Source organism: Lysobacter sp. MMG2, assembly GCF_016735495.2.
In the GTDB taxonomy this organism is placed as follows: domain Bacteria; phylum Pseudomonadota; class Gammaproteobacteria; order Xanthomonadales; family Xanthomonadaceae; genus Lysobacter_J.
Map to the genome: position 1 here is coordinate 113,559 of NZ_JAERQY020000005.1, position 112,693 is coordinate 226,251.

The window sequence follows — 112,693 nt, forward strand, 5'->3', positions numbered from 1 at the left end:
CGAGCATCCTGCACGAATTGGCCGAAACCGCGCTGCGCCTGTGCCATGCGGGGTCGGCCGGCATCAGCCTGGCCAGCGAGCACGAGGGGCCGCACATGGCCCGCTGGCGTGCCTGCGCCGGCCGGTGGTCGCCCTTCCTGCGCGACACCATCCCGCGCGGCATCACGCCCGACCCCGCCGCGCCGCTGCTCATCCGTCATCCCGAACTTCACGCCGATGACGCGCGCGAAGGCGCGCCCGCGCTGCACGAGGCGCTGCTCGTGCCATTCGAGGTGGCCGGCCAGAGGATCGGCACGGTGTGGGTGGTCCACCACGAACCGGCGCACGCGTTCGACCGCGAGGACGTCCGCCTGCTGCAGGACCTGGGCGATGTCGCCGCGCTGGCGTTCCAGGCCATCGAGCAACAACAGCAATTGCGCGACGCGCTCGATCGCCAGATCGCCGGCTCGCACCTGCTCCAATCCGTCAGCGTCGGCCTGATCTCCGAGGACGACATCGGCCCGCTCTACGCGCAGATCCTCGAAGCGGCGATGACGATCATGCGCGCGCAGTTCGCAAGCCTGCAGCGCGTGGATCGCAACGGCGAACTGCAACTGCTCGCCTCCTCCGGATTCCATCCCGAATCGGCTCGCTACTGGCAGGTCATCACCATGGAGTCAGCCAGCAGCTGCGCACAGACGCTGCGCGAACGCGACCGCTTCTTCATCGCCGATGCCGAGGAAGCCGCCGAGCTCGTCGGTGCCGGCAACCTGGCCGAATACCGCCGCTCCGGCATCCGCGCGATGCAGTCCACACCGCTGATCTCGCGCAAGGGCAAGCTCGTCGGCGTCATTTCCACGCACTGGCGCGAACCTTATGCGCTGGTGGACAGCGACCTGCGCCTGTTCGACGTGCTCGCGCGCGAGACCGCCGACCTGATCGAGCGCACCAACGCCGAAGCCGCGTTGCGCGAGGCCGACCGGCGCAAGGACGAGTTCCTCGCCGTGCTAGGCCACGAACTGCGCAATCCGCTGGCGCCGTTGAGCACCGGCATCGAACTGCTGCAACGCGCCGGCCGCGACCCCGCGCTGACCGACAGCATCCACGCCATGATGAAGCGGCAGCTCGTGCACCTCACCCGGCTGGTGGACGACCTGCTCGACCTGTCGCGCATCACCACCGGCAAGATCGAACTGCGGCGCGAACCGATCGACCTGCGCGTGGTGATCGAGGCGGCCGTCGAACTCACGCGTCCGCTGATGGAGCAGCGCGGGCACTGCCTGACTGTGGAGCACCACGACACGTTGCTGCCGGTGCACGGCGATCTGGAGCGGCTTACGCAGGTCGTCGCGAACCTGCTCGGCAACGCCGCCAAGTACATGGAATCCGGCGGTCGCATCACCCTGCGCTCGGCGGCCGAGGGCGAACAGGCCGTGCTGCGCGTGAGCGACACCGGCTTCGGCATTCCCGCCGATCGCATCGACGAAGTGTTCGAGATGTTCTCGCAGGTGCCCGAGCATCGCGAACGCCGCGGCGGCGGCGGACTCGGTATCGGACTGGCGCTCTCGCGCCGACTGGTCGAACTGCACGGCGGCACGTTGAAGGCGACAAGCCCCGGGGCCGGACAGGGAAGCGAGTTCGTCGTGCGATTGCCGCTGGGCATCGTCGCGCCGTCGGCGAAGCGCGACGCCGGCATCCGCAAGGCCGCCGCCGCGCCGCGCCGTGTGCTGATCGTGGACGACAACGTCGATGCGGCACTCAGCCTGCAGGCGGCACTGGAACTGGACGGCCACGTGGTGGACGTCGCCCACGACGGGCCCAGTTCGCTCGGCCTGCTCGAACACGGCGATCCGGAGGTGCTGTTGCTGGACATCGGCCTGCCGCTGATGGACGGCTACCAGCTCGCGCGACGCATCCGCGAGCGCCCCGGCGGCGACGGTCTGCTGCTGGTGGCGATCACCGGCTGGGGCCAGGCCGGCGATCGCGAACGCGCCCGGCAAGCCGGGTTCGACGTGCACATGACCAAGCCGATCAGCCTGGACGTGTTGTCCGCCACGCTGGAGCGCGGCAAGCCGGTGTGAACCGCGAACAAAGGGGGCGTGCATGAAGCTGCTGGTCGTCGGATCCACCGGGTTGGTCGGGCGTCATGCGTTGACGCTCGCGTTGGCGCATCCGCAGATCGAAACCGTCGTCGCGCCAGTGCGGCGCCCGTTGCCCGCGCATCCCCGGCTGCTCTCGCCTGTCGTGGATTTCGATGCCCTGCCCGCCGATGCGCCGTGGTGGCACGTCGATGCCGTCGTCTGCGCACTGGGCACGACGATGCGCATCGCGGGATCGGAAGCCGCGTTCCGTCGCGTGGACCATGACTATCCGCTTGCGGTCGCCCGCCTGGCGCGCGCGCACGGCGCAACGACCTACGCGCTGAATTCCGCGCTCGGCGCCGATACGGGTTCGCGCGTGTTCTACAGCCGCGTGAAGGGCGAAGTCGAACACGACCTCGCCGCGATGGGCTTCGATTCGCTCACCTTCGTCCGCCCCGGCCTCATCGGCGGCGATCGCGAAGAGTTCCGCGCCGGCGAGCGCGCCGCGATGGTCGTGTTGCGTGCGCTGCATCCGGTGCTGCCCAAGCGCTGGCGCATCAATCCCGCCGAACGCATCGCGCAAGCGCTGATCGACGCCGCCGTGCATGCGCGACCCGGGATGCACGTCGTTTCCTCCCAGGCGCTGGTCTGAGCGTCCGCATCACCGCGCCCTAACCCGCCCGGCGCAAGACTTCGAGCACGCGCGCCATCGAACGCGACGGCTTCGGAGATCCCGCATGAAGATCCTCATGGTGCTCACCTCGCACGACACGCTGGGCGACACCGGCGTCAAGACCGGCTTCTGGCTGGAGGAGTTCGCGGCGCCCTACTACGTCTTCACCGATGCCGGCGTGGAAGTGACGGTCGCGTCACCGAAAGGCGGGCAACCGCCGATCGACCCCAAGAGCGACGACCCCGCCAACCAGACGCCCGCGCAGGATCGTTTCAAGGCCGATGCGAAAGCGCAGGCCGTGCTCGCGAACACGCGACGGCTGGATTCGGTGTCCGCGGGCGATTACGACGCGGTGTTCTATCCCGGCGGCCACGGTCCGTTGTGGGACCTGGCGGAAGATCCCGTGTCGATCAAACTGATCGAATCGTTTTACGACGCGGGCAAACCCGTCGCCGCCGTCTGCCACGCGCCCGCCGTGCTGCGCCACGTGAAGCACGACGGCGCGCCTCTGGTGAAGGGCAAGCGCGTTACCGGTTTCACCAACTCCGAAGAAGAAGCGGTGAAGCTGACGAAGGTCGTGCCCTTCCTGGTCGAGGACGAACTCAAGCGCCTGGGCGGAAAGTACGAGAAGGCCGGCGACTGGCAGAGCTTCGCCATCACCGATGGTCGATTGATCACCGGGCAGAACCCCGCATCGTCGGAAGCGACGGCGAAGGCGCTGCTGGGGCTGCTGCGCTGAACGGCTTTGCGTGCGGCAGCGAATGCGTCATCCCCGCCTTCGCGGGGATGACAGCGCAAGAGAACATCGGTGTCCGAACCTTGGGGGCCGAACTGACAGTGGCGAAAGAAGAAGGGCGGCTTTCGCCGCCCTTCTCCGTTGCTCAGATCGTTCGCACCGATCAGAAGCGGACCGACAGACGCGCCGTGGCCTGGTGGTCGCGGGCTTCGTCCGCGAACTGGCCTTCGTAGCCCAGCTCCAGCTGCGTAACCGGGTTCAGCCACGCCGATACGCCGAGCTCGGCCACGGCAGCATCCTCCGCCAGCGGCGCACCGGCGACGCTGAAGTCGCCACCGCTGGACCAGCTCATGCGACTCGTCGAGACCACATCGTCCGACACGTGACGCCAGCCCAGACCGCCGCGCAGATCGAACCAGCCGGCGCCGGTGCCGCGACTGGTCAGCGAGAGTGCACCACGCAGGCCGAGGGTGGACACGTCGAGCGTCGTCTCCTCGTCGGCCACATGCAGCGCGAGGCTGCCGCCCGTCTCGGAGAACGCATCGCTTTCGGTGGTGACGCGCGCGTACTGCAGGTACGGCTCCAGCGATCCGCGTTCGCCGTCGATCGTGTAACCGCCTTCGACGAACACCTGGTTCGTGGTCGCGTCGTAATCGGCGACCAGACGCTGGTTCATGCCCGGCAGTGCGACGGTGCGCTGGCTGTCGATCGCGTGCTGCGCCAGGCCCACGCCGCCGCGCACGGCGAATGCGCCCCAGCCGCCGTCGACGTACAGGCCCACATGCAAGGTGTCGGCATCGCCCTTGGATGCGCGCGCGACGACGTTCGCGTCGGTGCGCTCGCTTCCGGCCATCACACCGAGCTGCCAGCCGTCCTCGAAACGGTGATCGGCGCCGATCAGCAGGCCGCTGCCGTTGTAGTCCACCGACGCGGCGTTGCCGTCGCCGTCGAGCGAACCGCCCGCGACGAGCGCATGCGCCCACACCGCGCTGCCCGGTTCGGCGGCTTCCGCCAGCGGCGAATGGCCGGCACGCATGCGGTCGAACGCGGCCTCGCGCAGGCGCCTGGCGTCATCGGCCAGCACCGTGCGCGCGCTCGCGTGGAACTCGCCGTCCAGCTGTTCGAAGGCCGCCGCGGTTGCGCCCAGGTCCAGGCCCATCAGGCTGGATTGCAGGCGCGAGGCATCGCCCGTCGTGCGGATGCCCGCCGTCACGCGCGTCGCGTCGATGGCACCACCGACCGCGGCGGTGTTGCCGGTCGACATCGCGGCGGCGTACGAGTTCGGCGTCACCGCCAGCACGACCGAGTTGGCCTCGTAGCGCACGTCGAAACGCGCGTTCGCCGGCAGGCCCGACAGCGGCTGGACCAGTCCCGTGTAGGAACCGTCCACGCCGCCCTGCGCCTGCACGATGGCGAAGGTATCGCCCACGTTCGGCGTGAATGCATTGGTGGCCGCACCGGTGATGCCGCGCAGGCGCGGCTCCAGCGTGCCGGCGGCGGTGTAGACGCTGTTCGCGCCCACCAGCCACAGCGTGTCGAAGTGGCCCGCGCCGTTGCCGGCGGTGCGGCCGTCGACATCGGCCACGAACGTGCTGCCGGCGTGCTGGAGCACGTTGCCCGTCACCACCAGCGTGCCCGGCGAGTTGCCCGGCGAGAGCACGCCCCTGACGTCCATCGCGCCTTCGACGCGACCCGAACCGCTGGCCGTGCCGTCCGCGTACACCCACACGTTGCCGGTGAAGGTGCTGTTGAAGCCCAAATCGCCCTGCTCGATGCACGCGCCGATGGCGTTGGCGCCGACGCCGCGCATGTCCAGGCGGCCCGCGCCGGACTTGATCAGGCACGCACTGCCGTCCACGGTGCCGGTCAGCGTGGTCGTCGCCGCACCGCGCGTTTCGAAGCGCGCGTTCTGGCCGGTGACGTGCACGTTCTGGGTGACGTTCATGCCGGTCAGCGCGGTGAAGTTGCCGTCCTGGCCGATGTAGATGTCGCCGCCGATCGCGCCGGCCGCTTCCTGCGAGGTCACGGCGATGGAGCCGCCCTGCACCTGCATCAGCACCTGGCTGTTGTGGCCCGACAGCGTCAGCACGCCGCCGCCCAGCTTCTGCACGATGCCCGAGCCACCGATGTCGCCGGACACCACGACATCGAAGCCGTTGGTGTCGAACACCGCCGAGCGCGTGTTGTCGACGAAGATCTCGTGCGAGATCGTCATCGCATCCAGCGTGCGCAGCGTGGTGTTGTCGGCGATGGTGACGACGCTGCCGTCGCGGCCGAGCGCCGCATCGGAGGCGAACTCCAGCGTGCCGCCCTTGACGTTGATGCCGTCCTGCGTGTTCTGGCCCTTCAGCGTGAGCGTGCCGTCGCCGACCTTGTTGAGGACGCCATTGCCCGACAGGTCGCCGTTGAGGACGACGTCGTGGCCGGCCGTGTCGACGATGGATTTCGTCGAGGTGAGTGCGAAGTCGTTGTCGCTGGTGAAGCCGTCGGTGGTGCGCAGCGTGGCTTCGCCGATGCTGACCGTCCCGTGGCCCAGGTTGGCGTCGCTGGAGACTTGCAACGTGCCGCCGTTCACGACGAGGCCGCCGGTGAAGGCGTTGTCGCCGCTGAGCGTCTGCGTGCCGCCTTCGATGGCGATTCCGCCGTCGCCGGCGATGTCGCCGCTGAATTCGCCGCGCGCATCCGTCAGCACCAGCACGTTGCCGCCCAGTTCGACGTTGCCGCCGCCCGTGAGCGACTGGACATCGATGTCGCCCGATGCGCCGCCGATGTCCAGCGTGCCTTCGGCCACGACATCCGACCCGGCGATGCAGCCCTGCCCGGCGAGCGACAGCGTGGCGCCGCGATCGATCAGGGTCGCGCCGGTGTAGGTGTTGCAGCCGCTGAAGGTCTGCGTGCCGCCGGCGATGTTCACGCCACCCTGACCGTCGATGACGCCGCCGAAGTCGCCATGCGCGTCCGTGAGCAGCAGGCCGTTGCCGCCCAGGTCGACCGTGCCGTTGCCGGTGAGCGACTTCACGTGCGCGTCGCCGTCGCCGCCGCCGAGGTCGAAGTGGCCCTGCGCCACGACGTCGCTGTTGGCGATGCTGCCTTCGCCCGTCAATGCGAGCGTCGCGCCGCTGGAGATGGTGGTGGTGCCGCCGTAGGTGTTCTCGCCGCTCAGCGTTTGCGTGCCGCCGTCGATGGCCAGGCCGCCGGCGCCGCCGATGCTGCCGCCGAAGTCGCCGTTCGCATCGGCCAGTACCAGCGTGTTGCCGCCCAGACCGACCGTGCCGTCGCCGGTGAGCGACTGCGCGCCGACATCGCCATCGGCCTGTGCGATGTCGAAGGTGCCGTCCGCGATGACATCGGAGTTGGCGACGCAGCCCTGCCCCGCGACCGCCAGTGTGGAGCCGGCGTGGATCACGGTATTGCCGGTGTAGGTGTTGCAGCCGCTGAGCGTCTGCGTGCCGCCTTCGATGGTGACGCCGCCGGTGCCGTCGATGGTACCGGCGAAGTCGCCGGTCGCGTCGGTCACGACCAGGCCGTTGTCGCCGAGCGCGACTTCGCCCGTCGCGCCGCCGGTGAGCGACTTCACGTTGACGGCGTCGTTGGAACCTTCGATGTCGAACGTGCCGTTGTTCACCACGTCCGAGGCGGCGATGCTGCCTTCGCCCGTCAACGCCAGCGTCGCGCCGTCGTCGATGGTGGTCGTGCCGGTGTAGGTGTTCTCGCCGGTCAGCGTGACGGAGCCGCCGTTGCCGGAATTGGTGATCGTCAGCTCGCCGGGCGTGCCGCCGTCGGCGTCGGAGATCACGCCGCCGAATGTCGCGTCATGGCCGTTCTGGTCGATCGTGCCGCCGTCGCCGTCGATGGTGAAGTCCAGGTCGACATCCGCGCCGTCGGTGTCGACCACCAGCGTGCCGCCTTCGAACGCGCCGTCGCTGGCGCCGTCCAGGTCGTCGGTGCCGGTCGTGGTGTCGATGACGGCCGTGGTCGGCAGGCCCGGCGTGGTCGGCGCGCCGCTGCCGGGGTTGGGCGCGATGGGACCGAAGGGCACGCCGTGGTCGAACGTCAGGCCGGGCTGCTGATCGATGAGCAGGACCGGGCTGTTGACCTCGTCGTCGAGGTTGAACGTCAGGAAGCCCAGGCGATAGGTGCCCGACACGCTCACCGAATAGGTGGCGATCTGCCAGCCCGTCGCGCCGTAGCTGCCGGTGGAATAGCTGCCGGTGCCCAGGTTGGTGGCGCCCAGCAGCGCGAACTGTGCGTTCTGGTTGTTCACCACGCCCAGCGCGAAAGGATCATCCACGTTCACCAGCGAGGTGAACGAACCGTCGTTGTACGGCTCGTAGTCGGTGGAGACGTACTGCCAGGCCATCGTGAACGCATCGCCGGCTTCCAGGACCAGATCCTGGTAGAGCCAGGCCGCATTGGTGAGCGAGGCCGCGCCCATCATCGACTGCACGTTGCTCTGGCTCTGCGCGGTCAGGCCCAGCGCGCTCAGGCCCGCGCCGACGTTGCCCGCCTGGCCTGCCTGCAGGGACGCCATGTAGTTCTGGTACGGCGTCACCGTCCACAGGTGCGGGCCCGGTGCGGGGCCGACCTGGGAATCGAAATCGGTCATGCCGGTGACGACCGAAGCGCCCACGCCGGTCGATCCGTAGGAACCCGACGACTGCGATCCGGTGCCGCCGCCCGCGGTCCAGCCGCTCAGCGTGCCGTCCTCGAAGCTTGCGTTCTGGATGTCCACCGCAGCGAAGGCGGCCGTGGGCGAGAGCAGCAATGCCGCCAGCAGCGCCGCGCACATGCGCGTCATGGCCGGTGCGTCGTGCGTGGCGGCGGAACGAGCGCCCTTCACACGACCGCGGACAAGCTCGGAAGCGACAACCCACTGGTTGAGCGCACGGTTCCAGACAACGCGAAAAACGTGATTCATTCGGATGCGGCTCCCCACCGCAGGACAGGACGAAGAACGAACGAGCAGGCGCCGGCGCACACCGCGGGCCGGCAACGACGGACGTTGCGGACGCGTTGGTGCAATGGGCATGCCGGCGCGGAACCCGCGCTGCAGGCGGTTCCGGCGTGGAGGTCCCCGCTCGCCCTCGTTAACGTCATCGATCCGATTTACTTGATCGCGTTCACACTTTTTCATTCCGAAACCGCTCATTCGGCAAAGTTCGGGCCGCGAGGCGCGATTGAGCGGGTCGCGGTGAGGGAACCAGGCGGCCCGCCGCTTTGTATCGCCGTGTATCCACCGCCCGACGGGCCACCTTTCCCGACAAAACGCCCGCAATCGCGACACGAGCGCGATACCGCCCGGCCTCGAAATGGCGCCACCGGAAAACACCGCCGCCTTCGAGGAAACCCCGATGTCCACCGTCTCCGCTGCATCCCCTGCGCCCCTGCTGTCCCGCGTCGACGGCGTCGGCGCGTGGCTCGCCCCGCTCGGTCTGCGCGTGCTGCTGGCGTGGGAGTTCTTCGAGGCCGGCCGCGAGAAGTTGCAGGGCGAGAACTGGTTCGCCGAGCTGGCCGACAAGTTTCCGCTGCCGTTCTCGCTGCTGGGCGCCAACGTCAACTGGACGCTGGCGACGTGGACGGAGCTGCTGGGCAGCATCGCGCTGCTGATCGGCCTAGGCACGCGCTACGCGGCGGCGACGCTGTTCGTGGTGACGGTCGTTGCGATCCATGCCGTGCACTGGCCGTCGGAGTGGTCGAGCCTCGCCGAGCTCTGGCAGGGCTACGCGATCAGCAATGACGGCTACGGCAACTACAAGCTCCCGCTGATCTACCTGGCGATGTTGCTGCCGCTGATGTTCGGCGGCGCCGGACGCCTGAGCGTGGATCACCTCATCGCTTCGCGCCGCGCATCCACCGCCGCCGCGACGCCCGACACGCTGGCCTGGGGCGTGGTGCTGTTCGCCATCGGCACGACCGTCTCGCTGCTGCTGCCGTGGGCCGGTGCCGCGCTCGCCGTTTCCGGCGTCGCCCTGATGGCCTGGCCGCGCCGCCGCAGGACCGCGTCGGAACTGCTGGCCGCGGCCTGATCGCCCTTTTCGATGTTCCCGCGCCATGCACGGCGCAACCCCCGCACGGCCCCCGTGCACACCTGGAGACTCACCATGTCACGCAACACCACCCGCAACACCGCCGGCATGATCGGCATCGCCCTCGCCGGCCTGGTCCTGGGCAATTCCGCCTTCGCGATGCAGCCCCTCGCGCAGGGCTACATGCTCGCCGCCAGCCACGCCGCGGGCGAAGGCAAGTGCGGTGAAGGCAAGTGCGGCAGCACGCAGGCCAAGCCGGCCAAGGGCGCCGCGTCGAAGGCCGCCGAAGGCAAGTGCGGCGAAGGCCAGTGCGGCGACGCACGCTTCAACAAGACCGACGCCAATGACGACGGCCTCGTCTCCAAGGCCGAGTACCTGAAGGCCGTGCCGACCGGCGAAGGCTGGGCCGACAAGGACGCCAACGCCGACGGCTTCATCTCCGAGCGCGAAGCCTACGACTACACGAAGGCGCGCTTCGAAGCCAACGGCAAGAAGGTCCCGATCGGCCGCTTCGCCGCCTTCCCGGAATAACCCCGTCCCGCCGCGCCCCGCGATGCCATCGCGGGGCCCTCATCGAGTCCACGCCATGACGCAACTCCCTTCCGCTTCCGCCGGCCTCGGCCTGCGCCGCAGCCTGATTCCAGAGCTGCTGGCGATGGACGACGGCGCCGTGGACTTCCTCGAACTGGCGCCGGACAACTGGATCGGCGTCGGCGGCCGCTCCGGCGAACAGCTCGCGCAGTTGTCGGCGCGGCTCCCGTTGAGCGCGCACGGGCTGTCGCTCTCGCTCGGCGGCACCGAACCGCTGGACATGAAGCTGCTGCTGGGCACGCGCGAGTTGCTGGAACGCCACGGCATCGCGCTCTACAGCGAGCACCTGAGCTACGCCTCCGACGACGGCCATCTCTACGACCTGATGCCGATTCCGTTCACCGATGAAGCCGTGCGTCACGTTGCCGCGCGCATCCGCGTGGTGCAGGACGTGCTGGGGCGCCGCATCGCGGTGGAGAACGTCTCCTACTACGCCGCGCCGTACCAGGCGCTGGCCGAGATCGATTTCGTCCGCGCCGTGCTCGACGAGGCCGACTGCGACCTGCTGCTGGACGTGAACAACCTCTACGTGAACTCGATCAACCACGGCTACGACGCGCAGGCGTTCCTTGCGCGGCTGCCGGGCGAGCGCATCGCCTCGTACCACATCGCCGGCCATTTCGACGAAGACATCGACCTCAAGGTCGACACGCACGGCGCGCCGGTGAAGGCCGACGTGTGGGACCTGCTGGCCGACGCGTACCGCCGCTTCGGCGTGCGTCCGACGCTGCTGGAACGCGACTTCAACTTCCCGCCGCTGTCCGAACTGCTGACCGAAACCAACCGCATCCGCACGATGCAGGCCGCCTACGCCGACCGTGCGCGCCTGCTGGAGCTGGCCCATGCATGAGCTTCGCCAGCAGCAGTACACGCTTGCGCGTCACCTGCGCGACCCGTCCGCGCACCCGCCGCCGCCCGGCCTGGAGCCGCGCCGGGTGAAGGTGTACGCGGAACTGTTCTTCAACTCGATCGAGGGCTTGCTCTCCGGCGGCTTCCCGGTGATCCGCCAGACGCTCGGCACGACCGCGTGGAAGGCGCTGGTGCGCGAGTTCTATGCGAACCATCGCAGCCGCACGCCGTTGTTCCCGCAGGTCGCGGGCGAGTTCGTCGATTACCTGGACGAGCGTGCGGATGACACGACGCTGCCGCCGTGGCTGCCGGAGCTGGCGCATTACGAGTGGATCGAGCAACTGCTGCTCACGCACGACGCGTCGCATCCGCTCGACGATGCCGACATCGACCCGCTCGACGGCGTGCTGCGCCTGTCACCACTGGCGATGCCGCTGGCCTACCGCTGGCCGGTGACGGAGATCGGCCCGGACTTCGTGCCCGACGCACCGCCGCCGGAGGCGACCACGCTGGTCGTGCATCGCGATGCCGACCACGAGGTGCGTTTCGTGCGCATCGCGCCGCTGGTCTATCACCTGCTGGTGTCGATCCAGGCGCATGCGCGCAGCGGTCGCGGGCATCTGCTGGCGCTGGCGGACGAAGCCGGCGTCGATCCCATCGAATTCCAGGCACACGCCCTGCCGGTGCTGCACGCCTTGCGTGCACAGGGCGTGGTCTTCGTTCCCCCGCAACTCCCGCACCTTCCCTCCCCCAACGCAATGGAATCCCCGTGATGAGCACTTCCCTCGAAACCGTCATCTACACCGCGCACACGCACGTCACCGGCGGCCGCAACGGCACCGGCCGTTCCAGCGACGGCGCGATCGATGTCCTGCTGAGCACGCCCGGCTCGAACAAGCCCGGCACGAACCCGGAGCAGCTGTTCGGCATCGGCTATTCGGCCTGTTTCATCGGCGCGATTGGCTTTGCCGCGAGCGAACTCAAGGTGAAGCTGCCCGAAGGCTTCGGCGTCGATGCCGACGTCTCGCTCGGCAAGATCGCCACCGGCGAGTACCAGCTCGCGGTGAAGCTCAACGTCCGCCTGCCGGGCCTGGACGAGGCAACGCGCCGCCAGCTCGTCGAGATGGCACACCGCACCTGCCCGTATTCGCGCATGACGCGCGGCGAGGTGGAGGTGGAGATCGCGACCTCGTGACAACAAAGCCCCTCTCCCGCCTGGGGGAGAGGGGTTGGGATGAGGGCCCGAAGCACCGGATGCTCCAATCGCAACGCCTGCCCTCATCCGCCTGCCGGCACCTTCTCCCGCACGCGCGAGAAGGGACGCTTCGGCCGACGCCTCTTCTTCCACTTTCGGAGGAAGATCTTCTGCACCACGGAGGTAGAACCATGTTCCGTTCCATTCTCGCCACGCTCGCGCTGGGCCTGTCGCTGTTCATCGCCGGCTGCGCGCCGGGCGCGCAGGCCGAGCCGGCACGCCCGGCACCGGCGCCGGAATTCACCGGCATCGCGCGATGGCTCAACGCACCGCCGCAGACCATGGCGGGCCTCAAGGGCAAGGTGGTGCTGGTCGAGTTCTGGACGTACTCGTGCATCAACTGCATCCACGTCCTGCCGCATGTGAAGCAGTGGCATGAGCGCTACCGCGACGACGGTCTGGTGGTGATCGGCGTGCACACGCCCGAGTACGCCGAGGAGCAGAGCACCGCCAACGTGCAGCGCGCCATCGAGCGCTTCGGCATCACCTATCCGGTGGCGCAGGACAACCTGTACAAGACCTGGGACGCCTACGGTAATCGCTTCTGGCCGGCGTTCTACCTCGTCGATCGCGACGGCCGCATCGTCCATCGCCATTACGGCGAAGGCGATTACGAGGCCACCGAAGCCCGCATCCGCCAACTGCTGGCGGCCAAGCCGGTTGCGCACTGACGTACCACGGCACCACCCTGCGCAGTGGCACAATCACCGACATCGATGGACGCCGGCGCCCGAATGGAACACGTAGACCACATCCTCGTCGTGGATGACGACCGCGAGATCCGCCAGATGATCGCGGACTATCTGGAAAAGAACGGACTGCGCGCCACCGCCGTGGCCGACGGCCGCGAGATGCGCGCGGTGCTCGACACCCACGCGGTCGACCTGATCGTGATGGACCTGATGATGCCCGGCGAGGACGGCCTCACGCTCACGCGCAACCTGCGCGCCGGCAAGCATCGCGCGGTGCCGGTGGTGATGCTGACCGCGCGCGACGACCAGACCGATCGCATCATCGGTCTGGAGATGGGCGCGGACGACTACGTCGCCAAGCCGTTCGCGCCGCGCGAGTTGCTGGCGCGCATCAAGGCGGTGATCCGGCGCACGCGCATGCTTCCGCCGAACCTGCAGGTGACCGAGGCCGCGCGCATGCTCGCCTTCGGTCGCTGGCGCCTGGACACCACCTCGCGCCACTTGCTCGATCCCGAAGGCACGGTCGTGGCGCTGAGCGGCGCGGAGTTCCGCCTGCTGCGCGTGTTCCTCGACCATCCCAACCGCGTGCTCAGTCGCGACCAGCTGCTCAACCTGACCCAGGGCCGCGATGCCGAGCTGTTCGATCGCTCCATCGACCTGCTCGTGAGCCGCCTGCGCCAACGCCTGCTCGACGACGCGCGCGAGCAGAGTTACATCAAGACCGTGCGCAGCGAAGGCTACGTCTTCAGCATGGCGGTGACGGTCGTGGGCGAGGACGAATGAGCACCGCATCGCGCGAGGGTTCGCGCTGGCTGCCGCGCTCGATGGCCTCGCGGCTGTACCTGCTGCTGGCCGGCGGCCTGCTGATCGCGCACGGGCTTTCGTTCGGCATGCTCTTCTACGAGCGTTACGAATCGGCCACCTCGATGCTGATGACCAACCTGGAGCAGGACGTGGTCGTCGCGGTGAACCTTCTCGATCACCTGCCGCCGGAGGAACGCGCGCACTGGTTACCGATGCTGCGGCGACGCACGTTCCACTACACGCTCGATCCCGCGCAGGAAGGCACACCGCTGCCGAACGAGTCCACGCGCGAGATGGCCGGGATGATCGCCAACGCCCTGGGCCCGCGCTATCCGACACGCGCGCGCCTGGTGTCGCGCGATCCCGAACGCTTCCAGGTGCAGGTGCGCTTGAGCGACGGCAGTCCGCTGGTGATCGAAGTGCAGCCGTCGGTGATGCCGTTGGCGAAGTGGCTTCCGTACGTGCTGGCAACACAGTTGGCCTTGTTGCTGCTGTGCGCCTGGGCCGCGGTGCGCCTGGCGACGCGTCCGCTCGCGCGGCTGGCCAATGCGGCCGAAACGCTGCGCCCCGGCGGCGACGGCGCGCGCCTGCCCACCGGCGGCCCGACCGAGGTCGCGCAGGCCGTGGGCGCGTTCAATGCGATGCAGGACCGCATCGCCCGCTACATGAAGGAACGGCTGCAGATCCTGGCGTCCATTTCGCACGACCTGCAGACGCCGATCACGCGCCTGCGGCTGCGCGCCGAAGCGATGGGCGAGTCGCCCGAGCGCGAGAAGATCATCGACGACCTCGACCAGATGCAGCACCTCGTGCGCGAAGGCATCGCCTACGCACGCAGCGCGCACGGCGATGCGGAAGCGCCCGCTCGCGTGGACCTCGACGCCTTCCTCGACAGCCTGGTTTGCGATTACCTCGACACCGGACGCAACGTGAGTTTCTCGGGCCGTGTCGGCATGCCGGTGGTCACGCGACCGCAGGCGTTGCGGCGCGTGGTCGTGAACCTCGTCGACAACGCGCTCAAGTACGCCGGCGCGGCGGAAGTGGAGGTGTCCGGCAGTGACGACGGCGCGGTGATCCACGTACGCGATCGCGGGCCCGGCATTCCGGAAGCGGAGTTGTCGAAGGTGCTGGAACCGTTCTATCGATTAGAAGCTTCGCGCAATCGCGATACCGGCGGCACCGGGCTGGGGCTGGCGATCGCCACGCAACTCGCCGATGCCATCGGCGCCACGCTCACGCTGCGCAATCGCGACGGCGGCGGGCTGGAGGCGATCGTGCGTTTGCCGCGAGCTTGAGGGTCGCTTGTCCTACCCCTCTCCAGCACGCGGCGACCGAAGGGAGTGCAGCGCTGAGAGGGGCTAATGTCGGCATCAGCCAAGTCGATACGATTGCCATAGACGCACCCGGAGACGCCCGTGGACCGCATCGAGGCCATGAAGATCTTCATCGCCGCATTGGACGAAGGCAGCCTTGCAGGCGCCAGTCGGCGCACCGGGCGTTCGGCGGCGGCGGTGAGTCGCGCCGTCGCCTATCTGGAAGCGCACGTCGGCGTGCCACTGCTGCACCGGACCACGCGCTCGATCAAGCTCAGCGAGGCCGGCGAGCGTTACGCCGCCGCGTGCCGCAAGGTGCTGGCCGACCTGGAGGAAGCCGACCGCCAGGCCGCGGGCGAACGCTCCGTGCCGCGCGGCATGCTGACCATCACGTCCACCGTGTTCGCCGGTGTCGAATTGCTGCAGCCCATCGTCGATGCCTTCATCGACGAGTTCCCCACCGTCAACGTGCGCATGCACCTTCTAGAACGCCCGGTCAATCTGGTCGAAGAAGGCATGGACCTGGCGCTGCGCATCACCCATCTGGCCGATTCGACGCTCGTTGCGCACCACGTGGGCCAGGCGCGACGCGTCGTCGTCGCCTCGCCCCGTTACCTGGCGCTGCATCCGCGCATCGAGGAACCGGCGGATCTGGCCAAGCACCAGATCGTCACGACCGCGCACATGGGCCTGGACTCGTGGACGTTCCCGCCGCTGGAGGGATCGAACGTGCCGCGTGCCGTGTCGTTCGCGCCGCGCCTGGTGGTCAACAACGTGCGCGCGGCGATCGCCTCCGCCGTCGCCGGACACGGCGTCACGCGCATGCTGTCGTACCACGTCGCGCCGGAAGTCGAGGCCGACGCGTTGCGCGTCGTGCTTGCGCATGCCGAGCCCGCGCTCATCCCGGTGAGCCTGGTGTCGCCGCAGGGCCGCCTGTCGGTTCCCAAGGTGCGCGCCTTCGTCGATTTCGCCCTGCCCCGGCTGCGCGCGACCTTCGCGCGGCGCACGCTTCCCGCCTGAACCAAGCCCTGCGGCATGGGCGATTCCACCGCTGCGCGGAAGAATGTCTGCCGGAACCGGTGGATTCGCAAGCGCAAGGTGCGCTCCTAGATTGAGTGGCGTCCGGAACAGCCACATCGGCACGTCCGGCTCCCCCACTACCGGAGTCACACCATGAACACCCCCACCAAAGTCGTCGCCATCACCGGTGCCTCGCAGGGCATCGGCGCCGGTCTGGTCCAGGCCTTCCGCGATCGCGGTTACCGCGTCGTCGCCAATTCGCGCTCGATCAAGCCGTCGAACGATCCGGACATCCTCACCGTTCCCGGCGACATCGCCGACCGCGAAGTCGCGCAGCGCGTGATCGGCGAAGCCGTGGCGAAGTTCGGCCGCATCGACACCCTCGTCAACAACGCCGGCATCTTCACCGCCAAGCCGTTCACGCAGTTCACGCCACAGGATTACGCCGCCAACCTGTCCACCAACGTGGACGGCTTCTTCCACATCACCCAGGCCGCCATCGCGGAGATGGAGAAGCAGGGTTCCGGCCACGTGGTGAGCATCACCACGAGTCTGTCCGACCATGCCATCGACGGCGTGCCGTCGGTGCTGGCCTCGCTGACCAAGGGCGGCCTGAATGCGGCGACGAAGTCGTTGGCCATCGAGTACGCCAAGCGCGGCGTGCGCGTGAATGCGGTCTCCCCTGGCGTGATCAAGACGCCGATGCATGCGCCGGAAACGCACGACTGGCTCGCGGCGCTGCATCCGGTGGCGCGCATGGGCGACATCGGCGACGTCGTGCAGGCCGTGCTGTTCCTGGAATCGGCTGGCTTCGTCACCGGCGAGATCCTCCACGTCGACGGCGGCCAGAGCGCCGGCCACTGACGCATCGCTTCCCTCAGGAGAACGACATGCCCATCGTCACCATCCAGGTCACCCGCGAAGGCTCCACGCCGGAGCGCGACTCGGTCACGGCGCAGGAGAAGGCCGCGCTCATCAAGGGCGTGAGCGAGCTGCTGCTGGAGGTCCTGCACAAACCGCTGGACTCCACATTCGTCATCATCGAAGAGGTCCCGCTGGAGAACTGGGGCTGGGGCGGCCTGCCCGTCCCGGAACTGCGACGACGACGCGCGGCGGGAGAGAAGTAGTCCGGTACTCCTCGTCGAGGCCGCGCGAGGTGGAGATTGAAATGCAAAGGCCCCTCCCTCTTGGCATCGAACCGTCAGCTGCGTGCTCCTCTCCCCTTGCGGGAGAGGGACAGGCTCGCGCAGCGAGCCAGGGAGAGGCGTGGGCCGCTGCAAAGAACGCGCTTCGCGCGCTCCTCTCTTCCGGCGGTTCGCGCCACCTTCTCAGCTCTGCACTCCCTTCGGTCGCCTCAAGGGGAGAAGGAAGAGCCAGACCCTTCACCGCAACCCCGCAGCAAGCAGCGCAACCTCGCAACAGCACCGCGTCCCCACGGGTACTCGTGGCCGACGTCCCGCCGCCGCGTCGTCATCCAGGACGGAACCGACCTCATCGGAGCCTCCCATGTCCTCCGCCCCCGCCCCCCATTCACACAGCCACGCACCGTCCGCGTTCGCCCGGCGCCCGATCCTCACCGGCATCGCCGTCGGCATCGTCACGCTGGTGCCGCATGCGTTCCTGACACCGCAGGCGTCGCTCGCCTTCGCCGCCGTGGTGATCGCGCTGATCGCCGGGATCTACTTCGGCTTCGCCGTCATGAACGGCTCGCCTTTCGATCAAATGGTCGAATTCAACGTGACCGGCCTGTTCACGCTGGCGGGCCTGCTCGGGCTCCTGCTGTGGCCGATTCTTCTGCCGCTGGCGTACTTCGGTCATGCGCTGTGGGATCTGGCGCACCACAACCGTTCGCGCCTGTCGCTGGTGAAGATCCCGCAGTGGTATGTGCCGTGGTGCGTGGTGATCGACGTGATCGTCGGCGCCGGGCTGTTGCTGATCTGGCGCAACCGCGGCCTGATCTGACACTGACTTGCAGAGGTGCCCATGAACCCCGTCGTCTTCCACCGCACGCCCGTCGGCGATGCGACGATCTTCCACCGCGAGGCCGGCCCGCGCGATGCGCCTGCCGTGTTGTTGCTGCACGGATTCCCCACGTCCTCGCACATGTTCCGGCACCTGATCCCGCGGCTCGCGGACCGGTTCCGCGTGATCGCGCCGGACCTGCCCGGCTTCGGCTTCAGCGAAACGCCCGGGCGCGATCGCTTCGCGTACACCTTCGATCACCTGGCGCAGGTGATGCAGGACTTCACCGATGCGATCGGGCTGGAGCGACATGCGCTGTACGTCTTCGACTACGGCGCGCCGGTGGGCTGGCGCATGGCGATGGCGCGGCCGGAGCGCATCACGGCGCTGATCACGCAGAACGGCAATGCCTACGAAGTTGGACTCAGCGACGGCTGGGGCCAGACGCGCGCGTACTGGGACGATCCCTCGCCCGCCAACCGCGACGCCATGCGCGCCATGCTCACGCTGGAGACCACGCGCTGGCAGTACGTGCACGGCGCGCCCGACGAATCGCAGGTGGCACCGGAGGCGTACTGGCTGGATGTCGCGCTGATGTCGCGGCCCGGAAACGACGAGATCCAGCTCGACCTGTTCCTCGACTACGCGAACAACGTCGCGCTGTATCCGCAGGTCCACGCCTACTTCGCCCGCCACCGGCCGCCGCTGCTGGCGGTGTGGGGCCGGCACGATCCCTTCTTCCTGCCTGCCGGCGCGGAAGCGTTCCGGCGCGATCTGCCCGATGCCGAGGTGCATCTGCTCGACACCGGCCACTTCGCGCTGGAAACCCATGTCGACGAGATCGCACAGCGGATGCGCGAGTTCCTGCAGCGACAGGCGCTCTAGCGCATCGCGATCACGATTGCAGCGCGGGATGCAGCGCGTCCGGGTTTCGCGGCCGGCGCGCTGAGGGAAACCACAGCGCGATCGCCGCGGCCCCAAGGCCTACGGCCATCGAACCGACGTACATCCAGACGTAGCTGCCGTAGCGATCGAACAGCCAGCCGCCGATCAGCGGGCCCGACGCCATGCCCAGGCTCGACAGCATGCCGGCCGCGCCCAGGACCATGCCGAGGATGCGCGGGCTGAACGCTTCGCGTGCCAGCGAGGCGTACAGCGGCATCGTGCCGCCGTAGGCCATGCCGAACACGATCGCCACGGCGTAGAAGCCGTCGAGCCGGTTCACCGCCAGGTACGACACCGCCGCCACGGCCTGCACCAGCAGCCCCGCCACCAGCACGGGCTTGGCGCCCACGCGGTCGGCGAGCAATCCGCACAGCACGCGTCCGCCCAGCCCCGCCGCGCCTTCCATGCTGTAGATGGTCACGGCCGTGGTCACGGCCAGGCCGCAGCCGACGGCGTAGCTGACGGTGTGGAAGATCGGCCCCGAATGGGCCGCGCAGCACGCGAAGAACGTCAGCGCCAGCACGATGAAGGCGCGCGATCGCAATGCCTTGCGTGCGTCGGAGACCGTACCGTCGCCGGTGTCGTCCCCATGCGCATGCGCCGCGGCCGGCGCCGTGCGCACGAACCACGCCGCCGGCAGCGTCAGTGCCCACGCCAGCACGCCGACGACGAACAACGTCTGCCGCCAGTCGTAATGGCTGATCAGCCACGCGACCAGCGGCGACATCGTCATCGGCGCCACGCCGACGCCGGCCGATACCAGCGACACGGCGAGGTTGCGGCGCTTCTCGAACGAGGCGGCGGTCGCGGCGATCACCGGCGTGAAGAAGCTCGCCACCGCCACGCCCATCAGCACGCCGTAACCCAGCTGGAACTGCCACAGGCTGCTCGCGCGGCTGGCGAGGATGCAGGCCAGACCGAGCAGCAGCGCGCCGGCGAACACGACCACGCGCGGGCCGACACGATCGCTCAGCACGCCCCAGCCGAATCCCGCCACGCCCATGCTCAGGAACGCCCAGGTCATCGCGCCCGACAACGCACCGCGTGACCAGCCCGTGGCGGCGCTCATCGGGCCCAGCAGCACGGCGAGCGCGAAGATCACGCCCACGCCTACGCAGCCCAGCACGGCGCCGGCGGCGACCAGCGGCCAGTTGCGGTCGAGGGGAACGGGAACGGCAGCGGTGCGGTTCATGCGGGGCGGCTCCGTCGGGACTCATCCGGTTCGACGAACCGGCGGCATCGGAATCGACATCCGGCGCGACGCCCGCGCCTTCGCCCGCTCAGTCGGCGCCCGCGGCGCCTGCGCGCGTCCCCAGCGCCTCCAGTTCCCTCGTCATGAAGACCCATTGCGCCTGGCTGGCCACGGCGAGCTCGCCGAGCAACCGCACCGCCGTGTTCGCGTGCCCGCAGGCGCCGGACGGATCGGCTTGCGCGGAGGTGAAGGCCAGTTCGACCGCGCGCATGTAGCCCGCGGTCGCGTCCTTCTTGGCCCGTTCCTGCTCCAGGAATGCCGGTGCCTGCGCCAGCCGGGCATAGAACGCGGCCTTGTCCTGGGCATTCCAGGCGCCAGAGTCGAGGCGCGCCTGCCCCGCCGCGTCCAGGCGGGCCTGGTGCGCCGCTTCGCTGGACTTGTAGTTCGCATACAAGCGGTCGAGTTCGCCGGTGAATCCGGCGATCAAGGCCTCCGGCGGCACGGACGGGTCGCACGTGTACTTCCCGGCTGCGCGCGCGGATGGGGGTGCGGTCATCGCAAGCGCCACGGCCGCGATCAGTGCGGTACGGACAAGCATCGGTTCCCTCCCCAGGGACGCCACCGGCATGGGGTGGCGCATGCGGCAAGGCTACACGGCATGCGTGCACGTGTGTCGCGCGTCCGGCGGAGCTCAACCGCCCGGCGACACCCCCATGAACTTGAACGGCTCGGCCGGCACGAACTTCGCCGCGACGTTGCCGGCGAAGACGTTGCGCTGGTCCGGGCCAAGATCGAGCCGGGCGACCTGGCCGGTTTCCTTCGAGAAGTCCAGGTCGTCGAGCTTCACCCAGAACGTGTTGGGCGTCAGCGCGGACTCGAAGAAGTACAGCCTGCGCTTGTGGTCGGCGACGGTGCGCCAGCGCGTGGAGGAAATGTTCGGCTGGTCCGGCGTGGTGATGCCGTAGGGCACGGACACGTTGCGGATCACGCTGAACACGCTGGCCAGTGCCACCACGGGATCCTCGTCCTTGGGGATGGCGTCGATGTAGAACGAAGCACGCGCAAAGCGGTCGGAGGAGCGGTTCGTGCCGGGCAGCATCACCGTCCCGCCGATCTGCTTCCAGTAGGCGTTGAGCGCGAGTTGCTCGTCGAAGATCGGCGAATTGGTCATCACCTGGTACTGGCGTCCGTGGTGGATGACCTGCTTTCCACCGATGTACTCGACGATGGCGCTGTCGCCGCTGGCATCGGACATCGACAGGTGCATCGTCGCCAGGCGGTCCTCGCCGGGCACCTTGTCGGTCACCAGCGTGAAGGGTTCCTTGCGCAACGCCGCCACGGCCTCGGCGACGGTGGCGAAGTTGTCCAGCACGTACTGGGCCCATAGCGAAATGGCCAGGCCCGGCTTGCGGCCCGCATGCTTCGGGTATTCGGACTCGACCAGCCACAGCACGTTGGCGACCAGGCCCTTCTCGTTCATGCCGTCGGTGGTGGCGATGTCGTAGCCGGACGCGATGACACTGCCGTAGCGCGAGGTCCAGCGCAGCGTGCCCGGGCCGGTTTCGCCGGTGCGTTCCATCCCGCGCGGGAACACCCACAGATTGGTGGCCATGTCGCTTTTCCAATCCATGGTGCGTGCGGTGATGACATCGCCGTTCGGGCCGAGATAGACCAGGCGCGTGCAGGCCCGCGCTGGCGTGGCCGTCAACGCCGACATCAAGGCGAAGGTCCCCAAGGCGATTGCGACGGTTCGAAACATGACGCTGGCCTCCGTGTCCTGGGAGTTCGGTCCTGCGAATACCCCGCGTTCGCGGCGCGGATGAACGCGGCAATTCGGCGCTGGATCGAGTTAAGGCGCCATGAAAGCAAAGGCGCTGTCGACCGTGTGTGGCGAGGCTGCACCTGCCGTGACGGCAATGGGATGTGCATGGCGTGGCATGTCCGCATGACGGCTCGACCCTCCCTGCGTCGGGCGTGATGTGACCTGTGCGCCCCCGCCTTCGCAGGGATGACGTCATCCGGATCGCCTGGCATGCCGTCACATTCCGCAGACGCGCAGCGCGTGATACGGACCGTTTCCACCTCACCTTCACCGTGCCTCGACTCTCATGCATGAGTCCGCGTATCTCATGCGCGGGCCGTGGCGGGCACCCCGTCGCGCGCCAGCGTCGCGGGCATCGACCCCATGCGCCCGCGATGGCCAGCCGGAGGAGTGCTTCGTGGACGGCATCCGCAACTTCCCCATCACGCGGCGCGAGCTGCTCAAGGCGGGCGTGACGTCCGCAACCGCCATGGCCGTTCCTTCCTTTGCAGTGGCCCAGGGCGCTGATCCGTCCGCCTCGTCGCCACCGGTGGTGGAGAAGGTCTCCCTCCTGGTGAACGGCAAGGCGCAGACGCTCCAGTTGGACACGCGCACGAGCCTGCTCGATGCCTTGCGCGAGCACCTGCACCTCACCGGGACCAAGAAGGGCTGCGATCACGGACAGTGTGGCGCCTGCACGGTCATCGTGAACGGACGCCGCATCAACGCATGCCTGACCCTGGCCGTGATGCACGAGGGCTCGCGCATTACCACCATCGAAGGCCTTGGCACGCCGGACAATCTGCACCCGTTGCAGGCGGCGTTCGTCAAGCACGATGGCTACCAGTGCGGGTATTGCACGCCCGGCCAGATCTGCTCGGCCGTGGCGATGCTGGAAGAAATCAAGGACGGCGTTCCCAGTCATGTCAGCTCCAATCTCACCGCCCGCCCGCAGGCCACGCAGGACGAGATCCGCGAACGCATGAGCGGCAACATCTGCCGTTGCGGCGCGTACTCCAACATCGTCGAGGCGATTACCGAGGTCGCGGGGAGGGTCGGATGAAGGCCTTCGGCTACGAGCGCGCCACGTCTCCCGCCGATGCGGCGGCGGCGGTCGCGCGCACGCCCGGTGCGATGTTCATCGCCGGCGGCACCAATCTGCTTGATCTGATGAAGCTGGAGATCGAGACGCCTGCCTACCTCATCGACGTGAATGCGCTGAAGCTCGACCGGATCGAACGCACGGGCGACGGGGGGATGCGAATTGGCGCCCTGGTACGCAACACCGACCTGGCCGCTGACGCCCGCGTCCGACGCGACTACGCTGTGTTGTCGCGTGCGTTGCTGGCCGGCGCGTCGGGGCAGCTGCGCAACCGCGCGACGACCGCGGGCAATCTGCTGCAACGCACGCGCTGCCCCTACTTCTACGACACGAACCAGCCGTGCAACAAGCGCCTTCCCGGCAGCGGCTGCGGTGCGCTGGAAGGCTTCAGCCGGCCGCTGGCCATCGTCGGCGGCAGCGACCAGTGCATCGCCACGCACCCCAGCGACATGGCCGTGGCGCTGCGCGTACTCGACGCGACGGTGGACACCGTAAAACCGGACGGCACCACGCGCAGCATCGCGCTCGACGAGCTGTACCTGGCACCCGGCAACACACCGCATCTGGAGACCGTGCTGGAGCGCGGCGAACTCATCACCTCGGTCACGCTGCCCAAGCCGCCCGGCGGCAAGCACGTGTACCGCAAGGTGCGCGATCGCGCGTCGTATGCGTTCGCGCTGGTGTCCGTGGCCGCCGTGGTGCAACGCGACGGCAGCGGGCGGGTCGCGATGGGCGGCGTCGCGCACAAACCGTGGCGCATCGCGGAGGCGGACGCCCAGCTGGGCAGCGGCGCCGAGGCCGTCACGGATCGCCTGTTCGCCGATGCCCGCCCCACCGATCAGAACGCCTTCAAGCAATTGCTCGCGCGGCGCACGCTCGATGCAGTGCTGGTGGACGTGAAGGGGTAAGCCATGAAGTTCGACACGCCCGCGGGCACCAATCCCATCGACAATCTCAAGGTGGTCGGCCAGCCACTCGACCGCATCGACGGACCGCACAAGACCACCGGCACCGCCACGTATGCGTACGAATGGCACGATGCATTCCCCTCGCCCGCGTACGGCTATGTGATCGCGGCGGGGATCGGCAAGGGCCGTATCGCATCGATGGACATCGAGGACGCCAAGGCCGCGCCGGGTGTGCTGGCGGTGGTCACCGCGAAGAATGCGGGGCGGCTCGGCAAGGGCGATTTCAATACCGCCCGGCTGCTGGGCGGACCTGAAATACAGCATTACCATCAGGCGATCGGCCTCGTCGTGGCCGAGACGTTCGAGCAGGCGCGCGCCGCAGCGCAACGGGTGCGCGTGCAATACGACCGCGGACGCGGCGCCTTCGACCTTGCGCTGGCCAAGCCTTCCGCGAAGCGTCCGACCAACGAAGCCAAACCGGACTCCGCGGTGGGCGACTTCGAGCGTGCGTTCGAGGAGGCCCCGGTGCAGCTGGACGAGACCTACACCACGCCCGACCAGTCGCACATGATGATGGAGCCGCATGCCTCCATCGCGCACTGGGACGGCGACCAGCTCACGTTGTGGACCTCGAACCAGATGATCAACTGGGGGCGCGGCGACGTTGCCAAGACGCTGGGCATCGGCCGGGAGAACGTGCGTCTGATCTCGCCGTACATCGGTGGCGGTTTCGGCGGCAAGCTGTTCGTTCGTTCCGATGCCGTGCTGGCCGCCCTGGGCGCGCGCGCCGCGCGCCGTCCGGTGAAGGTCGCCCTTCCCCGCCCGATGATGGCCAACAACACCACCCATCGCCCCGCCACGATCCAGCGCATCCGCATCGGCACGACGCGCGACGGCAAGATCACCGCGATCGCGCACGAGAGCTGGTCCGGTGATCTGCCCGGCGGCGGCGCGGAAATGGCCGTGCAGCAGACGCGGTTCCTGTATGCCGGCGCGAATCGCAAGACCACCACCCGCCTGGCGGTGCTCGACCTGCCCGAAGGCAACGCGATGCGTGCGCCCGGTGAGGCGCCCGGCCTGATGGCGCTGGAAGTCGCGATGGACGAGATGGCCGAGAAGCTCCAGATGGATCCGGTCGAGTTCCGCATCCTCAACGACACGCAGGTGGACCCGGAGGATCCGCAGCGTCCGTTCTCGCAGCGGCAACTCAATACCTGCCTGAGCGAGGGGGCCGAACGCTTCGGCTGGAAGCAGCGCAACGCCCAGCCGGGCCAGGTACGCGATGGCCGCTGGCTGGTCGGCATGGGCGTGGCCGCCGGATTCCGCAACAACCTCACGACGAAGTCCGCCGCCCGTGTGCGCCTGGACCGGCAAGGCATGGTCACCGTCGAAACCGACATGACGGACATCGGCACGGGTTCCTACACGATCATTGCGCAGACCGCGGCGGAAATGTTGGGCGTGCCGATCGAACGCGTAGTGGTGAAGCTGGGCGATTCCTCCTTCCCCGTCTCCGCCGGCAGCGGTGGCCAGTGGGGCGCGAACAGCTCCACGGCCGGTGTGTTCGCAGCCTGCGACAAACTGCGTCGCGCCATCGCCGAGAAAGTCGGCCTCGCGCCGGACGATGCGGTGTTCGCGGATGTTCAGGTCCGTTTCGGCGACCGCATCGTGCCGCTTGCAGAGGCCGCGGCAGACGGCGACATCGTGGCCGAGGAGGCGATCGAGTTCGGCGACCTGGCGAAGAAGTTCCAGCAATCCACCTTCGCCGCGCACTTCTGCGAAGTCGGCGTGGACGTCGCGACGGGCGAGACGCGGGTCCGACGCATGCTCGCCGTGTGCGCCGCCGGCCGCATCCTCAATCCGAAATCGGCACGCAGCCAGGTGATTGGCGCGATGACGATGGGCATCGGCGCCGCGCTGTCGGAAGAGTTGGTGGTCGACAAGCGGCTGGGGTTCTTCGTCAACCACGATCTGGCCGGCTACGAGGTTCCCGTGCATGCGGACGTTCCGCACCAGGAAGTGGTGTTCCTCGACGAGGTCGATCCGATGTCCTCGCCGATGAAGGCGAAAGGCGTGGGCGAACTCGGCATCTGCGGCGTGACCGCGGCCGTCGCCAATGCGATCTACAACGCGACCGGAATACGCGTGCGCGAGTACCCGATCACGCTCGACAAGCTGCTGCCCAAGCTGCCGCCGGTGCAGCGCGCATAGCGATCGCCCGGCGTCGACGCCCTTCTCGCCGTGTTGATGTCGCTGAACCCCAAGCCAATGGATGCCGCCATTGCGTGAGCTGGATGTGGCGGGAGGCGGTAGAAGTCGTCGAGTCGGTGGACGTGCGCATTCTCGGGCATGCGTGCCGGCCGATGCCATGCCGACAGGGAGCTTCAGGTGAACCGTTCCGTCGTCGAGCCCGAATCCGAACCGCCCGCCTCCACCGCGGCCTGCGACCCCGCGTTCGCGCCGGAGATCTTCGCGCGCATCGTCGAACAGAGCAGCGTCGGCATGGTCGTTGCGGCAGCCGGTTCGGACAACCCGGTCCTGTACGTGAACGATGCGTTCCTGCGCATGAGCGGCCATGCGCGCGAGGAGGTTCTGGGTCGCAACTGCCGGTTCCTGCAGGGGCCGGACACCGACCCCGCCGCCGTGGCGGACATCGCGGCGGCGATCCGCGAGGACCGCGAGTTCGTCACCGAAATCCTCAACTACCGCAAGGACGGCAGCACGTTCTGGAACCTGCTGCACATCTCGCCCGTGCGCGAAGCCGATGGCAGCGCGAGCTGCCTGTTCGGGTACCAGCGCGACGTGACCCGCCGCAAGGAAATGGAGGATGCGCTGCAGCAATGCCTGCGGCTGGAGGCGCTGGGCAAGCTGACCGGCGGCATTGCGCACGAGTTCAACAACCTGTTGCAGGTGATCGGAACGACGCTCGACATCCTCGAGGTCGACGTGATGCAGAGCCCCGAGCTCTCCAGCCGCAGCCTGCGTCATTTCGCCAGCTGCCGCGAGGCGATCGATCGCGTCGATGTGCTGACCTCGCAACTGCAGACCTTCGCGCGTGGGCGCCCGGGCAGTGCGACACCCTTGTCGGTCAACACGTTGCTGGAAAATCTGCGCACCGTCCTGAGCCGGTCGCTGGGTGAACAAGTGCAGCTCACGCTCCTCAAGGAAGAGGACCTGTGGTGGTGCAGCATCGACCCGGTGCTGGCGGAAACCGCGCTGCTCAACGTGGCGATCAATGCCCGCGATGCGATGCTGGGACGCGATGACCAGAGCCTGGTCATCACCTCGCGCAACCGGCACGTCGAGGTGCACGAGGCACGCATGCGCGACATCGCGGCGGGCCGTTATGTGGCGATCGAGCTGGAGGACAGCGGTTGTGGCATGCCGCGCGCGATCCTGGGCCGCGTGCTCGATCCCTTCTTCAGCACCAAGGGCGAAGGCAAGGGCGTGGGACTGGGCCTGTCGATGGCCTACGGCTTCGCGCGCCAGTCCGGCGGCACGCTGTTCGTGGAGAGCCAGGAAGACAAGGGAACCCGCATCACCTTCCTGCTGCCCGTATGCGAGTCTGCCGAACCGTCCGGCGTGGAAGACGCGCGGGACGCCGCGCCGTCGCAGCCCCGCGTGCTGGTGGTGGACGACCGCGAGGACCTGGCCTTCCTGATGCAGGAAGCGCTCTCGATGGGCGGATACCACGTCGCCACCGCCCACGATGCCGAGTCGGCTCTCGCCATGCTGCAACAGGACGGGCCGTTCGATCTGCTGCTCAGTGACATCGTGATGCCAGGCGCGCGCGATGGCGTGGCGCTCGCACGCGATGCGGTGCGTCGCTTCCCGCATCTGAGCGTGTTGCTGATGACCGGCCACGCCGGCGGCGAGTCCGGCGATGGGCCGATCGAGTTCGATGTGCTCGCCAAGCCGTTCCGGCAACCGGAGCTGCTTGCCAAGGTGCAATCGGCTCTGGAGGCGTCGAGAGGTCGGAGCGCCCAAGGCGGCCGTTAGCCGCTCGATGTCACGCGCGAGCCTGCGCAGGCGGCAGGCACTCACCGACATGCCTTGCGCACCTGCTCGTCGAGCCGGCTAAGCAAGTCGTACGTGCGTTTGAGGCCCACGCGCTCCAGCGTCTGCTCGCGCGTTTCGCGCGCGGCTGCGCATGCCGAAGGCGGTGTAGCGCCGCCGGTGGCACGGCCGTTCCGCGCAACGCGGGCGCTCGCGGTGCCGGCGCGGCGTGAGAGGAACTCCGACTCCGCCCGGTCGTGTTCGCGTGCAAGCAGGCGCGAACGCAGTTGCTCCGCCGTGGGGGGGGTTCGGGTACGGCGTCCCAGCGGGCGGCTTCGTGGATGCGTCCATCGCATGGAGCGCTCTGGTAGCTCGCCTTGCCCCCGGCGTCCACGCACTTGTACACGGTCTGCGCCGTCGCCGAGGCGCTCCACAGTGCGGAGGCAAGCCAAGCTCCGTGTCGCATGTCGTTGCCCTTCGCGAATGATGCGAAAAGGCTACGCGTGAGGCGCAAGCGAAGGTGTAGGACGCAAGGCCGCTGCGATGAAGCCAACAACGCGACGCGCTGTCGGAATTCGCCTCCGTCTGAGCGGCGGATTCAACCAGAGAGGCCTCGGATCAGACCGCGTTCACGCGTGTCTGGCACTCCAGCACGAGCATCGCCGCGCCGTTGGGAACGCACATGGACGGACTGGTGTCGAGCACGAGCGCGCGTCCGCCCGCGAACACCCGCGTGCTGCCCTGCAGCCATTGCCCACCCGTGCAGCGAAGCGCGTCGGCCGGCGCAGGCAGATTGCAGTGCGCGATCTCGTACGGCGCAGCCACCGTCACCACCGGATGACCCGCCAGCGTCACGCGCGAGTACGGAATCGTCGGCACGGCGGGACCGCCGTGCGAGCACGTGACGCTGGCGCCCAGGTGCAGCACGAGTCCGGCCATCTCACACCACCGTCAGCGCGCCGTCGTTGATGGTGACCATCGAGCCGGCCAGCACGATGCTCGCGCCGCGACCGTTGCTGATGGTGATCCCGGCGTCGTTGACCGCGATCGACGCACCCGATTGCGAGCGCAACAGCACCCCGCCGTCGGGACCGGGCATGTCCGACACGCTGAGCGCATTGCGGCCCGGCGTCTGCAGCACCAGGCTCGGTGCGACCGCCTGCCCCGCCTGCGCCAGCGACGGAAGCTCGGCCGCATCGACCCAGTAGCCGCCCACCCAGATCGGCAGCTCCGCATCGCCTTGTTCGAACTCCACCCACACCGGCGCACCCACCGGCGGCAGCAGGAACATGCCGCTCTGGTGGCCGGCCACGGGCACGCAGGGCATCGCCCAGCGCGCATCGCCGTTGAAGATCTTGGGAACCTGCACGAGCACGCGCCCGAGTTGCAGCGGGTCGATGTTGTCCACCACCACCCCGCGATGCTTGCCGTAGTGGCGCAGCGGCGCGGGCTTGCTCGTATGCGGCATGTCGCAGGTCCTTGGACGTGTGTCCCCCCTGTCCTTGCGAACGTGAACGGTGGTTGGCGCAGGACATGCCATGCCGCTCGTCGGAACATTCAACCAGATGGTTGACAATCGATCCGGCACGAATCACATTCAACCACATGGTTGAATTAACTTCCGATCGTCTCGACGCCGTGTTCCGCGCGCTCTCCGACCCGACGCGACGCGCGATGCTGCGCAACCTCTCGCGCCAGCCGCGCAGCGTGGGCGAGCTGGCCGAACCGTTCGAGATCTCGCTGGCCGCCGCCTCCAAGCACATCAAGGTGCTGGAAGGCGCGGGACTGGTGCAGCGCGAAGTGCAGGGCCGTACGCATGTATGCCGCCTCGACGCTCGCCCGCTGCACGCGGGCATGGAATGGATGCGCCACTACGAGCAGTTCTGGAACCAGCGCCTGGATGCCCTCGACGCCTTGTTGCGCGCCGAGGACCGCGATCAAGCCGCACGCAAGGCCCCCACGCGCAAAGCACCTAATGCACGACCGCCCAGGAGCAAGCGATGAAGCCGGTGACCGTACGCGTGAGTCGTCGCTTCAGGGCACACGAGATGGCTGAGCGGCAGATCGAGCCCTTTTCCCCCGACACGACGGAGATTCCACGATGAACGACTTCGGCATCGTCACCGCGCCCGACACGGTGCGCATCGAACGCCTCCTGCCCGGCCCGATCGAACGCGTCTGGGCCTACCTCACCGAATCGGAGAAGCGCGGCACCTGGCTGGCCCGCGGCGCGATGGACCTGCGACCCGGCGGCGCGGTGGAGCTGGTGTTCCACAACAATCGGCTCACCGACAACGACGTCGCGCCGCCGGAGAAATACGCGAAGTTCGGCGGCGAGATCCACTCGCACGGCCAGGTCGTCGAATGCGATCCGCCGCGCCTGCTGGTCTTCACCTGGGACGAGGAGAACGGCGGCGATTCGCAGGTGCGCATGGAACTGGCGCCGCAGGGCGACGAGGTGCGTCTGGTCCTCACGCACAGCCGCCTGGCCACTCGCGACGGCATGATCAGCGTTTCCGGCGGTTGGCACACGCACCTGGGCATCCTGGCCGACCGTCTCGCGGGTCGCACGCCGGCCGGATTCTGGGCGACGCATTCGCGCGTTGAAGCGGAGTACGAGCGGCGCATTCCTGCGGCGTAAGGCGCCGTGTGCGGTTGCGTTGGCCGTTGCGTTGGCCGTTGACTGATCCGCCCACCTGAGCCCTTCTCCCGCTTGCGGGAGAGGGGTTGGGGTGAGGGCTGCTACTCTTGGCGCATGAACCTTTTCCAGCGCGCTTCACTGCGCATCGCCGCCCTCGCCTTCACCGTCGCGCTCGCCGCCTGCGCCGATCCGGGGCCGCCGCCGGGCGGCACGATTCCCCGCTTCGAAGCCATCGACCAGCAGGTCGGCACCGGCGCGGTCGCCGCGTCCGGCCAGGACGTGACCGTGCACTACACCGGTTGGAACTACGACAGCCGCAAGCCCGACGGTCGCGGCGACAAGTTCGACAGCTCGCGCGATCGCAACGAGCCCTTCACCTTCCTGCTCGGCGCCGGCCGCGTGATCCGCGGCTGGGACGAAGGCGTGGCCGGCATGCGCGTGGGCGGCAAGCGCGTGCTGATGATCCCGCCGGAATACGGCTACGGGCGCAAGGGCGCGGGCGGCGTGATTCCGCCCAATGGCTCACTGGTGTTCGAGGTCGAACTGCTCGACGTCAAGGCGCACTGAGGCCACGCCTCAGGCCAGCGACGCGGCGGCCTGCGCGGCGATCTCGAACGAGTGCACGCGTGCGGCGTGTTCGAAGACATTGGCGGTGATCATCAACTCGTCGGGCTTGTGGCGTTCGATGAAGGCCGCCATGCCATCGCGCACGGTCGGCAGGTCGCCGACCACCGAACAGGCCAGCGCCTGCTCGACGCCGCTCTTCTCCAGCGGCGTCCAGTACGACTCGATGTCGTCGATCGGCGCCGGAATCAGGCCCGGCCGGCCGCGTCGCAGATTGACGAACGCCTGCTGCAAGGTCGTGAACGCACGCCGCGCCTGCGCGTTGCTTTCCGCACCGACCACGTTGAGCGCGAGCATCGCATAGGGCTGTTGCAACCGCTTAGACGGCTTGAACTCGCGACGGTACATGGTGAGCGCGTGATCCATCGCGTCGGGCGCGAAGTGCGAGGCGAACGCGAACGGCAGGCCCAATTGCGCGGCCAATCGCGCCGAGAACAGGCTCGACCCCAGCAACCACACCGGCACGTCCAGCCCCGCGCCGGGCACGGCGCGCACGGCCTGCCCGGGCTGCACGGGTTCGAAGTAATGCAGCAGCTCGACCACGTCCTGCGCGAACATGTCGGCCGCCTCGAAGTAACGGCGCAGCGCGTGCGCGGTCGCATGGTCGGTTCCAGGCGCGCGCCCCAGCCCCAGGTCGATGCGATCGGGATACAGCGATGCCAGCGTGCCGAACTGCTCGGCCACCTGCAGCGGCGCATGGTTGGGCAGCATGACGCCGCCCGCGCCGACACGGATCGTGCGCGTGCCACAGGCAACGTGACCGATCAGCACCGCCGTCGCGGCGCTGGCGATGCCCGGCATGTTGTGGTGCTCGGCCAGCCAGTAACGCTGGAAGCCCAGGCGCTCGGCATGGCGCGCCAGATCGAGCGTGTTGGCGAACGCCTGCGCGGCGTCGCTGCCTTCGGTGATCGGGGCCAGGTCGAGGACGGAAATCGGAACCATGCGGGCACTCCTTGCAGTGACCTTCCGATGTGGGGCCGTGCCGCGCCGATCAAACCCGCGCAGCGTTCCACCCCCGCGCGTTCAGCATTGCACGTACGACGACACCGGCGTGTGAGGCCTCACCACAGGTCGAAGACCACGCCGTCGCGTTCGTTGTCCCAGATCGTGCTGAAGACCCACCACCGGCCATGTTCGAAGCACAGCTGGATGCTGTTGGCGCCGCGTTTGATCACGGGCGACTCCGGCGATTCGCGCGCTTCGTAGTGGCTCCACACATGGGCGACCTGGCCGAAGCGCTCCACGCGCTGGTCGATCTCGACCTCGAAGAAGCCGTTGGCGGCGAAGTACGGCGTGACGTCCTCGATGTAGCTGTCCACGCTGAACACCACCGAGCGCGTGCCGCCATCGGGTTCCACCACGGTACGCAGGCTGCGCGCCTGCGGGTGCTGGAGGAAGCGGAAGCGCGCCCAGTCGCGCGGCGCGCGGGCCGGGCCGGAAATGCACTCGTAGATCGCACGCACGATCGTGGGGATGTCCTGCGTGTCCTGCCACCATTGCGGGTTCATCGGGGTTCTCCTTGTGTTTGGGCGATCGTGGCGGTCACGAGCCCGCTGCGCCGGACGCTTCCACCACAGGCTTCAAGCGCAGATCCTGGAAGTCGAAACTGAAATCCGTCAGCGGCGAGATCGCCTCCATCCGCGCCTCACGGACTTCACCGTCCGCATCCAGCGCGAAGGTCATGAATGCATCCGCGTTGAGCCAGCGCTCGTTCCAGCGCACCACGAAGGTGTCGTTCTGCCAGGGCTCCATCCGGCCGACGAGGTCGGGCGAGCGGCTGAAACGCACGGTGAGGCCGTCGTGCCCCTGTTCGACGACGACGTCGCCGTACCACGGATCGCGATACGTCTTCGCATAGGTCGACAACGGACGCGACGGCGGCGCATTGGCGGCGCGTGCCTGCACATGCTTGCGCCAGTCCTCGTCCGCCTTGCCTTTCGATTTGGCGAGCGCGGCGGCGTAGGCGGCCGTCCAGTCGGTGCGCGGCGCTTCGAGGAAGGCATCGAGCACGCGCATCGTCACCGCATTGAAGGCGCCGCCCACCTCAGCGTTGGTCAGCACGATCACGCCGAGGCCGCGCTGCGGTACCAGCGTCACGCGCGAGACCATGCCCGGCCAGCCGCCGGTATGCCAGACCAGCTTGTTGCCGCGATAGTCGGACAACTGCCAGCCTTCGCCGTAGCCCAGGAAGTTCGGCTTCGCCGCTTCCAGTTCGGGCACGCTCGGCTTGGGGATCGTGATGGGGGTGATGATCGACCACATCTGTTGCTGGCGTTCCTCACTGAACAACCGCTGCTGCGTGCCCTTGGCGTCGGTGAAGGTGCCGCCGGCGAGTTGCATGCGCATCCAACGGCTCATGTCGTGCACGCTGGAATAGAGTCCGCCCGCGCCGGACACGTTGCTCCACGACATGCGCGGTGCCGGTTGCAGATCCTTGAAATCGGCCTTGGCGTGGCCGGTGGCGACGTTGTCGCGTGGTCGCAGCGAGTCGCTGTTGAAGCGCGTGTCGCGCATGCCCAGCGGCGCGAAGATGCGCTGCTGCAGGAACTGCGCGTAGCTCTGCCCGCTGGCCTTCTCGATCACCAGCTGCGCCACACCGTAGAGGATGTTGTCGTAGGCGTACTGGCCGCGGAAGCTGCCGGTGAGCGGGACGTCCTTGAGGCGCCGCGCGACTTCCTCGGTGGAGTAGTCCGTGCCCGGCCAGTACAGCAGATCGCCCGCGCCCAGGCCCAGGCCGCTGCGGTGCGCGAGCAGGTCGCGCACACGCATTTCCTGCGTCACGTAGGGATCGGACATGCGGAACCACGGCAGGTGGTCGATGACGCGGTCGTCCAGGCTCAGCTTGCCTTCGTCGGCGAGGATCGACAGCGATGCCGCGGTGAAAGCCTTGGTGTTGGAGGCGATGGCGAACAGCGTGTTCGCGTCGACCTTGGCCGGCTTGCCCATCTCGCGCACGCCGAAGCCGCGTTCGAGCACCACCTCGCCGTCCTTCACCACCGCCACCGCGATGCCCGGCACGTCGAACTGCCTGCGCACGTTCTCCACGTAGGCGTCGAAGTCCTGCAATTGCGAAGGCAGCGTGCCTTCCTGCGCCTGCGCGCCCTGCGCCAGCAGCGCGCCGGCCATCATCGTGCCGAGCACGCCCGCCTGCCTGATTCCCCGAAGCATCGTTTTCGCCGGCTCCCACTAGGTCTGTGTACAGCCTGGAAGATACCGCGTCCGCGCGCGAGGGCCGCAGGTCAGGGGCGCCCTGCATAATGTCGATCCTGCTCCCTCGCTGTGCCCCGCATGCCCGCTTCTCCCGAATCCTCCGTGCGCCTGGCCATCATCGGCGGCGGCCCCGCCGGCCTGATGGCCGCCGAAACCGCGCGCGCGACCGGCGTGGAGGTGGATCTGTTCGAGGCCAAGGGTTCGGTGGGGCGCAAGTTCCTCATCGCCGGCAAGGGCGGGCTCAACCTCACCCACGGCGAACCGCGACCGGCGTTCGATGCGCGCTATGGCGCCCGCGCGCGCGAAGTGGGCGCGTGGCTGGACGATTTCGACGCCGACGCGCTGCGCGCGTGGGCGCGCGGCTTCGGCGTGGAGACCTACGTCGGTACCTCGGGCCGCGTGTTTCCGGTCGATCGCAAGGCCGCGCCACTGCTGCGCGGCTGGGTACGGCGGCTGCGCGAGGACGGCGTGCGTTTCCACGTGCATCACACCTGGCTCGGCTGGCGCGACGACGGCGCGCTGCGCTTCGACACGCCCGAAGGTGAAATCGCCGTGCGGGCCGATGCGACGGTGCTCGCGCTCGGCGGCGGCAGTTGGCCGGAGCTGGGTTCGGATGGCGCCTGGGTTCCGGCCCTTGAGGCGCGCGAGGTGGACGTGGCGCTGCTGCAACCGTCCAATTGCGGGTTCGACATCGGCTGGAGCGCGCACTTCGCCGAGCGCCACGCCGGCGCGCCGCTGAAGCCCGTCATCGCGCACTGGCACGACGAACAGGGCCGCCCGCACGAATTGCAGGGCGAATGCGTGGTCACGCAGACCGGCATCGAGGGCAGCCTGATCTACGCGCTTTCGGCGATGCTGCGCGATGCGATCGCCGCTCACGGCGAAGTGCTGCTGGAACTGGACCTTGCCCCCGGCCGCGAACTGCACCGCCTGCGCGCCGACCTGGAGAAGCCGCGCGGCGGCCGCAGCCTCACCGAACACCTGCGCCGCCATGCCGGCATCACGGGCGTGAAGGCCGCGCTGCTCTACGAGCTAATGGGCAAGGAGGCGATGCACGACACGCAACTGCTGTCGCGCACGATCAAGCGCCTGCCGTTGCGGCTGCTGCGCGCGCGCCCCATCGCCGAAGCGATCAGCAGCGCGGGCGGTGTGCGTCTGGAAGCGCTGGACGCCGACACGCTGATGCTGCACGCGATGCCCGGCGTGTTCTGCGCGGGCGAAATGCTGGACTGGGAAGCGCCGACCGGCGGCTATCTGCTCACGGCCTGCTACGCGAGCGGGTTGCGCGCGGGGCGTGGGGCGGTGGCGTGGCTGGGCAGAAATGAGTGAGTGATTCGCGGGCTTCGCCCTCACCCCAACCCCTCTCCCGCAAGCGGTAGAGGGGCTTTGTCGGTTCGGGCTGCTGGCGCGCTTACCGCCCCTGCGCGATCTTCTTGTCCGACGTGTTCACGCCGCCGGCGATCGGGAAGTACTGCACGCTGGCGCACAGCTCGATGCCGTTGGCGGTCGCGGCCGGCAGGTCGGTGCCCTTCAGGCCGATCAGCTTGAGCGTTTCGCCGGTGGGGTCCTCGACCTTCGCCAGCGCGATGAAACCGGTCCGATTGCCGCCGCACATGGCATTGGCCGGCGACTGCGTCGGCGGGGTTTCCTCCAGCACGCGGCGCAGCTCCACCGGCTGCGAGGCGTCGACGATCATCGCTTGCGCATACGTGCTGCCCGGCGAGTACTGATCGCCGCCATTGACCAGGGCGACGCGTTCGGTGGTGAAGGTCGCGCCGTTCTCGCCCTTGATCACCGTGTCCTCCAGCGAGAGCTTGCCGGTGACGGCGGTGGCCACCGGATTGCCGGGATCGAACTCGCCCAGCGCGACCGGCTTGATCATCGGCGGCGCGGCGCGCTCGACCGGCTTGGCGTTGACGTCCGGCTGCGGATTGGCGGCCGGCGCCGGCGCGGTGATCGCTTCCGGCGGCGCGGTGTTGACCGGTGCCGAGGGCTCGCAGGCCGACAGGCCGGCCACCGCCATCAGCGCCGCCGCGACACGCGGGGCCATCCACACCACACCGGACTTCGTCATCGCCTTGCTCACAGATCAGGCTCCTTGCTGCCGTGGACGCGGCGGGGGAAGGCCGTGGGCCGCGTCAGGCGGCGTCGTCCACCAGGGGTTGGAGTTCGGGATCGAGCGCCACGCGCTCGTCGAACACGAAGCAGCGACCATCGTAATGGCGGCCGCCGACCTGCTCAAAGTAACCCAGAATGCCGCCGTCGAGCTGCAACACGTTATGCATTCCGTCGGACTGCATCCACAGTGCGGCCTTCTCGCAGCGGATGCCGCCGGTGCAAAAGCTCACCACCGTCGTGTCGCGCAGCGTCGGGCGATGCGCCTGCAGTGCCTGCGGCAGATCGGTGAAGTTGTCGATCGGCAGCGTCAACGCACCATTGAAGGTGCCGTAGGCGAACTCCTCGCGATTGCGCGTATCGAGCATCACCACCGGCTTGCCTGCATCGTCGTGCCCTTGATCGAGCCAGCGCGCCAGCACCTGCGGTTCCACCGTCGGCGCGCGACCTTGCAGCGGCGAGGCGTTCTCGCGACGGAAGCTGATGATCTCCGGCTTCACCTTCACCTTGAGCCGCGCGAACGGTTGCGACTGGCTGTGGCTGAACTTGACGATGATCTGCGCGAAGCGCGGATCCTCACGCAATGCATCGAGGAAACCGTGGAGCGCGGCGTCCTCGCCCGCCAGGAACAGGTTGATGCCCTCGCCCGCCACCAGCATTGTGCCGCGCAGCTCGGCGGCCTCGGCGCGTTCGCGCAGGGTGGCGGCCAGGGCCTCGGGGCGGTCGATGGAGACGAAGTGGTAGGCGGCGAGATTCAGCATGCGCCTATTGTACGGCGACGTCGTTACTTGAAGTTCAGGGCGTAACTCATTGATCAAACATGGCCAGAAGGCGACGTTTGCCGCAACCACCGGGCCGCCAGCGCCAGCCAGACCAGGATCGCGGCGATCACCGCCTTCTGACTCAGCCCGCGCGGCAGGTCGCGCCAGAGCGCGTGCAGCCACAGCGAGATGAAGCAGAACACCGCCAGCGCGAAGGCCAGCGCGAAGTGGCGGCGCCAGCGCGGGTCGCGACGCAGCGACCAGCTCTGCACGAGCATGCCCACCGTCGTGCCGAGAAAGGCCAGCGGCGCGGAGATCGCGTGCACGTAGGCGTGCGTCGTCATCGCGCCCGGGCCGCCGCGGTCGGTCTCGGCCCAGGCGGTGATGGCCAGCGCGATCGCGCCGACCAGGAACAGCACCAGCGCCGCAGGACTGCGGCCGGTGCGGGTCGCCGCGCCGTAGTAGCCCGCGCCGATCAGGCCCAGGCTCATCGCAAGCCCGAGGTAGGCCAGCTGCAACCACAAGCCGACCGGCCCGAGCAGGTAGAAACTCAGCGTCGCACGGACCCAGTCCAGGTCCGTGCGCAGGAACTGCATCGCGGCGGCGACCACCGCGAACACGGTCACCCCACCCAGCGCCCAGGTCCCGATCGTTCGCGTCCGTGCCGCCGTCAGGCGCGCTTCGACTACGACCGGGACGTCGGACATCAGCGTGCTCCCATGTAATCCAGTTTGCCGACCGGCACGCCGTTGTGGCGCAGCAGCGCGTAGGCGGTCGTCACGTGGAAGAAGAACTGCGGCAGGCCGTACTGGAGCAGGTAGCCGCGACCGTCGAAACGGCGCTCCTTCGGGGTACCGGGGCGCAGGACGATCTCGCGCTCCCCGGCGCCGTCGAACAGCAGCGCGTCCAGGCCTTCGACGAAGGCCAGCGTGCGCGCGATGCGCTCGCGCAACTCGGCGAAACTGCGCTCTTCGTCGGGCATCGCGGGCACTTCGACATCGGCCAGGCGCGCCGAGATGCTCTTGGCGAAATCGCAGGCGATCTGCACCTGGCGCAGCAGCGGGAACATGTCCGGGAACAACCGCGTCTGCAGGAGGACGTCCGGGTCGTAGCCCGCCGTCTTCGCGTGCTCTTCACCCTTGGCGAGCACGCCGTCGAGTGCGCGGAGCATGTGGCGGAACACGGGCACACTGGCCTCGTGCAGGGAAAGTGACATGCAGCAACTCCATCAGGAACGACGATGCCGGCGATGTTACGGCCGCCGCGCCGCTCCGTCACTTCCCTTCACGTCGCGGCTAGCGCGGCGCGGTCCTGCGCCAACGAGGCGTACAACGTTTCCACCTGGCGCGTGAGCGCTTGCGAACTCCAACGTCGTGCGTCGTGCGGACCGGCCGCCGACAGCGACGCGCGCAGCTCGGCCGAACGCAGCAGCCTGGCGGTCTGTTCGGCGAAGGCGTCCACGTCCTCGGGGGCGATCAGCGCGCTGTGCGTATCACGCAGCACCATCGCCGTGCCCATCACCGCGGTGGAGACGATGGGCACGCCCAGCGCCATGGCTTCGATCAGCACCAGCCCCTGCGTTTCCGTGGGCGAAGCGAACACGAACGCGTCGCCGGCCCGATAGGCGTCCAGCAGCGTCGAGCGGCGGTCCAGGTTGCCGAAAAAGCGCACGTTCGTCCCAATGCCCAACTCGTCCACGAGCCGGCGCAGGCGCGGTTCGTCCGGGCCTTCGCCGGCGATGAGGAACAGCAGGTCGGGGAACTGCGCGACCAGCCGCTGCACCACGCGCAGCAGGAAGGCGATGTTCTTCTCCAGCGAGAGCCGGCTGACCGTCACCAGTGCCGGCCGCCCGGGGGCGATGCCGTGCTGCGCCCGGAAGCGCGCGCCGTCGCCGCCCTGGAACTCGGCCAGGTCGATGCCCGTCGGCAACACCGTGTGCGGCGTGGCGATGCCGTAGCGCTGCAGCACGTCGACCATCTGCGCGCTGGGGACGATGAGGTGATCCACGCCGTGGCACAGACGGCGCGAAGCCACGCGTGCGACGTGCCGGCCGATGGCGGTCGGCAGCCACGGCAGGTAGTGGCCGACGTACTCCTCGAAGTAGGTGTGATACGTCTCCACCGTCGGCACGCCCAGTTCGCGCGCCAACTGCACGCCCATCGCATGCGCGCGGAAGGGGGTGTGGATGTGGACGACGTCCCATTCGCGCTCGGCCAGTGCATCGCGCACGCGGTGGGCGTCACGGGCACGCATCAGGCGGTCCTCGGGGTCGAAGAAGATCACCCGCGACGGGACGCGGATCACCTCGAATTCGCCCTGTCCGTCGTGCTGCTCCTGGCCGCTGCCTTCGCCGTAGTCCGGCGCGACGATGGTCACCGCATGGCCCCTCTGCGCCAGCGAGCGGGCGAAGGTGCGGATCGAGGTGGAGACCCCGTTGACCCGCGGGAAGTACACGTCGGAAAGCATCAGCAGGTTCATCGCGTGCGTCCGTCCGGCGCATGCGTCCGGGTTCCGGGAATTGCAGCGGAGTTTTGTTACAGGCGTGTCACATCGTCGCCATCAAGCGCCCGTTACCTCGCAATAGCCCCTCTCCCGCCTGCGGGGAAGGATTGGGGTGAGGGCGTGGGCCGAGGAAGCGCCTGATGTCCTGGCAGCCTGCCCTCATCCGCCTGCCGGCACCTTCTCCCGCGCGCGGGAGAAGGGCTGCTCCAGTGAAGCTTCCACGGATGAGCTTCCACGAGTTCCCTACTCCTCCACCCACCGCTGCGCCCCGCTGCCCTGCTCGGCCAGCACGTCGCCCGGGTTGGCCAACCGGCAGCGGTCCAGCGACAGACAGCCGCAACCGATGCAGTCATCGAGCGTGTCGCGCATCTGGATCAGCTGCTGGATGCGCACGTCCAGTTCCTCGCGCCAGGCGCTGGACAGGCGCGACCAGTCGCGGCGCGTGGGCGTTCGCGCTTCGGGCAGGCTGGCCAGCGCATCGCGGATCGTCGCCAGCGGCATGCCCACGCGCTGGGCGGCGCGGATGATCGCGATCCGCCGCAGCATGTCGCGCCCGTAACGACGCTGGTTGCCGGCCGTGCGCTGGCTGTGGATCAGCCCCTTGGCCTCGTAGAAGTGCAGCGTGGAGACGGCAATGCCGCTGCGCTGGGCCACCTCGCCGACGGTGAGTTCCTCGTGCGCCATGGCTTGACCTCAACTTAAGTTGAGGTTCTATCCTCGCCTGCGTCTTCGATTCGAGTCAAACCATGGACACACGCAATGCACGCGACGGCTACGTCGCAGGCACGGCACGGAAGCCGACGATGCAGGCGGTCGTGTTCGATGAATACGGCGGCGCGGACGTGCTGCGACTGGCGCAGCTTCCCCTGCCCTCGCCCGCCCGCGGCGAGGTTCGCGTGCGCGTGCGCGCGGCGGGCGTGCAGCCGGCCGACTGCGCCACGCGCACCGGCTGGTTCGCCCGGCGCGGCATCGGCCATTCGCCCTTTCCGCGCCAACTCGGCAATGAGTTCGCCGGGGTCGTGGAGGCTGTCGGCAAGGGCGTGGCCGAACTCGCGGCAGGCGATGAAGTGTTGGGATGGACCCGCGCGAACGCGTACGCCGAGACCGTCGTCGTGCCCGCGGAGCAGCTCGTGCGCAAGCCGTTGATGATGTCGTGGGCGGTGGCCGGCGCGTTGTCGGCGTCCGGCCAGACGGCGCACGCCGCGGTGCAGGCGCTGGACATCGCGCCAGGCGACACGGTGCTGGTGCACGGCGCGGCCGGCGGCGTGGGCACGATCGCCGTGCAGCTGGCGCGTTTGCGCGGCGCGCGCGTAATCGGCACGGCGAGTCGCGATAACCACGACTACCTGCGCTCGCTCGGCGCCGAACCGGTGCTGTACGGCACCGGGCTCGCCGAACGCGTCCGCCAACTCGCGCCGCACGGCGTGCAGGCGGCGCTGGACGCCAGCGGGCGTGGCGCGCTGGACGCGTCCATCGCGCTGGGCATCGCGCCATCGCGCATCGGCACGCTGGTGGATGTCGAGGACGTCGAACGCCTCGGTGTGAACGCCCAGCGCAGCCGCGAACGGCTGCAGGCGCTGGTCGCCCTGCACGAGGCCGGCCGCCTGCGCGTGCACGTGCGCGACATCTATCCGCTGGCGAACGCCGCCGCGGCACACCGCGATGTGGAGAACGGGCACGGACGTGGCAAGGTGGTGCTCATGATCTATACCCCCTTCGGGCACGCGTCGTGATGGACGGAAGGCAGGAGCCCGAGGCGCTGTCGGGCACGCCCGCGCGCGATGGCCGCACGGATGCGACGTGGCCCGCGACCGACGCGCCGCAGGACACGGCGGATGCGCAGCACCTGTTCGCCCGCCGCTACCGGGGCACGACGATCGGCGCCGTGGTGCTGATCGCGCTGTATGCGTTCGAGGCGCTCGCCGTGGCGACGGCGATGCCCACGGTGGCCCAGGCGCTCGACGGCCTGCCGCTGTACGCGCTGGCCTTCGGCGGCGCGCTGGCGGCGTCGGTGGTCGGTATGGTCGCGTCGGGACGCTGGGCCGACCTGCGCGGCCCGTCGCCACCGCTGCGGCACGGCATCGTCTGGTTCGCGCTGGGGCTGCTGATCGCGGGGCTGGCGCCGTCGATGTGGGTGCTGTTGCTGGGGCGCATCGTGCAGGGTTTCGGCGGCGGCCTGATGTCGGTGGCGCTCTACGTCGCGGTCGGGCGCGTGTATCCGCCGGCCATGCACCCGCGCATCTTCGCGGCCTTCGCCGCGGCGTGGGTGGTGCCGGCGGTGGTCGGGCCGACCATCAGCGGCGCGCTGGTCGAACACCTCGGCTGGCGCTGGGTGTTCCTGTCGGTGCCGTTGCTGGCGATCGCCGCGGCGGCCTTCGTGCTGCCCGCGGTGCGCGGCCTGGGCCCCGCACCCGGCGAAGTGCACGATGACGACGGCGCCCAGGCGCACCGCCTGGCCTGGGCCATCGGCGCGGCGGCGAGTGCGCTCGCGCTGCATTACGCCGGACAGCTGCATCACGCCGGCGGCGTGCTGATGCTGGCGGTCGCGACCGTTTCCCTGCTCGTCTGCGCCTGGCACCTGCTGCCGCGCGGCACGCTGCGCGCCGCACGCGGATTGCCGACGGTGATCGCCATGCGCGGCATCGCCTCCAGCGCGTTCTTCGGCACCGAGGTGTTCATCCCGCTGCTGCTCTCGCGCGAACGTGGTCTCTCGCCCACGATGGCCGGCGCCGCGCTCACGCTCGGTGCGCTGGGCTGGTCGCTGGGGTCGTGGTACCGCAGCCGGCCGTCGCAACCGTTCACGCCGCCGCAACTGCTGCGCATGGGCATGTCGATGATCGTCGTCGGCGTGGCGGGCGTGGCCGCGTCGGTGTCGCCCACCGTGCCGGTGGCGGTGGGCATCGTCGGTTGGATCGCCGCGGGCCTGGGCATGGGCGCGCTGTTCCCGACGCTGTCGGTGCTCACGCTCGCGCTCTCGCCGGCAAACCGCCAGGGCGTGAACGCATCGGCGTTGCAGCTGTGCGATGCGCTGTTCACCGCGACGGTGCTGGCCATCGGCGGTTCGATCTTCGCGGCGCTGCTGACGCGCGCGCCGTCGCTGGCGTACCTGGTGGGGTTCGCGATCTCCGCCGCGCTGGCGCTGCTCGGCGCGGTGCTGGCCTCGCGCGTGCGTCCGCCGGGCTAGCCGGACACGCCGCGCATCGCCATCACTTCGCGCCGCGGCGGTGCGCCGAACAGGCGCCGGTATTCGCGACTGAACTGCGACGGGCTTTCGTAACCCACGCGATGGCTCGCAGCGGCGGCTTCGATGCCGTCCACCATCATCAGGCGCCGCGCTTCCTGCAGGCGCAGCTGCTTCTGGAACTGCAGGGGCGTCATCGCCGTGGCGGCCTTGAAGCGCTCGTGCAGCGATGAAGCGCTCATGCACGCGACCGCGGCGAGTTGCTCGATGCGCAGCGGTTCCTGGTAGCGGGTCTTGATCAGATCGATCGCGCGCGCCACGCGCTGCGCCGGGCCGTCCGCGTCACACAGCTCGCGCAGGCGCAGGCCGAGCTCGCCGGTGAGCACGCGGTAGTGGATCTCGCGCAGCGCCAGCGGCGCCAGCACGGCGGCCTCGTCCGGCGTGTCCAGCAGACGCACCAGGCGCAGCACGGCATCCAGCAACGTCGCGCTGGTGCGCGCCAGGTACAACGCGCGTCCGCCGCTCGCCGCGCGGGTGCGTTCGGCCGGCAGTTGCAGCAGCAGTTCGTTGACCAGCGCGGTGTCGATGTCGATGCGCAGGCACAGGTAAGGCGACTGCGGCGTGGCATCGAGGATCTGGCCGGTGATCGGCAGCGACATCGACACCACCAGGTAATTCAGCGGGTCGTAGTGGAAGACCTCTTCGCCCAGCAAGGCACGCTTGCGGCCCTGGACGACCACGCACAGGCTCGGGTGATAAACCGACGGCAGCGGCTGCGAGGGCGCGCTGGCCTGGATCAGCGACAGCGCCGGAACGCAGGACGGATGCAGCCCGTCGCCGGGGATGTTTCGGGCAATCCGGTCGGCCAGCTCGGCCTGTTGGGCCTCCAGTCCGTGGGGCGCGGCGATCACGTTCGAAGCGTTGTCGTTCATGGGTTTCCGCCGTGGAGGGCACGCGGCGATTATGCGCCGGGCCATCTTCACGCCAAGTGTGCACGGCACAACGCCGGAGGATCGGGCAAGGATCGCAGAGCAATGGGCTAACGCCCGGCGGTGGCGCGGGAGGAGCATGTCCACCTCGCCCCCACCCTCGCAGGAGTCCCCATGAACATTCCCTTCGCCCGCCGCACTCTGGGCCGCCAGGGGCTCGTCGTGTCCGCCATCGGTCTTGGCTGCATGGGCATGTCCGACTTCTACGGCCCCAGCGACGAAGCCGAGAACCTCGTCGTGCTCAACCACGCCCTCGACATCGGCGTGGATTTCCTCGACACCGCCGACATGTACGGCGTCGGCCGCAACGAGGAACTGCTCGCCAAGGTGCTGCGCACGCGCCGCAACGACGTCGTGCTGGCCACCAAGTTCGGCAACGTGCGTGCGGCCAACGGCGACTTCCTCGGCATCGACGGATCGCCCGCCTACGTCGCCGCCGCGTGCGACGCCAGTCTCAAGCGCCTGGGCGTGGAGCATATCGACCTGTACTACCAGCACCGCGTGGATCCGAAGGTGCCGATCGAGGACACCGTCGGCGCGATGGCGCGACTGGTAGAAGCCGGCAAGGTGCGCTACCTGGGCCTGTCGGAAGCCTCCGGCGCGACCGTGCGCCGTGCCGCCGCCGTGCATCCCATCGCCGCGCTGCAGAGCGAGTACTCGCTGTGGACGCGCGAGGTCGAAGACGACGCGCTGCGCGCCTGTCGCGAGCTGGGCATCGGCTTCGTCGCCTACAGCCCGCTCGGCCGCGGTTTCCTCACCGGCGCCATCCAGCACGCCAACGAGCTGGCCGACAGCGACTGGCGGCGCCAAAACCCGCGCTTCCAGGACGGCAACATCGACCGCAACCAGTTGCTTGTGCAGGCCGTGAGCGAACTGGCGCGCGAACGCGAATGCACGCCGGCGCAGCTCGCGCTGGCGTGGCTGCTGCATCGCGGGCCGGACATCGTGCCGATTCCGGGCACGCGCCGCATCACGCGACTGGACGAGAACGCCGCCGCCACGCGCATCGACCTCACGCTGGCCGAGCAACGCCGGCTGGACGACGTGCTCGCCTCGCACGAAATCGCCGGCACGCGTTATCCCGCCGCCGGCATGGCGAACGTCAACGCCTGATCCACCGCCGGCGCGACCGCGCCGGTTTCACTCCCTCGCCCAACGCGGCCGGTAATTCCGGCCGCGACGGCGCCCTGCACCCCCGCTACGGAGACACCATGTCCGACTCCCTCGGTTCCAACACCCTCGACATCGCCGGCAAAGTCATCGCCATCACCGGCGCCAGCAGCGGCATCGGCGAAGCCACCGCGCTGCGTCTTGCCAAGCACGGCGCGCTGCTCGCCCTCGGCGCGCGCCGCACCGATCGCCTCGAAGCCCTCGCGGCACGCATCCGCGAAGCCGGCGGCGAAGCGCCGCTGGTGCACGCACTGGACGTGACGCGCCGCGAGGAGGTCGAAGCCTTCGTGCAGGCGACACTCGCACGCCACGGCCGCATCGACGTGCTGGTCAACAACGCCGGCGTGATGCCGCTCTCGCGCATGGCCGACCTCAAGGTCGACGAGTGGGAGCGCATGGTCGACGTCAACGTGAAGGGCGTGCTGTTCGGCATCGGCGCCGTGCTGCCGTCGATGAACGCTCAGCGCTCGGGCCATATCGTCAACGTCTCTTCCGTTGCGGGTCGGCAGGTGTTCGCCACCGCCGCCGTCTACTGCGCGACGAAGTTCGCCGTGCATGCGCTGTCGGAAGGCCTGCGCCAGGAATCGCCGTTCCTGCGCGTGACCACCATCGCCCCGGGCGCGGTGGAATCGGAGCTGACCAGCACCATCTCCGATCCGGCGATGAAGCGCGAGGTCGACGAGGTCTTCCGCAAGGAACAATTGCCGGCCGACGCGATCGCACGCGCCATCGCCTTCGCGATCGGCCAGCCGGCCGACGTCGACGTCAACGAACTGGTCGTGCGACCGACGGCGCAGCCGTACTGAGGTGGCGCATCGACGCGGCCCCACACGGCCGCGTCGATGCGTGTATGTGCGGGAATGGACGAATCGCGGCGGGACCCGCGCGGGCGGCGCGCGGGCGCGTCATCATGAGCGCAACCTCGATCAATCCCGTGCCGCCAGGCTGGCGACGACGCAGACGGACGGACGCCGTGAACCGCAGCCAGACTTTCGACACCTACAGCGCCCGCATCGGCAAGGTCGTGACCTACCTGTCGCAGCGGCTGGACCAACCGCTCACGCTGGCGCAACTGGCCGAAGTGGGCCATTTCTCGCCCTGGCACTTCCACCGCATCTACCGCGGCCAGATGGGCGAAACGGTGACCGCGACGCTGCGGCGCATGCGCCTGCACCGCGCCGCCAGCGACCTGCTGGACAGCCCGCGCAGCATCGCCCAGATCGCACGCCGCGCCGGCTACGGCAGCACTGCCGCGTTCACGCGCGCGTTCGGTGCGACGTACCGCTGCACGCCGGCGGTGTTCCGGCAGCGGCGTGCCTCGCCGCCGGAGATCGCGCGTGGCGACACTTCCCTCACCGCACAGGACATCGCCATGTACAGCGCGCAGATCGCCACTTTCCCGCCCGTCCGTGTGGCCGCCCTTCCCCATCGCGGCGACTACAAGCAGATCGGCGCGACCTTCGACCGCTTGATGGAATGGGCGGGCCAACACGGCCTGCTCGGCCCTGCGGCGCGCAGCTTCGGCGTGTATTACGACGCACCCAATGAAGTGCCCGTGGATGCGTTGCGTTCCGACGCCTGCCTGCTCGTGCCGGCCTCCGCGCCGCTGGCCGACGGCATGCGCTGGATCGATATCGCCGGCGGCCGCCACGCCGTGGTCGTGCACACCGGCCCCTACGCCGAACTCGAACGAGCTTACGACTGGCTGTTCTGCCACTGGCTCCCGGGCAGCTATGAGGAAGCGGGCGATGCGCCGGTGTTCGAGGAATACCTCAACGATCCGTCCACGCTGCCGCCCGCGCAATGGCGCACCGCGATCTGCCTGCCGTTGAAGTGAGCCGTCAATCGCCCTTCTGATAGGTGCCGATCAGTTCGGTCTGCGCGAGGACGTGTCCTTCCATCGCGCCGAGCAGGCGCATCTTGTCGACCTCGCCCAGGTCCGGCAATTCGACATCGAGCGCGTAGAGCTTGAAGAAGTAACGGTGCCGCCCGATCGGCGGGCACGGCCCGCCGTAACCGGCTCGATGCCAGTCGTTCTGGCCGGGCCTGGATTCACGCGGCAACTGCTCGGTGGTAACGCCTTCGACCAGTCCATCGGCGGTGCCCGGCAGGTTGTAGAGCACCCAGTGCACCCACACGCGCTTGGGTGCCGCGGGATCGGGCGCATCGGGATCGTCGACGACGAGCGCGAAACTTCGCGTGCCCGTCGGTGCGCCGGACCATCGCAGCTCGGGAGAACAGTCCTCACCCTCGCAGGTGAACTTCGACGGGATGCCGCCGCGATGGGTGAACGATGGCGAAGCAAGCTGGAAAGTCACGCGCGACTCCTTGACTGGGCTGCACGGACGAGGCTCCGCATGCATGCGTTCGCGGACGCGATCACCGCCATGTCCGGAACCCTCGCGACACCGCCCGATTCTAGGCGCGCATCCGCGCCAGCCATCACGGCCCGCTAACGTTTTGTCGTCACCGCGCGCCGCAGGTTGCTTCGTGCCTGCGTGTCGAAGCGTTCGTGGAAGAACGGCGTGAGGTAGATGCGTTCGCGCGTCAGCAGCGCCTTGAGGAATCGCTTGCGGTTGATCTTGAACAACCAGCCGGGAACGACGGCGCGGTACTCCGCGGCGATGCCGCGGTCATAGGCGTCGAACACCGCCGGCGAGGCGCCGAGGATCGCCATGTCGCAATCCAGGAACAGCGACGCCTCCTCGTCCACATTGCCGGGCGAGAACGTGCCGTGTCGCGCGGTGAGTTCGATCAGCTGGCGGACGCGGGCGATATCGATGCCGCGCCCGGGCATCCAGCGTTCGATGTGCTCGGCGGCCAGATCGGCCGATCGCGACTCGTTGTCCTGGCACCCCGCCTCGTAGATGGCGTCGTGGTAGAGCACCGCGAGCGCCGCCTCGATCGGCCGCTGCCAGCCCGGCCCCTGTGCGACGGCGTGGTAATGCCGCAGCACTTCCTGCACATGCTGGAAGTTGTGGTACGCACGCGGCGGCGTCGCGTACGCGGCTTCCAGCGCGGCGCGCTGTTCTTCGGGGAGTTCGAAGGGGAGCGGGAGCGTCATGGGGCGGTGCCGGGGCGGGTTGGCGCATTGTCGCACCCGCAGGTGGAAGCACGCTTGCACGGTGACTGCGGTGGCGGGCACGCCCTGCATGGGCCGTCATCCCGGCGAAGGCCGGGACCCAGGCCGTCACACCATCCGTTCCATCACGCCATTCCCGCGTTCGCGGGAATGACGACAAGGTGGTTTACCTGAGAGGGAGTGCCCGTGCGTTGTCGGCCTGATTCCCGGCCTTCGCCGGGAAGACGACAGTCCTTGCGATCACCGCAACGCGCTAGGCGCCGAAAACACCCCTCACGCCTTCCGCAGAAAGATCGTCTTCAACACCAGTCCCTTGATCTTGTCCGAGTTGCCCTCGATGTGCTCTGCATCGTCCTCGACCAGGCGGATGTTGCGGATCACCGTGCCCTGCTTGAGCGGGATCGAGGAACCCTTGACCTTCAGGTCCTTGATGACGACGACCGTGTCGCCGTTGGCGAGCACGTTGCCGTTGCTGTCGCGCACGACTACCGCCGAGGCGTCGCCGCCCTCACCCGCTTCCGCGGGCCATTCGTAACCGCAATCGGCACAGACGAAGTTCGCCCCGTCGACGTAGGTGTTGGTGAGCGTGCATTGCGGACAGGCGGGCGACGTGGGCATGGGATGGCTCCTGCTGGGGCGCGCAATTCTACGCGACCGTGAAGGCCTTCCGTGGCGCGGCGCGCGTCAAGGCGCAGTCTTCTCGCGTTCCAGCTCGCGGATCTCGGCCACGTCGCGTTCGAGGAAATAGTTGAGGAAGGTGCGGATCACCGCCACCGCCGCCAACCGGCCGATGCCGTCCCAATCGGGGGTGATCGAGGATTCGATGATGTCCGCCGCAAGCTGGAACGTCAGCCCCGCCACCAGCCAGTGCGAGTAGCGCATCCACAGGCGACGACGCTCGTGCTTGTCGATGGCGCGGCTGGCCAGCAACGCGATGCCGTCCTTCAGTGCGATCAGCGTACCGACCACGATGGTGCCCAGCGCGATGAAGTCGATCGCGATGATCACCGGTTCCGATACCGCCACCAGCCACTGTTCCATGACACCCTCCCGGACTGCGCCGTGAGATCGCGCGGATCGTGTGCTTCAGCCGCGCACCACCAGGCGGAAGCCGACATGGCAGGTCGACGTGTCCACCGGCTGCGCCATGCGCGCGGCCGGACGGTAGCGCCGGCAATAGTTCGGCGCGCACAGGTGCGAACCGCCCTTCATCACGCGACGCGGGATGCGTGCCGCATCGTTCGGGGCCATGCTCGCCTCGCGTTCGCCGCCGCGTGGGTTCTGCAGCGTGCAGCAGGCGTGCTGCTGCAAGCGGCCGTGATCCTGGTACCAGTCGGCGGTCCATTCCCAGACGTTGCCGATCATGTCGTACAGGCCGTAGCCGTTCGCATCGAAAGAGCCCACCGGCGCGGTCCAGGCGAAACCGTCTTCGGGCCTCATCTCCCACGGGAACTCGCCCTGCCAGGTGTTCGCCATGTGGCGCCCGCCCGGCACGAGTTCACTGCCCCAGGCGAATTCGGTGTCGTCCGCGCCGCCCTTCGCCGCGAACTCCCATTCGGCCTCGGTGGGCAGTTCCTTGCCGATCCACTGCGCGTAGGCCAGCACGTCCGCGTAGGCGACGTGCACGACGGGGTGGTCGTCCAGCCCGTCCAGGCTGCTGTCGGGCCCGCGCGGATGGCGCCAGTCGGCACCGGCGACGTACTGCCACCAGTGGAAATGATTGCGCAGGTCCACGCGACCCGGCGGCGGCACGAACACCACCGAGGCCGGCGCCAGCATCGCCGGATCCGCATTGGGGTAATCGGCCGGATCGGCCGGCTTCTCCGCTTGCGTGACATGGCCCGTGGCCGCGACGAAGCGCGCGAAATCGCGATTGGTCACCGCGTGACGGTCGATCCGGAAGTCGTCCACGCGCACCTTGTGTGCCGGGCGCTCTTCCGGATAGTGATGGTCGGAGCCCATCGTGAAGGCGCCCCCTTCGATGCGGACCATGTTGTCGAACGAGACGCTCAATCCCGACCTCCGTCTGCGTGGCCGACGGCTCAGTCGGCGAACACGCGGTTCCAGTCCCTCGCCATGCTCACCACGCCGATGCCGAGTTCGGCCGCGCGGTCGAGCCCTTCCCGCAGCGCACTGAGCTTGAAGTCGCGGTCGTACGCGAATTCACGCGCGGCATCGTCGTGATGCAGATACCACGCCATGCGCGGCCCATCCCCGGCAAGCGTATACCGGATCATCGCCAGGTCGCCATCGGAATTTCCGAACGCAAACACCGGCCGACGCCCGATGTGCAGGGCGATATTGACCACCTTTTCCTCGCGATCGTCGAAGCTTCCCAACTCCGGAAGCTTCCGCAACGCCATGCCGCCCTCGCCGTCCTCCAGCTTCATCTTCGTGCTGGAACCGACGACCTGCTCCGGCGGAATGCCGTACAGCTGTTCGGCCACGACGCGGACGAACTCGACGCCGCCCCCGGTCACGATGTAGGTCTTGAAGCCGTTGGCGCGCAGGTGGTCGAGCAGCTCGCGCTGCGGCAGGTACGTGTTGCGGATGAACTGGCGCCTCAGCTTCGGGTGCTCGGCCTGCCGCAGCCAGCGCCAGGCATTGGCGTGGAATTCCTCCACCGTCATGCCGGCGTGCGTGGCGAACGCCGGCTCGAACACGTCCTTCTTCGGCAGCGACGTCAGCGTCTTCAGATCGCCGTCGATCATCGCCTTGAAGGCCGGCTTGTCCAGCAACGCCGGATCCTGCTGCGTCAGCCGCCGCACCTCGGCGAGTGCGAAGAACACCTGCACCTGCAACGGGTACTCGCACCACAGTGTGCCGTCGTTGTCGAACACGGCGATGCGCTCGGCGGGCGGAATGAAATCCGGCCCGCCGTCGCGGGTGGTGCGCGCGACGAAGTCGAGGATCGCCGACTTCGCCGCGCCGTCGTTCCATGAAGGCAGTGGCTCCATTGCTTCCGGCTCCGTCGCTCAGCTGGACTTGCTGGAGATCTCGCCCATCTTCTGTTTCGCCTGGTCGAGGTTGAAACTGCCCGCCTCCTGCGCGGGCGGGAACTCCTCGAACGTTTCCATGAACTTGGTGGCGGCCGCCATCGCGCCGTAGATCCAGAAGGCGTTGTGGATCATCCAGTCCCAGTACACGTTCGACGTCACGTCCGCGCGCTCGTACGGATCCATGCGAAGGTTGAATATCTTCGGCATCCGCAATGCGGTGAACGGCTCGGCCCACACCTGCATGGTGCCCCTGCAGCGCTGTTCCATGAACACGATCTTCCAGTTTTGCCAGCGTATGCCGAGGATGTCGCCGTCGTCGCTGAAGTAGAAGAACCACTTGCGCGGCGACTCGTCGACCTCGCCGGTCAGGTACGGCAGCAGGTTGTAGCCGTCGACGTGGTTCTTGTACTTGCGTCCGTTGACGGTCGCGCCCTTCTTCAGCCGATCGACGCAGGTCGTGTCGCCCGCCGCCGCCAGCAGGGTCGGCAACCAGTCGTGGTGCTGGATGATCTCGTTGCTCACGACACCCGCAGGAATACGCCCCGGCCAGCGAATCAGCTCGGGAATGCGGAAGGCGCCTTCCCAGTTGGTGTTCTTCTCGCTGCGGAACGGCGTCATGCCCGCGTCCGGCCAGCTGTTCATGTGCGGGCCGTTGTCGGTGGAATAGATGACGATGGTGTCTTCCGCCAGGCCCAGTTCGTCGAGAAGATCCAGCATCTGGCCCACGTTCTTGTCGTGGTCGATCATCGTGTCGTGGTATGGCGACTGGTGTTGACCGGCCTGCCCGAGGCTCTCGGGCTTGGTGTGGGTGATGAAGTGCATGTGCGTGGTGTTGAGCCACACGAAGAACGGCTTGTCGGCCTTGTTCTGCCGGCGGATGAAGTCCGTCGCGGCTTCGACGAACTCGTCGTCGCAGGTCTCCATGCGCTTGCGATTCAGCGGGCCGGTGTCCTTGATCTTCTGCTTGCCCACCCTTCCCCAGCGCGGATGCGTGGTCGCATCGTCCTTGTCGGTGGCCCAGCTGTGGATCACGCCGCGCGGGCCGAACTGCTCGCGATAACGGGGATCCTTCGGATAGCCGTCCATCTCCGGCTCTTCTTCGGCGTTGAGGTGGTAAAGATTGCCGAAGAACTCGTCGAACCCGTGCAGCGTGGGCAGGAACTTGTTGAGATCGCCCAGGTGGTTCTTGCCGAACTGGCCCGTCGCGTAACCACGATCCTTCAGAAGCGACGCGATCGTGACCACCGACTCCACCATGCCCTGCGGCGCACCGGGGATGCCCACCTTCGATAGACCCGTGCGATGCACGCTTTGGCCGGTAATGAACGACGAGCGACCAGCGGTACAGCTCTGCTCACCGTACGAGTCGGTGAAGCGCATGCCCTCGTTGGCGATGCGATCGATGTTGGGCGTGTGGTAGCCCATCAACCCGTGCGTGTAGCAGCTCAGGTTGGCGATGCCGATGTCGTCGCCCCAGATCACCAGGATGTTCGGGGGCCGCTTTCCAGCGCCCGGTTTCGCGCCCTTGGCACCTGCGTTCGCCGGTTGCTTGTCGGTTCTCTCCGACGGCGGGGCGGACTTGGCCACTTTCGCGGGCCGGGCCACCTTCTTCGCCTTTGCCATGACGCGTCTCCTTGCCTTGCTGGGGGGGATTGGAGTCAACCGGCCGCCACGTCGAACACCATGCTCACGATCGCGAAGAGCCCGATCATCAGCAGTGCGATGGCCGTCAACAACGTGTAGGAAATCGGATAGGCGCTCTCGCCGTGCACCAGCCCCTCGTGGACCAGGGCGTTGCGCTGCGCGCGAAGGCCGCGCATGAAATTGACGTGGTACGCGATGCCCACGATGAGCAGCACCACGCCCAGCGCGACCAGCGCCAAGCCGAAGTTGCTGGGCGCGGCGGTGCTGATCTTCAGCAGCCCGGCATCGCGCGCCTTGGTGAACACCTGGAAGATCGTGAAACCGAAGCCGATCAGCGACAGCGCGGTGCGGATCACCGACATCAGCGTGCGCTCCGCACTCATGCGCGTGCGCTGGAACGACATGCCGGTGCGCCGCATCGACATTTCGGTGCGGCCGCTGGACAGGTCGGTACGGTATTCCGACAGCGAGGTGCGGTGCTCCGACAGCGCCGTGCGATGCGTCGACAGCTTGGTGCGATGCTGCGAGTACTCCACCGAGGCGAGGTCCGGGGTGGAGATGTCGACGCTCGGGATCGGCGGCGGCGGCGTTTCCGGCAGACGCGCCGGTCGCACCAGCGGATGATCCTCGGGCGTTCCGGGCGTCTGGCTCATGCGCGACCTCATGCGGTCCGGTGCGAACGCGCCCGCCACCAGCGCACGAGCCGGTTGATCGGTCCGCGCAGCAGCAGGTAGGGAACAAAGCACAGCACGATGATGACGTTCACCGCCTCCAGCACGTGGAAGCTGCCCAGGACGCGGTACTGGTAGATCACTTCCATCACCAGTCCGAGCAGAAGGATGCGGCCGGTGGCCTTGACGCCCTCGTGCAGCGATTCGCTTCGCGCGGAGGGATCGTTGAGGATCTTCCAGAAGTACGGACGCCGCCCGGTTTTCGCATCCTTGACGCCATCACGGAACGCCATCAGCAGGGCCATGGCCGGCTGAAGGAAGAATCGGAACGACAGGGGCCCCGTGGTGCGACCGATCAGATCGTTGTAGAAGCGCATCACGTCGTGCATGAAAGCTTCCAAACCTGCTCCTCCTGCATGACGCCATCGGAACTCACCGCGCGATCTCCGGCGCGACGGCGCGGCCCCGGCGCATCGCGGCCGGGCGGAAGGTTTTGCGTGCGCCCGTCGGACTGGCAAACCTCCCCGGAAGGGCGTGCCGATGATCGTGTTCGCGCGGTGAAAGGGTCGTGACGGAACGGTCAACGATGGCGCGTCGTGACGCTGCCGCGCGCGCCCTCCCCTGTCATCCGGGAAGGACGTGCGCAGCTCGCTGTCGATGCGCTACTTCACCACCAGCAGCTTTCCGCGCATCTGCGTGGCGTGGCCGGGGAACGTGCAGTAGAACGCATAGTCGCCACCGGGCGAGAGACGCGAACCGGCGAAGGAGGTCTTCGCCTGCTGGCCGCCGCCGATCATCGCGGTAGCGGCGATCACGCGCGTATCGCCCGTCATTACATAGCCCGACGCCGCGCCCGCCTTGAGGCCGTCGCGCGCGATCGCGTCATACAGCACGGTCTGCGAGACGACGACGTTATGCCCCATCGCCGTCACGGGCAGCTTGCCCGCATGGGTCAGTTCGAAGGTGATGGTCGGGCACGAGGCCGACACCGTGGCCGTCTTGATGTCGTATCGCATCGCGTCGTCGGAGGTGATCTTCACCACACACGCATTGGCGAAGGCATGCGAGGACATTCCGGCCATCAGCAGGCCGGACAGCAGCAGAGCGGATTTCATTGGGATCCCCTGATCGATGATGGCGCGCAGCACCCCTGCGCGCGGCCGCATGGGCGGCTGCGGGGAAGTCTAGGAAGGCGCCGCGCATGCGCCTTTGATCACGATCAATCCGCGCTGCGGCGCCGCGTGGAAGCCACGACCTTCTTCGCCGTTACCCGCGTTTTCGCCAGATCCCGCAAGGCGTCCTTGCCGATCCATCGCGCGCTTGCGTCATCGCTGGCGGCCAGTCGGCGCGCGAGGGCAAGCGCATCGGCATGGCTGGCCGCGTGGCGGCCGATGGAACGCAAGGCCCAGCTCACGCCCTTGCGGACGAAATTGCGCTCGTCGCCGGCTTCGCGCTCGACCAGCGCCAGGCCCTTCGCATACTGCGCATCGTCCGCGAGGCGACCGTGCAGGGCCAGGCTGGCGAGCAGCGCGAACGCGGCGCGCTTCTGGATCTCGTCGCGGCGCGACGACCACTGCTCCACTTTTCGCCACGCGTGCGCGGTGCGATCGAACAGCACGAAGCACAGCGTGTCGCACACGGCCCAGTTGTCGAAATCGCGGCACCAGGCATCCATCTGCGCGGCCGTGACACTCGCCGGATCATCGACATAGGCCGCGAGCAACCGCGCCTCATACACGCCGGCGTCCCACAAGGCGCCGGCCAACGCGTGATCGCGGCCCAGCTCCTTGGCGAGCGACTGAATGTCCTTCATCGCCACGCCCAGCGCGTTCTCGTTTGGAATCGCGTAACGCGCCAAGCCGTCGCGCGTCTTCTTCGATGCATGCTCGCGCAACCATCGCAATGCGTTATCGGCGCGAGCCTGGGGCGATTCGGCCGCGTCCTGCGCGCGGCGTCGGCGCGTGGGCGCGGTTGCGGAAGCAGCGGTCTGGGTGCGTGCAGGCATCGGCCGGCTCACTTCGGCTTGAGCTGGTGCAGCAGCAGCGCATTGCCCTCGCTGTCCGCGCACACCGCCATGCGGCATACCGGCGTGTCGATGATGTCGGTGCGGAACGCCACGCCCTTGCCCTTGAGATCGGCGATGAGCGCGTCCAGGTCGTCCACCTCGAACGCCACCGTGCCGCCCGCCGCTTCACTGGGCTTGGACTGGGTGGCGTTGGTGAGCGCCAGACAGCCGCCGCCGGGCAGGTCGTATTCGATCCAATACTGACCGCCCTGCTCGCCCAGCGAGCCATGCTTGAGTCCGAGCGTCTGCTCGTAGAACGCGCGGGCGCGAGCCACGTCGGTCACCGGGTACATCGTGAAGGCGATCTTCTTCAGCATGGCCAGTTCCTTTCGGCAACGGTGCGGTGTTGCTGTATCGGGCGAGCGACCTCTCGCGTCAAGGGTCGCACCGCACCTTCCGACCGACGGCCGGGCGTGCGACGGGCCGTGTCGATTTCCAAGCCGCTGCTTCGTCACTCACCTACTGGCCGCGATGATGGCGGACAGCCTTTCAACCTTTCCGCCTGAACAGGAGATACCCGCATGTCCCGTTTCCAGCGCATCACGCCCTTCCTGTGGTTCGACGACCAGGCCGAAGCGGCCGTGAAGCAGTATCTCGCCATTTTCCCGCACTCACGCGTGATCGAAGAGATGCGCTACGACGCCGAAAGCGCGCGCGTGTCGGGCCGTCCCGAGGGCTCGGTGATGGTGATCGATTTCGAACTCGACGGCTCGCGCCTGAGCGCGCTCAACGGCGGTCCGCATTTCCGGTTCAACGAGGCCGTCTCGCTGGTCGTCAACTGCAAGGACCAGGCGGAGGTGGACCATTACTGGGAGCGCCTTGGCGACGGCGGCGATCCGGCCGCGCAGCAGTGCGGTTGGCTCAAGGACCGTTACGGCGTGTCGTGGCAGGTGGTGCCGCAGGAAATGAACGCACTGCTCAAGGACCCCGACCCGGTGAAAGCGCACAAGGCGATGACGGCGATGCTGAAAATGAAGAAGCTCGACGTGGACGCCATGCGTGCGGCGATGCGCTGACGCAACGCCCTCCGGCCGACCTCAGCCGCGCCGGAGCGCGCGCCGCGCGAACAGCACGCAGATCACGCCGAACAGCATGTGCGCCAGGACGCTGTAGGCAATCCAGTCCGGGTGCGCGAACGAAGGCGAGCGCCCCACGCGCGACAGGGGCATCACCACGAAGTTCATCACCACGTACAGCACGACGCCGTACGCGATGCCCAGCAGGATCGGCCGCGCGAGCAACTTGGGATTCCGGCGCGCGACGAGCGTGTAGATCAGCACAAAGACCGTCGCCATCAGCACATGCAGCACGGCGCCCAGCGTCGCGGAGCGCAAACCGCCATCGAAACTCGCCTGCCCCAGCACGCCCACCGCGATGGTCTGGAAGACGCGCTCCAGCCCGGCCGCATCCCACGAGAACCACAGCGTGGTGGCGAAGATGAAGTCACCCAATGCGACGAGGAGCCCGCCGAGGAGGACCGCGCCCCAGGCGATCGGCTGCGCTGCATACGTGCGGATCGAGGCCATCGCATCCCTCCCGGCGCCCCCTGGCGCGGCGCGGTCATCCTAGTCGCTGCACGCGCCGGATACCCATGACTTTCGTCATAGACCAAACGGTCTAGACAAGTCGTTCTAGATGAGCCAGCATGCCGTCACGCCCGAACCGACGGATGCCATGAGCCGCAAGCCCGCCAAACCGCCCAAGCCCACTGCCGCGGAACTCGACCTGCTCCGCGTGATCTGGCGCTTGGGTCCGTCTACGGTGAAGGACGTCCACCAGGCCCGCCTGGCCGAGCGCCCGGACGCCACCTACGCCACGGTGCTTCGCCTGATGCAGGTGATGCACGGCAAGGGGCTGCTCACGCGCGACGAAAGCCAGCGCTCGCACGTCTACGCCGCCGCGCATGCGCAGGACGCATTGCAGACCAACCTGCTGAGCGAGCTGATCCAGAAGGCGTTCTCCGGTTCCGGCAAGGCGCTGGTGATGGCCGCGTTGAGCGAGCACGTCACCGCACGCGAACGCGAGGAGATCAAGCGCTTCCTCAAGGACAACCCGGAGCATCGCGATGACTGACGCAATCGTGGCACTGATCCCGGTGCTGGGCCGTGCGCTGCTGCACTTCCTCTGGCAAGGCGCGCTGATCGGGCTGCTCGCCGCGTTCGCGCTGCACCTGCTGCGCGATGCGCGACCGCAGGCGCGTTATGCGCTCGCGTGCGTGGCGCTGCTGGCGTGTGCGGCGTTGCCGGTGCTGTACGTGGTCGCGCACTGGCTGGTGCCGGCCGCAGCGACGGAAACGGCGAACGGCACGACGATGCTGCGTGCCGGCATGGCGTTCATCGGCAACGCGGACACCGCACCGGACTGGAGTTCGCGCCTGGACGCCGCGCTGCCGACCATCGTGATGGCGTGGGCCGCCGGTGCATGCGCGCTGTCGTTGCGCATGGGCGCGGGCCTGTGGTGGATCCAGCGCCTGCGCAGCACGCCGCAATTGCCGGTACAGCGTGAATGGCAGTCGCGACTGGATGCGCTGGCGCAACGCTTCGGCCTGCGTCGCACGGTCGCGCTGCGACTGGTGGCCTCGCTCGCCTCGCCCGTCTCCGCCGGCTGGTGGCGTCCGGTCGTGCTGCTGCCGGCAGGATTGCTCACGCGCATGCCGGCCGACCTGATCGAAGCGCTGCTCGCGCACGAGCTGGCCCACATCAAGCGCCACGACTACCTCGTCAACCTGTTGCAGAACCTCGTCGAAGCCCTGCTCTTCTACCACCCGGTGACGTGGTGGCTGTCGCGCCGCATCCGCATCGAACGCGAGCACATCGCCGACCGCCTCGCCGCCGAAGTCACCGGACAGCCGCGCCGTCTCGCGCTGGCGCTGTCCGAACTGGCGGACTGGTCGTGCAGTCACGCCGAATCCCCGTCCTCGCCCCACCTCGCACAAGCCGCTCATGGAGGCTCCCTGATGTCCCGCATCGAACAACTCGTCCGTCCCGGCCAGCGTGCCGTGCGCGGCGGAATCGCACTGCCGCTGGTCGGCGTCGCCGTCGCGTGCCTGGCGTTCTACGCACACGCGCAGATCAATCCGGCCGCCAAGCCCGCCGCGAACGCACAGGCCACCGCCGATGCCGCCAGCAACGCGGCACGCGCGCAGCCGCAGACCCGCACCGCGGCGCAGCCGCAGTCCAAGCCCGCCGCGGCCGCGGCGCCCACCAGCCACCTGACGCTGCGCCCGCATCGCGATAACGAGGACGCCTATGCGCTGGTGAGCAAGGACCGCGACGGCATCCGCATGAGCGGCTCCACCGACGACCTGCCCGACATCGAACGCGCGCGTCGCAGCCTCACCAATTCGGACTTCGTCTGGTTCCGTCGCGCGGGCAAGGCGTACGTCGTTTCCGATGCGGCGACGATGGCGCAGGTGCGCGATGCCTGGCGCGACAGCGACCGCATCGGCGCGCAGATGGACGTGCTGGGCAAGCAGATGGAAGTGCACGGCGACCGGATGGAGGCGCTCAGCGCGCAGATGGAGAAGCTCGCGCCGAAGGAGGAAGAAAGCGCCGCGATCGAAGCCGCATCGCGCCGCATGGAACAGCTGGCCGATCAGCAGAGCTCGCTGGCCGAACGCCAGGCGCAGATCGCCACGCAGCTGTGGCGGGTCGACAGCGCCGAACGCGATCGCCTCCAGGCAAGCATGGACGAGCTTGCGCGGCAGCAGGACGAGCTCGGCCGGAAGATGGATGAACAGAGCCGTGTGATCGACCGCGCGTCCGCCAACATGGAGCGCAACTCCGCGCCGATGGAGGCGCTGGGTCGGCAGATGGACGAAGCCGGCAAGCCGATGGATGCCCTGGGCAAGCAGATGGACGCGCTGGGCAAGGAGCAGGAGAAGTACGCCCGCGAGGCCGAGCGTCGGACGCTGGCCCTGCTCGACACGGCGATCTCGCGCGGACTGGCGCAGCCGCTGCCGCTGTCGGCGCAGTGATGCGTTAGTACGTTTGTGCTGGGGTGAGGCGGACGCTTCGTTTGCCCTCACCCCAACCCCTCTCCCGCAGGCGGGAGAGGGGCTAGCAGGCCGCCCGTCTCCGTAGGGCTGGCCTCTTCTTGTTGTTTCTTGCCGGCGAGGAATGCCCTCTTCCCCGACGAAGAGCAACCCTTCTCCCGCTGCGCGGGGGAAGGTGCCGGCAGGCGGATGAGGGCATGAGCGCCCGAATCGTCGCCTTTCACGGCATTACGCCATTGGCTCCGGATCGCCCGCCTGGCCCGGCCATCCATGGCCGGGCTTTCGGCAGGCCACGCGGCAGTGCCGCTTCTGCATCGCTGCGATGGTTTTCGACCGCCGCCGTCCATGGCGTCACGCTATCGGCTCCGGATCGCCCGGCCCGGCCATCCATGGCCGGGCTTTCGGCAGGCCACGCGGCAGTGCCGCGTAAGCGGCCTGCCTCAACCTTCCCACCTGTCCCCTTCCTGCCCCCTGTTGCGTTCGATTTGAACGATGGCCCGGTGTGCGCGATTCGCTCCGGGCACGAACGTCCAAGGGGCAACCAGTTGATTTTCGATTACAGGAAGGCGGCTTCGCCGGCTGACATCGAGGCGGATATCTGCATCATCGGTGCCGGTGCCGCCGGGTTGGCGATCGCATGGGCATTCCTCGGCACGCAGACACGTGTGTGCGTCGTCGAGAGCGGCGGCCTGGCCGCCGATGAACGCAACCAGGCGCTGCTGGAAGGCCATTCGATCGGCGAGCCGGACTTCGACCCCGGTGCCTCGCGCCTGCGTGCCTTCGGTGGCACCTGCAACTATTGGGGGCGCGGCTGCATTCCGCTGGCCAACCTCGCGCCGCGCGACTGGGTGCCGCACAGCGGCTGGCCCATCGGCTTCGACGATCTGGAACCGCATTACCGCAAGGCCCGCACGTTCTGCGGGCTGGAACAGCACGACTTCGGCGAGGACACCTTCCTCACGCCGTCATCGCGACAGCCGCTGGCGTTCGAAAGCGACGCGCTGGTGCACAAGACGTTCGCCTCCAGCCCGATGATCTTCGGCCACGCCTATCGCGAGGCCTTCGAGCGCGCGGAGAACATCAGCGTGCTGCTGCATGCCAACCTGATCGAGCTGGATGCCGTGGCGTCCACGCAGGCGGTGCGGCAGGCGCGCATCGGCACGCTCGACGGCCGGCGCGGCACGGTGCGTGCGGGCCATTACGTGCTTGCCTGCGGCGGCATCGAGAACGCGCGGCTGCTGCTGTCCTCCCGCTCTGTCAACGAGGCCGGGCTGGGCAACCAGTACGATCTGGTCGGCCGTTATTTCATGGACCATCCCAGCGGCAAGCTCGGCACCTTGTTCAGTCCGCAGCCGCACGTGGTCACGCGGCCGTACGACCGCAACGTGCCGAAGGGCCGGCCGCAGGCGCATCCGGAAATCTGCCTGTCCGATGAAGCCCAGCGCCGGCACCGCATCCTGAGCGGGCGCGTGCGGCCGTTCGCGTTCGAAGAGCCGGTGCCGGAAGGTCTGCAGGCGCTGCGCGACCTGCGCGCTGCGATGCGCGCACGGCAGCGTCACGAGAACTGGGCGATCAAGGCGCGTGTGTGCGGTCGTCGCAATGGCGAACCGGATTACATCGCCAAGGCGATGCCACCGGCCGAGGATCTGCGCGCGTTGACGCTGCGCGCGGGCCTCAACGCGGGCGACATCGCCAAGGCGATGGGCCGCAAGCTCACGCGCAAGCCGACGGTGCGCACCGAACGCGTGGACCTGATCGGCTACTTCGAGCAGGTGCCCAACCACGACAGCCGCATCACCCTGAGCGAGGAGCGCGACGCGCTCGGGCTGCGCAAGGTCAATGTCGACTGGCGCCTGACCGAACTGGACCGCCACACCTACCGCACCGCGGCCACGCTGTTCGGCGAAGAGCTTTCGCGCGCATGCAACGGTCGCTTCCAGCCCGAGCCCTGGCTGGAGGAGAACGGCGGCGTGCCGCAGGTGTTCGGCACCTCGCACCACATGGGCACCACGCGCATGGCCGACGATCCCAAGCAGGGCGTCGTCGACCGCCATTGCCAGGTGCACGGCGTGGACAACCTGCACGTCGCCGGCAGCTCGGTGTTTCCCACGGGCAGCTGGGCCTTCCCGACCTTCACCATCATCGCCCTGAGCCTGCGCCTGGCCGAACACCTGCGCACGCGCCTGGAGCATGCGACGCCGTTGCTGGGGATCTAGCGCATGACGACGCGGCTGTCGCACATCGGGCAGATCGCGATCACCGTCGCCGATGTCGCGCAGGCGCTCACGTTCTATCGCGATGCGCTGGGATTGAGGCACCTGTTCGACGCCGGGCCGGATCTGGCGTTCCTCGACGCAGGCGGCGTTCGCCTGATGCTGACCACGTCGCAGGGCGCGGGCGATATCGGGCACAACTCGCTGCTGTACTTCAAGGTCGACGACATCGAGACGGTGCAGGCCGCGCTGGTGGAACGCGGCGCGGCGCAGGAACGCGCGCCGCAACTCACCGCGAGGCTGCCCGATCACGAGCTGTGGATCGGCTTCCTGCGCGACCCGGACGGAAACCTGGTCGGATTGATGGAAGAGCGTCGGCCGGATTGAACCCGGACGACGGAGGCCCGACGGGCATTCGCCACGCGGCACTCAGCGCAACTGGCTGTCCTTGCTCCCGCGGCGGTTGTAGCCGCTATGCGGGCCCTGCTCCTGGTCATGCGCTTCCTGGCAGGCGATGCACAGCCGCACGCCGGGCACGGCGTCGCGTCGGGCCTGCGGGATCTCGACGCCGCAGTCCTCGCAATGCGTCAGGCCGGGGCCCGACGGCAACTGGCTGCGTGCGCGCTGGATGGCGTCCTTGATGGTCGCGTCGATCTGGTCCTGGACCGCGCCGTCACCTGCCCAACCGGTGGCCATGTGGCTCTCCTGCTGCGAATCGTCGTCGCGGAAGGATAGCGCCGCGGCCCTGAACTGCCCTGCGCATCGCTGAACGCCCCGCACACATCCCGCAGCGCGTCACGGGACTACACTGCGCGCAGCCGTTCCTGCGGCCCTAGCCGCGAAGGCATCCGGATGCGCCGCGTGGTCGTCGCAACTGTGCTGGTTGCGCTCCTGCTCCAGATGGGCGGGGCGTTCGCCCAGGTCGTCGCGCCGGGCGAGGTCATGGCGCTGCCCGGCGAACTGCGCGAGCGCGTTCACCGCGACGTGCTGGTCGGCAATCCCGGCATGCTGACGCGGCTGGAGCGCCTGTCGAGCCTGATGTACACCCCCGAAGGGTTGGGCATGACCTACCGGGAAACGGCGAACCTGACGGTCGCGCAGGCCTACGAATCGCGCACCGCCAACTGCCTGACCTTCACCCTGCTCTTCCTCGCGCTGGCACGCGAGGCCGGCATCGACGCGACGCCGCAGGAGATCGAACAGATCCTCGGCTTCCGCCAGGCCGACGGCACGCTCTACCTGAGCAACCACGTCAATGCGCTCGTGCGCGTGCAGGGCCGGCGCTACATCGCCGACGTGGCCGGCGACCTCATCATCGCGCGCGATCGTCCCAAGCCGATCACGCAACAGCGCCTGATCGCCCACTACTACAACAACCTCGCGGTGGAGCGGCTCTCCGCCGGCGACTACGCCGCTGCGCAGTCGCTGCTCCGCACCGCGCTGGAACTGGACCCCGACTACGCGGCCTACTGGAGCAACGCCGGCGTCGTGCACCTGCGCAGCGGCGATGCGCGCGCCGCCGAACAGGCATATCGCAAGGCGCTGGCGCTGGATCCGGACAACGTCAACGCGCTGTTCAACCTCGCCGGGCTGGCCACGCGCACGGGCGACAGCACGCTGGAGCGCGAGTACCGCCAGCGCCTGGCCAATCTGCAGCGCAACGATCCCTTCCACCATTTCATGCAGGCCGTGAACGCGCAGAACGCGGGCGATCTCACGCGCGCGATCCGCCATTACCGCCGTGCGGTGGCGCTGCAACCGGAGGAGCACCGCTTCCATTCGGCGCTGGCGAACGCCTATCTGGAACAGGGCCGCACGCAGCTGGCGATCCGCTCGCTGGCCCGCGCCCAGGCCCTCAGCGACGGCGACACCCGGGCCGCCTACCGCGACCGGATCGACGCCCTGCGCGCCCGCTGACGGCGCCGCGTCCCCTTTTTCCCGCGCATCGCGTTTGCTTGTCCGAGACGATCGGAGGGGAACGCCTGTGCAACACGACATGTTGATGGCCAAGCGCAATCTGGTACGCATCGCCATCGAGACCGCCGAGCTTCCCGGAATACGCCTGATCGCACGACCGCTCTACCGGCGCCTGTTCAACCGACCCTACTACGGCGGCAACGCCTATTACGGCGCCTACGATTCGCGCGCGCAGGCGCTCGCGGCGGCGCCGTCGCTGCCGACCAGCTACGACCAGCCCTCGACCACGGGCATGTACATGGACCGGCACGGCAGCATCCGCGTGAGCGACTACCCGATGGTCCACTGGCTTTCGCGCCTGCTGGCCGAAGGCCGGCACCGCATCTTCGACCTGGGCGGCCACATCGGCGTGACGTACTACGGCTTCCGCCGCTACCTCACCTACCCGCACACGATGGAATGGCGCGTGCACGACGTGCCCGCGGTCATCGATGCCGGCCGCAGCTGGGCCCGCGAGAACGATCCCGACGGCCTGCTGCATTTCGCGGACGCTCCGGACGCCGCCAACGAGCACGACGTGCTGATCACCTGCGGCGCATTGCAGTACCTGGACTACACGCTGCCGGAACTTCTCGGCCGCCTGACCGCCCCGCCCACGCACGTGCTCGTGAACCTGACGCCCGCGCACCCCAGGCGCGGCTACGTGACGTTGCAGAACATCGGCAAGGCGGTGCTGCCGTACCGGGTGATGGCCAAGCCCCAGTTCGTCGCCGAGATGCAGGCCCTGGGTTACCGGCTCGAAGACCAGTGGCAGTCCAAGGAGCGCCACCTGCGCGTGCCGTTCGAGCCGGAGTGCTCGCTCGATCACTACGCGGGGTTCTACTTCAGGCGCGCCTGAGCCCGGACATCCGCTGCGTCTGCGCAACCAGGCGCGCAACGAGCGCGTCCACCTCGGCCTCGGCCGCCGCAATGGACGCATGCAGTCGTTCGTCGGCGAACTCGTCGTACTCGATCGCGATGCGTTCCACCGCATCGATGCCGATGTAGCGCATCGGCGTCTCCACGCCGCGCTCGACATGATTGTCCGCACACAAGCGCCCACCCGGATCGTAGCCGTGGTCGCCACGCGAACTCAGCAGGACCAAGCGCTTGCCATGGCCGGCGAGCAGCGGCCAGTACGGCTCGCCTTTGCGGCTGCGGTCGAAGCCGAACGTTCGCCCGACGCGAACGATGTTGTCTATCCACGCCTTGAGCGTCGACGGCATGCCGAAGTTGTACATCGGCACGCCAACGACAATGAGGTCGGCAGCACTCAGTTCGTCGACCAGGACGTCGCTCTCGGCAAGCGCTGCGTGCATCCACGGCTCCCGTCGCGCCGGCGCGGTAAAAGCCGCGTGCACCCAGTCGCCTCCGACAGGCGATGGCGGCGACAGCGCAAGATCGCGGTGAACGACGGCATCGCCCGGTCGCAGCGCCTGCCACTGCCTCACGAAACGGGCCGACAGCCGACGCGTGTGCGACCCGTGCGCGTGTTCGCCGGAGCGTCCCGGCCGGGCGCTTGAGTCGATGTGTAGTAACCTGACCATGGTTCACCTGTGCTGGAAGAGGTCACAGGTTCAACTCCATACGTATCGGCGTAAAACGATCATTCCGCACCCGACGGATGCAATGAATTCACCCATGGACAGGCGCCGCCTGCCGCCACTCACGGCCCTGCGCGCCTTCGAAGCCGCCGCCCGCCTTCTGAGCTTCAAGCACGCCGCGGCAGAGCTGTCGCTGACCCCGACGGCGATCAGCCATCAGGTCCGGCAGTTGGAAGACCGGCTCGGCGTGGCGTTGTTCGTGCGCGGCACCCGTCGCGTCGACCTGACACCCGCCGGGCAAAGCCTGTACCCGGCACTGCGCGATGGCTTCGATGCGATGGCGCGCGCCGTGCAGACCGTGCACCCGCAGGAACGGCCCCGCTCCGTCGTGCTCAGCACGACGATGGCATTCGCCTCACGCTGGCTGCTGCCGCGCTTGGCCAGGTTCGCAGCCCTGCGGCCGGACATCGCCTTGCACCTGCACACGGGCGACGCGCCTGTCGACCTTCAAGGCGGCGGCGCGCAGCTCGCGATCCGCTACGGTCCGGGTCGATATCCGGATCTCACGAGCGCGTCACTGCTCACTTCACGCTTTGCGCCGGTGTGCGCGCCGGGCCTGCGCGCGCGCGGCGTGGACGACCTCGAACGCGTCCCGCTGATCAGCTTCGAATGGTTCCGGCGTGACGCGGTGACGCCCGACTGGCCGCTCTGGTTCGCGCACGCCGGACGTGCGCAGGTGCCGCGACAATTGCATTTTTCCGACGAAGTCCACGCCATCCAGGCGGCGATCGGTGGCCAGGGCATGGCGCTGGTCAATCTCGCGCTGGTCGCCGATGAACTGGCCGGCGGATTGCTGCACCGGCCGTTCGGCCCGGAACTGCCCGGGCACGACTTCCATCTGGTTTGGCCGCAGTCGCGCGATTCCGATCCGGAACTGATCGCGGTGCGCACGTGGCTGCTCGACGAGGCGACGCGACGCGCCACCCCGCCTACGCTGGGCTAATGCGCTGTTGCGTCCCAACCGCGCACGCGGGTACGTGCGTGCGCCCGGCGCATGCGCTATGAAGGCGCCACCTTCCCCGGGACCCGGCCATGCACTACGCGTCCGTCCATGCCGGCTTGCGCAGCACGGGGCTGTTGGCCGCGCTGTGCCTGGTCTCGTGCGCATCCGTGTCGCCCGGGATGCGCGCACCCGAGGCGTGTGACGCAGCGGCGTGCGCCATGGAAGATGCTTCACCGCTCGGGACCGCCCGCACCAAAGCCCGCCTTGCCGCGCAGTACGACGACCGGCGGGCGCGGCAGGCCTGGATGGACTGTGCGAGCGCGGCATGGATCGCCCTGGACGACCCGACCACGACACGCGACGCGGCCGTGCTGGCCACACGCTGCACCGATTCGTTGCTCGGTGAGTTGCTGCAGGAGCGCCACGGCGAGTGGGTCGAGGGCCCGACGCAGATCGGCGGTATCGAACTGAACGTCGAATTCCGCGATCTGTCGCCCTACCTGATCGAGCCGCTCACCCTCACCCGCGCGCGCGACATCCCGCTGCGCACGCATGTGGGCCCGCACGTGCAGCATCCGGGATTCGGCGTGCCGCTGTCGGCCATCTCGCGCCGCTGCGACGACCGCGCGATCTGCGAGCTGCTTCCACCCGAAGGCGTGTTCCGCGATGTCACCGCATGGATCGAAGCACCCGCCACGCACGATGCGCCCGCGCGTCTGGTGATCGCCAATGCGCTTGCGTCGCCCACGTTGGCCGTCGGCACGCAACGCATTCCGCTGGCCTACGACACCTCGGCGGCATTCGCGCAGGGTTCGGGCACGTCGAAGCTGCCGCGTCTGGCGGTGTGGGGGTTGCTCGGCGGGCACGAGGTCGGCCGACGCGCCGGTGTTTACCTGCTGGAGGACTACGATCCGCGCAAGCATCCGCTGGTGATGATCCACGGACTGGGCAGCAGCCCGTTGACCTGGGCGCCGCTTTCCGACGCGGTCTGGGGCGAGGCGGACCTGCGCGCGCGTTTCCAGGTGTGGCATGTCGTCTATCAGACCAACGCACCGACGCTGGTCGCGCGGCGTCGCGTGAAGGAATACCTCGACGAAGCCTGGAGCGTGCTCGATCCCGAGGGCGACGACGATGCGCGCCACGGAACGGTGCTGATCGGCCACAGCCTCGGCGGCGTGATCTCGCGATTGCTGTGCGTGGACACCGGGGACGTGCTGTGGAACGCGGCCTTCACCGTGCCACCGCAGCGGGTGCGGGCCGATGCGGTCGATGTGGCGTCGGTTGCCGACACGTTCCGCTTCACGCCCTACCCCGGCGTCACGCGCGCCATCTTCATCGCCTCGCCGCACCGTGGCAGCCCGAGCGCGGCGAGCTGGTTCGGCCGACTCGCGCGCGTGCTCGTGGGCCGGCGCACGCCGGAGCTGCAGGCACTCAAGCGCGTTGCCGATGCCGATCCCGACGCCGTGCGCCCCGAGCTGCTCGAGTTCTACCAGCAGGCACGCCTGAACAGCATCAGCACGCTGCAGGTCATGCAGCCGGTGCGCGCGGCGGGCGAATCGCTGATGCCGGTGCCGGGCATCGCATACCACACCATCGCCGGATCGCAGCGCGGACAGATTCCGCCCGGCGACGGCGTGGTGCCGCTGGAAAGCGCGCTGCTGCCCGGCGCCGCCTCGACACGCGTGCTCGACGCTGGACACGACGTGCACATGCAGCCGGAGGCGATCTCCGAAGTGCTGCGCATCCTGCGCGAAGCGCCGTGAGGCGCAGGCGCACGAAGGCCGGCATCGCGCCGGCCTTCGATGCGGTCATCGCGCAGGCGTTACTTCGCCGGCGCGCTGCCCGGCGGGAAGTCGGCGAACATCTTGTCGACGCCGGCCTGCGCCTTGGCGTTCACCTGCTCCGGCGAATCCGGCACCGTACCCGACGCCGTGCCGCGCCAGATCGCCTGCTTGGTCTTCATGTCGAACATGTCCACGACGAGCGTGCCGACCTCGTAGTTGCGCACGGTCGTGGTCGCCGAGCCCATGCCGACGCCGCCGCCCCAGCGGCCCCAACCGTAACCGCCCCAGGCCGGACCGCTGTAGAAGGTATCCAGCGTTTGTTGCTGCTGCGTGGCGACGTGCGCGGCGATGCCGACATCGGCGTCGGTGCCGCTGGTCTGCTGCCAGCCGTGCGCGGCCAGCTTGGCATCGATGGCGGCGACGACGCGCTGCTCCACCAGCGGCGAACGGCCTTCGGGCTTCTTCAACCAGGTGTAGGTGCGGTAACTGGAGAACGGCGTGCCCGGATCGTAGTCGGTGTGCACGGTGGGTGTGCTGGCGCAACCGGCCAGCGCAACCAGCAGGACCGCGCTCGAGACGAGGTGCTTCATATGCCTTCACTCCGTGGTGGTAGACGAGAACGCGAACCCGATGCCGCGTGCCACGACCGCACGCGCCGCGTGCTGGCGACATAGAACTCAGGGCCGTGAAACAGGCGTGAAGGGGTCGAGGTCGCTCGAGCCAGGAGGCGGAGCTTTCGTTGCGCGTGTGCCCTCGAATCGTCATCACGGCGAAGGCCGGGATGACGGTGCAGTTGGCGGCGCATGCGGATGCGGACGCATGCGCATGCCGATACAGCAACGCATGTTGAGCGCCCCCACCCGCACGCCCGAAGCTTGCGGACAGGGTCGATGAGTCAGAACGAAATCGGCACGCGCGCCGTCAACGTCATGTCCGGCGTGTCACGCGTGACGCCCACGCCCAACGCCACGTTCAACGACCAGCGTTCGCTGAAGCGGTACGTGCCGCCCAGCAACAGCGTGCCCAGCGTGATGCGCACCGAGCCCGGCGAATCACGGCCGTTCTGCTTCGTCTTGCCGATCAGGCTGGTGTCGTAGCCCAGGCTGATGGACGCCTTCTCGTTGAGCGCCAGGCCCAGGCCGAGGTTGAAGCCCCAGATGTCGCCGGCCTGCACATCGCCGAGGAATTCCTGTTCGCGGCCGAGCACGGTGCGCGACACATTGCTGCGCTCGAAGTTGTAGAGGTAGCTGAAGGTGCCGAAGAACACGACCGGATCGGACGGATACAACCAGGTCACGCCGGGCTGGAGGGATTCGAAACCCGTGCCCGTGGGCAGCTCCAGCGGCAGGCCCGTGCCGGTGGCGTTCTGGATGCAGCGTTGCACGCAGTCGGTGGTGACTTCGAACAGATCCTTGCCGGTGCGGCTCTTGTAGCGGAGCCAGCCGATGTAGAACGCCTTGTCCGGACCGCCGCGATTGAGCTGGTAGCGCGCGGTGGCCTCGATGTCGCCCATGCCGTCGCCGTGCGCGTTGAACACGCGGTCCTGCGCGCTGCCGGTGAAGATCTCGCGGCTGACGGTATCGCCGTTGAGATAGACGTAAGGAACCTTGGCTTCCAATTCGAAACGCCCGCCGATGCCCATGCGGCCGGTGATCGTGGCCACGCCCGAGGTGGTCTTCACCTGGCGCACGTCGATCAGGCCGATCAGGATCGCCGGGATCACGGTGAAGCCGACCAGGGCGACACGATCGTTCGCGGAATAGCCGTATTGCAGCGAGGGTTCGAGGATGAACTGGCCCGCCGGCGTGAGCACGCCGGGCTGGTCGAAGATCTGCGCCACTTCCGGCGGGCGCGTCGCCGATTCCGGCGCCTGCCCGACTGGTTGCCGCTGCTGCTGTTGTTGCTGCTGCTGTTGTTGCTGTTGCGGTTGTTGCGCCTGCTGCGGCTGCGCCTGCGCCACCGGCGCCTGCGAGGCCGCGGGAGCCTGCGTCTGCTGCGCGAGCGAAGGCAGGACGGTGCCCGGCGCTGCGCCGGCGCCGCGTTCGGTCGCCAGGCGTTCCTCGTCGACCACGCGCTGCAGGTTCGCCAGCGCCTGTTCCTGTTGCGCGACGGACTGCCGGAGTTCTTCCAGGCGGCGCGTCTGTGCGTTGATCTCACGCTGCAGATCGTCGAGCGACGTCTGCGCTGCGGCGGGCGCGGCGGGCGCGACCGTCGCGGGCGGTGTCGCCGAAGGAACCCCGCCCACCTGAGGCTGCGCGGCCGGCCGGGCCGGCCCCAGTCCCTGCCACTGGTCCTGCGCCTGGGCCGCCGCGGCGGCGGCGAGCCACAGGCATGGAACGAGCATCAGGCGGCGGGGCAATTGCGTCCTTCTCATGCGGCGTCCTTCTGGTGTGACCGGGGGAGGGTCCATCCGGTTACAACGCAATCCGGCGCGACATCAGGGCGCGGTGGCGGTCACCATCGCGTTCTGCAGCGCCGTCTGGGTGTTCAGATCCTGGAATGCGCCGAGCGTGTCCACGCCGACGTTCACGGTGGTGAGCGCGCGGATGTCCTGGCCGTCGAGCGTGTTCTGGATCAGCACGCCATTGAGGTTGCCGGCCTGCTCGAACGTGTTGCCGCCGCCCACCTGCACGACCATGCCGCGGTTGAAGCGTTCAAGCTGCTGCGCCTGCTCGGTGGTCATGCGGCCCACGTCGGGAATCTGCACGCGCGTGGTCGCCATCAGTTCGCCGTTGACGTATACGGCGCGCTCGATACCGAACGACAGCGCCGTGCCGTCGCCGGTCATGAAGCCGCCGCGCATGTCGTCGAGCAATGCGGGGTCGATCGCCACCCACTCCGGCCCCAGCGCGTTCGCCGTCTGCGGCGGCGCGGCCAGCGCGGGCGCGCACGTCATCAGCGTCGCGACGATGAGGAATTTCAGCGAAGGCGAGTCCATGGTTCCCCCTCCTTCAGATGTCGCCCGGGCCACGCCGGGGCGTCACGATGTTGTAGAGGCTGTCGCGCGCGATGCCCGCATCCAGCGGTGCAGGCGGCGCCGTGCGCCAGTCGCGCGGCATGTTGAATTGCGCCAGGTCGCGACGGTTGTGCACCACGAACAGGATGCGGTTGTCCCACAGTTTCTCGAAGCGCGAGCGCGGCATCGCACGCGTGCCACGCGCGGGATCGCCGAGCAGCACGCGCCCGTTCTTGTAGCCTTTCACCACCACGAAATGGCGGTAGCCACGGTCGTTGAGCAGCACGATCGCCGGCAGCCCTTCCTGGATGAGTTTGTCCAGCGGCTGCTCGAAGCCATCGGCCTCGAAACCCAGTGACCGCAGGTAGCGGCGCATGTCCAGCAGCGAGAATCCGCGTTGGCGGATCTTCGCCTGGTCGCCGGTCTGGTACATGTGCAGGAACACTTCCTGCTCCGTGACCGCGTGGCCGTACTGGTAGGTCAGCAGCGTCGCGGTCGCAGCAGAGCCGCAGCTGAAGTCGTACTGCTGCGGGATGGTGGTCTTGAAGCGCGCCTCCTTCAGGCTCGTCACTTTCAGGGCGTAGTTGCCGCCCGGTGGCGCGCGCACATCCACGGTCCCGGCCTGCACCAGGCCGGAAATGAGGATCCACGCCGATGCCGTCAGCCAAGCCCGGCGCCGGAGTGGCCGCAGGCTCATGGGCCCGCTTCCGCGAACTTCACGTTCACGATCATCGCGTTCTGGATCAGCACGTTCGCGCCGGTGTTCTGGATCACCGTGTTGATGCCGCTGGCGCTGTCGAACGAACCGGCAACCGAGTTGCTGCCGGAAAGCACGTCGACGGCGATCGCGTCTTCGACGCGTCCGTTGACGAGGATGTCGTTGTCGACGATCTCCGCGCCGCCGCGCATGTCGGCCAGCGCGCCTGGATCGACGGCCGAGCCGAACACCGCGTCCTGCGGTGTTGCGTCGATCACGGCCGGAGTTACTTCGATGACCGGTTGGACCACCACCTCGGGTGCCTGCTGTGCGCAGGCCATGCCTGACGCAAGGCACGCGAGGACAGCCACCAGTCCGCTCAATGCGATGGAACGTTTGCGTTGCATCGTCATGCTCCTTGCCCGATCGCTCCGCGTCTTGCGTGATGTCCCGCCGGCGATCGCCGCCGGCGGGAACACGTTTGCGCGACAACGTACCGGAGGCCCGAGGGTCCCCGGCACGTCGTGAGGAGCGCGTTACGGGCCTACGGACAGGTTGGCCTGGACAGTGACACCCTGCTGGATCAGCGAGGAGAAGCCACTGTTCTGCGCCGCGACGGTGATGCCTGCCGCGCCACTTGCCGTACCGGTCATCGTCGACGACATGTTGAACGTGCCTGCATCGGCCGTGTTGGTGCCACCGGCACCACCCGCACCGCCAGTCGCGCCGTTGCCGACGCCACCGTTGCCCACGCCTCCATTGCCGTCACCGCCGCCGCCGCCGGCACCGCCGGCTGCACCGACCGCGCCGCCCGCACCGGCCGCGCCGTTACCGGCAGTGGCCGAGCCGTTGGTCGCACTGGCGTCCGCATCGCCGTTGGTGGCTGCGCCACCGGCGCCGCCGCCGCCCGCACTTGCGGTCACGGTGCCGCTCGCGCCGCCGTCACCCGCGGTCGCGCCGGACGTGCCGGTGCCTGCGCCGGAGGTTGCGGTCGAGGTCGAGCTCGAGGTCGAGCTCGGCGCACCGCCTGCACCGCCCGCGCCACCGGTACCGGTGCCGCCTGCGCCGCCTGCGCCGCCCGTGCCGTCGTTGCCGGCATCGTTGCCGCCACCGCCGCCACCGCCGTCGTTACCGCCTGCGCCGCCACCGCCGCCGCCATCGCTGCCGCCGGCCAGCGAGCCGGAGCCCGAAGCCGAGCCGGCCAGGCTTGCGCCGCCAGCATCGCCGCTGTCGTTGTCGGCATCGCCGCCACGGCCGCTGTAGACGTCATAAACGTCGCCGCCACGGCCGCCGCGTCCTGCGGTCGCATCGCCGATGCTCGCGTCACCAGAGGTCGCGCTGCCGTTCTCGGCCGAACCGCCGCTGCCGCCGCTGCCGCCGTTGCCGCCGTTGCCGCCGTCACCGCCGTCGCCGCCGCCGCCGCCGTTGCCTTCACCGCCCCAGCCGCCGCCGCCGTACCCTGCGCCGCCCTTGCCACCGTGACCACCGTTCGCACCGCCGTTGTTGGTGGCGATGTTGCCGATGCCATAGGTCGCCACGTCGGAGACCGAGCCTTCCAGCTTGGTCAGCGCGGTGATGTGGCTGGAAGTCTTGCTGAAGGTCGAAGAGTCGGTATAGGTGTTGGTGGCGGTGCCACCGCTGTGTGCTGCGGCTGAGCCGGCGTCGGCGCTTGCGTCGCCGTCGTTGCCGCGGTTGTCGCCACTTTCGGTAGTGGTGCTGTTATCGGAGTTGTCGGCGGCGGTGAATACATCGTCACCGTCACCGCCGTCACCGTTCGTCTGTTGTGCCATCGCTTGGCCGCCGAGACCAAGGGCGAGGAGCACTGCCGTTGCCATCAAGCTGGTACGAATGCGCATTTTTGTTCTCCTTTACGGTACGTCGAGTGGCGCCCGGGGGAGGCGCGCGTGAACGACGCAAGGAACTACACGCATGGGCGGTGCCAACTGTCGTTCAGGCACGCCAAGGCCTTGATCCAGCGGCCTAAGCGCGCTGAACCAAGCCACCTCCATCGACGGCGCAGGCGAACGGACGCAGCAAAGCGCCCGAGGCGTTGCAAAACTGGAATGGCACTTTGCGCATCCACATGCGCTGGCGACGCGAATAGACGTGCAAGCCATTGATGCGGCGACGGTGCGCACGAGGCGCGCGGCATTCATCTTCGCGTTTCACTGTCGCAACGCGGGACATTACACGGGTACTTCAGGGGCGCGCCGCGCTTTTTCCGTCAGTGCCTTACGTCAATGAGTTCAGACGCGACTGACGTTGCGGGGCGGCAACACGCGGATAATGCTCGGGTTCGTCACGCTCCACCGCTCACATCCCCGTCACGTCGGGCAGCATCGCGAAGCGCGCGCAGGCGATCGAGTTTCTCCTTGAGCTTGATCTCCAGGCCGCGCTCGACGGGCTCGTAGTACACGCGTTCGCCCATCGCATCAGGAAAGCCAGTCTGCCCTAGCGCGATGCCGCCTTCCGCGTCGTGGTCGTACTGATAGCCCTTCGCGTAGCCCAGTTGCTTCATCAGCCGCGTGGGCGCGTTGCGCAGGTGCAGCGGAACCTCCTGCGTCCCGTACGCCTGCACGTCGGCACGCGCGGCGTTGTACGCGGCGTACACCGCGTTCGACTTCGCGGTGCTCGCCAGATACACGACGACCTGCGCGAGCGCGAGCTCGCCTTCGGGGCTGCCGAGTCGCTCGAACGTGTCCCATGCTTCCAGCGCCATCGGCATCGCGCGCGGATCGGCCAATCCGATGTCTTCCACCGCCATGCGCGTGAGACGTCGCGCGAGGTACGCGCGATCGCAGCCGCCATCGAGCATGCGCGCGAACCAGTACAGCGCGGCATCGGGATTGGAACTACGCACCGACTTGTGCAGCGCGGAAATCTGATCGTAGAACTGCTCGCCGCCTTTGTCGAAGCGGCGCGTGCGGTCGGCCAGCACCTGCGCGAGCGTGGCGGCGGTGATCTCACCGCCCTCGCCTTCGGCCAGTTCCGCCGCGATTTCCAGCAGCGTGAGCGCGCGGCGCACGTCGCCGTCGGCCGCGTGCGCGATCTCGCCAAGCGCTTCGTCGCTGACGATCAGCCCGCGACCGCCCAGTCCGCGTTCCTCGTCCTCCAACGCCTGACGCAGCGCGAGGCGGATGTCGTCGGCGGAGACCGCTTCCATCACGTGCACGCGGCAACGCGAGAGCAACGCGGAGTTGAGTTCGAAGGACGGGTTCTCGGTGGTGGCGCCGACGAACAGGATCGTGCCGCGTTCGATATGCGGCAGGAAGGCATCCTGCTGCGTCTTGTTGAAGCGGTGCACCTCGTCGACGAACAGCACGGTGCGGTGCCCTTCGGCGAAACGTTGCGCCGCTTCGGCCAGCACCTGGCGCACCTCGGGCAGGCCGGAGAGCACGGCGGAAATCGCGCGGAAGTCCGCGTCGGCGTACTTGGCCAGCAGCAGCGCGAGGGTGGTCTTGCCGCAGCCCGGCGGCCCCCACAGGATCATCGAATGCACGCGCCCGGATTCGATCGCGCGACGCAGCGCCGAGCGCGGCGACAGCAAGCGCCGCTGCCCGACCATGTCGTCCAGCGTGCGAGGGCGCATGCGCTCGGCCAGCGGCTGCATGCCGCTGCGGTCCACCTGCAGCAGGTCGTCGGAGAGGGAGGAAGTCGAACTCGTGCGCCGGGCCACGGGCGGTCTCGCGGAATATCTGCGCACACGATACCAACCTGGCGGTCGGCGGATGCGCTCCAGCGTTCGCACGGGGCATTCGACGTTGCGGCGCGTCGCCCTCATCCGCCTGCCGGCACCCGCAGGCGGGAGAAGGGATCGGCTGAGCCCTCTCCCGCTTGCGGGAGAGGGGTGAGGGCCAGCGCAGCGAGGATCAGGGCGCGCCCACGCCCGCCACCATGGGCGCATCGGGGCCGAGCTGGTAATCCATCTGCAACCACTGTCCGTCGCGCCGGTCGTACAGCGCGCGGATGCGCACATCGCTGCTGCCGTCGCGGCCGAAGTCGGCCAGTCCGCGCGCGTCCATGCCGAGGTAATGCCCGGCCATCTCGATCGTTTCCACGCGGTCCAGTTGCATGCGCACCGATGCGATCCCCATCTCGCGCTGCAGCGTGTCGGCCATGCGGTCTTCCAGTTGCCGCAGTGCGAGGCTGTCGTTGGGAATGGCGCGCCCGTCACCTCCGACGCCGACCTCCAGTTCCGGCCAGCCGGCCTGGCCTAGAAAGTCGTCGTAGCGGCTGACGAAGCGGAATCCGATCCAGCCCGTCTCGCCCGGGAATCGCAACCCGCCTTCGCCGCGAATGAGGCGTTGACGCGCGTCGAGCGGCTCCACCGACAGATCGCCGAACTTCACCTCCACCGCGCGGCCGCCGAAGCGCTCCGCCAGCCCGGCGACCACGGTTCCGGCGATCGCCTTCTCCATCGCCGTGCGGTCCAGGGCGCGCGCCGGCGGAAGGGCCTGCGTCGCGGCGGGCGCGGTGGCGATGGGTTCGTTCGAGGCAGCCGGCAGCGACAGCAGGCACAGGCCGAACCACAGCAATGAAGGTCGCAGGGACACGCCAGGCTCCGGCAGCCGGCGAATCCGGCCCGTGCCCTCATGGAAACGAAAAGGCCTGCCGAAGCAGGCCTTTCGCATCCCGGTGCGGGGGATCGGCTTATTCGCCGCCGATCACGTCCACGCCCTTGGGCGGCGTGTAGCGGAAGGTGTCGCCCGCGAAGGCGGGATTGCGCTTCCAGGCGGTGAACTCGATCTCGGTGCGCTGGCCCAGGTTGTCGACCACGTGCATCTTCACCAGGCCGCTCTGGCCGAAGCCCAGGCGCGCGCTGCGGAAGGCGGCCTCGGACTCGCGCTTGGGCGCCAGCGACAGCCATTCCAGGCCCTGGTCCATGCCCAGTTCCTTGACCACGAACTGCGCGTCCAGCTTGGCCGGATCGATCAGCGCAGCCAGCGGGCTGTTCTGCTCCTCCACGCCCTGCGGACGCACCGTGGCCTGCTGCAGGTCCGGATCGAACACCCAGACCTTCTTGCCGTCGGCGACGATCAGCTGCGGAAACGGCTTGACGTACTCCCAGCGGAACAGCCTCGGCGCGGACAGCGCGAGGTTGCCGACGGAGCTTTCCTTGAGCTTGCCCTGCTGATCGAAGACCTGCTGGGTGAACTGGCCGCTCAGGCCCTTCAGGCCCTTGGTGAACGTGTTGAGGTCGTCGCGCGCGCCGGCCAGCGCGGTCGTCGAGACCAGCGCGAGCGCCAGCACGGCCCCCATGAAACGAACTGCTCGCATGCGGAAAACTCCGGAATCCACGATTGCCGGCGAGTGTGCCGGCGGTTGTCTGAACAGGCCTCGACGCCGCGGCGGCGGCCGCGGCGAGGTTCATTTCGGCGGCGGCGGTGCCAGCACCGAGCGGTCGCCGTTGTGCTCCGGCGGCGTCACCACGCCCGCGGCTTCCATCGCCTCGATCAGGCGCGCGGCGCGGTTGTAGCCGATCTTCAGGCGACGCTGCACGCCGGAGATCGACGCACGGCGCGTCTCGGTGACGATGCGCACGGCCTCGTCGTAAAGCGGGTCGGATTCGTCGCCGCCACCGCCGCCGCTTTCCGGCAGGCCGGTCGCGCCGACGACGACGCCATCGCCCATCGTCTGCACTTCGTCCAGCACGCCCTCGATGTAGTCCGGGCCGCCGCCGACCTGCTTGAGGTGCTCCACGACGCGGTGCACTTCCTCGTCGGACACGAAGGCACCGTGCACGCGCTCGGGCATCGCCGTGCCCGGCGGCAGGTACAGCATGTCGCCGTGGCCGAGCAGCGTCTCGGCGCCGGACTGGTCGAGGATGGTGCGCGAGTCGATCTTGCTCGACACCTGGAACGCGATGCGCGTGGGAATGTTGGCCTTGATCAGGCCGGTGATGACGTCCACCGACGGACGCTGCGTGGCCAGGATCAGGTGGATGCCGGCGGCGCGCGCCTTCTGCGCCAGGCGGGCGATGAGTTCTTCCACCTTCTTGCCGACGATCATCATCATGTCGGCGAATTCGTCGATGAAGATGACGATGAACGGCAGCGTTTCCAGCGGACGCGGCCCCTCGCCCAGTTCGGCGTTGGGCTTGAACAGCGGGTCCATCATCGGCTGGCCGGCGGCGATGGCGTCGTTCACCTTCTTGTTGAAGCCGGCCAGGTTGCGCACGCCCACGGCCGACATCAGCTTGTAGCGGCGCTCCATTTCGGCCACGCACCAGCGCAGGCCGTTGGCGGCTTCCTTCATGTCGGTGACGACCGGCGCCAGCAGGTGCGGAATGCCCTGGTAGACGGACAGTTCCAGCATCTTCGGGTCGATCATCAGCATCCGCAGGTCTTTCGCGGAGGCCTTGTAGAGCAGCGACAGCACCATCGCGTTGACCGCGACCGACTTACCCGAACCGGTGGTGCCCGCGACCAGCAGGTGCGGCATGCGCGCCAGATCGGCCACCGTCGGACGGCCGGCGATGTCCTTGCCCAGCGCCAGCGTGAGCGGGCTGGTGGACTTGTCGTATTCCTTCGAGCGCAGCAGCTCGGACAGGAAGATCATCTCGCGCGAGGTGTTCGGCGTTTCCAGGCCGATCACGGACTTGCCCGGGATCACGTCGACCACGCGCACCGACTTCACCGACAGCCCGCGCGCGATGTCCTTGTCGAGCGTGCTGATCTGGCTGACCTTGATGCCCGGCGCCGGCTCCAGCTCGAAGCGCGTGATGACCGGGCCCGGATAGGCGCCGACCACCTGCGCATCGATGCGGAAGTCCTTGAGCTTGAATTCGATCTGGCGCGACAGCGTTTCGAGCGTTTCCTCGCTGTAGCCCTTGGGCTGCGGCTTGGGGTCGTCGAGCAGCGCAAGCGGCGGAATGCCGGTGCCGTCGCCGGTGTGGAACAGCGGAATCTGCGTCTCGCGCTTGGCGCGGTCGCTTTTCTCCACGACGGCGGCCGGCGGCGGCGGTTCGATCTTCACCGGCTCGCGCTTGGCTCGCAGCTGGGTGTCGGCCTTGCGGGCTTCCTCGCGCTCCTCGCGGAAGGCGCGCGTCTGCTGCCACTCGCTCGCCTGCTTCTCGCCCTGGCGGAACAGCTTGCTCACCGTCGGACCGAGCGCGAGCACCCACTGCCCGATCTTGTCCATCACCGCGAACCACGAAAGCCCGGTCGCCAGCGTCACCGACACCAGCAGCAGCGCGAGCAGGAACAGGTTGCCGCCCACCGGACCGAAGCCGCTGTAGAGCGACTTGCCGACGAGCTGGCCAAGGATGCCGCCGGCGCGCGCGGAGAACGCTTCGGCATGGCCAACGCGCAGCTCCAGCAGGCCCGTGGCCGAAACGAGGAAGCCGACGATGCCGACCAGCCGCAGCGCCGGACCGAAGTCCGCGTCGCCATCGCCGTCGCTGTCCATGCCGAACAACGCGATCCACGCGATCGCGCCGAGCATGATCGGCAGCAGGAACGCGACGTAGCCGCACAGATACAGCAGCACGTCCGCCGTCCAGGCACCCACGCGCCCGCCGACGTTGTGCAGCGGCGCGGTCACGCTGCCCGAATGCGACCAACCCGGATCCTGCGTCGAGAACGTGACCAGGCTCGCCAGCAGATACAGCAGCAGCGGCGCGATCAGGATCAGCGCGATGTCGCGCATCAGCCGCTGCTTGCGCGGCGACGGCGGCAGCTTCTCGGCCTTGAGCTTCTTTCGACTGGCTGCGGACGCTTGCGCCACCGTGATGTTCTGCCTCAAATGGATTGCGTTAGTTGTTGAATATACGACAGAAGCGGCGGATTCGTGATTTGGGATTGGAGATTCCCTCCCCAACCCTCGTTACGTCTCCCGACCGGTCGAAGCCACGGCTTCGGGTGCCAAACGGACGGAGCCCGGGCGACCCATGGCCGCCCGGGCTCCTTGATTGTAGTTCGGGACTCCCCGGGTGCGGCGGGACCCACTCCTGCGAATCCCGAATCCCGAATCCCGAATCCCGGCTTTTAGACCTTCATGTCCTGCAGCGCCGGGTGGACGATCTTGCCGCCCTCGACGTTGATGCCGCGCACCAGCGCCTGGTTCTGGCGCCACGAGTCGCCCGAGGCCAGCTTGTTGACCCACGGCAGGATCGCCGCGCAGATCGCCTGCGAGCTGGTCTGCGGCACGGCGCCGGGCATGTTGGTCACGCAGAAGTGGGTCACGCCCTCTTCCACGTAGGTCGGCTCCTTCCAGGTGGTCGGGCGCGAGGTTTCGAAGCAACCGCCCTGGTCGATCGAGATGTCGACCAGCACGCTGCCGGCTTCCATGCCCTTGAGCATTTCGCGGTTCATGACGTGCGGGGCCTTGGCGCCGGTGACCAGCACCGCGCCGACGACGAGGTCGGCCGAGGCGACTTCGCGCGCGACGACGTCGGCATACGGGTACAGCGCGGTGACGTTGTTGCCCAGCCGCATCATTTCGTCCATGCGGTCCTGGCGCATTTCGAACACCACGACATTCGAGCCGCCCGCCGCGGCCAGCTGCGCCGACGCGCTGCCGGCCTTGCCCGCGCCGAAGACCACGACCTTGCCGCGCTCGGTCGACGGCAGGCCGCCGAGCAGCTTGCCCTTGCCGCCTTCGGGCTGGTGCAGCAGGTGCGTGCCGACCTGCACCGCGATCTTGCCGGCGATGACCGACATCGGCGCCAGCAGCGGCAGGTCGCCGTTGGGCAGCTCGACGGTCTCAAAGGCGACGCCGGTCAGGCCGATGTCGAGCAACTGGCGGGTGAGCTTGGGCTCGGCGGCCAGGTGCAGGTAGCAGAACAGCAGGTGGTCTTTGCGCAGATGGGCGAGATCGCCGGCGATCGGCTCCTTCACCTTCACGATCAGCTCGCCCTTCTCGTACAGCGCGGCCGCGTCGGGCGCGATCTTCACGCCGAGCTGGGTGTACTGCTCGTCCTTGAAGCCCGACTTGATGCCGGCATCCTTTTCGATCCAGACCTCGTGGCCGCGCTTGACCAGGTCGCCGGCCGCAGCCGGAACGAGCGCTACGCGCCCTTCGAGGGTCTTGGTTTCCTTGGGAACGCCGATCCGCATGTCTCTTACCTTCGATCGTTGAAAAGCCGCGCGGGCTTGCGCGGCTCGTGGGGGTGTGGTGGTGACGAAAAAAACGCCGCATCGGCGGCGCGTCGCCGCCATTGTCGTCCGTCGCGTGGATGGCCTCACGGCGCAGTGCAACATTGCGTCGCGCGGGAGGTCCGGTTCAGTGCCTTGTTTTAGGGGGACCGCGCCGCCAAGCTATGACTCCGACGTTCCATCGACACGCCTGCGTACGGACTTTCCGACAGCACGCCTGCGTATGGCGGAACACACCGCGCGCAGCGCATTCCCGAGCCCGCAATTATACCCATGAGCCCATCGAAGCACTCCCAAGTCATCATCCTCGGTTCCGGCCCGGCCGGCTGGACGGCCGCCGTCTACGCCGCGCGTGCGAACCTGAAGCCGCTGGTGATCACCGGCCTGCAGATGGGCGGCCAGCTGATGACGACCACCGAGGTCGACAACTGGCCCGGCGACGCGCACGGCCTGCTCGGCCCGGACCTGATGGCGCGCATGCAGGCGCATGCCGAACGCTTCGATACCGAAGTCGTCTTCGATCACATCCATACGGCCGATCTATCCTCGCGCCCGTTCCGCCTGATCGGCGACAGCGGCGAATACACCGCCGACGCGCTGATCATCGCCACCGGCGCCACCGCGAAGTATCTGGGCCTGCCGTCGGAAGAGATGTTCAAGGGTCGCGGCGTGTCCGCGTGCGCGACCTGCGACGGCTTCTTCTACAAGGAGCAGGACGTGGCGGTGATCGGCGGCGGCAACACCGCGGTCGAAGAAGCGCTGTACCTGTCGAACATCGCGCGCAAGGTCTACCTCGTGCACCGCCGCGACACGCTGCGCGCCGAGAAGATCATGCAGGACAAGCTGTTCGCGAAGATCCAGTCCGGCAAGATCGAGCCGATCTGGCACCACCAGGTCGATGAAGTGCTCGGCAATGACGTCGGCGTGACCGGCCTGCGCGTGAAGTCGGTGCAGGACGGTTCGACGAAGGAGATCGCGATCCACGGCCTGTTCGTCGCCATCGGCCACACGCCGAACACTTCGCTGTTCGAGGGCCAGTTGGAGATGAAGAACGGCTACCTCGTCATCAAGACCGGCTTGGACGGCAACGCCACGCACACGTCCGTGCCGGGCGTGTTCGCCGCCGGCGACGTCGCCGACCAGGTCTACCGCCAGGCGATCACTTCGGCCGGCTTCGGCTGCATGGCTGCGCTGGACGCCGAGAAGTTCCTCGACAAGGAAGGCTGATGCACGAAGTCGTGGAGCGCACGCTCGATATCCGTCCGCATCTGCAGGAGCAGCTGGACGAAGACGACCTGGCGCGCATCCACGACTTCCTCGCCCGCGAGTCCTACTGGGCCGCGGGCATTCCGCTGGACACGCTGCGCCGCGCACTGGCGAATTCGGTCTGCTACGGCGGCTACATCGACGGCCGCCTCGTTGCCTTCGCGCGCGCGATCAGCGACCGCGCGACGTTCGCTTATCTCGCGGATGTCTTCGTACTCGAACCGTTCCGTGGCCGCGGCCACGGCCGTGCGCTGGTCGCTGCACTGATGGCCGACGACGCGCTGCAGGGCCTGCGCCGCTGGCACCTGGTCACGCGCGACATGCAGGGGCTCTACGCCGGCCTGGGCTTCACCGGCCTGACGCAGCCCGAACGCCACATGCAGCGACACGACCCCGACGTCTATCGCGGCCAGTCCGGCGGTTGAGCGATGGTGAAGGTGCGCATCCTGGAATCGCTGGCGGAGGTTTCCTCCGCGCAGTGGGACGCGCTGCACGACGGCGCCAATCCCTTCGTCGCGCACGCCTTCCTGCACGGCCTGGAAGAGCACGGCTGCCTGCGCGCGAAATGGGGCTGGCGCGCGCAGCATCTGACGTTGTGGGAAGACGATGAACTGATCGCCGCCGCACCGGCGTATCTGAAAGAGAACTCGCACGGCGAGTTCGTGTTCGACCACGCCTGGGCGCACGCGTACGACCGCGCCGGACTGGCGTACTTTCCGAAATGGCTGTGCGCCGTGCCCTACTCGCCCGTCACCGGGCCGCGCCTGCTCGCACGTACGCCGCAGCGACGGCGAATGCTGACCGAGCGGATGGCCGCGTTGTGCGCAAGCAACGGGTTGTCGTCGGCGCACGTGAATTTCCACCGGCACGATGAAGACGCCGATTTCGGCGACGACTGGCTGCAGCGCCTGGATCTGCAATACCACTGGCGCAACGATCGCGGCTGGCGCGACTTCGACGATTACCTCGCGGCCTTCGATCACAAACACCGCAAGAACATCCGCCAGGAGCGCGCGAAGGTCGCGCGGGCCGGTATCACGTTCCGCATAGTCGACGGCACGCAGGCCAGTGACGACGAGCTGGCGACGATGCACGGCTTCTACCTTCAGACCTTCGCCGAGTACGGCAACCACCCGGCGATCACGCTGGAGTTCCTGCATCACCTCGCCCGCACGATGCCGCAGGCGCTGGTCATCGTCCTGGCGATGCGCGCCGATCGCCCGATCGCGGGGGCCTTGTGCATGCGCGGCGGCGACACGCTGTACGGTCGCTACTGGGGTGCCAGCGAGATGGCGCCGGGACTGCATTTCGAGACCTGTTATTACCAGGGCATCGACTACTGCCTGCGCGAAGGCCTCACGCGTTTCGAACCCGGCGCACAGGGCGAGCACAAGCTGGCGCGGGGCTTCCTGCCCACGTTCGTGCGCAGCCGCCATTGGGTCGCGCACGACGACTTCCGCGACGCGCTGCGCGACTGGTGTGCCCAGGAGGCCGAGTCCGTCCGCGCTTATGCGAGCACGCTCGCGCGGCATTCGCCCTTCAAGGCGGACGCGGGCGCGGCACAGGGCGATGCGCCATCATCCCCGGCGTGAGCACCCTGCCCGCCCTGCTGCCGTCCGAGCCCGACGCGCCGTTCCCGCCGGTCGAAGACGCCCTGCGCCAGCCCGACGGGTTGCTCGCCGTGGGCGGCGACCTGACGCCGACACGCCTGCTCAACGCGTATCGCCACGGGATCTTCCCCTGGTACTCGCAGGGGCAGCCGATCCTGTGGTGGAGCCCGGACCCGCGCACGGTGTTCGCGACCGACGCCGTGAGGCTGTCGTCCAGGTTTCGCCGCAGCCTGCGTCGCTCGCACTGGGACGTCCGCGCCGACACCGCCTTCGCGCAGGTCATCCGCGCATGCGCAGACACGCCACGCCCAGGCCAGCGCGGCACGTGGATCACGCCGGAGATGCGCGCGGCCTATGAGCGCATGCACGCGCTCGGTCATGCGCATTCGATCGAGGTCTTCGACGGCGACCGGCTCGTCGGCGGGATCTACGGCATGGCGATGGGCCGGATGTTCTTCGGCGAAAGCATGTTCAGCGCGGAATCCGGCGGATCCAAGGTCGCCCTCGCCGCCCTGGCCTGGCACCTGCGCGACTGGGGCTGGCCACTGATCGATGCCCAGGTGGAGAACGACCACCTGCTCAGCCTGGGAGCGCAGTGCTGGCCCAGACCGCGGTTCGTCGCGGCTGTCGCGGAACTGACCCAAATGCCCGGCACCGTAGGGACCTGGTCGGAGCGGGTCGGGCACTGGCCGGCCTCGCGGCTGGCGGCCCCCGCAAGGCCCTCCGGGCCGGTTCCAGCGGACCCTTAACCGATTTTTTGCACGAACGCCACCGGCATGGCAAAATGCGGGGCTTCGTTGACCGTTCCCGATCCCGGGGCGGCACCACGACCCCACACTCCAGGAACCACATGGCAAAAGATGACGTGATCGAATTCGAGGGCACGGTGGCGGAAACCCTTCCGAACACCATGTTCCGGGTGCGCCTCGAAAACGGGCACGAGATCATTGCCCACATCTCCGGTCGCATGCGCAAGAACTACATCCGCATTCTGACCGGCGACAAGGTGAAGGTCGAAATGACCCCGTACGACCTGACCAAGGGTCGTATCACTTACCGCATGAAGTGATTCCCGGCGAATCCACTTCATAAAATTGCGGTAACTGTTTGACTGGAAAGCGGCCCATGGCCGCTTTCTTCGTTTCCGGGTGACCGTGCCGCCCGACATCCCGCGTTGTTCCCCAGAACCGGCCACCGGCCGCTTTCGGGACACCGCCATGCCCAGCCGTCGAGCGTTCCTCGCAGCACAGGGCGCGCTGTTCGCCGCCGCCGCGGCGCCCACGGGACTGCTTGCCGCCCTGGTCGCCGACACGCCGCCGTTGCCGCGGCTGGACGACTGGGAGTCGGTACGCGGCCTCTTCCGCCTCGATCCGGCCTACCTGCACTTTTCCGGTTTCTTCATCGCCTCGCACCCGGAGCCGGTGCGCCAGGCCATCGAAACCTTCCGACGCACCCTGGATGCGAACCCGCTGCTCACGGTCGAGCACGGCATGTTCGGGACCGATGAGCAGAACCTGGAGCGCGTCGTGCGCGAGGCCGCAGCGCCCTACCTCGGAGGACGTGCGGACGACATCGCGCTGACCGGCAGCACCACGATGGGACTCGCGCTGGTCTATCACGGCCTGCAACTCAAGCCGGGCGACGAGATCCTGACCACCGTGCACGATCACGTCGTCCACCACGAGTCGATCCGCCTGTCTGCGCTGCGCAATGGCGCGACGGTCCGGAAGATCCGCCTGTTCGAGCGATCCGAAGACGCGACCGTCGAGGGCATGGTCGCCGCGGTTCGCGAAGGCATCGGCCCGAAGACACGCGTGCTCGGCATCACATGGGTGCAATCCAGCACCGGCCTGCGCGCGCCGGTGCGCGAGATCGCCGACGCCGTCGCCGCGATCAACGCCAAGCGCAGCGAGGAGCAGCGCGTGCGGATCGTGCTGGATGGCGTGCACGGATTCGGCTGCGTCGACGTGGCTGCGGCCGAACTGGGCGTCGATTACTTCTGCGCCGGCACGCACAAATGGATCCTCGGCCCGCGCGGGACCGGCCTGGTGTGGGCATCGGCGGAGAACTGGGCGCGGCTGCGGCCGACGATCCCGTCCTTCTCGGACTTCGAACTCTACGAAGCCTGGATGGAAGACCGTCCCGTGCGCGGACCGAATGTCGCCGCGCGTGTCACGCCGGGCGGATTCCACGCCTACGAACACCACTGGGGACTGGCGAGCGCGTTCGCGCTCCAGCAGCAGCTGGGGCGGCCGCGAGTAGCGGGCCGCATCGCCGAACTCAACGGTCGCATCAAGGACGGGCTGGCCGGCATTCCGGGCCTGACGCTGCATACGCCCCGGGACCCGGCGCTGTCGGCCGGAATCTGCTGTTTCGAACTCAAGGGGAAGACGCCGGAGCAGATCGTCGCGGCGATGGTCGCCCGCAAGGTCCTCGCCAGCAGCAGTCCGTACGCGGTGAGTTATGCGCGCCTGGCGGGCGGCCTGATGAACACACCCGACCAGGTCGATCAGGCGTTGGCGGCACTGCGCGAAGTCGCAAAGTCCTGACAGCGGGGGCCTGACAGCAAAACGCCGGACCGCTCGATGCGGCCCGGCGCTTTGTCGTGCTTCGAACGATCACACCGTCGCCGGCAACAGCTTCTCCGGCTCGGCCTGGGCCGTGACGACCAGCTCGTCGTCCTTGACGTCGATGCTGACCTTGCCGCCGTTGACCAGCTTGCCGAAGAGCAGCTCGTCGGCCAGCGGACGCTTGATCTTCTCCTGGATCACGCGCGCCATCGGGCGGGCGCCCATCAGCGGGTCGAAGCCGTGCTGGGCCAGCCAGTCGCGGGCGGTCGGCGTGGCCGACAGCGCCACGTCCTTCTCGTGCAGCTGGGTTTCCAGCTCGATCAGGAACTTGTCCACCACGCGCAGGATGTGGTCGAAGCCCAGCGCCTGGAACTGCACCACCGCGTCCAGGCGGTTGCGGAACTCCGGCGTGAAGCCGCGGCGGATCGCTTCCATCGCGTCGGTGGAATGGTCCTGCTTGGTGAAGCCGATCGAACGACGCGAGGCCTGCGCGGCGCCGGCGTTCGTGGTCATCACCAGGATCACGTTCTTGAAGTTCGCCTCGCGGCCGTTGGTGTCGGTGAGCACGCCACGGTCCATGACCTGCAGCAGAATGTTGAAGATGTCCGGATGGGCCTTCTCGACCTCGTCCAGCAGCAGCACGCAGTGCGGCGTCTTGACGATCTTCTCCGTCAGCAGGCCGCCCTGGTCGAAGCCGACGTAGCCCGGGGGCGCGCCGATCAGGCGGCTGACCGAGTGCGGCTCCATGTACTCGGACATGTCGAAGCGGACCAGCTCGATGCCCAGCTGCAGCGCGAGCTGCTTGGTCACCTCGGTCTTGCCCACGCCGGTGGGACCTGCGAACAGGAAGTTGCCGATCGGCTTGTCCGGATTGCCCAGGCCCGAGCGGGCGAGCTTGATCGCCGAAGTCAGGGTCTCGATGGCCGGATCCTGGCCGAAGATCACCATCTTCAGGTTGCGCTCGAGGTTCTTGAGCACGTCCTTGTCCGATGCGCTGACCTGCTTGGTCGGGATGCGCGCCATCTTGGCGACGATGGTTTCGATTTCTTCCACGTCGATCAGGCTCTTGCGCAGGCCTTCGGCCAGCAAGCGCTGGCGCGCGCCGGCCTCGTCGATGACGTCGATGGCCTTGTCGGGCAGCAGGCGGTCGCCGATGTGCTTGACCGACAGGTCCACCGCGGCCTGCAGCGCCTCGTCGGCGTAGGTCACGCCGTGGTGCGCCTCGTACTTGGGCTTGAGGCCCTGCAGGATTTCATAGGCCTCGCCCACCGTCGGCTCGACGATGTCGATCTTCTGGAAGCGACGGGCCAGCGCGCGGTCCTTCTCGAAGATGCCGCGGTATTCCTGGAACGTGGTCGAGCCGATGCAACGCAGCTCGCCCGACGCCAGCGCCGGCTTGATCAGGTTGCTCGCATCCATGGTGCCGCCGCTGGCGGAGCCGGCGCCGATGATGGTGTGGATCTCGTCGATGAAGAGCACGGCCTCGGGCAGCTTCTTGAGCTGGGTGAGGACGGCCTTCAGGCGCTTCTCGAAGTCGCCACGGTACTTTGTGCCGGCGACCAGCGCGCCCAGGTCGAGCGCGTAGATCGTGGCGTCGGCCAGCACGTCCGGCACGTCGCCGTCGACGATGCGCTTGGCCAGGCCTTCGGCGATGGCGGTCTTGCCCACGCCGGCCTCGCCGACGTAGAGCGGGTTGTTCTTGCGGCGGCGGCACAGCACCTGGATGGTGCGTTCCACCTCGTCGGCACGGCCGACCAGCGGGTCGATCTTGCCTTCGCGCGCGAGCAGGTTGAGGTTGACGGCGAACTCCGCCAGTGCGTCGCCCTTGCCCTCGCCCTCGCCGCCTTCACCGGAATGCGATTCGCCCTCTTCCTGCGAACGCGACGGCTCCTCGCCGCCCTGCTTGGCGATGCCGTGCGAGATGTAATTGACGACGTCCAGCCGCGCCACGTCCTGCTGGTTGAGGAAGTAGACGGCGTGGCTGTCCTTCTCGCCGAAGATCGCCACCAGCACGTTGGCGCCGGTGACTTCCTTCTTGCCGCTGGACTGGACGTGGTAGACCGCGCGCTGCAGGACGCGCTGGAAACCCAGCGTCGGCTGGGTGTCGCGGTCGACGTCCTCGGGCAGCACCGACACCGAGGTGGCGATGGCCTGTTCCAGGTCGGTGCGCAGGCGCGGGAAGTCGACTCCGCAGGCCTTGAGCACGCTTTCGGCCGAGGGGTTGTCGAGCAGCGCCAGCAGCAGGTGTTCGACCGTCATGTACTCATGGCGCGCCTCGCGGGCACGCTTGTAGCACTGGCCGATGCTGTATTCGAGATCCTTGCTGAACATGGTGGCGTAAGCCTCCGGAAGCTACTGCCGTCCTAGATGGGGACGGGCATGGGGAATTCCATGCTCGCAAGGCCCGGGAACCGGAGGGTCCCCCCTTATCGCTCAGGACGTACTGAGCGGAAGTTTTAGGCCTTCTCCATGGTGCACAGCAAGGGATGTTGGTTGAGTCTTGAAAATTCGTTCACCTGCGCCACCTTCGATTCTGCAACCTCGCGGGTGAAAACGCCGCACACGCCGCGGCCGCGGGTGTGCACGTGGAGCATGATCTGGGTGGCCTTTTCGGCGTTCATGGCGAAAAAGCGCATCAGCACCTCCACCACGAAGTCCATCGGCGTGTAGTCGTCGTTCAGCAGAAGGACGGAATACAGCGGCGGACGGGCGATTTCCGGCTTTCCGGTCTCCACCAGGACGCCGTGCTGGTGCTCATGTTCGGTCTGTTTGGCCATGGGCGGATTATAGGGTGCCCGCCCAGGCGGTCGTGGACGCCCGTGCCTGCCGGCCGGCACAATGGACTCTTACGTACGTCACACATCTCAGGAAGGTTCATGCGTCTTCACGTACTCGCCATCGCCCTGCTGTCGTGGTCGATCTCGATGCCGACGGTTGCCGCCGACAAGGCCTCCACGAGTGCAACGGAGCGTTCTGCCGATCCCGCCGTCGCCAAGCAGCTCAAGGGCCTGGATTACCAGTACGAGGTCGACGACGACGGCGACTACAAGCTCACCTTCGACCTGGACAACGACCGCTCGCAGCTGGCGTTCGTGATCTCCACGGTGGAGAGCTTCGGCGACACGAAGATCCGTGAGGTCTGGGCGCCGGCGTACCGCGCGCCGGAAGGCCGCTTCCCGGTCGAGGTCGCCAACCGTCTGCTGGAGGACAGCCAGTCCAGCAAGCTCGGCGGCTGGGTCAAGCAGGGCGACATGGCGGTGTTCGTGGTCAAGCTGGCGGCCGATGCGACCGCGAAACAGCTCGACGACGCGCTCGACTTCGTCCTGCGCACCGCCGACCAGATGGAACTGGAACTCACCGGCAAGGACGAGTTCTGATGAGCTACCGTCAGGGTCGCTTCTGGCAGCCTGACGTCACCGTCGCCACGGTGGTGGTGGACGCCGGGCGCCTGTTGCTGGTGGAGGAGTCCGTGGGCGGAAAGCTCGTCCTCAACCAGCCGGCGGGCCACCTGGAGCCCGACGAGACCCTGATCGAAGCCGCTTTGCGCGAGACGCGCGAGGAAACCGGCTGGGACGTGCGCCTGACGGCGTTCGTGGGTGCCTACCAGTGGAAGGCGCCGCTCAACCCCGATGGCAGCGGCGGTCGTCACTACCTGCGCTTCGCCTTCGCCGCCGAGCCCGTCTCGCACGACCCGGCCCGCCCGCTCGATGAAGGCATCGTGCGCGCCCTGTGGATGACGCCCAGCGAGCTGGAAGCCGCCAGTGCGCGTCATCGCAGCCCGCTCGTCTGGCGGGTGGCCGCCGACTTCCTCGGCGGCCGTCGCCACCCCCTGGAACTCACCCAGCACCTGGCATGAGCACCGCGGCGCGCACCATCGTCGGCATGTCCGGAGGCGTCGATTCCTCCGTGGCCGCGTTGCGCCTGCGCGACGAGGGCGAGCCGATCGCCGGCTTGTTCATGCAGAACTGGGCCGACGATGGTAGCGGCGACTGCCGCGCCGAAGACGACCGCCGCGACGCGGTGGCCGTCAGCGGGCGCCTGGGCGTGCCGATCCATTTCCGCGATTTCTCCGGCGAGTATTGGGCCGGCGTCTTCGAACATTTCCTGGCCGAGTACGCCGCCGGCCGCACGCCCAATCCGGACGTGCTGTGCAACCGCGAGATCAAGTTCAAGTATTTCCTCGACGCAGCGCGCGCGCTGGGCGCGGAGTTCATCGCGACGGGTCACTACGCCCGGGTCGAGGAACGCGACGGCCGCCACCTGCTGCTGCGTGCGGTGGATCGCAGCAAGGACCAGAGCTATTTCCTGCACCAGCTCGGCCAGGCGCAGCTTGCGGCGACGAAGTTCCCGCTGGGCGGGCTCCTCAAGCGCGATGTGCGGCAGATGGCGCTCGACGCCGGTCTGCCCACCGCGGCGAAGAAGGACTCCACCGGCATCTGCTTCATCGGGGAACGCGATTTCCGCGAGTTCCTCGGCCGCTACCTGCCCGCGCGCGAGGGCGAGATGCGCACGCCCGACGGCCGCGTGATCGGCCGCCATCCCGGCGTGTTCTATTTCACCCTTGGCCAGCGCGAAGGGCTGAACATCGGCGGCGTGCGCGGTTTCGAGGCGGCGCCGTGGTACGTGGTCGGCAAGGACGTGACGGAGAACGTGCTGTACGTCGACCAGGGCGCCGACAACCCGTGGCTGCATTCGCAGGCGCTGTGGTCGGAAGCGGCGCACTGGATCGCGGGCAGCGCGCCCGCGTCACGCTTCGAATGCTCCGCGCAGACCCGCTACCGCCAGGCCGACGAGGCCTGCGAGGTCGAAGTACGCGACGACGGCACGCTGGCGGTGCGCTTCGCCCGTCCGCAGCGCGCGGTCACGCCGGGGCAATCCCTGGTGCTTTACGACGGCGAGGTCTGCCTGGGCGGCGCGGTGATCGCCGCCACGGACGCGCCCCTGGAAGAACGATTGAAGGCCCGAGCCGCATGACCCAGAACACGTCGATGTCCACGCGCGTCCTCGCCCTTGCCGGCCTCGTGCAGGCCCTGGCGCAGGTGCGGCGCGTCGCGGACACCGGACAGGCGAACGCCGCCATCCTCGCCACCGCCATGGATTCGGTGTTCCGGATCGATGCGCCCTCGCCCGCCGCGGTCTACGGCGACCTCGAGGCGCTGCGCCCGGGGCTTACGCTGTTGCGCGACTACTTCGGCAGCTCCCAGCGCGACGAGCAGTTGCCGCGCCTGGTGCTGGCCGTGATGCAGCTGGAACGCCGCTTCGTGCGCGACGACGACATGGGCCGGCGTGTCCAGGCGGGCATTCGCGCGCAAGCCGGCAATGCCGAGCGAATGGGCGCCACGCACCCGGACGTCATGGCCGCGCTGGGTGCGCTGTATGCCGAAACCCTGAGCCACCTGCGCCCGCGCGTGCTCGTGCAGGGCAACCCGCACTACCTCGGGCAGGCGACGGTGGTGTCGGAAGTGCGCGCGATCCTGCTGGCGGCCGTGCGCTCGGCCGTGCTGTGGCGCCAGTGCGGCGGCAGCCTCTGGGACTTCCTGCTGCGCCGGCGCGCACTGCTCGAGGCCGTGCGCGACCACCTGGAAGGCTGAGCCGCCGTTCGGCGACCCTCGTCAGCCCGAGATCGAGCCGAACCCCAGTGCCCACCACACCGCGGCCACCAGCGCCGCGGCGATCGTCCAGCGCATCGCCTGCTCCACCCGGTCGGACCGGGCCGGCTTGTCGGTTCTCATGTCGCATTCCCCCTGCGTGCCGCGAATGAGATAACGGCGCGCCCCACAAGTCCTTGACTGTTGTCACGCACCGCGCGTGCGCGATCGGCCATGTGCGGGGACAGCGACGAGGCGCACAAAAAACCCCGGCGGTTGCCGGGGTTCTTTGCATCGCAACGAGGCGATCGACTACGACTCGACGATCAGGCCGCGACCGTCTCCGCCACCTGGCGGTAGTCCTCGATCTGGTCGAAGTTCATGTAGCGGTAGATCTCCGCACCCTTGGCGTTGATCACGCCGATGTCGGCCATGTATTCCTCGCGGGTCGGGATGCGGCCCAGGCGCGAGCAGATGGCGGCCAGCTCGGCCGAACCCAGGTACACGTTGGTGTTGCGGCCCAGGCGGTTCGGGAAGTTGCGGGTGGACGTGGAGAACACCGTCGCGCCCTCGCGCGCCTGCGCCTGGTTGCCCATGCACAGCGAGCAGCCCGGCATTTCCATGCGCGCGCCGGCCGTGCCGAAGGTGCCGTAGTGGCCTTCCTTGGTCAGTTCGGACGCGTCCATCTTGGTCGGCGGCGCGACCCACAGGCGGGTCGGGATGTCGCGCTTGCCTTCCAGCAGCTTCGCGGCGGCGCGGAAGTGGCCGATGTTGGTCATGCACGAACCGATGAAGACCTCGTCGATCTTCGCGCCGGCGACGTCGGACAGCGTCTTCACGTCGTCCGGGTCGTTCGGGCAGGCCAGGATCGGCTCGACGATTTCGTTGAGGTCGATCTCGATGACCGCCGCGTACTCGGCGTCGGCATCGCCTTCCAGCAGCTGCGGGTTGGCCAGCCAGGCTTCCATGGCCTTGATGCGGCGCGCCAGCGAACGCGGGTCGGCATAACCCTCGGCGATCATCCACTTCAGCAGCGTGATGTTGCTGGTGATGTATTCGATGATCGGCGCCTTGTCCAAATGGACCGTGCAGCCGGCGGCGGAGCGTTCGGCCGAGGCGTCGGACAGTTCGAACGCCTGCTCGACCTTCAGGTGCGGGAGGCCTTCGATCTCCAGGATGCGGCCGGAGAAGATGTTCTTCTTGCCCTGCTTGGCGACCGTCAGCAGACCCTGCTTGATGGCGGCCAGCGGGATCGCGTTGACCAGGTCGCGCAGCGTGACGCCCGGCTGCATCTCACCCTTGAAGCGCACCAGCACCGACTCCGGCATGTCCAGCGGCATCACGCCGGTGGCCGCGGCGAACGCGACCAGGCCCGAACCGGCCGGGAACGAGATGCCCACCGGGAAGCGCGTGTGCGAGTCGCCGCCGGTGCCGACGGTGTCGGGCAGCAGCATGCGGTTGAGCCAGCTGTGGATCACGCCGTCGCCCGGGCGCAGCGCGATGCCGCCACGGTTGCTGATGAACGCCGGCAGCTCGTGGTGCGTCTTGACGTCCACGGGCTTCGGGTACGCGGCGGTGTGGCAGAACGACTGCATCACCAGGTCAGCCGAGAAGCCCAGGCAGGCCAGGTCCTTCAGCTCGTCGCGGGTCATCGGGCCGGTGGTGTCCTGCGAACCCACCGACGTCATCTTCGGCTCGCAGTACGTGCCCGGGCGGATGCCCTTGCCTTCCGGCAGGCCGCAGGCGCGACCGACCATCTTCTGCGCCAGCGAATACCCCTTGCCGGTGTCGGCCGGGTTCTGCGGCAGGCGGAACAGCGTCGAAGCCGGCAGGCCCAGCGCTTCGCGCGCCTTGGCGGTCAGGCCGCGGCCGACGATCAGCGGAATGCGGCCGCCGGCGCGGACTTCGTCGAACAGCACGTCGGACTTCACCGAGAACTCGGCGATCACTTCTCCGTTCTTCAGCGCCTTGCCGTCGTACGGACGCAGCTCGACCACGTCGCCCATGTTCATCTGCGACACGTCGAGTTCGATCGGCAGCGCGCCGGCGTCTTCCATCGTGTTGTAGAAGATCGGCGCGATCTTCGAACCCAGGCACACGCCGCCGAAGCGCTTGTTCGGGATGAACGGAATGTCCTCACCGGTAAACCACAGCACCGAGTTGGTGGCGGACTTGCGGCTGGAACCGGTGCCGACCACGTCGCCGACGTAGGCGACCAGGTGACCCTTGCTCTTCAGCGATTCGATGAAGGCGACCGGGCCGCGCTTGCCGTCTTCTTCCGGTTCGATGCCGTCGCGCTTGTTCTTCAGCATCGCCAGCGCGTGCAGCGGGATGTCCGGACGCGTGGTGGCGTCGGGCGCGGGCGACAGGTCGTCGGTGTTGGTTTCGCCGGTCACCTTGAAGACGGTGATCGTCATCGACTCCGGCACTTCCGGACGGCTGGTGAACCACTCCGCGTCGGCCCAGCTCTGCAGCACGGTCTTGGCGTTCGCGTTGCCCTTCTCCGCCTTTTCCTGCACGTCGTGGAAAGCGTCGAACATCAGCAGCGTGTGCTTGAGCGCATTCGCCGCGACGGTGCCGACTTCGGCGTCGTCCAGCAGCTCCACCAGCGGGTGGATGTTGTAACCGCCGAGCATCGTGCCCAGCAGCTCGGTGGCGCGGGCGCGGGTGATCAGCGCGTTCTTCTCGGTGCCGAAGGCGACAGCCGCGAGGTACGAGGCCTTCACCTTGGCAGCGTCATCGACGCCGGCCGGAACGCGGTTCGTGATCAGGTCGAGCAGGAAGCTTTCCTCGCCCGCCGGCGGAGCTTTCAGCAGTTCGATGACATCGGCGGTCTGCTGCGCGGTCAGCGGCAGCGGCGGGATACCCAGCGCGGCGCGCTCGGCAACGTGGTGGCGGTAGGCTTCCAACATGGTTCTCTCCAGGAAAAACTCAGGCTCTTTGACTTGGTTCGTTCAAGCGACCGTCTTGGGCACGATGATCTTCAGGCCCTTGAAGTAGTCGCGGAAAAACCCGGCATCGCGGGTGATCAGGCCGGCGCACTGCAGCAGCGCGTGGGCCCCGACGATGAAGTCCGGTACGGTGCGCGGGGACATCTGGCCGGCCTGCCCCGTCGCGCGGCGACGCTGGTTGAAGCGGCGCTGCATTTCGCCCGCGCGAATCGCCGAACGGCGCTCCACGGGCAGGTAACGCATCCCCATCTCCTCGACCACGTCCATGATGTCGGTGCCGTGCCCCAGGCCGGCGGTGATCTCGCTGACGACCACGTCGCACAGCACGACGGGGCCCTGCGCCAATGCATCGCGGACGCACTGCTCCGCCGCATCGGCCATGCCAGCGTCCTCGCCGAGCAGGTCGATCAGCACGGACGTATCGATGGCGATGGTGTTGCCGGCCGGCGCGGTCATGGCGTCAGACGTCTACCGGATCGCCCGGGGCGCGGCCGCGCAACTCGCGCATGATGTCGTCGGTGGTCACGCCTTCGGGCAGCTTGAAGCGGCCGCGCGCGCGCGAAATGGCGTCGTCGACGTTCTTGCGCAGGATGATGCGCCCGCCCTCCAGCTCCACCTTGAGGAGGGTGCCCTTGGTCAGGCCCAGCGCGTCGCGGACGGCCTTGGGCAGGGTGATCTGGCCTCGTTCGGCAACGATGGCTTCCACGGGGACCTCCTCGGCACCGACGGATTCGGTATGCACGAATTGTACATACCTGGCGCCACATACTCAATTGCGCATGGTTCTGCAAGCGCCAGGACGCGGGACCTGTTCAGGATGTAGACCATCGTCCGGTCGGCGGATTAACGCGAGCAGCGGATAATCGACCGGTCCCCGAGCCAGACTCGCCATTCAGCCAAGGACCGCCAGGAGCTTCCCCCATGTCCCATGACTCCTTCTCCACCCGCCGCCAGCTCGCCGTGGGCGGACGCAACCTCACCTATTTCAGCCTCCCGGCGCTGGGCGAACGCTTCGATATCGGCCGCCTGCCCTACTCCATGAAGATCCTGCTGGAGAACCTGTTGCGCCATGAGGACGGCGGCGTGACGGTCGGCAAGGAGCACATCGAAGCCGTGGCGAAGTGGGATGCCAAGGCCGAGCCCGACACCGAGATCGCCTTCATGCCCGCGCGCGTGGTGCTGCAGGACTTCACCGGCGTGCCCTGCGTGGTCGATCTGGCGGCGATGCGCGACGCGGTGACCAAGCTCGGCGGCAGCCCGAGCCAGATCAACCCGCTGATTCCGTCGGAGCTGGTGATCGACCATTCCGTGCAGGTGGATGTGTTCGGCACCGCCGACGCGCTGGACCTCAACGGCAAGATCGAGTTCCAGCGCAACATGGAGCGCTACAGCTTCCTGCGCTGGGGCCAGAAGGCGTTCGACAACTTCAAGGTCGTGCCGCCCAACACCGGCATCGTCCACCAGGTGAACCTGGAGAACCTGGCGCGCGTCGTCGTCGAGCGCGACGTCGACGGCGAGCAGCTCGCCTTCCCCGACACCGTGTTCGGCACCGACAGCCACACCACGATGATCAACGGCATCGGCGTGCTGGGATGGGGCGTGGGCGGCATCGAGGCCGAGGCGGCGATGCTCGGCCAGCCCTCGTCGATGCTGATTCCGCAGGTGGTGGGCTTCAAGCTCACCGGCGCGCTGCCGGAAGGCACGACCGCCACGGACCTCGTCCTCACCGTCACGCAGATGCTGCGCAAGCTGGGCGTGGTGGGCAAGTTCGTCGAGTTCTTCGGCGACGGCCTACAGCACCTGCCGCTGGCCGATCGCGCGACCATCGCCAACATGGCGCCCGAATACGGCGCGACCTGCGGCATCTTCCCGATCGACGCCGAATCGCTGACCTACCTGCGCCTGTCGGGCCGCAGCGAGCCGCACATCGCGCTGGTGGAGGCCTACGCGAAGGCGCAGGGCCTGTGGCACGAGCCGGGCGCGCCGGAAGCGCACTACTCCACCACGCTGGAACTGGACCTGGGCGACGTGAAGCCCTCCCTCGCCGGCCCCAAGCGTCCGCAAGACCGCGTGCTGCTGGTCGACGTGAAGCAGAACTACCGCGACAACCTGGGCCCGCTCACCGTCGGCCGCGACAAGCGTTCGCCCGACGTCGCCAACTTCGTCGCCGAAGGCGGCGGCGCGGCGGTCGGCAACGAATCGCTGCACAAGGGCATCTCCGACATCACGATCAACCAGCAGAACGTGCGGCTGAAGGATGGCGCGGTGGTGATCGCGGCGATCACCTCGTGCACCAACACGTCGAACCCGGCGGTGATGCTCGGCGCCGGCCTGCTCGCACGCAACGCGGCGAAGCTGGGGCTGAAGGCCAAGCCGTGGGTGAAGACCTCGCTCGGGCCGGGCTCGCTGGTGGTCACCGATTACCTGCGCAAGGCCGGAGTGCTGGACGACCTAGAAGCGCTCGGCTTCTTCGTCGTGGGCTACGGCTGCACGACGTGCATCGGCAACTCCGGCCCGCTGCCCACGGAAGTCAGCGCCGGCATCGCCACGGGCGATCTGGTCGTCGCCTCCGTGCTGTCGGGCAATCGCAACTTCGAAGGCCGCGTGCATCCCGAAGTGAAGATGAACTACCTCGCTTCGCCGCCGCTGGTGGTGGCCTACGCGATCGCCGGCACGGTGGACATCGACCTCAGCCGCGAGCCGCTGGGCAAGGGCACGAACGGCCAGGACGTGTTCCTGCGCGATGTGTGGCCGACCAACAAGGAAATCGGCGATGTCATCGCCGCGACCGTCGGGCCGGAGCTGTTCGCGCAGAACTACGCGGACGTGTTCAAGGGCGACACGCGCTGGAACGCGATCGCATCGCCGGAAGGCGAGTCGTTCGCGTGGGACGCGTCGTCGACGTACATCAAGAACCCGCCCTACTTCGACGGCATGGGCATGCAGGTCGGTTCGATCGACGACATCTTCGGCGCGCGCGTGCTGGGCCTGTTCGGCGATTCGATCACCACCGACCACATCTCGCCGGCCGGCAACATCAAGAAGGATTCGCCGGCGGGCCGGTTCCTCATCGAGCGCGGCGTGCAGCCGGCGGACTTCAACAGCTACGGCAGCCGTCGCGGCAACGACGACGTGATGGTGCGCGGCACCTTCGCCAACATCCGCATCAAGAACCTGATGTTCGGTGGCGAGGAAGGCGGCAACACGCTGTACTTCGGCAAGGACGGCGCAGCGCCCGAGAAGCTGTCGATCTACGACGCCGCAATGAAGTACAAGGCCGACGGCGTGCCGCTGGTGGTGCTGGCGGGCAAGGAATACGGCACCGGTTCCTCGCGCGACTGGGCGGCCAAGGGCACCAACCTGCTGGGCGTGAAGGCCGTGGTCGCCGAGAGTTTCGAGCGCATCCACCGCTCCAACCTGGTCGGCATGGGCGTGCTGCCGTTGCTGTTCAACGACGGCGAGAACGCGCAGACGCTGGGGCTGGACGGCTCGGAAACCTTCAGCGTGACGGGTTTGAAGGACGGCGAGTCCAAGCGCGCCACGGTGACCGCGACGCGCAAGGACGGCAGCACGGTGTCGTTCGAAGTAAAGGTGATGCTGCTGACGCCCAAGGAAGTGGAGTACTTCCGCCACGGCGGCATCCTGCATTACGTGCTGCGGCAGCTGGCCGCCCGCAAGGCGCTCTGACGCGGGAGCGGCGCAAGCCCGCAACGCTCAAGCCCCTCTCCCGCCGGGAGAGGGGTTGGGGTGAAGGGCAACGAAGAGGCAGCGGTGAACCGCCGTTGCCGCGCGGCGCCGCTCTGTTGTTTCGCGCCATCCGCACGCCCAGGTCGAAATGGATTCCAGCTTTCGCTGGAATGACGGGACGCGAACGGAACGCGCGACAACCTGGGTCCCGGCCTTCGCCGGGATGACGGGATGCACAGGTCGCCGGCATGACCGGAACGGAGTCGCGCCCGCGCAGGACCTTCGCGACGCGTTACAGCTTCGCGTCCCACTCCGCGCTGGTCATCCGCCACTCCCCGTCCACCTCGCGCCAGCCCGTGCGCACGTCGTACAGCCGGGCGGCCTCGGGGAGCAGTTGGCCCGACCCGCCGGTCAGCGCTACGTTGAAGCTCGCGGTCGCGTGGCCGGGCTGCAGTTCGATCGACACCGGGCCGATGTTGGCTCCCACCGCGCCGTACCGCAGGAACATCAGCTGCGCCATGCGGCGCGCGCCGTCGCGGTCCAACGCGCCCGGACCGACGAAATCCTCCGCCAGCACGTCGTCCAACGCCGCGGCGTCCTTCTTTTCGATGGCCGTATGCAGTTCCGCGAGCGTGCCGCGCAGGCGCTCCTCCGGCGGTGTGCGGCCGCAGGCGGCCAGCAACAGCACCAGTCCCGGCACCCACCACAGCGCCATCGCGGCGCGCACCCAGCCCCTTGCCTTCCCCATTCCGATGTCCCCTTGCCACGCGTGAGCGCGTACATCCTGCCACGGGGGTCGGCGCGCGGCGACGCGCCTTGCCAGCCCTCTGGAGCCTATGCTCCAATCGGGCAAACACCGTACGGTGGAGCATCCATGAAATGCGACCGACGGATCTGGAAGGCTGCTTCAACAGCGATGGAGAGGGGATCGCGATGAGTTTCGAACGTCCGTGGCTGGCGCAGTACCCCGAACGGGTTCCGGCGCAGATCGATGTGGATGAATTTCCATCCGTCGTCGCCGTGCTGGAAAGTGCCATCGAGAACTACCGCGACCGCCCCGCGTTCGCCAATCTCGGCAAGACCTACACCTATGCCGAGATTGACCAGCTCAGCGCCCAGTTCGCGGCGTACCTGCTAGGCGAGCTGAAGCTCAAGAAGGGCGATCGCGTCGCGATCATGATGCCCAACTGCCTGCAGTACCCCATCGCGACCTTCGGCGTGCTGCGCGCCGGCCTGACGGTGGTCAACACCAACCCGATGTACACCGCGCGCGAGCTGCGCCACCAGCTGGTGGACTCGGGCGCGAGCGTGATCTTCGTGCTCGACAACTTCGCGCACACCGTGCAGGAAGTGATCGCCGACACGCAGATCAAGCAGGTCGTCACCACCGGCCTGGGCGACATGCTCGGCTTCCCGAAGGGCTCGATCGTCAACTTCGTGCTGAAGTACGTGAAGAAGATGGTGCCCGACTACGACCTGCCGGGCGCGATCCGCTTCCGCGACGCGCTGGCGCTGGGTCAGCGCCACGCGCTGCCCGAGATCGACATCGAGCCGTCCGACATCGCCTTCCTGCAGTACACCGGCGGCACCACGGGCGTGGCCAAGGGCGCGATGCTCACCCATCGCAACATGGTCGCCAACATGCAGCAGGCGGCCGCGTGGGTCGGCACGAACGTGCGGATGGGTGAGGAGATCATCATCACCGCGCTGCCGCTGTACCACATCTTCGCGCTCACGGCGAACGGCCTGGTCTTCATGAAGTTCGGCGGCCTGAACTACATGATCACCAACCCGCGCGACATGAAGGGCTTCGTCAAGGAGCTCAAGGGCGTCAAGTTCACGGCCATCACCGGCGTCAACACGCTCTTCAACGGCCTGCTCAACACGCCTGGCTTCAGCGAGATCGACTTCTCCAGCCTGCACCTCACCCTGGGCGGCGGCATGGCCGTGCAGCGTTCGGTCGCCGAGCGTTGGAAGCAGGTCACCGGCACGACGCTGGTGGAAGCCTACGGCCTCACGGAATCCGCGCCGGCGGCATGCATCAACCCGATGGATCTGGCCGACTACAACGGCGCCATCGGCCTGCCGATCTCCTCCACCGACGCCTGCGTCAAGGACGAAGCCGGCAACATGCTGCCGCAGGGCGAAGTGGGCGAACTGTGCCTGCGCGGCCCGCAGATCATGAAGGGCTACTGGAAGCGTCCGGAGGAAACCGCCGCGGCCATCGACCCCGACGGCTGGCTGCACACCGGCGACATGGCGCGCATGGACGAGAAGGGCTTCTTCTACATCGTCGACCGCAAGAAGGACATGATCCTGGTGTCGGGCTTCAACGTGTATCCCAACGAAGTCGAAGACGTCATCGCGATGATGCCGGGCGTACTGGAAGTGGCTGCCGTCGGTGTGCCGGACGAGAAGTCCGGCGAGGCGGTCAAGGTCGTCATCGTCAAGAAGGATCCGACGCTGACCGCCGAGCAGGTCAAGGCCCATGCCCGCGAGCACCTGACCGGTTACAAGCATCCGCGCTACGTCGAGTTCCGCACGGAACTGCCCAAGACCAACGTCGGCAAGATCCTGCGCCGCGAACTGCGGGACGCTCCGGCGCCTCACTGAACGCCGCCTGCCCGTTTGTCGGACGTTTCATGAAAGCCCCTCCCCTGCGGTGGGGCTTTCTCTTATGGACAGATCGTGCGGTGTAGGATCGGCCGGTGGGCAACACCCCCTGCCGCTCGCTGCCCACTCCCTGCCTGCGGGCGGCTATGCCGAGGACCGCAACATGAGCATGATCGAGAAGCTGCACCGCACGCGCGCCTACCCGACCCTGCGCGTCGAATCCGACCCCGCAGGCGACACGCACTGGATGTACATGCATAACGACCATGCCCAGGGCGCGCGTCCGTGCTTCCGCACGGAACTCATGGACGATATGTGGAGCTTCCTCAACTCGATCACGCTGCGCGAGAACCAGCGCCAGAGCGGTCGCCTGCGCCACGTCGTGCTCGCCTCGAACGCACCGCACGCCTTCAACCTGGGCGGCGACCTGCAACTGTTCTCGCAACTGATCCGCGCCAACGACCGCGAGCACCTGCTGGCCTATGCCCGCCGCTGCGTCGAGGGCGTGCACCACTTCCACACCGGCCTGGGCGGCGACGTTCGTACGGTCGCACTGATCCAGGGCGATGCGCTGGGCGGCGGTCTGGAGCTCGCGCTGTCGTGCCACACCATCGTCGCCGAGGCAGACTGCGAGATGGGACTGCCCGAAGTGCTGTTCGGCCTGTTCCCGGGCATGGGCGCGTATTCCTTCCTGTGCAAGCGCGTGTCGCCGCAGTTGGCCGAACGGCTGATCATGGAAGGCTCGATCCTGCCCAGCCAGGAATGGCACCGCATGGGCGTGGTCGACATCCTGGTGCCGAAGGGCGAAGGCGAGGCCGCGGTGAACGACGTGATCCGCCGCCAGCAGCGAGCTCCGCATGCGCACCTGGCGATGAACGCCGTGCGCGGGATCGCCCAGCCGGTCGGCTACGACGAACTGATGGGCATCACCGAAGTGTGGGTGGACACGGCGCTGGCACTCGGCGACAAGGCACTTCGCACCATGGAGCGCATCGTGCGCGCGCAGGAGCGTCGTTCGGGCACGGAAGCGGCCGCCTGACGGGCGGCCACGGGGGACGGCAGTACCGACGCCGCAGTCGGTCGTAAAACAGGGGACGATCGGGCCGCGATCCGGCCCGAGGATCAGGGAGAGCGCTCGCCTTCGCCGCGCGCGCCACGCTGTCGATCACGCGTTTCCAGCGCCGCCCTGCCCTGCGCAAGCCGCTCGCGCAGACGGGCCAGGTTCGCCGACCAGTCGCGCGCAAGCTGCCAGTCGGGCAGCCGCATCAGCTCACCGCTGATGGCCGCCAGCTTGATCAGGCCAAGGTTGCTGGCCACGCCCTTGAGCGCGTGAGCCTGGTCGCGCATGCGCTCCCAGTCGGCACGCTGCGCGCAGACTTCGATCTGCTGCAGGCACTTGTCGGCATCGACCAGGCATTGCGCGATGAACTCGCGCTCGAAGCCCGCGCCCATGCCGAGCGCACCCAGCTCGTCGAGCACGGACGGATCGAAGTGGCTGTCGCCCGCGAGCGTCGCCTCGGCGCGCGGCGGCGCGACGATGGTGGCCGCGACGCGCTGATTGGCAGCGATGTCCGCCAGCGTGTCGAGCAGTCGCGTGGTCGACACCGGCTTGGACAGGAACGCGCGCGCGCCGGCCTGCTCGCAGGCCTGGATCGATTCGGTGGTGACATCCGCGCTGAGGATCAGCACCGGTGTGCGGCGACCGCTGCCGGCCTCCATCACGCGCAGCTGGCGCAGCAGGTCCAGGCCGCTGACGTCGGGCATGTGCAGATCGGTGATGACCGCGTCGTAGTCCGATGTCGCCAGTGCATTGAGCACTTCCTCGCCGCCTTCGACACAGACCACCCGGTGCCCCGCCTTCTGCAGCAGACGCTGCAAGACCATGCGGTTGGCGATGTGGTCGTCGGCGACGATGATCGAAAGACTGCGCACCCGCGCGCGGTGGCGCAGGAACGGGTCGGAGAACGCGATGACGTTGGGCGCCGTCTCCGATTGCGCGGAGGCGAACGAAACCGTGTCCTCCTCCGCCAATGGCGCGGCCTCGGCGCGCTCGAACGGCAGCTCCACCCAGAAGCAGCTGCCGGGCTCCACCGGTTCGAAACCGATGCTGCCGCCCATTCCTTCCGCCAGGCCCTTGGCGATGGTCGTGCCCAAGCCCGTGCCGCCGTAGCGGCGCGCCAGGCTGACGTCGCCCTGCTCGAACGGCTTGAACAGCCGTTGACGCATGGCCGCGGGCACGCCGATGCCGGTGTCGGTCACGGTGAAGCGCAGGCGCACGCGTTCGGCGCCCGGGTCGACCACGCTCACCTCGACCCGCACCGAGCCCTGGTCGGTGAACTTCACCGCGTTGCCGGCGAGGTTGATCAGGATCTGGCGGACATGGCCGATGTCGCCGCGCAGGAACTCGGGCACGTCGCGGGCGATGGCGACCTCGTACTGCAACTGCTTGGCGCGCGCCTGCGGCTGCAGGATCAGGCTGATGCTGTCCATCAGCTCGCGCGGGGTGAAATCCACGCGGTCCAGCTTGAGCTTGCCGGCCTCGATCGCCGAGATGTCGAGCACGTCTTCGACCAACGAAAGCAGGCTGCGCGTGGAGGCCTGGATCGTGCTGAGGCATTCGCGCTGCTCGCTGTCGAGCCGGGTCGTCGCCAACAGCTCGGACATGCCCGCCAGGCCGTTGAGCGGTGTGCGGAACTCGTGGCTCATGTTGGCCAGGAAGCGGCTCTTCGCTTCGTTCGCGCGGCGGGCTTCGTCCGTCGCCGTCGTCAGCGCGCGCAGCAGGCCCGACAGGTACAGCGGGATCGCCACCAGTCCCAGCAGCAGGCCGACCGCGAGCACGCGGTTGTGCAGCCAGTAGTCGTTGAACGTGACCACCGCGCCGAAGCTGGCGAACGACATCGCCACGGCGCCATACAGATAGCCGTTGCCGAAGCGCAGGCCGTTGCCGACCGTGACCCACATCAGAATCACGTAGACCCACGCCAGCGGCTCGCCGATGTGGATCATCGCCGCGGCCATCAGGCCGTAGTCGGAGATCATGCCGATGATGCGGCGCAGGTGCGATTTGCCCGGCCGCCAGAGGATCCATGCGATGAGGAACGCACCGACCGCGAAGCCGGTCTCCACCATCTTCAGGACGTTGACGTACTCCTTCGACGGCAGCGCGCCGGTGGCGCCGCGCACGAGCATGTAGACCAGCACCACCGACAGAACGGCAAGGCGCACGAAGGCTTGACCGTGTTCACTGTCGGGGCGTCGCGAAAGCTCCTTTTTCAGATTGCTCAAGACGCTCAACATCACGGCTCACTCCAGGCCGGGGCGCGCGGATACCGTCGAGAACCGGTTGCAGATGTCCTCCAGCCGCTCGCGGCTGCGGATCAGCGCGTCGACGCAGCGCGGGTCGAACAGACGACCGCGCTGCGCATACAGGTAACCCAGCGCTGCATCCACGTCCCATGCCTTCTTGTAGGGACGGGGTGAGATCAGCGCATCGAATACGTCGGCAACCGCGACGATCCTTGCTTCCAACGGGATTTCCTCGCCCCGCAGGCCATCGGGATAGCCGCTGCCGTCGTAACGCTCGTGGTGGCGCAGCGCGATCAGTGCGCCGGCCTGGATGAAACGGTTCTGGCTGCCGCTGAGCAGCTCGTAGCCGATGCGCGGATGACGGCGCATCACCGCGGTCTCGTCCTCCGACAGCGGACCGGCCTTCATCAGCACCGCGTCGGGAATGGCGATCTTGCCGATGTCGTGCAGCGGCGCGGCCATCTCGATGACGCGCACCTCGTCCTCGAACATGCCCAGTTGCTCGGCGATCAGCCCGGCGACGTGCGCCATGCGTTCCAGGTAGGCACTGGTGCCGGCGTCGCGGTACTCGATGGCGCGGGCGAGGCGCGAAAGCGTTTCGCGCTCGCGCTCCTCCACTTCATGCATGCTCGACAGCAGGCGCTGCTCCAGCGACAGCGCACGTTGCTTCACGTTCTCCGACTGCTGGCGCAGCTGCAGCAGGTTGCGGCAGCGGGCGCGCAGTTCACGCGGACGGACGGGTTTGACGAGGAAGTCGATGACGCCGGCTTCCAGCGCGGCCTGGCGGATCGGCTCGTCGCCGACCACCGTCACCAGGATGATCGGGATGTCGCGGTGCAGCGGCAGGCGGCGGAAACGGCGGGCGAACTCGAGTCCGTCGAGCGCGGGCATGCGGTAGTCGAGCAGGAGCAGGTCGGGCTGATTGGATTCGCACCAGCCCAGCGCCGCCTCGGGATCGCCGAAGTCGGAAACATGCAGCTCGGACGATATGTCCTCGATGATGTGGCGCAGCATCGTGCGCGCGGAGGTTTGGTCATCGACGATGACGACGTTCACATCATGATTCCGTAAGTGCCGCCACCCCCTGTGGTGGCCATTGAGGGCAGCATACCCCGGCCCGGCGGCAGCCGCAGCCGGGAACCTCCCGGCCTGATGTAGGAATCGGCCGAACGTCGCGTGGTCTTTAGCCGCCCTTCATTGGGCAAAGGCCCCGGTAGCCCGGGTGAGCGCAGCGCACCCGGGGGCTTTCGACGTACGTGCCACCACGGCCTTCGACCCGGTGCGGCTTCGCCTTACCCGGGCTACAGCGGGGTGTCGGTCGTCAGCCGGCTTCCGGGCGCATGTACGGGAAGAGCAGGACATCGCGGATCGAGGCTGAACCGGTCATCAGCATCACCAGGCGATCGATGCCGATGCCCAGGCCGCCGGTGGGCGGCAGGCCGACTTCCAGTGCCCGGATGTAGTCGGCATCGAAGTGCATGGCCTCGTCGTCGCCGCCCTCCTTGGCCGCAACCTGGGAGCGGAAGCGCTCGGCCTGGTCTTCGGGGTCGTTCAGCTCGGAAAAGCCGTTGGCCAGCTCCTTGCCGTTGACGAACAGTTCGAAGCGGTCGGTGATGCCCTTCTCCGCATCGCTCTCGCGCGCCAGCGGCGAGACTTCGACCGGGTAGTGCGTGATGAAGGTCGGCTGCACCAGCTGGTGCTCGGCGGTCTTCTCGAAGATTTCCAGCAACAGCTTGCCCCAACCGTAGCCGGCCTTCACGGGCACCTTCAGGCGCTCGCAGTGACGCACCAGCGCGGCGCGGTCGGTGCAGTCGGCCGCCGTGATCTCCGGGTTGTAGTGGCGCACCGCTTCGTCCAGGCGCCAGCGGCGGAAGGCCGGGCCCAGGTCGATGTCGGCGCCGTCCCAGTGCATCTGCGTGGTGCCCAGCACTTCGAGCGCGACGTCGCGGATCACGCCTTCGGTCAGGTCCATGATCTCGTTGTACGTGGCGTAGGCCTCGTACAGCTCGAGCATGGTGAATTCCGGGTTGTGGCGGGTCGAGACGCCTTCGTTGCGGAAGTTGCGGTTGATCTCGTACACGCGCTCCAGGCCGCCGACGACCAGGCGCTTGAGGTACAGCTCCGGCGCCACGCGCAGGAACAGTTCCAGGTCCAGCGCGTTGTGGTGCGTCACGAACGGCTTGGCCGCGGCGCCGCCGGGGATGTAATGCATCATCGGCGTTTCCACTTCCAGGAAGCGGCGGGCGTCGAGCCAGGCCCGCATGGCGCGGATGATCTTGCTGCGCTTGACGAAGACATCGCGCGCCTCGGGCGTCACGATCAGGTCGACGTAGCGCTGGCGGTAACGCTGTTCGACGTCGGCCAATCCGTGGAACTTGTCCGGCAGCGGGCGCAGTGACTTGGTCAGCAGGCGCAGGACGTCGGCCTTGACCGACAGCTCGCCGGTCTTCGTGCGCGTCAGCGCGCCTTCGGCGCCGACGATGTCGCCCACGTCCCAGCCCTTGAAGGCTTCGTAGACATCGCCCAGCACGTTGGACTGCAAGAACAGCTGGATGCGGCCGGACTCGTCCTGGATCTGCACGAAGCTGGCCTTGCCCATCACGCGCTTGAGCAGGATGCGGCCGGCAATCGCCACGCGCTGGCCCTTGGCCTCCAGGGCTTCGGCGGTCCAGGTTTCGGCATCGGCGAACTGCGCCTGCAGATCGCCGGCGTAGTCGGCACGGCGGAAGTCGTTCGGGAACGCGATGCCCTCTCCGCGCAGCGCCGTGAGTTTGGCGCGACGCTCGGCGATCAGGAAGTTCTCGTCGGCGGGCGTCTGCGGGGCGGGCGTCTGGTCGGTCATCGGTTCGGTCGGGCTGGAGTGGGATGTGGCGTTCGCGCGGCGCTGGAAGCCAGGGCGCGGGGAGCCAGTGTGTTTCGTGGGCGGGGCAAAATCAAAACGGCGGCGGCCGGCGGGCCGCCGCGGGGGTTACACGGCGTCGGCGCGTTTGGATCCGACTTCCAGGCCGGACTTCAGGCTGGCCTCGACGAACTCGTCCAGGTCGCCGTCCAGCACCTTCTGCGTGTCGCTGCGTTCGATGCCGGTACGCAGATCCTTGATGCGGCTCTGGTCCAGCACGTAGTTGCGGATCTGGCTGCCCCAACCGATGTCGGACTTGGTGGCTTCCACCGCATCGCGCTCGGCGTTGCGCTTCTGGATTTCCAGCTCGTACAACTTCGCCGCGAGCATCTTCATGGCGCGGTCGCGGTTGGCGTGCTGGCTGCGTTCGGTCTGGCACGCCACGACAATGCCGGACGGCACGTGCGTGATGCGCACCGCCGACTCGGTCTTGTTGACGTGCTGGCCGCCCGCGCCGGAGGAGCGGTAGACGTCGGTCTTCAGGTCGGCCGGATTGATCTCGATGTCGATCTTGTCGTCGACTTCCGGCGACACGAACACCGACGTGAAGCTGGTATGCCGGCGGTTGTCCGAATCGAACGGCGACTTGCGCACCAGGCGGTGCACGCCGGTCTCGGTCTTGAGCCAGCCGTAGGCGAAATCGCCTTCCACGCGGAAGGTCGCCGACTTGATGCCGGCCACGTCGCCGCCGCTGACTTCCATCAGTTCGGCCTTCCAGCCTCGCGATTCGGCCCAGCGCAGGTACATGCGCAGGAGGATTTCCGCCCAGTCCTGTGCTTCGGTGCCGCCGGCGCCGGCCTGGATGTCGACGAAGGCGTTGGCCGAATCCATCTTGCCGGAGAACATGCGCTGGAACTCGAGCTTCTCGACGTCCTTCGCGTAGCGATCGACGTCGTCCACCACGGCCAGCGCGGTGCCTTCGTCGTTCTCCATTTCGGCCAGTTCCAGCAGTTCGCCGGCGCCGACCAGGCCGTCGGTGAGGGTGCGGATGCCGACGACGACCTTCTCGAGCGAAGAGCGCTCGCGGCCCAGCGATTGGGCGCGCTCCGCGTCGTTCCAGACGTCGGGGCTTTCCAGTTCGCGGTTTACTTCTTCGAGACGTTCGACTTTGGCGTCGTAGTCAAAGATACCCCCTGAGCGCATCCAGCCGGCCCGTGAGGTCGGCGATGCGCTGGCGGACGGGATTGAGCTCGATCATGTCCGGTGCGAGATTGGATCAAAGGAACCGGCGATTCTAACAGAGCGCGCAATCCCTCCCCTCCTGCGGGAGAGGGACAGGCCGCCGACGGCGGCGGAACCGCGCGGACGGGCGAGGATCGAGCAACGCCGCCGCTTTCAGCGGAACCGGAACGGTCCCGGCCGCCAGCCGCTGTCGGAATAGCGGCTCACCGGGCCGTAGCTGCTGCTGCCGCCGTAGCCGGTTCCGAAGCCGCTGCCGAACCCTCCGCGGAAATCGCGCGAGCGGCGCTGGTGCATGCGGTCCTGCAATTCCTCCCGCCGGTTTTCGAGCCAGTCCGCGCGCCCCACCGTGGCCGGGTCGAGTTTGCGGCGATCGGCTTCGCGCTGGCGGAAGTCGCAGAAGTCGTTGTAGGCCTCGATCTCGTGCTTCAGCTCGCGTGCGCACAGTTCGATCATGATCGCGTCGTCGATGAAGCCCAGCACCGGCACGTTGTCCGGGATCGCGTCGCCGGCGGAGACGAAGTAGGCCAGCGCCGAACGCACGTTCGCCGCGTCGGCTTCCGATAGCGCCCAGGCCTCGTCGCGCAGCATCGCGATCAGTGCATCGAGCATCTCCAGCCGGTCCTTCACGAACTGCGGCGGCTTGCTCTGCTGCGCCTTCATCGCCAGCGCGACGGCGGCCTCCACGACCTGGGCATTGCTCTTGTCCGCGGCTTCCTGCCGGGCACTCTCGACGATGCCGGCAAAGTGCTGCAGGTCCTCGTCGGACAGGTCGATGTTGATGGTCAACGGCATGGCACGGAACTCCTGGGCGGGGCGGAGGCTGTTCAGCCTAGGTGCGCCAATGTTGCCGTCGCGTCAAATCCGCCCGCTCAGGCGAACCCGGCCCGCTCGCGCAGCGCCTCGCGATGGCGCCGGCTGCACGGCAGGACGGTGCCGTCGGCGAGGTGGACGCGGGCATCGCCGGTGTCCAGCGGCTCGATCGAGGCCACCTGGCCCAGGTTCACCATGTAGCTGCGGTGGATCCGGGCGAACCGCGACGGGTCCAGGCGCTCCTCGATGGTCGCCATCGTGCTGCGCAGCGGGTAGTCGTGGCCGCGCACGCGCAGGTTCACGTAGTTGCCCGAGGCCTGCAGCCATTCCACGTCCATCGCGGCGACGAGGAACTCGCGCCCCAGCTTGCGAACCAGGAAGCGTTCGGGCCGCTCGACCGGCTCGACGGGCGGGCCTTCGTCCGGTTCGCCCAGCAGGCTGGCCTCGCCCTGCCAGCGGCGGCGGATGAAGCGGTAGCCCTCGATGATGACGACCATGCCGGCATAGCTGCGCACGTCCTTGAGGTACTCGTAGATCAGCTGGCGCGGCCAGGAACCGAAGTCGTAATCGCCGCCCTGCCAGGCATAGACGGCCTCGCGAATGGCGACCATCCCGACCACGTGGACCAGGCAGAACACCACGCTGCCCAGCACATGCCACGGCAGCGCCCGGCGCCAGCTGTCCCAGTGGAACGGAACCCGCCGGGTGAACCAGACCACCGCCGGCACCAGGGCCAGCATCAGGATCCCGCTCGACCACTCCCAGGTCACCGGCTCCCAGGCGGCGAACCCGAGGCCCGAGTTCTCGATGTCGATCAGCACCGTGATGCTGTTGGCGACCGCGTTGATGCAGGTCATCACGACCCAGAAGCCGACCTCGAACACGCGCCGCCAGCGATCGGAGCGGAAGGGGCCGGCAGTGGTCGTCGCAATGGGCGCATTCATCGTCCGGATTCTAGGCGCGATCGGTCCCTGCCTCCCCGCGATTCGTCCCAAGCGGCCGCCGGTTGGTCACTTTGCGCTGGGAACGGCGCCTGGCGCGGCCAACAGTGCGGGCATCCCACACCAAGGACGCACCGCCATGGAACGCCGCTACTTTCTGGACTGGGTCCGCATCGGCGCCTTCGCGCTGCTCGTGCTGTACCACGTGGGCATGTACTACGTGACCTGGGACTGGCACGTCAAAAGCCCGTTCGCGGGCGACGCGCTCGAGCCGTTCATGATGATGACCTCGCCCTGGCGGCTGTCGCTGCTGTTCTTCATCTCCGGCGTGGCCAGTGCGTACCTGCTGGGCAAGGGCGAAGACGGTTTCCTTCGCCGCCGTTCGTGGCGGCTGCTGGTGCCGCTGGTGTTCGGCATGGTGGTGATCGTCACCCCGCAGGCGTACTACGAGGTGGTGGAGAAGTTGCCCGGCGGCTACCACGATGGCTATCTCGCCTTCTGGGGCCGGTACCTGTCGAACGACCCGACTTTCTGCCGCGATGGCGACTGCCTCGACGTGCCGACCTGGAACCACCTGTGGTTCGTCGTCTACCTGTGGGCCTATACCGTGGTGCTGTGCCTGTTGCGCTGGACGACGCGCGGCAAGCTGTCCGGACTGAAGGCGCGGGTGGTCGCGGCGATGTCCGGCTGGGGTCTTCTGGTCTGGCCGATCGTCTTCCTGGTGGTCGTGCGCGTGGCGCTGGTGGGCCGCTTTGAATCCACCCACGCGCTCGTCGACGACTGGTACAACCACGCCCAGTACCTGCCGCAATTCCTGCTGGGCTACGCGGTGGCGCGATCGCAGACGGTGTGGGATCGCTTCGCTGCGCTGCGGTGGCCGGCCGCCGCGCTTTCCGTCGCCGGTTACGTCTTCATCGTCTGGTACTTCGGCACGTTCAACGACGATGCGACACCGCCGCCGGAAGCGCTGCGCATGGTCCAGCGCTGCATCTGGGGCCTGTTCCAGTGGAGCGCCATCGTCGCCATCGTCGGTTTCGCCGCGCACTGGAAACCCGGCGACAGCCCGGCGCGGCGCTACCTCACCGAGGCCGTGTTTCCGGTCTACATCCTCCACCAGACGATCATCGTCGTGCTCGCCCACAACCTGCAGCCGCTGGGCCTGCGCCCGGTCGTCGAAGGCCCGATGCTGGTGGCCGTCACGCTGGCGCTGTGCTTTGCGGGATTCGAGATCGTGCGACGTGTGGGCGTGCTGCGGCCGTTGTTCGGGCTGGGACCGCGGACGCCACGGCAGGCGACGCGCGAAACTGTCGGTGCGCCTGCCTGACAGCAGGCTCCTGGCGGGCAGAGCATCGGCGAGCGGCGACGCGGACGAGCCCACGCGATTCGACGGTGGCATCCTGGCGACCCGATGGGATGCGATGCATCGTCTGCGACCTAGTCGCCGCCGTGTGTGACACGCGGGCAAGGCCTCACAACGCGCCAACATGCAACGGCGAACGGCGCGCGACGTGCCCGGAACGAGCGCCCCCTCCAAATACGGGGGGCCTGGTCTGGCGATCATGACTACGCTCAAGGCTTGCTGTTTGCCGCTGCTCGCTTTCGCCCGGCGATGCCGCTTAGCCAAGCAAGCCCCTACACATCCCGAAACCGGAACCCGGATGAGAACCTACGAAACCATCGCCGACCTGAAGCCTCTCGTCGGCGAGATCATCGGCGTAAGCGACTGGATCCAGATCGACCAGGCCCGCATCAACCAGTTCGCACAGGCCACCGGCGACGACCAGTGGATCCATGTCGACACCGAGCGCGCGGCGAAGGGCCCGTTCGGCACGCCGATCGCACACGGCTTCCTGACCCTCAGCCTGCTGCCGGCCCTCTTCGCCACGGCGTTCGAAATCCGCCGCAGCACGATGGGCATCAACTACGGGCTCAACAAGGTCCGCTTCATCCAGCCGGTGCCGGTCGACAGCCGCGTGCGCGGGCACTTCAAGCTGCTCGGCTGGGATGCGATCGACAACGAAGGCGCGCAACTGCTCATCGAGATGACCGTTGAACTGGAAGGCGCGGGCAAGCCGGCCTGCGTGGCCGAGTCGATCACTCGCCGCTATCCCTGATTCGACGAAAGGAAAACGAACATGACGATTCGATTCGACGGCCGCGTGGCCATCGTGACCGGCGCCGGCAACGGCCTGGGACGCGCGCATGCGCTGGGCCTGGCATCGCGCGGTGCCAAAGTGGTGATCAACGATCTGGGCGGCAGCCGCGATGGCACGGGCGGTTCGGGCTCGGCCGCCGAGGCCGTAGTCGAGGAAATCCGTCGCGCGGGCGGTGAAGCCATCGCCAATGGGGCGAATGTGACCGACTTCGAACAGGTCGTCGCGATGGTTGATCAGACCCGCGCCGCATTCGGCCGTGTTGACATCCTGATCAACAACGCCGGCATCCTGCG

108 protein-coding genes (2 of these 108 only partly in view) are annotated in these 112,693 nt (G+C 68.0%); 54 read left to right on the forward strand and 54 right to left on the reverse strand.

All coding sequences use genetic code 11. The annotated features are described in order from the left end of the window. From JI752_RS16975 to JI752_RS16985, 3 genes are all read left to right on the forward strand, one after another. Positions 1-2,060, forward strand: the 3' portion of a protein-coding gene (locus JI752_RS16975; protein WP_216966342.1) for an ATP-binding protein. The gene continues 133 nt to the left of window position 1, outside the view; 2,060 of the gene's 2,193 nt are visible here — the last part of the coding sequence; its start codon lies beyond the left edge, outside the window; it ends in the stop codon at positions 2,058-2,060. Between the two features lie 22 nt (positions 2,061-2,082). Next, positions 2,083-2,712 carry an NAD-dependent dehydratase gene (locus tag JI752_RS16980; protein WP_216966344.1) on the forward strand — a complete coding sequence of 210 codons (630 nt, stop codon included), beginning with the start codon at positions 2,083-2,085 and terminating at the stop codon, positions 2,710-2,712. Positions 2,713-2,797: 85 nt separating this feature from the next. Beyond that, positions 2,798-3,472 (forward strand): type 1 glutamine amidotransferase domain-containing protein, encoded by a 675-nt coding sequence (locus JI752_RS16985; protein ID WP_216966346.1) that lies wholly within the window; start codon positions 2,798-2,800, stop codon positions 3,470-3,472. Positions 3,473-3,632: 160 nt separating this feature from the next. Here the strand turns inward: JI752_RS16985 and JI752_RS16990 are convergent, their stop codons facing one another. Then, positions 3,633-8,267: an autotransporter domain-containing protein gene (locus JI752_RS16990; RefSeq protein WP_254201089.1), complete on the reverse strand. Its 4,635-nt coding sequence runs from the start codon at positions 8,265-8,267 to the stop codon at positions 3,633-3,635. Positions 8,268-8,820: 553 nt separating this feature from the next. Here JI752_RS16990 and JI752_RS16995 point away from each other — a divergent pair. The 13 genes from JI752_RS16995 to JI752_RS17055 all read left to right on the forward strand — a co-directional run bounded on the left by JI752_RS16995 (position 8,821) and on the right by JI752_RS17055 (position 18,866). Continuing rightward, positions 8,821-9,495, forward strand: coding sequence for a DoxX family protein (locus JI752_RS16995; RefSeq protein ID WP_216966351.1), 675 nt, complete (start codon positions 8,821-8,823; stop codon positions 9,493-9,495). Between the two features lie 75 nt (positions 9,496-9,570). Next, on the forward strand, positions 9,571-10,026 hold the full coding sequence (locus tag JI752_RS17000) for an EF-hand domain-containing protein (protein WP_216966353.1): 456 nt from the start codon (positions 9,571-9,573) through the stop codon (positions 10,024-10,026). A gap of 55 nt (positions 10,027-10,081) precedes the next feature. Then, positions 10,082-10,936 (forward strand): DUF692 domain-containing protein, encoded by an 855-nt coding sequence (locus tag JI752_RS17005; RefSeq protein WP_216966354.1) that lies wholly within the window; start codon positions 10,082-10,084, stop codon positions 10,934-10,936. Further along, the gene (locus JI752_RS17010) at positions 10,929-11,708 is read left to right on the forward strand and encodes a putative DNA-binding domain-containing protein (RefSeq protein WP_216966356.1); all 780 of its coding nucleotides are present in this window, start codon (positions 10,929-10,931) and stop codon (positions 11,706-11,708) included. The genes JI752_RS17005 and JI752_RS17010 overlap by 8 nt, the downstream gene beginning before the upstream one ends. Continuing rightward, complete coding sequence (locus JI752_RS17015) at positions 11,708-12,130, forward strand: organic hydroperoxide resistance protein (protein WP_216966359.1); 423 nt, start codon at positions 11,708-11,710, stop codon at positions 12,128-12,130. The genes JI752_RS17010 and JI752_RS17015 overlap by 1 nt, the downstream gene beginning before the upstream one ends. Positions 12,131-12,321: 191 nt before the next feature. Beyond that, a complete protein-coding gene (locus JI752_RS17020; protein ID WP_216966361.1) occupies positions 12,322-12,861 on the forward strand; it encodes a thioredoxin family protein in 540 nt (179 codons plus the stop codon). 63 nt (positions 12,862-12,924) lie between these two features. After that, positions 12,925-13,665: a response regulator gene (locus JI752_RS17025; protein ID WP_216966363.1), complete on the forward strand. Its 741-nt coding sequence runs from the start codon at positions 12,925-12,927 to the stop codon at positions 13,663-13,665. Then, a complete protein-coding gene (locus JI752_RS17030) occupies positions 13,662-14,981 on the forward strand; it encodes a HAMP domain-containing sensor histidine kinase (RefSeq protein WP_216966365.1) in 1,320 nt (439 codons plus the stop codon). Before JI752_RS17025 ends, JI752_RS17030 begins: the two co-directional genes overlap by 4 nt. 120 nt (positions 14,982-15,101) lie before the next feature. Beyond that, positions 15,102-16,019, forward strand: a complete 918-nt coding sequence (locus JI752_RS17035) for a LysR family transcriptional regulator (RefSeq protein WP_216966367.1) — start codon at positions 15,102-15,104, stop codon at positions 16,017-16,019. 153 nt (positions 16,020-16,172) lie between these two features. Continuing rightward, entirely contained in the window at positions 16,173-16,883 is a 711-nt protein-coding gene (locus JI752_RS17040) for an SDR family oxidoreductase (protein WP_216966369.1), read from the forward strand. A gap of 26 nt (positions 16,884-16,909) precedes the next feature. Next, positions 16,910-17,146, forward strand: a complete 237-nt coding sequence (locus JI752_RS17045) for a 4-oxalocrotonate tautomerase family protein (protein WP_216966370.1) — start codon at positions 16,910-16,912, stop codon at positions 17,144-17,146. 379 nt (positions 17,147-17,525) lie between these two features. After that, a complete protein-coding gene (locus JI752_RS17050; protein ID WP_216966372.1) occupies positions 17,526-17,981 on the forward strand; it encodes a DUF6010 family protein in 456 nt (151 codons plus the stop codon). Positions 17,982-18,002: 21 nt separating this feature from the next. Further along, entirely contained in the window at positions 18,003-18,866 is an 864-nt protein-coding gene (locus JI752_RS17055) for an alpha/beta hydrolase (protein WP_216966374.1), read from the forward strand. A gap of 10 nt (positions 18,867-18,876) precedes the next feature. On the opposite strand, the gene JI752_RS17060 is transcribed toward JI752_RS17055, so the two are convergent. The 3 genes from JI752_RS17060 to JI752_RS17070 all read right to left on the reverse strand — a co-directional run bounded on the left by JI752_RS17060 (position 18,877) and on the right by JI752_RS17070 (position 21,835). Further along, the gene (locus JI752_RS17060; protein WP_216966376.1) at positions 18,877-20,118 is read right to left on the reverse strand and encodes an MFS transporter; all 1,242 of its coding nucleotides are present in this window, start codon (positions 20,116-20,118) and stop codon (positions 18,877-18,879) included. Between the two features lie 88 nt (positions 20,119-20,206). Next, a complete protein-coding gene (locus JI752_RS17065) occupies positions 20,207-20,758 on the reverse strand; it encodes a hypothetical protein (RefSeq protein ID WP_216966378.1) in 552 nt (183 codons plus the stop codon). Positions 20,759-20,809: 51 nt separating this feature from the next. Next, entirely contained in the window at positions 20,810-21,835 is a 1,026-nt protein-coding gene (locus JI752_RS17070) for a linear amide C-N hydrolase (RefSeq protein WP_345777372.1), read from the reverse strand. Between the two features lie 511 nt (positions 21,836-22,346). On the opposite strand from JI752_RS17070, the gene paoA reads away from it, so the two are divergent. From paoA to JI752_RS17090, 4 genes are all read left to right on the forward strand, one after another. Further along, positions 22,347-22,982, forward strand: coding sequence for an aldehyde dehydrogenase iron-sulfur subunit PaoA (paoA, locus tag JI752_RS17075; protein WP_216966695.1), 636 nt, complete (start codon positions 22,347-22,349; stop codon positions 22,980-22,982). Beyond that, entirely contained in the window at positions 22,979-23,929 is a 951-nt protein-coding gene (locus JI752_RS17080) for a xanthine dehydrogenase family protein subunit M (protein WP_216966382.1), read from the forward strand. The genes paoA and JI752_RS17080 overlap by 4 nt, the downstream gene beginning before the upstream one ends. Positions 23,930-23,932: 3 nt before the next feature. Beyond that, on the forward strand, positions 23,933-26,140 hold the full coding sequence (paoC, locus tag JI752_RS17085; protein WP_216966383.1) for an aldehyde oxidoreductase molybdenum-binding subunit PaoC: 2,208 nt from the start codon (positions 23,933-23,935) through the stop codon (positions 26,138-26,140). A gap of 177 nt (positions 26,141-26,317) precedes the next feature. Beyond that, positions 26,318-27,928 (forward strand): PAS domain-containing protein, encoded by a 1,611-nt coding sequence (locus tag JI752_RS17090; protein ID WP_216966385.1) that lies wholly within the window; start codon positions 26,318-26,320, stop codon positions 27,926-27,928. Positions 27,929-28,543: 615 nt separating this feature from the next. On the opposite strand, the gene JI752_RS17100 is transcribed toward JI752_RS17090, so the two are convergent. Beyond that, entirely contained in the window at positions 28,544-28,864 is a 321-nt protein-coding gene (locus JI752_RS17100) for a hypothetical protein (protein ID WP_216966389.1), read from the reverse strand. Position 28,865: 1 nt separating this feature from the next. Beyond that, the gene (locus tag JI752_RS17105) at positions 28,866-29,393 is read right to left on the reverse strand and encodes a phage baseplate assembly protein V (RefSeq protein ID WP_216966391.1); all 528 of its coding nucleotides are present in this window, start codon (positions 29,391-29,393) and stop codon (positions 28,866-28,868) included. 137 nt (positions 29,394-29,530) lie between these two features. Between JI752_RS17105 and JI752_RS17110 the strand changes: the two genes are divergently transcribed. The 3 genes from JI752_RS17110 to JI752_RS17120 all read left to right on the forward strand — a co-directional run bounded on the left by JI752_RS17110 (position 29,531) and on the right by JI752_RS17120 (position 31,133). After that, the gene (locus tag JI752_RS17110; protein ID WP_216966393.1) at positions 29,531-29,929 is read left to right on the forward strand and encodes a metalloregulator ArsR/SmtB family transcription factor; all 399 of its coding nucleotides are present in this window, start codon (positions 29,531-29,533) and stop codon (positions 29,927-29,929) included. A 97-nt stretch (positions 29,930-30,026) separates the two neighbouring features. Further along, on the forward strand, positions 30,027-30,566 hold the full coding sequence (locus JI752_RS17115) for an SRPBCC family protein (RefSeq protein WP_216966395.1): 540 nt from the start codon (positions 30,027-30,029) through the stop codon (positions 30,564-30,566). Positions 30,567-30,680: 114 nt separating this feature from the next. Further along, entirely contained in the window at positions 30,681-31,133 is a 453-nt protein-coding gene (locus JI752_RS17120; protein ID WP_216966397.1) for an FKBP-type peptidyl-prolyl cis-trans isomerase, read from the forward strand. Between the two features lie 9 nt (positions 31,134-31,142). Here JI752_RS17120 and JI752_RS17125 read toward each other — a convergent pair whose 3' ends face one another. The 3 genes from JI752_RS17125 to JI752_RS17135 form a co-directional block, all read right to left on the reverse strand. Then, a complete protein-coding gene (locus JI752_RS17125) occupies positions 31,143-32,132 on the reverse strand; it encodes an LLM class flavin-dependent oxidoreductase (protein ID WP_216966399.1) in 990 nt (329 codons plus the stop codon). Positions 32,133-32,251: 119 nt separating this feature from the next. Beyond that, positions 32,252-32,698, reverse strand: a complete 447-nt coding sequence (locus JI752_RS17130; RefSeq protein WP_216966401.1) for a hypothetical protein — start codon at positions 32,696-32,698, stop codon at positions 32,252-32,254. Between the two features lie 34 nt (positions 32,699-32,732). Further along, on the reverse strand, positions 32,733-34,316 hold the full coding sequence (locus JI752_RS17135) for a serine hydrolase (protein WP_254201152.1): 1,584 nt from the start codon (positions 34,314-34,316) through the stop codon (positions 32,733-32,735). A 162-nt stretch (positions 34,317-34,478) separates the two neighbouring features. On the opposite strand from JI752_RS17135, the gene JI752_RS17140 reads away from it, so the two are divergent. Continuing rightward, a complete protein-coding gene (locus tag JI752_RS17140; RefSeq protein WP_216966404.1) occupies positions 34,479-35,729 on the forward strand; it encodes a TIGR03862 family flavoprotein in 1,251 nt (416 codons plus the stop codon). An 82-nt stretch (positions 35,730-35,811) separates the two neighbouring features. On the opposite strand, the gene JI752_RS17145 is transcribed toward JI752_RS17140, so the two are convergent. The 6 genes from JI752_RS17145 to soxR all read right to left on the reverse strand — a co-directional run bounded on the left by JI752_RS17145 (position 35,812) and on the right by soxR (position 40,462). Beyond that, entirely contained in the window at positions 35,812-36,486 is a 675-nt protein-coding gene (locus JI752_RS17145) for a hypothetical protein (protein ID WP_216966406.1), read from the reverse strand. A 52-nt stretch (positions 36,487-36,538) separates the two neighbouring features. After that, on the reverse strand, positions 36,539-37,276 hold the full coding sequence (locus tag JI752_RS17150) for a sulfurtransferase (RefSeq protein WP_216966408.1): 738 nt from the start codon (positions 37,274-37,276) through the stop codon (positions 36,539-36,541). 53 nt (positions 37,277-37,329) lie between these two features. Continuing rightward, positions 37,330-37,983, reverse strand: coding sequence for a DUF998 domain-containing protein (locus tag JI752_RS17155; protein ID WP_216966409.1), 654 nt, complete (start codon positions 37,981-37,983; stop codon positions 37,330-37,332). Further along, positions 37,983-38,492, reverse strand: a complete 510-nt coding sequence (locus JI752_RS17160) for a DUF1993 domain-containing protein (RefSeq protein ID WP_216966411.1) — start codon at positions 38,490-38,492, stop codon at positions 37,983-37,985. Before JI752_RS17160 ends, JI752_RS17155 begins: the two co-directional genes overlap by 1 nt. Before the next feature lie 68 nt (positions 38,493-38,560). Then, a complete protein-coding gene (locus tag JI752_RS17165) occupies positions 38,561-39,754 on the reverse strand; it encodes a glycosyltransferase (protein ID WP_216966413.1) in 1,194 nt (397 codons plus the stop codon). A gap of 267 nt (positions 39,755-40,021) precedes the next feature. Then, positions 40,022-40,462, reverse strand: a complete 441-nt coding sequence (gene soxR, locus JI752_RS17170; protein WP_216966415.1) for a redox-sensitive transcriptional activator SoxR — start codon at positions 40,460-40,462, stop codon at positions 40,022-40,024. 62 nt (positions 40,463-40,524) lie between these two features. Here soxR and JI752_RS17175 point away from each other — a divergent pair, with 62 nt between their 5' ends. Both JI752_RS17175 and JI752_RS17180 read left to right on the forward strand, forming a co-directional pair. Beyond that, positions 40,525-41,511, forward strand: a complete 987-nt coding sequence (locus JI752_RS17175) for an NADP-dependent oxidoreductase (RefSeq protein WP_216966417.1) — start codon at positions 40,525-40,527, stop codon at positions 41,509-41,511. Beyond that, positions 41,511-42,962 (forward strand): MFS transporter, encoded by a 1,452-nt coding sequence (locus JI752_RS17180; protein WP_216966419.1) that lies wholly within the window; start codon positions 41,511-41,513, stop codon positions 42,960-42,962. The genes JI752_RS17175 and JI752_RS17180 overlap by 1 nt, the downstream gene beginning before the upstream one ends. Here the strand turns inward: JI752_RS17180 and JI752_RS17185 are convergent. After that, the gene (locus JI752_RS17185; RefSeq protein WP_216966421.1) at positions 42,959-43,891 is read right to left on the reverse strand and encodes an AraC family transcriptional regulator; all 933 of its coding nucleotides are present in this window, start codon (positions 43,889-43,891) and stop codon (positions 42,959-42,961) included. The genes JI752_RS17180 and JI752_RS17185 overlap by 4 nt on opposite strands. 171 nt (positions 43,892-44,062) lie before the next feature. Between JI752_RS17185 and JI752_RS17190 the strand changes: the two genes are divergently transcribed. From JI752_RS17190 to JI752_RS17200, 3 genes are all read left to right on the forward strand, one after another. Further along, the gene (locus JI752_RS17190) at positions 44,063-45,061 is read left to right on the forward strand and encodes an aldo/keto reductase (RefSeq protein ID WP_254201094.1); all 999 of its coding nucleotides are present in this window, start codon (positions 44,063-44,065) and stop codon (positions 45,059-45,061) included. Between the two features lie 98 nt (positions 45,062-45,159). Further along, positions 45,160-45,924: an SDR family oxidoreductase gene (locus JI752_RS17195; RefSeq protein ID WP_216966423.1), complete on the forward strand. Its 765-nt coding sequence runs from the start codon at positions 45,160-45,162 to the stop codon at positions 45,922-45,924. 167 nt (positions 45,925-46,091) lie between these two features. After that, on the forward strand, positions 46,092-46,955 hold the full coding sequence (locus JI752_RS17200) for an AraC family transcriptional regulator (RefSeq protein WP_216966426.1): 864 nt from the start codon (positions 46,092-46,094) through the stop codon (positions 46,953-46,955). A gap of 4 nt (positions 46,956-46,959) precedes the next feature. Here the strand turns inward: JI752_RS17200 and JI752_RS17205 are convergent, their stop codons facing one another. The 12 genes from JI752_RS17205 to JI752_RS17260 all read right to left on the reverse strand — a co-directional run bounded on the left by JI752_RS17205 (position 46,960) and on the right by JI752_RS17260 (position 55,896). Further along, entirely contained in the window at positions 46,960-47,436 is a 477-nt protein-coding gene (locus JI752_RS17205; RefSeq protein WP_342315493.1) for a YbhB/YbcL family Raf kinase inhibitor-like protein, read from the reverse strand. Between the two features lie 134 nt (positions 47,437-47,570). Beyond that, positions 47,571-48,182: a hypothetical protein gene (locus tag JI752_RS17210; protein WP_216966429.1), complete on the reverse strand. Its 612-nt coding sequence runs from the start codon at positions 48,180-48,182 to the stop codon at positions 47,571-47,573. Positions 48,183-48,473: 291 nt separating this feature from the next. Beyond that, a complete protein-coding gene (locus tag JI752_RS17215; RefSeq protein WP_216966432.1) occupies positions 48,474-48,818 on the reverse strand; it encodes a zinc ribbon domain-containing protein YjdM in 345 nt (114 codons plus the stop codon). A gap of 66 nt (positions 48,819-48,884) precedes the next feature. Next, positions 48,885-49,241 (reverse strand): DUF1622 domain-containing protein, encoded by a 357-nt coding sequence (locus JI752_RS17220; protein ID WP_216966434.1) that lies wholly within the window; start codon positions 49,239-49,241, stop codon positions 48,885-48,887. A gap of 45 nt (positions 49,242-49,286) precedes the next feature. Next, on the reverse strand, positions 49,287-50,213 hold the full coding sequence (locus JI752_RS17225) for a formylglycine-generating enzyme family protein (RefSeq protein WP_216966436.1): 927 nt from the start codon (positions 50,211-50,213) through the stop codon (positions 49,287-49,289). Between the two features lie 29 nt (positions 50,214-50,242). After that, positions 50,243-51,157: an HAD family hydrolase gene (locus tag JI752_RS17230; RefSeq protein WP_216966438.1), complete on the reverse strand. Its 915-nt coding sequence runs from the start codon at positions 51,155-51,157 to the stop codon at positions 50,243-50,245. A gap of 18 nt (positions 51,158-51,175) precedes the next feature. Next, on the reverse strand, positions 51,176-52,822 hold the full coding sequence (locus tag JI752_RS17235) for an arylsulfatase (protein ID WP_216966440.1): 1,647 nt from the start codon (positions 52,820-52,822) through the stop codon (positions 51,176-51,178). Positions 52,823-52,857: 35 nt separating this feature from the next. After that, positions 52,858-53,496 (reverse strand): DUF202 domain-containing protein, encoded by a 639-nt coding sequence (locus JI752_RS19380; RefSeq protein WP_254201097.1) that lies wholly within the window; start codon positions 53,494-53,496, stop codon positions 52,858-52,860. A gap of 8 nt (positions 53,497-53,504) precedes the next feature. After that, positions 53,505-53,903, reverse strand: a complete 399-nt coding sequence (locus tag JI752_RS17245) for a hypothetical protein (protein WP_216966442.1) — start codon at positions 53,901-53,903, stop codon at positions 53,505-53,507. A gap of 273 nt (positions 53,904-54,176) precedes the next feature. Next, the gene (azu, locus tag JI752_RS17250; RefSeq protein ID WP_216966444.1) at positions 54,177-54,629 is read right to left on the reverse strand and encodes an azurin; all 453 of its coding nucleotides are present in this window, start codon (positions 54,627-54,629) and stop codon (positions 54,177-54,179) included. 104 nt (positions 54,630-54,733) lie between these two features. Beyond that, a complete protein-coding gene (locus JI752_RS17255; protein ID WP_216966446.1) occupies positions 54,734-55,519 on the reverse strand; it encodes a DNA alkylation repair protein in 786 nt (261 codons plus the stop codon). An 8-nt stretch (positions 55,520-55,527) separates the two neighbouring features. Further along, positions 55,528-55,896, reverse strand: a complete 369-nt coding sequence (locus JI752_RS17260; RefSeq protein ID WP_216966448.1) for a VOC family protein — start codon at positions 55,894-55,896, stop codon at positions 55,528-55,530. Between the two features lie 204 nt (positions 55,897-56,100). Here JI752_RS17260 and JI752_RS17265 point away from each other — a divergent pair, with 204 nt between their 5' ends. After that, a complete protein-coding gene (locus JI752_RS17265; RefSeq protein ID WP_216966450.1) occupies positions 56,101-56,595 on the forward strand; it encodes a VOC family protein in 495 nt (164 codons plus the stop codon). A gap of 21 nt (positions 56,596-56,616) precedes the next feature. Here the strand turns inward: JI752_RS17265 and JI752_RS17270 are convergent, their stop codons facing one another. Beyond that, positions 56,617-57,105: a DUF1440 domain-containing protein gene (locus JI752_RS17270; RefSeq protein WP_216966452.1), complete on the reverse strand. Its 489-nt coding sequence runs from the start codon at positions 57,103-57,105 to the stop codon at positions 56,617-56,619. Positions 57,106-57,253: 148 nt separating this feature from the next. Between JI752_RS17270 and JI752_RS17275 the strand changes: the two genes are divergently transcribed. The 4 genes from JI752_RS17275 (at position 57,254) to JI752_RS17290 (ending at position 62,173) form a co-directional block, all read left to right on the forward strand. Further along, complete coding sequence (locus tag JI752_RS17275; protein WP_216966454.1) at positions 57,254-57,652, forward strand: BlaI/MecI/CopY family transcriptional regulator; 399 nt, start codon at positions 57,254-57,256, stop codon at positions 57,650-57,652. Then, positions 57,645-59,555 carry a M56 family metallopeptidase gene (locus JI752_RS17280; RefSeq protein WP_216966456.1) on the forward strand — a complete coding sequence of 637 codons (1,911 nt, stop codon included), beginning with the start codon at positions 57,645-57,647 and terminating at the stop codon, positions 59,553-59,555. The genes JI752_RS17275 and JI752_RS17280 overlap by 8 nt, the downstream gene beginning before the upstream one ends. A 563-nt stretch (positions 59,556-60,118) precedes the next feature. Continuing rightward, a complete protein-coding gene (locus JI752_RS17285; RefSeq protein WP_254201100.1) occupies positions 60,119-61,789 on the forward strand; it encodes an FAD-dependent oxidoreductase in 1,671 nt (556 codons plus the stop codon). A 3-nt stretch (positions 61,790-61,792) separates the two neighbouring features. Then, positions 61,793-62,173 (forward strand): VOC family protein, encoded by a 381-nt coding sequence (locus tag JI752_RS17290; protein ID WP_216966461.1) that lies wholly within the window; start codon positions 61,793-61,795, stop codon positions 62,171-62,173. Positions 62,174-62,215: 42 nt separating this feature from the next. Here the strand turns inward: JI752_RS17290 and JI752_RS17295 are convergent, their stop codons facing one another. Next, on the reverse strand, positions 62,216-62,482 hold the full coding sequence (locus tag JI752_RS17295; RefSeq protein WP_216966463.1) for a DksA/TraR family C4-type zinc finger protein: 267 nt from the start codon (positions 62,480-62,482) through the stop codon (positions 62,216-62,218). 165 nt (positions 62,483-62,647) lie between these two features. On the opposite strand from JI752_RS17295, the gene JI752_RS17300 reads away from it, so the two are divergent. Next, positions 62,648-63,703 carry a tetratricopeptide repeat protein gene (locus JI752_RS17300; protein WP_216966465.1) on the forward strand — a complete coding sequence of 352 codons (1,056 nt, stop codon included), beginning with the start codon at positions 62,648-62,650 and terminating at the stop codon, positions 63,701-63,703. An 85-nt stretch (positions 63,704-63,788) separates the two neighbouring features. Continuing rightward, positions 63,789-64,601, forward strand: coding sequence for a TIGR04325 family methyltransferase (locus tag JI752_RS17305; RefSeq protein ID WP_216966467.1), 813 nt, complete (start codon positions 63,789-63,791; stop codon positions 64,599-64,601). Here the strand turns inward: JI752_RS17305 and JI752_RS17310 are convergent. After that, the gene (locus tag JI752_RS17310) at positions 64,588-65,289 is read right to left on the reverse strand and encodes an NAD(P)H-dependent oxidoreductase (protein ID WP_216966469.1); all 702 of its coding nucleotides are present in this window, start codon (positions 65,287-65,289) and stop codon (positions 64,588-64,590) included. The genes JI752_RS17305 and JI752_RS17310 overlap by 14 nt on opposite strands. Positions 65,290-65,383: 94 nt before the next feature. Between JI752_RS17310 and JI752_RS17315 the strand changes: the two genes are divergently transcribed. Together JI752_RS17315 and JI752_RS17320 are read left to right on the forward strand one after the other, a co-directional pair. Further along, entirely contained in the window at positions 65,384-66,289 is a 906-nt protein-coding gene (locus tag JI752_RS17315; protein WP_254201105.1) for a LysR substrate-binding domain-containing protein, read from the forward strand. Between the two features lie 305 nt (positions 66,290-66,594). Beyond that, positions 66,595-68,052 (forward strand): alpha/beta hydrolase, encoded by a 1,458-nt coding sequence (locus tag JI752_RS17320; protein ID WP_216966473.1) that lies wholly within the window; start codon positions 66,595-66,597, stop codon positions 68,050-68,052. A 59-nt stretch (positions 68,053-68,111) separates the two neighbouring features. Here JI752_RS17320 and JI752_RS17325 read toward each other — a convergent pair whose 3' ends face one another. The 11 genes from JI752_RS17325 to JI752_RS17375 form a co-directional block, all read right to left on the reverse strand. Continuing rightward, positions 68,112-68,663, reverse strand: coding sequence for a DUF4136 domain-containing protein (locus JI752_RS17325; protein WP_216966474.1), 552 nt, complete (start codon positions 68,661-68,663; stop codon positions 68,112-68,114). A gap of 305 nt (positions 68,664-68,968) precedes the next feature. Beyond that, a complete protein-coding gene (locus JI752_RS17330; RefSeq protein ID WP_254201108.1) occupies positions 68,969-70,447 on the reverse strand; it encodes a transporter in 1,479 nt (492 codons plus the stop codon). A gap of 63 nt (positions 70,448-70,510) precedes the next feature. Further along, positions 70,511-71,011 carry a hypothetical protein gene (locus tag JI752_RS17335; protein ID WP_216966476.1) on the reverse strand — a complete coding sequence of 167 codons (501 nt, stop codon included), beginning with the start codon at positions 71,009-71,011 and terminating at the stop codon, positions 70,511-70,513. A 13-nt stretch (positions 71,012-71,024) separates the two neighbouring features. Further along, positions 71,025-71,726, reverse strand: coding sequence for a C39 family peptidase (locus JI752_RS17340; RefSeq protein WP_216966477.1), 702 nt, complete (start codon positions 71,724-71,726; stop codon positions 71,025-71,027). Further along, the gene (locus JI752_RS19385; protein ID WP_254201109.1) at positions 71,723-72,133 is read right to left on the reverse strand and encodes a hypothetical protein; all 411 of its coding nucleotides are present in this window, start codon (positions 72,131-72,133) and stop codon (positions 71,723-71,725) included. Before JI752_RS19385 ends, JI752_RS17340 begins: the two co-directional genes overlap by 4 nt. A 129-nt stretch (positions 72,134-72,262) precedes the next feature. After that, positions 72,263-73,516 (reverse strand): hypothetical protein, encoded by a 1,254-nt coding sequence (locus tag JI752_RS17350; RefSeq protein ID WP_216966480.1) that lies wholly within the window; start codon positions 73,514-73,516, stop codon positions 72,263-72,265. Positions 73,517-74,025: 509 nt separating this feature from the next. Further along, positions 74,026-75,336, reverse strand: coding sequence for a replication-associated recombination protein A (locus JI752_RS17355; protein ID WP_216966708.1), 1,311 nt, complete (start codon positions 75,334-75,336; stop codon positions 74,026-74,028). Between the two features lie 259 nt (positions 75,337-75,595). After that, positions 75,596-76,279, reverse strand: coding sequence for a hypothetical protein (locus tag JI752_RS17360; protein WP_216966482.1), 684 nt, complete (start codon positions 76,277-76,279; stop codon positions 75,596-75,598). Positions 76,280-76,376: 97 nt separating this feature from the next. Next, positions 76,377-77,003 carry an outer membrane lipoprotein chaperone LolA gene (gene lolA / locus JI752_RS17365; protein ID WP_216966485.1) on the reverse strand — a complete coding sequence of 209 codons (627 nt, stop codon included), beginning with the start codon at positions 77,001-77,003 and terminating at the stop codon, positions 76,377-76,379. Positions 77,004-77,093: 90 nt separating this feature from the next. Next, entirely contained in the window at positions 77,094-79,451 is a 2,358-nt protein-coding gene (locus JI752_RS17370; protein WP_345777370.1) for a DNA translocase FtsK 4TM domain-containing protein, read from the reverse strand. A gap of 260 nt (positions 79,452-79,711) precedes the next feature. Beyond that, the gene (locus JI752_RS17375) at positions 79,712-80,782 is read right to left on the reverse strand and encodes an alanine dehydrogenase (protein ID WP_216966487.1); all 1,071 of its coding nucleotides are present in this window, start codon (positions 80,780-80,782) and stop codon (positions 79,712-79,714) included. A gap of 312 nt (positions 80,783-81,094) precedes the next feature. Here JI752_RS17375 and trxB point away from each other — a divergent pair, with 312 nt between their 5' ends. The 6 genes from trxB to JI752_RS17405 all read left to right on the forward strand — a co-directional run bounded on the left by trxB (position 81,095) and on the right by JI752_RS17405 (position 86,246). Further along, entirely contained in the window at positions 81,095-82,048 is a 954-nt protein-coding gene (gene trxB, locus JI752_RS17380) for a thioredoxin-disulfide reductase (RefSeq protein WP_216966489.1), read from the forward strand. Then, positions 82,048-82,512, forward strand: a complete 465-nt coding sequence (locus JI752_RS17385; protein WP_216966491.1) for a GNAT family N-acetyltransferase — start codon at positions 82,048-82,050, stop codon at positions 82,510-82,512. Before trxB ends, JI752_RS17385 begins: the two co-directional genes overlap by 1 nt. Before the next feature lie 3 nt (positions 82,513-82,515). After that, entirely contained in the window at positions 82,516-83,679 is a 1,164-nt protein-coding gene (locus tag JI752_RS17390; RefSeq protein WP_216966493.1) for a GNAT family N-acetyltransferase, read from the forward strand. Continuing rightward, positions 83,676-84,446, forward strand: a complete 771-nt coding sequence (aat, locus tag JI752_RS17395; protein ID WP_216966495.1) for a leucyl/phenylalanyl-tRNA--protein transferase — start codon at positions 83,676-83,678, stop codon at positions 84,444-84,446. The genes JI752_RS17390 and aat overlap by 4 nt, the downstream gene beginning before the upstream one ends. Positions 84,447-84,547: 101 nt before the next feature. Next, entirely contained in the window at positions 84,548-84,766 is a 219-nt protein-coding gene (infA, locus tag JI752_RS17400; RefSeq protein ID WP_031372296.1) for a translation initiation factor IF-1, read from the forward strand. Between the two features lie 148 nt (positions 84,767-84,914). After that, positions 84,915-86,246 (forward strand): aminotransferase class V-fold PLP-dependent enzyme, encoded by a 1,332-nt coding sequence (locus tag JI752_RS17405; RefSeq protein ID WP_216966497.1) that lies wholly within the window; start codon positions 84,915-84,917, stop codon positions 86,244-86,246. Positions 86,247-86,315: 69 nt separating this feature from the next. On the opposite strand, the gene clpA is transcribed toward JI752_RS17405, so the two are convergent. Both clpA and clpS read right to left on the reverse strand, forming a co-directional pair. Beyond that, entirely contained in the window at positions 86,316-88,598 is a 2,283-nt protein-coding gene (gene clpA, locus JI752_RS17410) for an ATP-dependent Clp protease ATP-binding subunit ClpA (protein WP_216966499.1), read from the reverse strand. A gap of 125 nt (positions 88,599-88,723) precedes the next feature. Beyond that, positions 88,724-89,044 (reverse strand): ATP-dependent Clp protease adapter ClpS, encoded by a 321-nt coding sequence (gene clpS, locus JI752_RS17415; protein WP_115841517.1) that lies wholly within the window; start codon positions 89,042-89,044, stop codon positions 88,724-88,726. 99 nt (positions 89,045-89,143) lie between these two features. Between clpS and JI752_RS17420 the strand changes: the two genes are divergently transcribed. Genes JI752_RS17420 through hflD form a run of 4 tightly spaced genes read left to right on the forward strand, consistent with a single transcriptional unit; the run spans position 89,144 to position 91,858 of the window. Beyond that, entirely contained in the window at positions 89,144-89,644 is a 501-nt protein-coding gene (locus JI752_RS17420; protein WP_254201115.1) for a YbjN domain-containing protein, read from the forward strand. Beyond that, positions 89,644-90,123, forward strand: a complete 480-nt coding sequence (locus JI752_RS17425; RefSeq protein WP_216966501.1) for an NUDIX hydrolase — start codon at positions 89,644-89,646, stop codon at positions 90,121-90,123. Before JI752_RS17420 ends, JI752_RS17425 begins: the two co-directional genes overlap by 1 nt. After that, the gene (mnmA, locus tag JI752_RS17430) at positions 90,120-91,241 is read left to right on the forward strand and encodes a tRNA 2-thiouridine(34) synthase MnmA (RefSeq protein ID WP_216966503.1); all 1,122 of its coding nucleotides are present in this window, start codon (positions 90,120-90,122) and stop codon (positions 91,239-91,241) included. Before JI752_RS17425 ends, mnmA begins: the two co-directional genes overlap by 4 nt. Positions 91,242-91,255: 14 nt before the next feature. After that, a complete protein-coding gene (gene hflD / locus JI752_RS17435) occupies positions 91,256-91,858 on the forward strand; it encodes a high frequency lysogenization protein HflD (protein ID WP_216966505.1) in 603 nt (200 codons plus the stop codon). A gap of 323 nt (positions 91,859-92,181) precedes the next feature. On the opposite strand, the gene acnB is transcribed toward hflD, so the two are convergent. From acnB to JI752_RS17450, 3 genes are read right to left on the reverse strand one after another with little or no spacing between them, the layout of a single operon-like run. Further along, complete coding sequence (acnB, locus tag JI752_RS17440) at positions 92,182-94,767, reverse strand: bifunctional aconitate hydratase 2/2-methylisocitrate dehydratase (protein ID WP_216966507.1); 2,586 nt, start codon at positions 94,765-94,767, stop codon at positions 92,182-92,184. Between the two features lie 42 nt (positions 94,768-94,809). Then, on the reverse strand, positions 94,810-95,262 hold the full coding sequence (locus tag JI752_RS17445) for a type II toxin-antitoxin system VapC family toxin (protein ID WP_216966509.1): 453 nt from the start codon (positions 95,260-95,262) through the stop codon (positions 94,810-94,812). 4 nt (positions 95,263-95,266) lie between these two features. Further along, the gene (locus JI752_RS17450) at positions 95,267-95,512 is read right to left on the reverse strand and encodes an AbrB/MazE/SpoVT family DNA-binding domain-containing protein (RefSeq protein WP_216966511.1); all 246 of its coding nucleotides are present in this window, start codon (positions 95,510-95,512) and stop codon (positions 95,267-95,269) included. Between the two features lie 215 nt (positions 95,513-95,727). Between JI752_RS17450 and acnA the strand changes: the two genes are divergently transcribed. Beyond that, positions 95,728-98,493: an aconitate hydratase AcnA gene (acnA, locus tag JI752_RS17455; RefSeq protein ID WP_216966513.1), complete on the forward strand. Its 2,766-nt coding sequence runs from the start codon at positions 95,728-95,730 to the stop codon at positions 98,491-98,493. Between the two features lie 292 nt (positions 98,494-98,785). Here the strand turns inward: acnA and JI752_RS17460 are convergent, their stop codons facing one another. Next, on the reverse strand, positions 98,786-99,241 hold the full coding sequence (locus JI752_RS17460; RefSeq protein ID WP_216966515.1) for a nuclear transport factor 2 family protein: 456 nt from the start codon (positions 99,239-99,241) through the stop codon (positions 98,786-98,788). 185 nt (positions 99,242-99,426) lie between these two features. Between JI752_RS17460 and JI752_RS17465 the strand changes: the two genes are divergently transcribed. Both JI752_RS17465 and JI752_RS17470 read left to right on the forward strand, forming a co-directional pair. Next, positions 99,427-101,106 carry a long-chain fatty acid--CoA ligase gene (locus JI752_RS17465; RefSeq protein ID WP_216966714.1) on the forward strand — a complete coding sequence of 560 codons (1,680 nt, stop codon included), beginning with the start codon at positions 99,427-99,429 and terminating at the stop codon, positions 101,104-101,106. A 163-nt stretch (positions 101,107-101,269) separates the two neighbouring features. Beyond that, complete coding sequence (locus tag JI752_RS17470; RefSeq protein ID WP_216966518.1) at positions 101,270-102,145, forward strand: crotonase/enoyl-CoA hydratase family protein; 876 nt, start codon at positions 101,270-101,272, stop codon at positions 102,143-102,145. Between the two features lie 83 nt (positions 102,146-102,228). On the opposite strand, the gene JI752_RS17475 is transcribed toward JI752_RS17470, so the two are convergent. From JI752_RS17475 to JI752_RS17500, 6 genes are all read right to left on the reverse strand, one after another. Continuing rightward, the gene (locus JI752_RS17475) at positions 102,229-104,403 is read right to left on the reverse strand and encodes a response regulator (RefSeq protein WP_216966520.1); all 2,175 of its coding nucleotides are present in this window, start codon (positions 104,401-104,403) and stop codon (positions 102,229-102,231) included. 6 nt (positions 104,404-104,409) lie between these two features. Next, the gene (locus JI752_RS17480) at positions 104,410-105,468 is read right to left on the reverse strand and encodes a two-component system response regulator (RefSeq protein WP_206860708.1); all 1,059 of its coding nucleotides are present in this window, start codon (positions 105,466-105,468) and stop codon (positions 104,410-104,412) included. Between the two features lie 265 nt (positions 105,469-105,733). Beyond that, the gene (gene lysS / locus JI752_RS17485; protein ID WP_216966521.1) at positions 105,734-107,254 is read right to left on the reverse strand and encodes a lysine--tRNA ligase; all 1,521 of its coding nucleotides are present in this window, start codon (positions 107,252-107,254) and stop codon (positions 105,734-105,736) included. 126 nt (positions 107,255-107,380) lie between these two features. Then, positions 107,381-108,509 (reverse strand): peptide chain release factor 2 gene (prfB, locus tag JI752_RS17490; RefSeq protein WP_216966523.1). Its coding sequence is split into 2 segments (ribosomal slippage): positions 107,381-108,433 and positions 108,435-108,509, totalling 1,128 coding nucleotides; the frame shifts between segments, so codons are not numbered across the junction. Between the two features lie 137 nt (positions 108,510-108,646). Then, on the reverse strand, positions 108,647-109,285 hold the full coding sequence (locus JI752_RS17495; protein WP_216966525.1) for a YkvA family protein: 639 nt from the start codon (positions 109,283-109,285) through the stop codon (positions 108,647-108,649). Between the two features lie 77 nt (positions 109,286-109,362). Further along, entirely contained in the window at positions 109,363-110,247 is an 885-nt protein-coding gene (locus JI752_RS17500) for a LytTR family DNA-binding domain-containing protein (protein WP_216966527.1), read from the reverse strand. A gap of 136 nt (positions 110,248-110,383) precedes the next feature. On the opposite strand from JI752_RS17500, the gene JI752_RS17505 reads away from it, so the two are divergent. The 3 genes from JI752_RS17505 to JI752_RS17515 form a co-directional block, all read left to right on the forward strand. Further along, positions 110,384-111,568 carry an acyltransferase family protein gene (locus JI752_RS17505; RefSeq protein WP_216966529.1) on the forward strand — a complete coding sequence of 395 codons (1,185 nt, stop codon included), beginning with the start codon at positions 110,384-110,386 and terminating at the stop codon, positions 111,566-111,568. Between the two features lie 334 nt (positions 111,569-111,902). After that, positions 111,903-112,358: a MaoC family dehydratase gene (locus JI752_RS17510; RefSeq protein WP_216966531.1), complete on the forward strand. Its 456-nt coding sequence runs from the start codon at positions 111,903-111,905 to the stop codon at positions 112,356-112,358. Positions 112,359-112,379: 21 nt separating this feature from the next. After that, positions 112,380-112,693 carry the start of an SDR family NAD(P)-dependent oxidoreductase gene (locus tag JI752_RS17515; RefSeq protein ID WP_216966533.1) on the forward strand. 973 nt of this gene lie beyond the right edge of the window, so the window shows 314 of its 1,287 coding nt (coding positions 1-314); it begins with the start codon at positions 112,380-112,382; its stop codon lies beyond the right edge, outside the window.

What these genes read in the sequence shown, in the direction of transcription:
- JI752_RS17355 (WP_216966708.1), bottom strand. Translation starts at nt 75,336, where the DNA reads ATGCAGCCGCTGGCCGAGCGCATGCGCCCTCGCACGCTGGACGACATG.
- JI752_RS17310 (WP_216966469.1), bottom strand. Translation starts at nt 65,289, where the DNA reads ATGGTCAGGTTACTACACATCGACTCAAGCGCCCGGCCGGGACGCTCC.
- JI752_RS17230 (WP_216966438.1), bottom strand. Translation starts at nt 51,157, where the DNA reads ATGGAGCCACTGCCTTCATGGAACGACGGCGCGGCGAAGTCGGCGATC.
- JI752_RS17140 (WP_216966404.1), top strand. Translation starts at nt 34,479, where the DNA reads ATGCCCGCTTCTCCCGAATCCTCCGTGCGCCTGGCCATCATCGGCGGC.
- JI752_RS17045 (WP_216966370.1), top strand. Translation starts at nt 16,910, where the DNA reads ATGCCCATCGTCACCATCCAGGTCACCCGCGAAGGCTCCACGCCGGAG.
- JI752_RS17100 (WP_216966389.1), bottom strand. Translation starts at nt 28,864, where the DNA reads ATGGCCGGACTCGTGCTGCACCTGGGCGCCAGCGTCACGTGCTCGCAC.
- JI752_RS17245 (WP_216966442.1), bottom strand. Translation starts at nt 53,903, where the DNA reads ATGCACGACGTGATGCGCTTCTACAACGATCTGATCGGTCGCACCACG.
- JI752_RS17270 (WP_216966452.1), bottom strand. Translation starts at nt 57,105, where the DNA reads ATGGCCTCGATCCGCACGTATGCAGCGCAGCCGATCGCCTGGGGCGCG.
- JI752_RS17215 (WP_216966432.1), bottom strand. Translation starts at nt 48,818, where the DNA reads ATGCCCACGTCGCCCGCCTGTCCGCAATGCACGCTCACCAACACCTAC.
- JI752_RS17335 (WP_216966476.1), bottom strand. Translation starts at nt 71,011, where the DNA reads ATGGACTCGCCTTCGCTGAAATTCCTCATCGTCGCGACGCTGATGACG.
- JI752_RS16995 (WP_216966351.1), top strand. Translation starts at nt 8,821, where the DNA reads ATGTCCACCGTCTCCGCTGCATCCCCTGCGCCCCTGCTGTCCCGCGTC.
- JI752_RS17220 (WP_216966434.1), bottom strand. Translation starts at nt 49,241, where the DNA reads ATGGAACAGTGGCTGGTGGCGGTATCGGAACCGGTGATCATCGCGATC.
- JI752_RS17420 (WP_254201115.1), top strand. Translation starts at nt 89,144, where the DNA reads ATGCGTCTTCACGTACTCGCCATCGCCCTGCTGTCGTGGTCGATCTCG.
- JI752_RS17460 (WP_216966515.1), bottom strand. Translation starts at nt 99,241, where the DNA reads ATGGGGAAGGCAAGGGGCTGGGTGCGCGCCGCGATGGCGCTGTGGTGG.
- JI752_RS17295 (WP_216966463.1), bottom strand. Translation starts at nt 62,482, where the DNA reads ATGGCCACCGGTTGGGCAGGTGACGGCGCGGTCCAGGACCAGATCGAC.
- JI752_RS17445 (WP_216966509.1), bottom strand. Translation starts at nt 95,262, where the DNA reads ATGACCGCGCCGGCCGGCAACACCATCGCCATCGATACGTCCGTGCTG.
- hflD (WP_216966505.1), top strand. Translation starts at nt 91,256, where the DNA reads ATGTCCACGCGCGTCCTCGCCCTTGCCGGCCTCGTGCAGGCCCTGGCG.
- JI752_RS17115 (WP_216966395.1), top strand. Translation starts at nt 30,027, where the DNA reads ATGAACGACTTCGGCATCGTCACCGCGCCCGACACGGTGCGCATCGAA.
- JI752_RS17505 (WP_216966529.1), top strand. Translation starts at nt 110,384, where the DNA reads ATGGAACGCCGCTACTTTCTGGACTGGGTCCGCATCGGCGCCTTCGCG.
- JI752_RS17510 (WP_216966531.1), top strand. Translation starts at nt 111,903, where the DNA reads ATGAGAACCTACGAAACCATCGCCGACCTGAAGCCTCTCGTCGGCGAG.
- JI752_RS17165 (WP_216966413.1), bottom strand. Translation starts at nt 39,754, where the DNA reads ATGAACCTGCTGATGCTTTCCGACGTGTACTTCCCGCGGGTCAACGGG.
- JI752_RS17175 (WP_216966417.1), top strand. Translation starts at nt 40,525, where the DNA reads ATGGACACACGCAATGCACGCGACGGCTACGTCGCAGGCACGGCACGG.
- JI752_RS17495 (WP_216966525.1), bottom strand. Translation starts at nt 109,285, where the DNA reads ATGCCGTTGACCATCAACATCGACCTGTCCGACGAGGACCTGCAGCAC.
- JI752_RS17020 (WP_216966361.1), top strand. Translation starts at nt 12,322, where the DNA reads ATGTTCCGTTCCATTCTCGCCACGCTCGCGCTGGGCCTGTCGCTGTTC.
- JI752_RS17010 (WP_216966356.1), top strand. Translation starts at nt 10,929, where the DNA reads ATGCATGAGCTTCGCCAGCAGCAGTACACGCTTGCGCGTCACCTGCGC.
- trxB (WP_216966489.1), top strand. Translation starts at nt 81,095, where the DNA reads ATGAGCCCATCGAAGCACTCCCAAGTCATCATCCTCGGTTCCGGCCCG.
- JI752_RS17050 (WP_216966372.1), top strand. Translation starts at nt 17,526, where the DNA reads ATGTCCTCCGCCCCCGCCCCCCATTCACACAGCCACGCACCGTCCGCG.
- JI752_RS17235 (WP_216966440.1), bottom strand. Translation starts at nt 52,822, where the DNA reads ATGGCAAAGGCGAAGAAGGTGGCCCGGCCCGCGAAAGTGGCCAAGTCC.
- JI752_RS17350 (WP_216966480.1), bottom strand. Translation starts at nt 73,516, where the DNA reads ATGGCACAACAGACGAACGGTGACGGCGGTGACGGTGACGATGTATTC.
- paoC (WP_216966383.1), top strand. Translation starts at nt 23,933, where the DNA reads ATGAAGTTCGACACGCCCGCGGGCACCAATCCCATCGACAATCTCAAG.
- JI752_RS17070 (WP_345777372.1), bottom strand. Translation starts at nt 21,835, where the DNA reads ATGTCGGCGTTGACGGCCACGCCAGCGCGGGCCTGCACGCGCCTGGTC.
- JI752_RS17065 (WP_216966378.1), bottom strand. Translation starts at nt 20,758, where the DNA reads ATGCGCCACCCCATGCCGGTGGCGTCCCTGGGGAGGGAACCGATGCTT.
- JI752_RS17330 (WP_254201108.1), bottom strand. Translation starts at nt 70,447, where the DNA reads ATGAGAAGGACGCAATTGCCCCGCCGCCTGATGCTCGTTCCATGCCTG.
- JI752_RS19380 (WP_254201097.1), bottom strand. Translation starts at nt 53,496, where the DNA reads ATGAGCCAGACGCCCGGAACGCCCGAGGATCATCCGCTGGTGCGACCG.
- lolA (WP_216966485.1), bottom strand. Translation starts at nt 77,003, where the DNA reads ATGCGAGCAGTTCGTTTCATGGGGGCCGTGCTGGCGCTCGCGCTGGTC.
- JI752_RS17040 (WP_216966369.1), top strand. Translation starts at nt 16,173, where the DNA reads ATGAACACCCCCACCAAAGTCGTCGCCATCACCGGTGCCTCGCAGGGC.
- JI752_RS17280 (WP_216966456.1), top strand. Translation starts at nt 57,645, where the DNA reads ATGACTGACGCAATCGTGGCACTGATCCCGGTGCTGGGCCGTGCGCTG.
- JI752_RS17060 (WP_216966376.1), bottom strand. Translation starts at nt 20,118, where the DNA reads ATGAACCGCACCGCTGCCGTTCCCGTTCCCCTCGACCGCAACTGGCCG.
- JI752_RS17160 (WP_216966411.1), bottom strand. Translation starts at nt 38,492, where the DNA reads ATGTCACTTTCCCTGCACGAGGCCAGTGTGCCCGTGTTCCGCCACATG.
- JI752_RS17375 (WP_216966487.1), bottom strand. Translation starts at nt 80,782, where the DNA reads ATGCGGATCGGCGTTCCCAAGGAAACCAAGACCCTCGAAGGGCGCGTA.
- JI752_RS17110 (WP_216966393.1), top strand. Translation starts at nt 29,531, where the DNA reads ATGGTTGAATTAACTTCCGATCGTCTCGACGCCGTGTTCCGCGCGCTC.
- JI752_RS17195 (WP_216966423.1), top strand. Translation starts at nt 45,160, where the DNA reads ATGTCCGACTCCCTCGGTTCCAACACCCTCGACATCGCCGGCAAAGTC.
- JI752_RS17475 (WP_216966520.1), bottom strand. Translation starts at nt 104,403, where the DNA reads ATGTTGAGCGTCTTGAGCAATCTGAAAAAGGAGCTTTCGCGACGCCCC.
- JI752_RS17155 (WP_216966409.1), bottom strand. Translation starts at nt 37,983, where the DNA reads ATGTCCGACGTCCCGGTCGTAGTCGAAGCGCGCCTGACGGCGGCACGG.
- JI752_RS17465 (WP_216966714.1), top strand. Translation starts at nt 99,427, where the DNA reads ATGAGTTTCGAACGTCCGTGGCTGGCGCAGTACCCCGAACGGGTTCCG.
- JI752_RS17405 (WP_216966497.1), top strand. Translation starts at nt 84,915, where the DNA reads ATGCCCAGCCGTCGAGCGTTCCTCGCAGCACAGGGCGCGCTGTTCGCC.
- JI752_RS19385 (WP_254201109.1), bottom strand. Translation starts at nt 72,133, where the DNA reads ATGCAACGCAAACGTTCCATCGCATTGAGCGGACTGGTGGCTGTCCTC.
- JI752_RS17320 (WP_216966473.1), top strand. Translation starts at nt 66,595, where the DNA reads ATGGACTGTGCGAGCGCGGCATGGATCGCCCTGGACGACCCGACCACG.
- JI752_RS17470 (WP_216966518.1), top strand. Translation starts at nt 101,270, where the DNA reads ATGAGCATGATCGAGAAGCTGCACCGCACGCGCGCCTACCCGACCCTG.
- JI752_RS17390 (WP_216966493.1), top strand. Translation starts at nt 82,516, where the DNA reads ATGGTGAAGGTGCGCATCCTGGAATCGCTGGCGGAGGTTTCCTCCGCG.
- JI752_RS17385 (WP_216966491.1), top strand. Translation starts at nt 82,048, where the DNA reads ATGCACGAAGTCGTGGAGCGCACGCTCGATATCCGTCCGCATCTGCAG.
- JI752_RS17105 (WP_216966391.1), bottom strand. Translation starts at nt 29,393, where the DNA reads ATGCCGCATACGAGCAAGCCCGCGCCGCTGCGCCACTACGGCAAGCAT.
- JI752_RS17150 (WP_216966408.1), bottom strand. Translation starts at nt 37,276, where the DNA reads ATGCTGAATCTCGCCGCCTACCACTTCGTCTCCATCGACCGCCCCGAG.
- JI752_RS17340 (WP_216966477.1), bottom strand. Translation starts at nt 71,726, where the DNA reads ATGAGCCTGCGGCCACTCCGGCGCCGGGCTTGGCTGACGGCATCGGCG.
- JI752_RS17015 (WP_216966359.1), top strand. Translation starts at nt 11,708, where the DNA reads ATGAGCACTTCCCTCGAAACCGTCATCTACACCGCGCACACGCACGTC.
- JI752_RS17005 (WP_216966354.1), top strand. Translation starts at nt 10,082, where the DNA reads ATGACGCAACTCCCTTCCGCTTCCGCCGGCCTCGGCCTGCGCCGCAGC.
- JI752_RS17255 (WP_216966446.1), bottom strand. Translation starts at nt 55,519, where the DNA reads ATGCCTGCACGCACCCAGACCGCTGCTTCCGCAACCGCGCCCACGCGC.
- JI752_RS16990 (WP_254201089.1), bottom strand. Translation starts at nt 8,267, where the DNA reads ATGACGCGCATGTGCGCGGCGCTGCTGGCGGCATTGCTGCTCTCGCCC.
- JI752_RS17260 (WP_216966448.1), bottom strand. Translation starts at nt 55,896, where the DNA reads ATGCTGAAGAAGATCGCCTTCACGATGTACCCGGTGACCGACGTGGCT.
- JI752_RS17325 (WP_216966474.1), bottom strand. Translation starts at nt 68,663, where the DNA reads ATGAAGCACCTCGTCTCGAGCGCGGTCCTGCTGGTTGCGCTGGCCGGT.
- JI752_RS17275 (WP_216966454.1), top strand. Translation starts at nt 57,254, where the DNA reads ATGAGCCGCAAGCCCGCCAAACCGCCCAAGCCCACTGCCGCGGAACTC.
- JI752_RS17315 (WP_254201105.1), top strand. Translation starts at nt 65,384, where the DNA reads ATGGACAGGCGCCGCCTGCCGCCACTCACGGCCCTGCGCGCCTTCGAA.
- JI752_RS17425 (WP_216966501.1), top strand. Translation starts at nt 89,644, where the DNA reads ATGAGCTACCGTCAGGGTCGCTTCTGGCAGCCTGACGTCACCGTCGCC.
- JI752_RS17500 (WP_216966527.1), bottom strand. Translation starts at nt 110,247, where the DNA reads ATGAATGCGCCCATTGCGACGACCACTGCCGGCCCCTTCCGCTCCGAT.
- JI752_RS17290 (WP_216966461.1), top strand. Translation starts at nt 61,793, where the DNA reads ATGACGACGCGGCTGTCGCACATCGGGCAGATCGCGATCACCGTCGCC.
- JI752_RS17190 (WP_254201094.1), top strand. Translation starts at nt 44,063, where the DNA reads ATGAACATTCCCTTCGCCCGCCGCACTCTGGGCCGCCAGGGGCTCGTC.
- JI752_RS16980 (WP_216966344.1), top strand. Translation starts at nt 2,083, where the DNA reads ATGAAGCTGCTGGTCGTCGGATCCACCGGGTTGGTCGGGCGTCATGCG.
- clpA (WP_216966499.1), bottom strand. Translation starts at nt 88,598, where the DNA reads ATGTTCAGCAAGGATCTCGAATACAGCATCGGCCAGTGCTACAAGCGT.
- JI752_RS17080 (WP_216966382.1), top strand. Translation starts at nt 22,979, where the DNA reads ATGAAGGCCTTCGGCTACGAGCGCGCCACGTCTCCCGCCGATGCGGCG.
- infA (WP_031372296.1), top strand. Translation starts at nt 84,548, where the DNA reads ATGGCAAAAGATGACGTGATCGAATTCGAGGGCACGGTGGCGGAAACC.
- JI752_RS17055 (WP_216966374.1), top strand. Translation starts at nt 18,003, where the DNA reads ATGAACCCCGTCGTCTTCCACCGCACGCCCGTCGGCGATGCGACGATC.
- JI752_RS17185 (WP_216966421.1), bottom strand. Translation starts at nt 43,891, where the DNA reads ATGAACGACAACGCTTCGAACGTGATCGCCGCGCCCCACGGACTGGAG.
- JI752_RS17125 (WP_216966399.1), bottom strand. Translation starts at nt 32,132, where the DNA reads ATGGTTCCGATTTCCGTCCTCGACCTGGCCCCGATCACCGAAGGCAGC.
- clpS (WP_115841517.1), bottom strand. Translation starts at nt 89,044, where the DNA reads ATGGCCAAACAGACCGAACATGAGCACCAGCACGGCGTCCTGGTGGAG.
- JI752_RS17120 (WP_216966397.1), top strand. Translation starts at nt 30,681, where the DNA reads ATGAACCTTTTCCAGCGCGCTTCACTGCGCATCGCCGCCCTCGCCTTC.
- JI752_RS17180 (WP_216966419.1), top strand. Translation starts at nt 41,511, where the DNA reads ATGGACGGAAGGCAGGAGCCCGAGGCGCTGTCGGGCACGCCCGCGCGC.
- acnA (WP_216966513.1), top strand. Translation starts at nt 95,728, where the DNA reads ATGTCCCATGACTCCTTCTCCACCCGCCGCCAGCTCGCCGTGGGCGGA.
- JI752_RS17025 (WP_216966363.1), top strand. Translation starts at nt 12,925, where the DNA reads ATGGAACACGTAGACCACATCCTCGTCGTGGATGACGACCGCGAGATC.
- JI752_RS17000 (WP_216966353.1), top strand. Translation starts at nt 9,571, where the DNA reads ATGTCACGCAACACCACCCGCAACACCGCCGGCATGATCGGCATCGCC.
- acnB (WP_216966507.1), bottom strand. Translation starts at nt 94,767, where the DNA reads ATGTTGGAAGCCTACCGCCACCACGTTGCCGAGCGCGCCGCGCTGGGT.
- JI752_RS17210 (WP_216966429.1), bottom strand. Translation starts at nt 48,182, where the DNA reads ATGACGCTCCCGCTCCCCTTCGAACTCCCCGAAGAACAGCGCGCCGCG.
- soxR (WP_216966415.1), bottom strand. Translation starts at nt 40,462, where the DNA reads ATGGCGCACGAGGAACTCACCGTCGGCGAGGTGGCCCAGCGCAGCGGC.
- JI752_RS17305 (WP_216966467.1), top strand. Translation starts at nt 63,789, where the DNA reads ATGGCCAAGCGCAATCTGGTACGCATCGCCATCGAGACCGCCGAGCTT.
- lysS (WP_216966521.1), bottom strand. Translation starts at nt 107,254, where the DNA reads ATGACCGACCAGACGCCCGCCCCGCAGACGCCCGCCGACGAGAACTTC.
- JI752_RS17135 (WP_254201152.1), bottom strand. Translation starts at nt 34,316, where the DNA reads ATGGCCGGCGCGCTGCTGGCGCAGGGCGCGCAGGCGCAGGAAGGCACG.
- JI752_RS17130 (WP_216966401.1), bottom strand. Translation starts at nt 32,698, where the DNA reads ATGAACCCGCAATGGTGGCAGGACACGCAGGACATCCCCACGATCGTG.
- mnmA (WP_216966503.1), top strand. Translation starts at nt 90,120, where the DNA reads ATGAGCACCGCGGCGCGCACCATCGTCGGCATGTCCGGAGGCGTCGAT.
- JI752_RS16985 (WP_216966346.1), top strand. Translation starts at nt 2,798, where the DNA reads ATGAAGATCCTCATGGTGCTCACCTCGCACGACACGCTGGGCGACACC.
- JI752_RS17030 (WP_216966365.1), top strand. Translation starts at nt 13,662, where the DNA reads ATGAGCACCGCATCGCGCGAGGGTTCGCGCTGGCTGCCGCGCTCGATG.
- azu (WP_216966444.1), bottom strand. Translation starts at nt 54,629, where the DNA reads ATGAAATCCGCTCTGCTGCTGTCCGGCCTGCTGATGGCCGGAATGTCC.
- JI752_RS17265 (WP_216966450.1), top strand. Translation starts at nt 56,101, where the DNA reads ATGTCCCGTTTCCAGCGCATCACGCCCTTCCTGTGGTTCGACGACCAG.